Annotated in this window: 103 protein-coding genes (1 of these 103 running past the window's edge); 60 read left to right on the top strand and 43 right to left on the bottom strand. The window is 55.9% G+C overall.

Annotation, left to right across the window (positions count from 1 at the left end; all coding sequences use genetic code 11):
- The 9 genes from murC to mutT form a co-directional block, all read left to right on the top strand.
- A protein-coding gene (gene murC, locus B3X29_RS02240) for a UDP-N-acetylmuramate--L-alanine ligase (protein ID WP_103178271.1) crosses the window boundary here: on the top strand, window positions 1-1,459 show its 3' portion. 17 nt of this gene lie to the left of the window's left edge; 1,459 of the gene's 1,476 nt are visible here — the last part of the coding sequence; the start codon falls outside the window, past its left edge; the stop codon is at window positions 1,457-1,459.
- Window positions 1,452-2,372 (top strand): D-alanine--D-alanine ligase, encoded by a 921-nt coding sequence (locus B3X29_RS02235; RefSeq protein ID WP_103178272.1) that lies wholly within the window; start codon window positions 1,452-1,454, stop codon window positions 2,370-2,372. The genes murC and B3X29_RS02235 overlap by 8 nt, the downstream gene beginning before the upstream one ends.
- A 1-nt stretch (window position 2,373) precedes the next feature.
- Complete coding sequence (ftsQ, locus tag B3X29_RS02230; RefSeq protein WP_103178273.1) at window positions 2,374-3,207, top strand: cell division protein FtsQ; 834 nt, start codon at window positions 2,374-2,376, stop codon at window positions 3,205-3,207.
- A gap of 2 nt (window positions 3,208-3,209) precedes the next feature.
- Window positions 3,210-4,466, top strand: a complete 1,257-nt coding sequence (gene ftsA / locus B3X29_RS02225) for a cell division protein FtsA (RefSeq protein ID WP_103178274.1) — start codon at window positions 3,210-3,212, stop codon at window positions 4,464-4,466.
- Window positions 4,467-4,529: 63 nt separating this feature from the next.
- A complete protein-coding gene (gene ftsZ, locus B3X29_RS02220) occupies window positions 4,530-5,681 on the top strand; it encodes a cell division protein FtsZ (protein WP_103178275.1) in 1,152 nt (383 codons plus the stop codon).
- Between the two features lie 101 nt (window positions 5,682-5,782).
- Window positions 5,783-6,700, top strand: coding sequence for a UDP-3-O-acyl-N-acetylglucosamine deacetylase (gene lpxC, locus B3X29_RS02215; RefSeq protein ID WP_103178276.1), 918 nt, complete (start codon window positions 5,783-5,785; stop codon window positions 6,698-6,700).
- Between the two features lie 251 nt (window positions 6,701-6,951).
- The gene (gene secM / locus B3X29_RS02210; protein ID WP_139156317.1) at window positions 6,952-7,455 is read left to right on the top strand and encodes a secA translation cis-regulator SecM; all 504 of its coding nucleotides are present in this window, start codon (window positions 6,952-6,954) and stop codon (window positions 7,453-7,455) included.
- A 60-nt stretch (window positions 7,456-7,515) separates the two neighbouring features.
- On the top strand, window positions 7,516-10,221 hold the full coding sequence (gene secA, locus B3X29_RS02205; RefSeq protein ID WP_159339985.1) for a preprotein translocase subunit SecA: 2,706 nt from the start codon (window positions 7,516-7,518) through the stop codon (window positions 10,219-10,221).
- 57 nt (window positions 10,222-10,278) lie between these two features.
- On the top strand, window positions 10,279-10,668 hold the full coding sequence (mutT, locus tag B3X29_RS02200; RefSeq protein ID WP_103178278.1) for an 8-oxo-dGTP diphosphatase MutT: 390 nt from the start codon (window positions 10,279-10,281) through the stop codon (window positions 10,666-10,668).
- A 38-nt stretch (window positions 10,669-10,706) separates the two neighbouring features.
- Here mutT and yacG read toward each other — a convergent pair whose 3' ends face one another.
- Genes yacG through coaE form a run of 3 tightly spaced genes read right to left on the bottom strand, consistent with a single transcriptional unit; the run spans window position 10,707 to window position 12,265 of the window.
- On the bottom strand, window positions 10,707-10,901 hold the full coding sequence (yacG, locus tag B3X29_RS02195; protein ID WP_159339984.1) for a DNA gyrase inhibitor YacG: 195 nt from the start codon (window positions 10,899-10,901) through the stop codon (window positions 10,707-10,709).
- Window positions 10,902-10,910: 9 nt separating this feature from the next.
- On the bottom strand, window positions 10,911-11,654 hold the full coding sequence (gene zapD, locus B3X29_RS02190) for a cell division protein ZapD (RefSeq protein ID WP_103178280.1): 744 nt from the start codon (window positions 11,652-11,654) through the stop codon (window positions 10,911-10,913).
- A complete protein-coding gene (gene coaE, locus B3X29_RS02185; RefSeq protein WP_103178281.1) occupies window positions 11,654-12,265 on the bottom strand; it encodes a dephospho-CoA kinase in 612 nt (203 codons plus the stop codon). The genes zapD and coaE overlap by 1 nt, the downstream gene beginning before the upstream one ends.
- Before the next feature lie 235 nt (window positions 12,266-12,500).
- Here coaE and B3X29_RS02180 point away from each other — a divergent pair, with 235 nt between their 5' ends.
- Entirely contained in the window at window positions 12,501-13,544 is a 1,044-nt protein-coding gene (locus B3X29_RS02180) for a GMP reductase (protein ID WP_290503303.1), read from the top strand.
- Between the two features lie 31 nt (window positions 13,545-13,575).
- Here the strand turns inward: B3X29_RS02180 and hofC are convergent, their stop codons facing one another.
- The 4 genes from hofC to nadC all read right to left on the bottom strand — a co-directional run bounded on the left by hofC (window position 13,576) and on the right by nadC (window position 17,673).
- Window positions 13,576-14,772: a protein transport protein HofC gene (gene hofC, locus B3X29_RS02175; RefSeq protein ID WP_159339983.1), complete on the bottom strand. Its 1,197-nt coding sequence runs from the start codon at window positions 14,770-14,772 to the stop codon at window positions 13,576-13,578.
- The gene (gene gspE / locus B3X29_RS02170) at window positions 14,762-16,147 is read right to left on the bottom strand and encodes a type II secretion system protein GspE (protein WP_103178284.1); all 1,386 of its coding nucleotides are present in this window, start codon (window positions 16,145-16,147) and stop codon (window positions 14,762-14,764) included. The genes hofC and gspE overlap by 11 nt, the downstream gene beginning before the upstream one ends.
- Complete coding sequence (gene ppdD, locus B3X29_RS02165) at window positions 16,144-16,596, bottom strand: prepilin peptidase-dependent pilin (protein ID WP_156653917.1); 453 nt, start codon at window positions 16,594-16,596, stop codon at window positions 16,144-16,146. The genes gspE and ppdD overlap by 4 nt, the downstream gene beginning before the upstream one ends.
- Before the next feature lie 183 nt (window positions 16,597-16,779).
- Window positions 16,780-17,673, bottom strand: a complete 894-nt coding sequence (nadC, locus tag B3X29_RS02160) for a carboxylating nicotinate-nucleotide diphosphorylase (protein ID WP_114315885.1) — start codon at window positions 17,671-17,673, stop codon at window positions 16,780-16,782.
- 87 nt (window positions 17,674-17,760) lie between these two features.
- Here nadC and ampD point away from each other — a divergent pair, with 87 nt between their 5' ends.
- Both ampD and ampE read left to right on the top strand, forming a co-directional pair.
- Window positions 17,761-18,324, top strand: coding sequence for a 1,6-anhydro-N-acetylmuramyl-L-alanine amidase AmpD (gene ampD / locus B3X29_RS02155; RefSeq protein WP_159339982.1), 564 nt, complete (start codon window positions 17,761-17,763; stop codon window positions 18,322-18,324).
- On the top strand, window positions 18,321-19,175 hold the full coding sequence (gene ampE, locus B3X29_RS02150; protein ID WP_159339981.1) for a beta-lactamase regulator AmpE: 855 nt from the start codon (window positions 18,321-18,323) through the stop codon (window positions 19,173-19,175). Before ampD ends, ampE begins: the two co-directional genes overlap by 4 nt.
- Before the next feature lie 18 nt (window positions 19,176-19,193).
- On the opposite strand, the gene B3X29_RS02145 is transcribed toward ampE, so the two are convergent.
- The 3 genes from B3X29_RS02145 to aroP all read right to left on the bottom strand — a co-directional run bounded on the left by B3X29_RS02145 (window position 19,194) and on the right by aroP (window position 23,083).
- Window positions 19,194-20,144, bottom strand: a complete 951-nt coding sequence (locus B3X29_RS02145; protein ID WP_103178289.1) for a family 43 glycosylhydrolase — start codon at window positions 20,142-20,144, stop codon at window positions 19,194-19,196.
- Window positions 20,145-20,154: 10 nt separating this feature from the next.
- Window positions 20,155-21,552, bottom strand: coding sequence for a glycoside-pentoside-hexuronide (GPH):cation symporter (locus tag B3X29_RS02140; protein ID WP_103178290.1), 1,398 nt, complete (start codon window positions 21,550-21,552; stop codon window positions 20,155-20,157).
- Between the two features lie 160 nt (window positions 21,553-21,712).
- On the bottom strand, window positions 21,713-23,083 hold the full coding sequence (aroP, locus tag B3X29_RS02135) for an aromatic amino acid transporter AroP (RefSeq protein WP_159339980.1): 1,371 nt from the start codon (window positions 23,081-23,083) through the stop codon (window positions 21,713-21,715).
- A gap of 538 nt (window positions 23,084-23,621) precedes the next feature.
- Between aroP and pdhR the strand changes: the two genes are divergently transcribed.
- The 5 genes from pdhR (at window position 23,622) to B3X29_RS02110 (ending at window position 31,225) form a co-directional block, all read left to right on the top strand.
- Window positions 23,622-24,386: a pyruvate dehydrogenase complex transcriptional repressor PdhR gene (pdhR, locus tag B3X29_RS02130; RefSeq protein ID WP_039030352.1), complete on the top strand. Its 765-nt coding sequence runs from the start codon at window positions 23,622-23,624 to the stop codon at window positions 24,384-24,386.
- Between the two features lie 121 nt (window positions 24,387-24,507).
- Window positions 24,508-27,171, top strand: coding sequence for a pyruvate dehydrogenase (acetyl-transferring), homodimeric type (gene aceE / locus B3X29_RS02125; protein ID WP_103178292.1), 2,664 nt, complete (start codon window positions 24,508-24,510; stop codon window positions 27,169-27,171).
- Between the two features lie 14 nt (window positions 27,172-27,185).
- Complete coding sequence (gene aceF / locus B3X29_RS02120) at window positions 27,186-29,090, top strand: pyruvate dehydrogenase complex dihydrolipoyllysine-residue acetyltransferase (RefSeq protein ID WP_103178293.1); 1,905 nt, start codon at window positions 27,186-27,188, stop codon at window positions 29,088-29,090.
- Between the two features lie 199 nt (window positions 29,091-29,289).
- On the top strand, window positions 29,290-30,714 hold the full coding sequence (gene lpdA, locus B3X29_RS02115) for a dihydrolipoyl dehydrogenase (RefSeq protein WP_103178294.1): 1,425 nt from the start codon (window positions 29,290-29,292) through the stop codon (window positions 30,712-30,714).
- Between the two features lie 226 nt (window positions 30,715-30,940).
- Window positions 30,941-31,225: a hypothetical protein gene (locus tag B3X29_RS02110; protein ID WP_159339979.1), complete on the top strand. Its 285-nt coding sequence runs from the start codon at window positions 30,941-30,943 to the stop codon at window positions 31,223-31,225.
- An 87-nt stretch (window positions 31,226-31,312) separates the two neighbouring features.
- On the opposite strand, the gene B3X29_RS02105 is transcribed toward B3X29_RS02110, so the two are convergent.
- Both B3X29_RS02105 and B3X29_RS02100 read right to left on the bottom strand, forming a co-directional pair.
- Window positions 31,313-32,104: a DUF2950 family protein gene (locus tag B3X29_RS02105; RefSeq protein WP_103178296.1), complete on the bottom strand. Its 792-nt coding sequence runs from the start codon at window positions 32,102-32,104 to the stop codon at window positions 31,313-31,315.
- Window positions 32,105-32,114: 10 nt separating this feature from the next.
- Window positions 32,115-33,620 carry a DUF3300 domain-containing protein gene (locus B3X29_RS02100; protein ID WP_159339978.1) on the bottom strand — a complete coding sequence of 502 codons (1,506 nt, stop codon included), beginning with the start codon at window positions 33,618-33,620 and terminating at the stop codon, window positions 32,115-32,117.
- Between the two features lie 314 nt (window positions 33,621-33,934).
- Here B3X29_RS02100 and acnB point away from each other — a divergent pair, with 314 nt between their 5' ends.
- On the top strand, window positions 33,935-36,532 hold the full coding sequence (gene acnB, locus B3X29_RS02095; RefSeq protein WP_156653918.1) for a bifunctional aconitate hydratase 2/2-methylisocitrate dehydratase: 2,598 nt from the start codon (window positions 33,935-33,937) through the stop codon (window positions 36,530-36,532).
- A gap of 157 nt (window positions 36,533-36,689) precedes the next feature.
- A complete protein-coding gene (gene yacL / locus B3X29_RS02090) occupies window positions 36,690-37,052 on the top strand; it encodes a protein YacL (RefSeq protein ID WP_159339977.1) in 363 nt (120 codons plus the stop codon).
- Window positions 37,053-37,082: 30 nt separating this feature from the next.
- Here yacL and speD read toward each other — a convergent pair whose 3' ends face one another.
- The 3 genes from speD to B3X29_RS02075 all read right to left on the bottom strand — a co-directional run bounded on the left by speD (window position 37,083) and on the right by B3X29_RS02075 (window position 39,198).
- Window positions 37,083-37,877: an adenosylmethionine decarboxylase gene (gene speD, locus B3X29_RS02085; protein ID WP_103181029.1), complete on the bottom strand. Its 795-nt coding sequence runs from the start codon at window positions 37,875-37,877 to the stop codon at window positions 37,083-37,085.
- Window positions 37,878-37,882: 5 nt separating this feature from the next.
- Complete coding sequence (gene speE / locus B3X29_RS02080) at window positions 37,883-38,740, bottom strand: polyamine aminopropyltransferase (protein WP_103178300.1); 858 nt, start codon at window positions 38,738-38,740, stop codon at window positions 37,883-37,885.
- Between the two features lie 110 nt (window positions 38,741-38,850).
- Window positions 38,851-39,198, bottom strand: a complete 348-nt coding sequence (locus tag B3X29_RS02075; protein ID WP_103178301.1) for a YacC family pilotin-like protein — start codon at window positions 39,196-39,198, stop codon at window positions 38,851-38,853.
- Window positions 39,199-39,343: 145 nt separating this feature from the next.
- Here B3X29_RS02075 and cueO point away from each other — a divergent pair, with 145 nt between their 5' ends.
- The gene (gene cueO, locus B3X29_RS02070; RefSeq protein WP_159339976.1) at window positions 39,344-40,897 is read left to right on the top strand and encodes a multicopper oxidase CueO; all 1,554 of its coding nucleotides are present in this window, start codon (window positions 39,344-39,346) and stop codon (window positions 40,895-40,897) included.
- 91 nt (window positions 40,898-40,988) lie between these two features.
- On the opposite strand, the gene B3X29_RS02065 is transcribed toward cueO, so the two are convergent.
- Entirely contained in the window at window positions 40,989-43,376 is a 2,388-nt protein-coding gene (locus B3X29_RS02065; protein ID WP_103178303.1) for a glucose/quinate/shikimate family membrane-bound PQQ-dependent dehydrogenase, read from the bottom strand.
- A gap of 205 nt (window positions 43,377-43,581) precedes the next feature.
- Here B3X29_RS02065 and hpt point away from each other — a divergent pair, with 205 nt between their 5' ends.
- Window positions 43,582-44,118 carry a hypoxanthine phosphoribosyltransferase gene (hpt, locus tag B3X29_RS02060; protein WP_103178304.1) on the top strand — a complete coding sequence of 179 codons (537 nt, stop codon included), beginning with the start codon at window positions 43,582-43,584 and terminating at the stop codon, window positions 44,116-44,118.
- Between the two features lie 76 nt (window positions 44,119-44,194).
- Here the strand turns inward: hpt and can are convergent, their stop codons facing one another.
- On the bottom strand, window positions 44,195-44,857 hold the full coding sequence (gene can, locus B3X29_RS02055) for a carbonate dehydratase (protein WP_103178305.1): 663 nt from the start codon (window positions 44,855-44,857) through the stop codon (window positions 44,195-44,197).
- Between the two features lie 107 nt (window positions 44,858-44,964).
- Between can and B3X29_RS02050 the strand changes: the two genes are divergently transcribed.
- From B3X29_RS02050 to B3X29_RS02035, 4 genes are all read left to right on the top strand, one after another.
- The gene (locus B3X29_RS02050) at window positions 44,965-45,891 is read left to right on the top strand and encodes an ABC transporter ATP-binding protein (RefSeq protein ID WP_103178306.1); all 927 of its coding nucleotides are present in this window, start codon (window positions 44,965-44,967) and stop codon (window positions 45,889-45,891) included.
- On the top strand, window positions 45,888-46,658 hold the full coding sequence (locus B3X29_RS02045; protein WP_103178307.1) for an ABC transporter permease: 771 nt from the start codon (window positions 45,888-45,890) through the stop codon (window positions 46,656-46,658). Before B3X29_RS02050 ends, B3X29_RS02045 begins: the two co-directional genes overlap by 4 nt.
- Before the next feature lie 105 nt (window positions 46,659-46,763).
- Window positions 46,764-47,204 (top strand): PTS sugar transporter subunit IIA, encoded by a 441-nt coding sequence (locus B3X29_RS02040; protein WP_156653922.1) that lies wholly within the window; start codon window positions 46,764-46,766, stop codon window positions 47,202-47,204.
- A gap of 62 nt (window positions 47,205-47,266) precedes the next feature.
- Window positions 47,267-48,514 (top strand): polysaccharide deacetylase family protein, encoded by a 1,248-nt coding sequence (locus B3X29_RS02035; protein ID WP_103178309.1) that lies wholly within the window; start codon window positions 47,267-47,269, stop codon window positions 48,512-48,514.
- A 2-nt stretch (window positions 48,515-48,516) separates the two neighbouring features.
- Here B3X29_RS02035 and panD read toward each other — a convergent pair whose 3' ends face one another.
- The 9 genes from panD to thpR form a co-directional block, all read right to left on the bottom strand.
- A complete protein-coding gene (panD, locus tag B3X29_RS02030; RefSeq protein WP_032616579.1) occupies window positions 48,517-48,897 on the bottom strand; it encodes an aspartate 1-decarboxylase in 381 nt (126 codons plus the stop codon).
- A gap of 85 nt (window positions 48,898-48,982) precedes the next feature.
- Window positions 48,983-49,837, bottom strand: coding sequence for a pantoate--beta-alanine ligase (gene panC / locus B3X29_RS02025; RefSeq protein ID WP_103823278.1), 855 nt, complete (start codon window positions 49,835-49,837; stop codon window positions 48,983-48,985).
- A gap of 11 nt (window positions 49,838-49,848) precedes the next feature.
- Complete coding sequence (gene panB / locus B3X29_RS02020) at window positions 49,849-50,640, bottom strand: 3-methyl-2-oxobutanoate hydroxymethyltransferase (protein WP_159339975.1); 792 nt, start codon at window positions 50,638-50,640, stop codon at window positions 49,849-49,851.
- Window positions 50,641-50,762: 122 nt separating this feature from the next.
- Window positions 50,763-51,242: a 2-amino-4-hydroxy-6-hydroxymethyldihydropteridine diphosphokinase gene (gene folK / locus B3X29_RS02015; protein WP_159339974.1), complete on the bottom strand. Its 480-nt coding sequence runs from the start codon at window positions 51,240-51,242 to the stop codon at window positions 50,763-50,765.
- Window positions 51,239-52,636, bottom strand: coding sequence for a polynucleotide adenylyltransferase PcnB (gene pcnB / locus B3X29_RS02010; RefSeq protein ID WP_210405546.1), 1,398 nt, complete (start codon window positions 52,634-52,636; stop codon window positions 51,239-51,241). Before pcnB ends, folK begins: the two co-directional genes overlap by 4 nt.
- A 53-nt stretch (window positions 52,637-52,689) precedes the next feature.
- Complete coding sequence (gene gluQRS / locus B3X29_RS02005) at window positions 52,690-53,577, bottom strand: tRNA glutamyl-Q(34) synthetase GluQRS (protein WP_159339973.1); 888 nt, start codon at window positions 53,575-53,577, stop codon at window positions 52,690-52,692.
- Between the two features lie 72 nt (window positions 53,578-53,649).
- Entirely contained in the window at window positions 53,650-54,105 is a 456-nt protein-coding gene (gene dksA / locus B3X29_RS02000; RefSeq protein WP_012016093.1) for an RNA polymerase-binding protein DksA, read from the bottom strand.
- Window positions 54,106-54,282: 177 nt separating this feature from the next.
- Window positions 54,283-54,987 carry a DNA/RNA nuclease SfsA gene (sfsA, locus tag B3X29_RS01995; protein WP_159339972.1) on the bottom strand — a complete coding sequence of 235 codons (705 nt, stop codon included), beginning with the start codon at window positions 54,985-54,987 and terminating at the stop codon, window positions 54,283-54,285.
- A 12-nt stretch (window positions 54,988-54,999) separates the two neighbouring features.
- A complete protein-coding gene (gene thpR / locus B3X29_RS01990; RefSeq protein WP_103178316.1) occupies window positions 55,000-55,530 on the bottom strand; it encodes an RNA 2',3'-cyclic phosphodiesterase in 531 nt (176 codons plus the stop codon).
- A gap of 73 nt (window positions 55,531-55,603) precedes the next feature.
- Between thpR and hrpB the strand changes: the two genes are divergently transcribed.
- From hrpB to fhuB, 6 genes are all read left to right on the top strand, one after another.
- Window positions 55,604-58,033: an ATP-dependent helicase HrpB gene (gene hrpB / locus B3X29_RS01985; RefSeq protein ID WP_103178317.1), complete on the top strand. Its 2,430-nt coding sequence runs from the start codon at window positions 55,604-55,606 to the stop codon at window positions 58,031-58,033.
- 112 nt (window positions 58,034-58,145) lie between these two features.
- Window positions 58,146-60,662: a bifunctional glycosyl transferase/transpeptidase gene (mrcB, locus tag B3X29_RS01980; RefSeq protein WP_159339971.1), complete on the top strand. Its 2,517-nt coding sequence runs from the start codon at window positions 58,146-58,148 to the stop codon at window positions 60,660-60,662.
- 236 nt (window positions 60,663-60,898) lie between these two features.
- Window positions 60,899-63,148, top strand: coding sequence for a ferrichrome porin FhuA (gene fhuA, locus B3X29_RS01975; protein WP_103178319.1), 2,250 nt, complete (start codon window positions 60,899-60,901; stop codon window positions 63,146-63,148).
- 54 nt (window positions 63,149-63,202) lie between these two features.
- Window positions 63,203-64,000, top strand: a complete 798-nt coding sequence (gene fhuC, locus B3X29_RS01970; RefSeq protein ID WP_103823288.1) for a Fe3+-hydroxamate ABC transporter ATP-binding protein FhuC — start codon at window positions 63,203-63,205, stop codon at window positions 63,998-64,000.
- An 11-nt stretch (window positions 64,001-64,011) separates the two neighbouring features.
- Entirely contained in the window at window positions 64,012-64,887 is an 876-nt protein-coding gene (gene fhuD / locus B3X29_RS01965) for a Fe(3+)-hydroxamate ABC transporter substrate-binding protein FhuD (protein WP_371816486.1), read from the top strand.
- Complete coding sequence (gene fhuB / locus B3X29_RS01960) at window positions 64,884-66,866, top strand: Fe(3+)-hydroxamate ABC transporter permease FhuB (RefSeq protein ID WP_159339970.1); 1,983 nt, start codon at window positions 64,884-64,886, stop codon at window positions 66,864-66,866. Before fhuD ends, fhuB begins: the two co-directional genes overlap by 4 nt.
- 93 nt (window positions 66,867-66,959) lie before the next feature.
- On the opposite strand, the gene hemL is transcribed toward fhuB, so the two are convergent.
- Window positions 66,960-68,240, bottom strand: coding sequence for a glutamate-1-semialdehyde 2,1-aminomutase (hemL, locus tag B3X29_RS01955; RefSeq protein WP_159339969.1), 1,281 nt, complete (start codon window positions 68,238-68,240; stop codon window positions 66,960-66,962).
- A gap of 177 nt (window positions 68,241-68,417) precedes the next feature.
- Here hemL and clcA point away from each other — a divergent pair, with 177 nt between their 5' ends.
- Both clcA and erpA read left to right on the top strand, forming a co-directional pair.
- A complete protein-coding gene (gene clcA / locus B3X29_RS01950; protein ID WP_159339968.1) occupies window positions 68,418-69,794 on the top strand; it encodes a H(+)/Cl(-) exchange transporter ClcA in 1,377 nt (458 codons plus the stop codon).
- Between the two features lie 79 nt (window positions 69,795-69,873).
- Window positions 69,874-70,218, top strand: coding sequence for an iron-sulfur cluster insertion protein ErpA (gene erpA, locus B3X29_RS01945; protein WP_039030319.1), 345 nt, complete (start codon window positions 69,874-69,876; stop codon window positions 70,216-70,218).
- A gap of 40 nt (window positions 70,219-70,258) precedes the next feature.
- On the opposite strand, the gene B3X29_RS01940 is transcribed toward erpA, so the two are convergent.
- From B3X29_RS01940 to mtnN, 3 genes are read right to left on the bottom strand one after another with little or no spacing between them, the layout of a single operon-like run.
- Entirely contained in the window at window positions 70,259-70,882 is a 624-nt protein-coding gene (locus B3X29_RS01940; protein ID WP_103178325.1) for a TRIC cation channel family protein, read from the bottom strand.
- Window positions 70,883-70,898: 16 nt separating this feature from the next.
- A complete protein-coding gene (gene btuF / locus B3X29_RS01935; RefSeq protein ID WP_103178326.1) occupies window positions 70,899-71,699 on the bottom strand; it encodes a vitamin B12 ABC transporter substrate-binding protein BtuF in 801 nt (266 codons plus the stop codon).
- Window positions 71,692-72,390: a 5'-methylthioadenosine/S-adenosylhomocysteine nucleosidase gene (gene mtnN / locus B3X29_RS01930; protein ID WP_148568694.1), complete on the bottom strand. Its 699-nt coding sequence runs from the start codon at window positions 72,388-72,390 to the stop codon at window positions 71,692-71,694. Before mtnN ends, btuF begins: the two co-directional genes overlap by 8 nt.
- A gap of 82 nt (window positions 72,391-72,472) precedes the next feature.
- Here mtnN and dgt point away from each other — a divergent pair, with 82 nt between their 5' ends.
- The 3 genes from dgt (at window position 72,473) to cdaR (ending at window position 76,862) form a co-directional block, all read left to right on the top strand.
- Window positions 72,473-73,987 carry a dGTPase gene (gene dgt / locus B3X29_RS01925; protein ID WP_290503302.1) on the top strand — a complete coding sequence of 505 codons (1,515 nt, stop codon included), beginning with the start codon at window positions 72,473-72,475 and terminating at the stop codon, window positions 73,985-73,987.
- 130 nt (window positions 73,988-74,117) lie between these two features.
- A complete protein-coding gene (gene degP, locus B3X29_RS01920; protein ID WP_103178329.1) occupies window positions 74,118-75,545 on the top strand; it encodes a serine endoprotease DegP in 1,428 nt (475 codons plus the stop codon).
- A 159-nt stretch (window positions 75,546-75,704) separates the two neighbouring features.
- Window positions 75,705-76,862: a DNA-binding transcriptional regulator CdaR gene (cdaR, locus tag B3X29_RS01915; protein ID WP_103178330.1), complete on the top strand. Its 1,158-nt coding sequence runs from the start codon at window positions 75,705-75,707 to the stop codon at window positions 76,860-76,862.
- Between the two features lie 91 nt (window positions 76,863-76,953).
- Here the strand turns inward: cdaR and B3X29_RS01910 are convergent, their stop codons facing one another.
- From B3X29_RS01910 to map, 4 genes are all read right to left on the bottom strand, one after another.
- Window positions 76,954-77,343 carry a DUF3461 family protein gene (locus B3X29_RS01910; protein ID WP_032616607.1) on the bottom strand — a complete coding sequence of 130 codons (390 nt, stop codon included), beginning with the start codon at window positions 77,341-77,343 and terminating at the stop codon, window positions 76,954-76,956.
- Between the two features lie 111 nt (window positions 77,344-77,454).
- Window positions 77,455-78,279, bottom strand: coding sequence for a 2,3,4,5-tetrahydropyridine-2,6-dicarboxylate N-succinyltransferase (gene dapD / locus B3X29_RS01905; protein WP_008501915.1), 825 nt, complete (start codon window positions 78,277-78,279; stop codon window positions 77,455-77,457).
- 30 nt (window positions 78,280-78,309) lie between these two features.
- Window positions 78,310-80,985 carry a bifunctional uridylyltransferase/uridylyl-removing protein GlnD gene (gene glnD, locus B3X29_RS01900; RefSeq protein ID WP_103181030.1) on the bottom strand — a complete coding sequence of 892 codons (2,676 nt, stop codon included), beginning with the start codon at window positions 80,983-80,985 and terminating at the stop codon, window positions 78,310-78,312.
- Window positions 80,986-81,047: 62 nt separating this feature from the next.
- Window positions 81,048-81,842, bottom strand: a complete 795-nt coding sequence (gene map, locus B3X29_RS01895) for a type I methionyl aminopeptidase (protein WP_103178331.1) — start codon at window positions 81,840-81,842, stop codon at window positions 81,048-81,050.
- Window positions 81,843-82,162: 320 nt separating this feature from the next.
- Between map and rpsB the strand changes: the two genes are divergently transcribed.
- The 20 genes from rpsB (at window position 82,163) to tilS (ending at window position 105,640) form a co-directional block, all read left to right on the top strand.
- The gene (rpsB, locus tag B3X29_RS01890) at window positions 82,163-82,888 is read left to right on the top strand and encodes a 30S ribosomal protein S2 (protein ID WP_103178332.1); all 726 of its coding nucleotides are present in this window, start codon (window positions 82,163-82,165) and stop codon (window positions 82,886-82,888) included.
- A gap of 117 nt (window positions 82,889-83,005) precedes the next feature.
- The gene (gene tsf / locus B3X29_RS01885; protein WP_103178333.1) at window positions 83,006-83,857 is read left to right on the top strand and encodes a translation elongation factor Ts; all 852 of its coding nucleotides are present in this window, start codon (window positions 83,006-83,008) and stop codon (window positions 83,855-83,857) included.
- A 149-nt stretch (window positions 83,858-84,006) separates the two neighbouring features.
- Window positions 84,007-84,732: a UMP kinase gene (pyrH, locus tag B3X29_RS01880; RefSeq protein ID WP_032616613.1), complete on the top strand. Its 726-nt coding sequence runs from the start codon at window positions 84,007-84,009 to the stop codon at window positions 84,730-84,732.
- Between the two features lie 168 nt (window positions 84,733-84,900).
- Window positions 84,901-85,458: a ribosome recycling factor gene (gene frr, locus B3X29_RS01875; RefSeq protein ID WP_103178334.1), complete on the top strand. Its 558-nt coding sequence runs from the start codon at window positions 84,901-84,903 to the stop codon at window positions 85,456-85,458.
- Between the two features lie 92 nt (window positions 85,459-85,550).
- The gene (ispC, locus tag B3X29_RS01870) at window positions 85,551-86,750 is read left to right on the top strand and encodes a 1-deoxy-D-xylulose-5-phosphate reductoisomerase (protein WP_103178335.1); all 1,200 of its coding nucleotides are present in this window, start codon (window positions 85,551-85,553) and stop codon (window positions 86,748-86,750) included.
- 185 nt (window positions 86,751-86,935) lie between these two features.
- Complete coding sequence (gene ispU / locus B3X29_RS01865; RefSeq protein ID WP_159339965.1) at window positions 86,936-87,694, top strand: (2E,6E)-farnesyl-diphosphate-specific ditrans,polycis-undecaprenyl-diphosphate synthase; 759 nt, start codon at window positions 86,936-86,938, stop codon at window positions 87,692-87,694.
- A gap of 12 nt (window positions 87,695-87,706) precedes the next feature.
- A complete protein-coding gene (cdsA, locus tag B3X29_RS01860; protein WP_039030306.1) occupies window positions 87,707-88,564 on the top strand; it encodes a phosphatidate cytidylyltransferase in 858 nt (285 codons plus the stop codon).
- An 11-nt stretch (window positions 88,565-88,575) separates the two neighbouring features.
- Complete coding sequence (gene rseP, locus B3X29_RS01855; RefSeq protein WP_103178338.1) at window positions 88,576-89,928, top strand: sigma E protease regulator RseP; 1,353 nt, start codon at window positions 88,576-88,578, stop codon at window positions 89,926-89,928.
- A 29-nt stretch (window positions 89,929-89,957) separates the two neighbouring features.
- The gene (gene bamA, locus B3X29_RS01850) at window positions 89,958-92,375 is read left to right on the top strand and encodes an outer membrane protein assembly factor BamA (RefSeq protein ID WP_103178339.1); all 2,418 of its coding nucleotides are present in this window, start codon (window positions 89,958-89,960) and stop codon (window positions 92,373-92,375) included.
- Window positions 92,376-92,493: 118 nt separating this feature from the next.
- Window positions 92,494-92,988: a molecular chaperone Skp gene (gene skp / locus B3X29_RS01845; RefSeq protein ID WP_103178340.1), complete on the top strand. Its 495-nt coding sequence runs from the start codon at window positions 92,494-92,496 to the stop codon at window positions 92,986-92,988.
- 3 nt (window positions 92,989-92,991) lie between these two features.
- Window positions 92,992-94,017: a UDP-3-O-(3-hydroxymyristoyl)glucosamine N-acyltransferase gene (lpxD, locus tag B3X29_RS01840; protein ID WP_103823301.1), complete on the top strand. Its 1,026-nt coding sequence runs from the start codon at window positions 92,992-92,994 to the stop codon at window positions 94,015-94,017.
- Between the two features lie 102 nt (window positions 94,018-94,119).
- The gene (fabZ, locus tag B3X29_RS01835; RefSeq protein WP_007373234.1) at window positions 94,120-94,575 is read left to right on the top strand and encodes a 3-hydroxyacyl-ACP dehydratase FabZ; all 456 of its coding nucleotides are present in this window, start codon (window positions 94,120-94,122) and stop codon (window positions 94,573-94,575) included.
- 3 nt (window positions 94,576-94,578) lie between these two features.
- Window positions 94,579-95,367: an acyl-ACP--UDP-N-acetylglucosamine O-acyltransferase gene (gene lpxA, locus B3X29_RS01830; RefSeq protein WP_103178342.1), complete on the top strand. Its 789-nt coding sequence runs from the start codon at window positions 94,579-94,581 to the stop codon at window positions 95,365-95,367.
- Window positions 95,367-96,515 carry a lipid-A-disaccharide synthase gene (gene lpxB, locus B3X29_RS01825; protein ID WP_103178343.1) on the top strand — a complete coding sequence of 383 codons (1,149 nt, stop codon included), beginning with the start codon at window positions 95,367-95,369 and terminating at the stop codon, window positions 96,513-96,515. Before lpxA ends, lpxB begins: the two co-directional genes overlap by 1 nt.
- Complete coding sequence (rnhB, locus tag B3X29_RS01820) at window positions 96,512-97,108, top strand: ribonuclease HII (protein ID WP_103178344.1); 597 nt, start codon at window positions 96,512-96,514, stop codon at window positions 97,106-97,108. The genes lpxB and rnhB overlap by 4 nt, the downstream gene beginning before the upstream one ends.
- Before the next feature lie 34 nt (window positions 97,109-97,142).
- A complete protein-coding gene (dnaE, locus tag B3X29_RS01815; protein ID WP_159339964.1) occupies window positions 97,143-100,625 on the top strand; it encodes a DNA polymerase III subunit alpha in 3,483 nt (1,160 codons plus the stop codon).
- A 12-nt stretch (window positions 100,626-100,637) separates the two neighbouring features.
- Window positions 100,638-101,597 (top strand): acetyl-CoA carboxylase carboxyl transferase subunit alpha, encoded by a 960-nt coding sequence (gene accA / locus B3X29_RS01810; protein ID WP_103178346.1) that lies wholly within the window; start codon window positions 100,638-100,640, stop codon window positions 101,595-101,597.
- A 100-nt stretch (window positions 101,598-101,697) separates the two neighbouring features.
- A complete protein-coding gene (locus B3X29_RS01805) occupies window positions 101,698-103,836 on the top strand; it encodes a lysine decarboxylase LdcC (protein WP_103178347.1) in 2,139 nt (712 codons plus the stop codon).
- 59 nt (window positions 103,837-103,895) lie between these two features.
- Window positions 103,896-104,285, top strand: a complete 390-nt coding sequence (locus B3X29_RS01800; protein WP_103178348.1) for a VOC family protein — start codon at window positions 103,896-103,898, stop codon at window positions 104,283-104,285.
- A 62-nt stretch (window positions 104,286-104,347) separates the two neighbouring features.
- Window positions 104,348-105,640 (top strand): tRNA lysidine(34) synthetase TilS, encoded by a 1,293-nt coding sequence (tilS, locus tag B3X29_RS01795; RefSeq protein WP_159339963.1) that lies wholly within the window; start codon window positions 104,348-104,350, stop codon window positions 105,638-105,640.
- A gap of 28 nt (window positions 105,641-105,668) precedes the next feature.
- Here tilS and rof read toward each other — a convergent pair whose 3' ends face one another.
- Together rof and B3X29_RS01785 are read right to left on the bottom strand one after the other, a co-directional pair.
- Complete coding sequence (rof, locus tag B3X29_RS01790; protein WP_103178350.1) at window positions 105,669-105,929, bottom strand: Rho-binding antiterminator; 261 nt, start codon at window positions 105,927-105,929, stop codon at window positions 105,669-105,671.
- Window positions 105,916-106,116 carry a YaeP family protein gene (locus B3X29_RS01785; protein ID WP_103178351.1) on the bottom strand — a complete coding sequence of 67 codons (201 nt, stop codon included), beginning with the start codon at window positions 106,114-106,116 and terminating at the stop codon, window positions 105,916-105,918. The genes rof and B3X29_RS01785 overlap by 14 nt, the downstream gene beginning before the upstream one ends.
- Before the next feature lie 198 nt (window positions 106,117-106,314).
- On the opposite strand from B3X29_RS01785, the gene B3X29_RS01780 reads away from it, so the two are divergent.
- From B3X29_RS01780 to nlpE, 3 genes are read left to right on the top strand one after another with little or no spacing between them, the layout of a single operon-like run.
- The gene (locus tag B3X29_RS01780) at window positions 106,315-106,860 is read left to right on the top strand and encodes a YaeQ family protein (protein ID WP_103178352.1); all 546 of its coding nucleotides are present in this window, start codon (window positions 106,315-106,317) and stop codon (window positions 106,858-106,860) included.
- Window positions 106,857-107,279 carry an alternative ribosome rescue aminoacyl-tRNA hydrolase ArfB gene (gene arfB, locus B3X29_RS01775; protein WP_159339962.1) on the top strand — a complete coding sequence of 141 codons (423 nt, stop codon included), beginning with the start codon at window positions 106,857-106,859 and terminating at the stop codon, window positions 107,277-107,279. Before B3X29_RS01780 ends, arfB begins: the two co-directional genes overlap by 4 nt.
- A 34-nt stretch (window positions 107,280-107,313) precedes the next feature.
- Entirely contained in the window at window positions 107,314-108,012 is a 699-nt protein-coding gene (gene nlpE / locus B3X29_RS01770) for an envelope stress response activation lipoprotein NlpE (RefSeq protein ID WP_156653939.1), read from the top strand.
- Between the two features lie 34 nt (window positions 108,013-108,046).
- Here the strand turns inward: nlpE and B3X29_RS01765 are convergent, their stop codons facing one another.
- The 7 genes from B3X29_RS01765 to metN form a co-directional block, all read right to left on the bottom strand.
- Window positions 108,047-108,871 carry a YaeF family permuted papain-like enzyme gene (locus B3X29_RS01765; RefSeq protein WP_159339961.1) on the bottom strand — a complete coding sequence of 275 codons (825 nt, stop codon included), beginning with the start codon at window positions 108,869-108,871 and terminating at the stop codon, window positions 108,047-108,049.
- A 56-nt stretch (window positions 108,872-108,927) separates the two neighbouring features.
- Window positions 108,928-110,646: a proline--tRNA ligase gene (gene proS / locus B3X29_RS01760; protein ID WP_159339960.1), complete on the bottom strand. Its 1,719-nt coding sequence runs from the start codon at window positions 110,644-110,646 to the stop codon at window positions 108,928-108,930.
- A gap of 111 nt (window positions 110,647-110,757) precedes the next feature.
- Window positions 110,758-111,465: a tRNA (N6-threonylcarbamoyladenosine(37)-N6)-methyltransferase TrmO gene (gene tsaA, locus B3X29_RS01755; protein ID WP_159339959.1), complete on the bottom strand. Its 708-nt coding sequence runs from the start codon at window positions 111,463-111,465 to the stop codon at window positions 110,758-110,760.
- Complete coding sequence (gene rcsF, locus B3X29_RS01750) at window positions 111,462-111,866, bottom strand: Rcs stress response system protein RcsF (RefSeq protein ID WP_103178358.1); 405 nt, start codon at window positions 111,864-111,866, stop codon at window positions 111,462-111,464. Before rcsF ends, tsaA begins: the two co-directional genes overlap by 4 nt.
- 107 nt (window positions 111,867-111,973) lie before the next feature.
- Window positions 111,974-112,789: a methionine ABC transporter substrate-binding lipoprotein MetQ gene (gene metQ, locus B3X29_RS01745; protein WP_039030286.1), complete on the bottom strand. Its 816-nt coding sequence runs from the start codon at window positions 112,787-112,789 to the stop codon at window positions 111,974-111,976.
- A 39-nt stretch (window positions 112,790-112,828) separates the two neighbouring features.
- A complete protein-coding gene (locus B3X29_RS01740; protein ID WP_039030285.1) occupies window positions 112,829-113,482 on the bottom strand; it encodes a methionine ABC transporter permease MetI in 654 nt (217 codons plus the stop codon).
- Window positions 113,475-114,506, bottom strand: a complete 1,032-nt coding sequence (metN, locus tag B3X29_RS01735) for a methionine ABC transporter ATP-binding protein MetN (protein WP_103178359.1) — start codon at window positions 114,504-114,506, stop codon at window positions 113,475-113,477. Before metN ends, B3X29_RS01740 begins: the two co-directional genes overlap by 8 nt.
- A 187-nt stretch (window positions 114,507-114,693) precedes the next feature.
- Between metN and gmhB the strand changes: the two genes are divergently transcribed.
- Entirely contained in the window at window positions 114,694-115,260 is a 567-nt protein-coding gene (gmhB, locus tag B3X29_RS01730) for a D-glycero-beta-D-manno-heptose 1,7-bisphosphate 7-phosphatase (protein WP_103178360.1), read from the top strand.
- The last annotated feature ends 83 nt before the right edge of the window (window positions 115,261-115,343 follow it).

Raw genomic sequence — 115,343 nt, 5'->3', positions numbered from 1 at the left:
GGCGAAACTGCGTTCAATCGTGCCCGAGATGCGTCGCGTCCGGCACATTCACTTTGTTGGCATCGGCGGCGCCGGTATGGGCGGTATTGCCGAGGTGCTGGCGAATGAAGGCTACCAGATCAGCGGGTCCGATCTGGCGCCGAACCCTGTTACGCAACAGTTGGCGTCGCTGGGTGCGACCATCTATTTTAATCACCGTCCGGAAAATGTGCTGGATGCGAGCGTGGTCGTGGTCTCCAGCGCCATTCCCGCCGATAACCCGGAAATCGTTGCCGCACATGAAGCGCGTATCCCGGTGATCCGCCGCGCGGAGATGCTGGCCGAGCTGATGCGTTTTCGTCACGGTATTGCCATTGCCGGTACGCACGGTAAAACCACCACCACGGCGATGGTCTCCAGTATTTATGCCGAAGCGGGTCTCGATCCGACCTTCGTGAACGGCGGCCTGGTCAAAGCGGCGGGCGTGCATGCTCGCCTGGGGCACAGCCGTTATCTCATCGCGGAAGCGGATGAGAGTGACGCCTCGTTCCTGCATTTGCAGCCGATGGTGGCGATTGTGACCAACATCGAAGCCGACCATATGGATACCTACCAGGGCGACTTCGAAAATTTAAAGCAAACCTTTATAAACTTTTTGCACAACCTGCCGTTTTATGGACGTGCGGTCATGTGCGTTGACGATCCGGTGATCCGCGAGCTGCTGCCGCGTGTCGGACGTCAGATCACCACATACGGTTTCAGCGAAGATGCTGATGTCCGCATAGAGAGCTTCAAACAGATTGGTGCGCAGGGTCATTTCACCCTGGCACGTCAGGATAAAGAGCTGCTGCATGTGACGCTTAACGCGCCAGGACGTCATAACGCCCTTAACGCTGCGGCAGCCGTTGCGGTCGCCACAGAGGAAGGCATTGACGACGAGGCGATTCTGCGGGCCCTGGAAAGCTTCCAGGGAACCGGGCGCCGTTTTGATTTCCTCGGCGAGTTTCCGCTGGAGGGGGTTAACGGCAAAAGCGGCACCGCGATGCTGGTGGATGACTACGGACACCACCCGACAGAAGTGGATGCCACGATCAAAGCGGCGCGCGCGGGCTGGCCGGACAAAAATCTGGTTATGCTGTTCCAGCCACACCGTTACACCCGTACCCGTGACCTGTACGATGATTTCGCGAATGTGCTCTCGCAGGTTGATACGTTGCTGATGCTCGAAGTGTACTCAGCGGGTGAGGCGGCCATTCCGGGTGCCGACAGCCGTTCGCTGTGCCGTACCATTCGTGGGCGCGGCAAGGTCGACCCGATTCTGGTCTCCGATCATGCACAGGCGGCAGCCATGCTTGCCCCAGTGTTGACCGGCAATGATTTGATTCTGGTGCAGGGGGCAGGAAATATCGGCAAAATCGCCCGTACACTGGCCGAAATCAAACTTAAGCCGCAAATTTCGGAGGAAGAGCATCATGGCTGATAAGATTGCGGTCCTCGCTGGCGGCACCTCGGCTGAGCGCGAGGTCTCCCTGAACTCTGGCGCCGCGGTGTTGGCCGGATTGCGGGAAGGCGACGTTGATGCGCACCTGGTCGATCCGAAAGAGATCGACGTGACGCGCCTGAAAGAGATGGGTTTTGACAAAGTGTTTATCGCGCTGCACGGTCGCGGCGGTGAAGACGGCACGTTGCAGGGCTTGCTGGATATCATTGGCCTGCCTTATACCGGCAGCGGCGTGATGGCGTCGGCCATCTCTATGGACAAACTGCGCAGCAAGCTGCTCTGGCAGGGCGCCGGGTTACCGGTTGCGCCTTGGGTGGCACTGACACGCCGTGAATTTGAGCAGGGCCTTGACGCCAGCGTCACTGAACGTATTGCAGCGCTGGGATTGCCAGTGATTGTGAAACCCAGCCGTGAAGGCTCAAGCGTAGGAATGTCTAAAGTAGACGAAGCAGGCGATATATCATCTGCATTAGCGCTGGCATTTCAACATGATGAAGAAGTTCTGGTTGAAAAATGGCTAAGCGGACCGGAATTTACCGTTGCGATGCTCGGGGAAGAAATTTTACCGTCAATTCGTATCCAACCTGCCGGAACCTTCTATGATTATGAGGCGAAGTATCTCTCTGATGAGACGCAATATTTCTGCCCAAGTGGTCTGGATGCCGGGCGTGAAGCATTATTAAGCGCTCTGGTGCTAAAAGCCTGGCATGTTCTTGGCTGCCGTGGTTGGGGAAGAATCGACGTCATGCAGGATAGCGACGGGCAATTTTATCTGCTGGAAGCCAATACCTCACCGGGTATGACCAGCCACAGTCTGGTGCCGATGGCGGCTCGCCAGGCGGGAATGAGCTTCTCGCAGCTGGTGGTCCGCATTCTGGATCAGGCGGGCTGATATGTCTCAGGCTGCGCTGAACACGCGAAACCGCGACGAGGAAGAAGAATATACTTCCCGGCGGAGTAATGGAACGCGTCTTGCAGGGATTACCTTCCTGCTCGCCGTGCTGTGTACTGTGTTTGTTAGCGGCTGGATGGTGCTCGGCTGGATGGAAGATGCACAACGTCTGCCTCTGTCGAAACTGGTGGTAACGGGTGACCGTCACTACACGCGTAATGATGATATCCGTCAGTCGATCCTGGCATTGGGATCGCCTGGCACCTTCATGACGCAGGATGTGAACATTATTCAGAGTCAGATTGAGCGCCTGCCGTGGATTAAACAGGCAAGCGTCAGAAAGCAATGGCCTGATGAATTGAAGATTCATCTGGTTGAATATGTACCCATTGCGCGTTGGAATGATCAGCATATGGTTGACGTAGAGGGAGTTTCTTTCAGCGTCCCGGCCGATCGTGTCAGCAAGCAAAATTTACCTATGTTATATGGGCCGGAAGGCAGCGAAAACGAAGTGCTGGAAGGTTTTCGTAGCATGGGGAAGGTGCTGGCTAAGGATCGTTTTACCCTGAAACAGGCTGCAATGACGGCGCGTCGTTCCTGGCAGTTGACGCTGACGAACGATATTAAGCTGAACCTGGGGCGGGGTGACACGATGAAGCGTCTGGAACGTTTTGTAGAACTCTATCCCGTTCTGCAGCAGCAGGCGCAGGCTGAAGGCAAAAGGATTAGCTACGTTGATTTGCGCTATGACTCAGGCGCATCGGTCGGGTGGACCCCGGCCCCGGTTGAGGAACCTAATCAGCAACAGAATCAGGCTCAGGTACAGGCAGAATAACAATGATCAAGGCGACGGACAGAAAACTGGTAGTAGGACTGGAGATTGGCACTGCGAAGGTTGCTGCTTTAGTAGGGGAAGTTCTGCCCGACGGTATGGTCAATATCATTGGTGTGGGTAGCTGCCCCTCCCGTGGTATGGATAAAGGTGGGGTAAACGACCTCGAGTCGGTGGTGAAATGCGTACAGCGCGCCATCGATCAGGCCGAACTGATGGCAGATTGCCAGATTTCCTCCGTGTATCTGGCACTCTCTGGCAAACATATCAGCTGCCAGAACGAGATCGGTATGGTGCCGATCTCAGAAGAAGAAGTCTCGCAGGAAGACGTCGAGAACGTAGTGCATACTGCGAAGTCGGTGCGTGTCCGCGATGAACATCGCGTACTGCATGTGATCCCGCAGGAATACGCCATCGATTATCAGGAAGGCATTAAAAATCCGGTGGGGCTTTCAGGCGTGCGTATGCAGGCAAAAGTGCACTTGATCACATGTCACAACGATATGGCGAAGAACATTGTTAAAGCCGTGGAACGTTGTGGCCTGAAAGTTGACCAACTTATTTTCGCCGGTCTGGCGGCAAGTTATTCGGTGCTGACTGAAGACGAACGTGAGCTGGGCGTCTGTGTCGTCGATATCGGCGGTGGTACTATGGACATGGCCGTCTACACCGGCGGAGCGCTGCGCCACACCAAAGTTATCCCTTATGCAGGGAATGTGGTCACCAGCGATATCGCGTATGCCTTTGGTACGCCACCGAGCGATGCTGAGGCGATTAAAGTGCGCCACGGGTGTGCGCTGGGCTCTATCGTTGGTAAAGATGAGAGCGTCGAAGTGCCGAGCGTCGGTGGTCGTCCGCCGCGCAGCCTGCAGCGCCAGACGTTGGCCGAGGTCATTGAGCCGCGTTATACCGAGCTGCTCAACCTCGTGAACGAAGAGATTTTGCAATTACAGGAACAGCTTCGCCAGCAGGGGGTTAAACATCATCTTGCGGCGGGGATTGTATTAACCGGCGGCGCGGCGCAAATTGAAGGTCTTGCGGCTTGCGCTCAGCGCGTGTTCCATACGCAGGTGCGCATTGGGGCACCGCTGAACATCACCGGTCTGACGGATTATGCTCAGGAGCCGTATTACTCAACGGCAGTGGGCTTGCTTCATTACGGGAAGGAAACCCATCTTAGTGGCGAAGCAGAAGTAGAAAAACGCACGTCGGTGGGTTCGTGGTTTAAACGAATCAACACCTGGCTGCGAAAAGAGTTTTAATTTTTGTAAGAGACCGGAGAGAATTAACGGTTTCAGGCGACAGGCACAAAACGGAGAGAAACTATGTTTGAACCTATGGAACTGACCAACGACGCGGTGATTAAAGTCATCGGCGTCGGTGGCGGCGGCGGTAATGCTGTAGAGCACATGGTGCGCGAGCGCATCGAAGGCGTTGAATTCTTCGCGGTGAACACCGATGCGCAGGCACTGCGTAAGACGGCTGTTGGCCAGACAATTCAGATCGGCGGCGGCATCACCAAAGGGCTGGGCGCTGGGGCAAACCCGGAAGTCGGCCGTAACGCTGCAGAAGAAGATCGTGAAGCACTGCGTGCGGCACTTGATGGTGCAGACATGGTGTTTATTGCCGCAGGCATGGGCGGTGGTACCGGAACCGGTGCTGCGCCAGTTGTTGCTGAAGTGGCTAAAGATTTAGGTATCCTGACTGTTGCCGTTGTGACCAAGCCTTTCAACTTTGAAGGCAAGAAGCGTATGGCGTTTGCAGAGCAGGGTATCACCGAGCTGTCCAAGCATGTGGACTCGCTGATCACTATTCCAAACGACAAACTGCTGAAAGTGCTGGGTCGTGGCATCTCTCTGCTGGACGCTTTTGGCGCGGCGAACGATGTTTTGAAAGGCGCTGTCCAGGGTATCGCCGAGCTGATCACCCGTCCAGGCCTGATGAACGTCGACTTTGCTGACGTGCGCACCGTGATGTCCGAAATGGGCTACGCGATGATGGGTTCCGGCGTGGCGAAAGGTGAAGACCGTGCAGAAGAAGCCGCTGAAATGGCGATCTCTTCTCCGCTGCTGGAAGATATCGATCTGTCTGGCGCGCGCGGCGTGCTGGTTAACATCACTGCGGGCTTCGACCTGCGTCTGGATGAGTTCGAAACCGTGGGTAACACCATTCGTGCGTTCGCCTCTGATAACGCAACCGTGGTAATCGGTACTTCCCTTGATCCGGAAATGAACGATGAGCTGCGCGTAACGGTTGTTGCGACCGGTATCGGTATGGACAAACGTCCTGAGATCACCCTGGTGACCAACAAAACTGCACAGCAGCCGGTGATGGATCGCTACCAGCCGCACGGCATGGCACCATTGACCCAGGAGCAGAAACCCGCAGCTAAGGTGGTGAATGACAATACGCCACAAACGCAGAAAGAGCCGGATTATCTGGACATTCCAGCATTCCTGCGTAAACAAGCTGATTAAGAATTAGCTGGAATTAGGGAATTTACGCTCTTTGTGCTAAACTGGCCGCCCGATAGTGATGTACACTCTCGGTTGGATAAGTAACTTGGCGAGATTATACGATGATCAAACAAAGGACATTAAAACGTATCGTTCAGGCGACAGGTGTCGGTTTACATACCGGCAAGAAAGTCACCCTGACGTTGCGCCCTGCGCCGGCCAATACCGGGGTCATCTATCGTCGCACCGACTTGAATCCACCGGTAGATTTCCCGGCTGATGCCAAATCTGTGCGTGATACCATGCTCTGTACTTGCCTGGTGAATGAGCATGACGTGCGGATCTCTACCGTAGAGCACCTGAATGCCGCCCTGGCGGGTCTGGGTATCGACAACATTATTGTTGAAGTCGATGCGCCGGAAATCCCGATTATGGATGGCAGTGCTGCACCGTTCGTCTACCTGTTGTTGGACGCCGGCATCGAAGAACTGAACAGTGCGAAGAAATTCGTACGTATCAAAGAGACCGTTCGTGTCCAGGATGGCGACAAATGGGCTGAATTCAAGCCGTTTAATGGTTTTTCGTTGGATTTCACCATCGACTTCAACCATCCGGCGATTGATTCCAGCACCCAGCGCTATGCGATGAACTTCTCTGCTGATGCGTTTATGCGTCAGATCAGTCGAGCGCGTACGTTTGGTTTCATGCGTGATATCGAATATCTGCAGTCCCGCGGCCTGTGCCTGGGCGGCAGCTTCGATTGTGCCATCGTTGTTGACGATTATCGCGTACTGAACGAAGACGGCCTGCGTTTTGAAGACGAATTCGTTCGTCACAAAATGCTGGATGCGATCGGCGACCTGTTCATGTGTGGTCACAACATCATTGGTGCGTTTACCGCGTATAAATCCGGTCACGCACTGAACAACAAATTGTTGCAGGCTGTTCTGGCAAAACAGGAAGCCTGGGAATATGTGACCTTCGAAGACGAAGCTGAACTGCCTCTGGCATTCAAAGCACCGAGCACGGTTCTGGCGTAACGGTAAATTCCGTTATGTAAATTCGACTGGTTGACCTGGCACTCTCTCCGGCCAGGAAGACCAGTCGTTTTTGTTTTTATCTTCCCCGTATTGCTGTAGTCAATGGCTCGTTTGCTGATTTCATCACCATTTTTAACCTCCTCTGTGGCGCATTACTGCTGCTGCAACCCGGCTTTAGTGTTACTATCTGGGCGCGAAAATATAAAAATCATACGGTGAGCCTGAAGGTTCACTTACTTGTGGTGGGGCAATTGAGCGGAATTCTGACGCGCTGGCGACAATTTGGCAGACGTTACTTCTGGCCGCATCTCCTTCTGGGGATGGTCGCGGCGAGTCTTGGCCTGCCCGCGCTCAGCAGTAACACCGAAACCGCAAATCCGGCAAAGACCACCACCACCCGCCACGATCTGAGCACGCGGGTCAATTTCACGAATCTCGCCCTGCTGGAAGCGAACCGCCGACCCAATTTCACGGTGGATTACTGGCATCAGCATGCGATTCGTACCGTCATCCGGCATCTCTCCTTTGCCATGGCGCCGCAGGCGTTACCTGTTGTCGAAGAGCCTTTACCGGTACAGGCGCACCATCTGGCGCTGCTCGATACACTCACCACGCTGCTTACGCAGCAAAGCAAGCCGCCGGTTATTGTCCGTCAGGTCGCGCTTGCCACACTTTATCCACAAACCGCTTTCTCTGTGTCCGCCTGGATTAGCCAGGTGCAGGGCATCCGCGCCGGACCTCAACGCCTCAGCTAAATTAACCGTTGTTCAATACCTTAATTTAACTGCCCATCATGGGGCGTTTGAGAATTTATTATGTTAATCAAATTACTAACAAAAGTTTTCGGTAGTCGTAACGATCGTACCCTGCGCCGCATGCGCAAAGCCGTCAGCGTCATCAACAGCCTTGAGCCGGCGATGGAAAAACTCTCTGATGAAGAGCTGAAAGCCAAAACCGCTGAATTCCGTGCCCGCCTTGAAAAAGGTGAAACCGTTGAAAGCCTGATCCCGGAAGCGTTCGCCGTGGTGCGTGAAGCGAGTAAGCGCGTGTTTGGCATGCGTCATTTCGACGTGCAGCTGCTGGGCGGGATGGTGCTGAACGACCGCTGCATCGCTGAGATGCGTACCGGTGAAGGTAAAACCCTGACCGCAACCCTGCCTGCCTACCTTAACGCCCTGTCGGGTAAAGGTGTGCACGTGGTTACCGTCAACGACTATCTGGCGCAGCGTGATGCCGAAAACAACCGTCCACTGTTCGAATTCCTCGGTATGACCGTCGGGATCAACATGTCTGGTTTGCCGGCCCCTGCGAAACGCGAAGCCTATAACGCCGACATCACCTACGGGACCAACAACGAATACGGCTTTGACTACCTGCGTGACAACATGGCCTTCAGCCCGGAAGAGCGCGTACAGCGTAAGCTGCACTATGCGCTGGTGGATGAGGTGGACTCCATTCTGATCGACGAAGCGCGTACGCCGCTGATCATCTCTGGTCCGGCTGAAGACAGCTCCGAGATGTATCGCAAAGTCGATAAAATCATTCCGCACCTGATCCGTCAGGAAAAAGAGGACTCCGACACCTTCCAGGGTGAAGGTCACTTCTCCGTTGATGAAAAAGCCCGCCAGGTGAACCTGACCGAGCGCGGTCTGGTGCAGATCGAAGAGCTGCTGGTTGCCCAGGGCATTATGGAAGAGGGCGAGTCACTCTATTCCCCAGGCAATATCATGCTGATGCACCACGTCACTGCCGCCCTGCGCGCCCACGTGTTGTTTACCCGTGACGTGGACTACATCGTTAAGGATGGCGAAGTTATTATCGTCGACGAACATACCGGCCGTACCATGCAGGGTCGTCGCTGGTCCGACGGTCTGCATCAGGCCGTTGAAGCCAAAGAAAATGTCGATATCCAGAACGAGAACCAGACGCTGGCATCCATTACCTTCCAGAACTACTTCCGTCTGTACGAGAAGCTGGCAGGGATGACCGGTACGGCGGATACCGAAGCCTTCGAATTCAGCTCCATCTATAAGCTGGATACCGTAGTCGTTCCAACCAACCGTCCAATGATCCGTAAGGATATGCCGGACCTGGTCTACATGACCGAAGCGGAAAAAATTCAGGCCATCATCGAAGATATCCGCGATCGTACCGCTGCGGGCCAGCCGGTGCTGGTGGGGACTATCTCCATTGAAAAATCGGAAGTGGTCTCCAATGAGCTGACCAAAGCCGGTATCAAACACAACGTGCTGAACGCCAAGTTCCACGCTAAAGAGGCCGATATCGTTGCCCAGGCGGGCTATCCGGCAGCCGTGACCATCGCCACCAACATGGCGGGTCGTGGTACCGACATCATGCTGGGCGGTAGCTGGCAGGCTGAAGTGGCTGCGCTGGAAAACCCAACCCCGGAACAGATCGCGCAGATCAAAGCCGACTGGCAGGTTCGTCACGATGCGGTTCTGGCTGCGGGCGGTCTGCACATCATCGGTACGGAACGTCACGAATCCCGTCGTATCGACAACCAGCTGCGTGGCCGTGCGGGTCGTCAGGGTGATGCCGGTTCTTCACGCTTCTATCTGTCGATGGAAGATGCGTTGATGCGTATTTTCGCCTCTGACCGTGTATCGGGCATGATGCGTAAACTGGGTATGAAGCCGGGCGAAGCGATTGAACACCCGTGGGTGACCAAAGCCATCGCCAACGCCCAGCGTAAAGTGGAAAGCCGTAACTTCGATATTCGTAAGCAGCTGCTTGAGTATGATGACGTGGCCAACGACCAGCGTCGCGCTATCTACACCCAGCGTAACGAACTGCTGGACGTTTCCGACGTGAGCGAAACCATTAACAGCATTCGCGAAGATGTCTTCAAAGCGACTATCGATAACCATATTCCACCGCAATCTCTGGAAGAGATGTGGGATGTCGAAGGTCTGCAGGCGCGTTTGAAAAACGACTTCGACCTGGATCTGCCGATTCAGGAGTGGCTGGATAAAGAGCCGGAGCTGCATGAAGAGACCCTGCGCGAGCGTATTTTCGCTAACGCCATTGAGGTCTATAAGCGTAAGGAAGAGGTGGTTGGCGCTGAGATGATGCGTCATTTCGAAAAAGGCGTGATGCTGCAAACCCTGGACTCCCTGTGGAAAGAGCACCTGGCAGCGATGGATTATCTGCGTCAGGGTATTCACCTGCGTGGCTATGCGCAAAAAGATCCGAAGCAGGAGTACAAGCGTGAATCCTTTGCGATGTTTGCCTCTATGCTTGAATCACTGAAGTACGAAGTGATCAGCACCCTGAGCAAAGTCCAGGTGCGCATGCCGGAAGAAGTGGAAGAGATGGAACAGCAGCGTCGTGAAGAAGCGGAGCGTCTGGCTCAGATGCAGCAGCTCAGCCATCAGGACGACGAAGAAGCCGCCGCCGCCGCAATTGCCGCGCAGTCCGGTGATCGTAAGGTCGGTCGTAACGATCCGTGCCCGTGCGGTTCCGGTAAAAAATACAAACAGTGCCATGGCCGTCTGAGCTAAGCCTGTAAAACACGTAAAAGGCGCAGATATCTGCGCCTTTTTTATGGATGCAAGACAATGAAAATACTGCAAATCGCTGTCGGGATCATTCGTAATTCCGATAACCAAATCTTTATTACCCAGCGTGCGGCCGATGCGCACATGGCGAATAAGTGGGAGTTTCCTGGCGGTAAGATTGAGTCCGGCGAGACGCCGGAACAGGCGCTTATCCGCGAGCTTCAGGAAGAGGTGGGCATCACGCCGCGCGGTGCGACCCTGTTCGATAAACTGGAATATACCTTTCCCGATCGCCATATCACGCTGTGGTTCTGGCTGGTGGAAAACTGGGAGGGGGAACCCTGGGGCAAAGAGGGACAGCCTGGAAACTGGGTGACGCTGAACGCGCTGGATGCCGATAAATTCCCACCGGCAAATGCGCCTGTCATTGCGCGTTTAGTGGCGGACTGACTGGCCTGCGAGCGAGGTGCCGGCAGGCCATGGGGACATTACTGCTGCTCTTCGCTCCAGTCGTCGCTGTCAGACATATCGCCTGAGCTTGGAATGCGTTTCTCTTCCGCAGCCCACTCGCCCAGATCGATTAGCTGGCAGCGCTTGCTGCAAAAAGGGCGGAACGGGCTCTGTTCGCCCCAGACAATGGGCTTGCCACAGGTGGGGCAGTTCACGGTGGTGACTTCAGACATCTTAACTCCTTAGCAGCACGCCAGTTCAAAGTCGAGGCGTTCCGGCACCAGACCATGTTCACTGTCGAGCGGCATGAAACGGATCGCAAAGCGGCTCTTATGGCCTGAAATTTGCGGGTAAAGCTGATCGGCAAGGGAGAGCTGCAGGCGCAGGAGATCCGCATCTTCACCGTTATCCTGATAAAAACCATTCAGGCTGGTTTGCTTGCGGAATGGCGCTGAATTGCGGATTAAATCCAGGATCAGCGACAGCGCCTGGTTCAGCGGCTCAAGGCTGTTCAGCCAGCTTTGCACCTGCATATCGCGCTGTTCCTGCGGCATATGCAGCCAGATATGCAAGGTCGGTAAATCGAAACTGCAGCAGCCGCCGGGAATGCTCAGACGCTGACGCACCAGGGCGACCAGGCGGTCTTCACGCAAAAACTGGCCGATACGCGGCGCCGCCATTAATACGCCGCTGCTGTTTTTCAGCTGCTGGCGCAGGCTGTCGATGCGGCTGTTATCCACCCCCGGCACTTCTGCCCAGGCCTGCAGTTTACGCTGCTGGCGCTCCAGCTCTTTCAGTAATTCTGTGCGAACTTCGCCACGCTCTAACACATCCAGCAGATCGCTCACGTTGCGGAAAAAGTGCAGCGCCGTGGTGTGGTCATGAACCGGAAGCAGGCCGGAAAGCTGCTGGATCAAAAATTCGATGCGCAGCCAGGTGCGCATTTTTTCATTGAGGGGATGCTCGAAAAGAACATGGGTGTGCATTAGGCTTTTTCCTGTAAAACGGCCTGCGCCAGATATTGCTGATGCAGGCGAGCCACATCCGATGCAATGGCATCCGGTGAGCCGTTATTATCAATCACATCATCCGCGACGGCCAGGCGCGCTTCACGCGTGGCCTGCGCGGCAAGAATTTGTTCCGCATGTTCACGCCCGACGTTATCACGGGCGATGGTGCGCTGAATTTGTGTTGCCGGAGAGACGTCAACAACCAGTACCCGGTCCGCTTTGTCATGGAGATTATTTTCCACAAGAAGCGGGACAACCCAGAGCACATAGGGTGAAGTCGCGTGTGCTATCTGTTTCTGCGTCTCCTGCTGGATAAGCGGGTGAAGCAGGGCGTTAAGCCAGGCTTTCTCTTCAGGATGCGTGAAAATGCGTTCGCGCAGCATTCGACGATTAAGGGTGCCGTCAGGCTCGATAATGTCGCTGCCGAAATGGTCTGCAATAGCGCGTAGTGCGGGTGTACCTGGCTCTACCACCTGGCGGGCAAGGATGTCGGCATCAATTATCGTGATACCCAGACGAGAGAAGGCGTCAGCCACAGTGCTTTTGCCACTGCCAATGCCTCCCGTTAATGCAACGATGTACCCCATTAAATAAAATCCTGGGAAATATTCATTATTGATATCAATTGCTTAAGATTTAATCTTTTATCAGCGAAGATTAAGCCCTGCTTACGTACTTTTTACCAGGTAAATTTATAGGATTGTAGCGTAAAAAAAGTGATTTTCGCAGTCTTGCGCAACAGGTATTAGTGCGTATGATAGCGTCACTGGAGTTGTGTGTTACGTTTTTCGACATTTACCCCAGTACCCCAGGAATCCGCAAATGCGTATCGAAGAAGATTTGAAGTTAGGTTTCAAAGACGTTCTTATCCGCCCTAAACGTTCTACTCTGAAAAGTCGCTCCGACGTTGAACTTGAACGTCAATTCACCTTTAAGCATTCCGGTCAGACCTGGTCTGGCGTACCTGTTATCGCCGCTAACATGGATACCGTCGGAACGTTTGCGATGGCAAAAGCGCTGGCTTCCTTCGACATTCTGACCGCTGTACACAAGCACTACAGCGTGGAAGAGTGGAATGCGTTTGCAGGCTCCGTATCTGAAAACGTGCTGAAGCACGTGATGGTCTCTACCGGCACCTCTGATGCCGATTTCGAAAAAACGAAACAGATCCTGATTGCTAACCCAAACCTTAACTTCATCTGTATTGATGTTGCGAATGGTTATTCTGAACACTTCGTTCAGTTCGTCAGCAAGGCGCGTCAGGCCTGGCCGACCAAAACCATTATTGCAGGTAACGTGGTTACCGGTGAAATGTGTGAAGAGCTGATCCTCTCCGGGGCAGATATCGTGAAAGTGGGGATTGGTCCGGGTTCTGTCTGCACCACGCGCGTTAAAACCGGCGTTGGTTATCCGCAGCTGTCAGCAGTGATCGAGTGTGCTGACGCAGCCCACGGTCTGGGTGGTCAGATCATCAGTGACGGTGGATGCACCATGCCGGGCGACGTGGCAAAAGCATTCGGCGGCGGCGCAGACTTCGTGATGCTGGGCGGTATGCTGGCTGGCCACGAAGAGAGCGGCGGTACCGTTGTTGAAGAAAACGGTGAAAAATTCATGCTGTTCTACGGCATGAGCTCTGAATCGGCCATGAACCGCCAAGTGGGTGGTGTTGCGCAGTATCGTGCCGCTGAAGGTAAAACCGTTAAGCTGCCTCTGCGTGGCCCGGTTGAAAATACCGCGCGTGATATCCTGGGTGGCCTGCGTTCAGCATGTACCTATGTGGGGGCGTCCCGCCTGAAAGAGCTGACCAAGCGCACGACCTTTATCCGCGTTCAGGAGCAGGAAAACCGCGTTTTCAACAGCCTGTAATGCTTCTCGCTGGCGCGTTTTCGCGCCAGCGTTATCCCGCACTCATCGCATCCCCCAGATGGAAAATCGGTAGATACATCGCGACCACCAGCGTGCCGATAATCAATCCCGTCACAATCAGCAGTACTGGCTCCAGCAGTGAGGCTAAATTGTCGGCCTGCTGAAAGGTCTGCTCATTATGATGCTGCGCCAGGTTGCTCAGCATGGTGTCCAGCGCGCCCGATGCTTCGCCTGTGCGTACCAGCTGAATGCAGAGTGGCGTAAAAATTTCTGCCTCATTCAGGGCTGACCAGATGGGCAACCCCTGCATAATGCGATGCCGTATCGCCTGTAATTTCTCCTGCCAGAAGGGGCACTCCAGCGTCTCCTCCGTACTTTCCAGCCCTTGTATAAAGGCGATGCCCGCCTGTTGCGTGAGCGAGAGAACGGTGAATATCTGGCTGAGCTTTTGCCCCCGTACCAGCGGACCAATCACCGGGCTATTCAGCAGCAGACGCTGGGTGGCATATCGCCATCGTCGTTTGCGGTGAAGAAACAGCAGGCCGGATGTTATCGCTATAAGACTGAACAGTAGCGCCGCCCCCCGCTCCTGAAGCACGTTTGCCAGCCCCATCACTGCCCGCGTCAGGGCAGGTAACGGGGTGTTAAAGGTTTTATAGATAGCGGCAAACTCCGGCAGCACGAGCGTCACCATCGCCAGCACTACGGCGAAAGCCAGACCGAGAATGATTACCGGATAACGCAGCGCTTTTATTACCTTTGCGCTGAGTTGTTGCTGGGTTTTTTGCTGCTGCGCGAGCTGGCGACAACATTCGTCCAGCTTGCCGGTCAGCTCCCCGGTTTTGATCATCGAAACATAAAGCGGCGGAAAAACATGCGGCCATTTTTTCAGGGCGTCAGAGAAGGCACACCCGGCACTGAGATCGTCGGCGACGCTTTGCAACAACGCCTGCCATTGTCTGGCCGGGTGCTGCTGCGCCAGAAGCGCCAGCCCTGCCGACAGGGTTAACCCCGCCTGTAGCAATGTCGCCAGCTGATGGATAATGTCGTAGCGATGCTGCGCCTGCCACCGTGTCTGTTGCACGCATCGCCTGAGTTCCAGGGGAACGAGCGCTTTGCCATGCAGGATAGCCCATGCCGTTTGTTTGTCGGGTGCCCAAAGCGCGCCCGCCTGCCGCTCCCCCTGCGGGCTGAGTGCCCGCCAGCGCCAGAGTTGATTACCTGCCATCGGGCGCGCCCAGCATCTGCACCAGCTCTTCGAGGGTGGTGTGCCCCTGTTCTACCGCCATGCAGCCATGCTCAAACAGCGTGGTCATACCCGTCTGTCGGGCCAGCTTTTCGATCTCTTCCACCGACGCTCCGCTGGCAATGGCGGTGCGCAGCTCGCGGGTGATTACCATCACCTCGAAGATTGCCACCCGGCCATAAAAACCGTGGTAGCAGCGGTCGCAACCCACCGGCAGCCAGTGCGGCAAAGGGCGAGGCCACAACGCCTGGGGCAGGGGGGCATCCCGGCGGGCCTCCTGACGACAGTGCGGGCACAGCCGACGTACCAGCCGCTGGGCGATCACCAGAGACAATGCCGAAGAGATCATCCAGCGCGCCACGCCCATCTGCTGCAGGCGAACCAGCGTTTCGGCGGTAGAGTTGGTATGCAGCGTCGACAGCACAAGATGGCCAGTCTGGGCGGCATTGATCGCGATCCCGGCCGTTTCGCCATCACGTATTTCGCCCACCATGATGATGTCTGGATCCTGGCGTAGAAATGCACGCAATACGCTCTGGAAGGTTAACCCCGCCCGGGGGTTTATGGGGGTCTGGTTTAGCCCCTCGAGCGGGATTTCGACAGGATCTTCTACGCTGCAGATGTTCACAGCGGGCGTATTCCGGGCCTGTAACGCGCTGTAAAGGGTAACGGTTTTACCGCTGCCGGTGGGGCCCGTCACCAGAATCAGCCCCTGGGATTTATGCAGCGCTTCGGCGAATAATCGCTGCTGGATGGTGCTCATGCCCAGCTGATCCAGCAGGAGCGCCTGCTGCTCCTGCTGCAAAAGCCGCAGCACGATTTTTTCTCCATTGCGACAGGGAAGCGTGGCAATTCGAAACGAGACGGGGGCGCCGGAGAGCTCAACCGTAAATTGTCCATCCTGGGGTAAGCGCCGCTCGGCGATATCCAGATTGCCCAGCACCTTCAGCCTGGCGATCAGCGTAGTGCCCAGTTCGGACGAAAGAGGCTGTTGCGGATACAACACGCCGTCGATGCGTAACCGGATCTGCCAGCTCTCGTCGGCGGGCTCGATGTGAATATCCGATGCCCGCTGGCTCATCGCCTGCATCAGGGTGCGGTTGAGGATCTCAATGGCAGAGCGGGTTGAGATGGCGGCCACAGGCAGATGCGAGTCTGACGCGGTTTGCCGGTGCTTTTCCATTCTCTCGCTGGTCCAGCATTCGATATCTATCCTTTTCTGCGTCGCGAAACGTAACGCCTCCAGCAGCCCAACAGGCGGGTTACCCACCACGGCAATCGTGATGCTGTCCGGGGCGCTGGTCAGCAACAAAGCGTTGTGACGCTGACACAGCGCGGTGAGCTGGTCAGAATTCATTGCACGTTCTCCTCGCCAGCCGTAAAGCGGAACACCTCTTCACAGGCCTGCTTCAGCGCGCTGTCGTTGGCAATGGTGCAAACGCGCGTCCAGCCGGTGATGCCGTTGCCGTTATTCCATTGCGGCGTCATCACGACCTCCAGACCGTTCAGGCTCTCCTGACCCGTCAGGGTAACGGTACCCTTGACAATGCTCATGGCTGAGACATAGCGGGAGGTGGCAGGGGAGGGAACGCCGTTGACGCCCGCGTCGCAGCTTTCTGTCCCGCCGTGATCGAGCGCGCAGAGTTCGACGGCGGTACGGTAGGGCAGGAAGGTTTGCAGCATGTCAGTGAGGGCGGCTTTTCGCAGGTAGTTCTGATAGGCCGGAATGCCGATGGCGCTAAGAATGGCGACGATGCCGATGACGACCATTAGCTCGATGAGGGTAAATCCTTTTTGTCTTTCCATGAGTCGCTCCTTGTGTGAACTGGCGCTACTGTGGCAGCACGGCAGAGCAGGGGCGAGCGGCAAAAATCATTTTGGGAAGCAGGATTCAGCGAGGAGTGTTGATGTTACAGCGTGATACAAGGGGGTTGCGAGAAGGGTCGGAAATCGGGGGAGCCCGGCCTCGGCAGACCGGGCTGAAGTCAGCTAGCGAAAGCGCATCGACAGATCGAGGGCGCGAATGTGTTTAGTCAGTGCGCCAACGGAGATGAAATCGACGCCGGTTTCGGCAAATTCACGTAAGGTTTCACGCGTCACGTTGCCAGAGACCTCGAGACGGGCCTGACCATTGGTACGCTTCACGGCTTCACGCATCTGCTCAGTTTCGAAGTTATCCAGCATGATGATGTCGGCACCCGCTTTCAGCGCGTCTTCCAGCTCCTGCAGGCTTTCTACTTCTACTTCGACCGGCACATCCGGATGCAGCCAGAAGGCTTTTTCTACCGCCTGGCGAACGGAGCCGGAGGCGATAATATGGTTCTCTTTAATCAGGAAGGCATCGGACAACCCCAGGCGATGGTTGGCGCCGCCGCCGCACAGCACGGCATATTTCAGCGCGGTACGCAGGCCGGGCAGGGTTTTGCGCGTATCCAGCAACTGGGTATTTGTGCCTTCCAGCAGGTTGACGTAGCTGCGCACTTCGCTTGCCACGCCCGAGAGCGTCTGGACAAAGTTCAGCGCGGTGCGTTCACCGGTGAGCAGGACGCGCGATGGCCCTTCCAGTTCAAAGAGCGGCTGGTTAGCCACAATGCTGTCGCCATCTTCGACATGCCACGTCACCTGAACGCCATCCCCGGCCAGTTGCGTAAAGACCTCTTCCACCCAACGTTTGCCACAGAAAACGCCATCCTCACGGGTGATGACAACCGCATGGGAACGGGCATCCTCCGCCAGCAGCTGGGCGGTAATGTCGTTGTCTGCGTTGACGTCTCCACCCAGATCTTCGCGCAGCGCATTGGCGACGCTTGCCGGAATATCCATATTTATACGTTCCAGCAGTACGTTACGTCTGTGGTCGGGGTTGTAGCGGCGTGGCGGCATGTTAAAACTCCAAATTGGTAACGAATCATAAGATTGAAACATGCTACTCTGAACCGGGAATCAGCACCATATATAAGGAGATCCTGCATGCATTCAGAACATGGCTGGCTGGTGGAGGCTCGGCGTGTTCCTTCGCCACACCATGATTGCCGTCCAGAGGATGAAATCCCGTCGCTGCTGGTTGTGCATAACATCAGCCTGCCGCCCGGCGAGTTCGGCGGCCCGTGGATTGACGCGTTATTCACCGGGACAATCGATCCCGATGCTCACCCCTTTTTCGCAGAAATTGCCCACCTGCGCGTTTCTGCCCATTGTCTGATTCGTCGTGACGGCGAGATCGTCCAGTATGTTCCTTTCGATAAACGCGCCTGGCATGCGGGCGTTTCTCAGTATCAGGGGCGTGAACGCTGCAACGATTTTTCCATCGGTATTGAGCTCGAAGGGACAGATACGCTGCCCTACACCGATGCCCAATATCAGCAACTGGCTGCGGTAACGCGCACGCTGATTTCACTCTACCCGGGTATCGCCCACAACATGACTGGGCACAGCGATATTGCGCCGCAGCGCAAGACCGATCCCGGCCCGGCGTTTGACTGGGAACGATTCAAAACCCTGCTTACCGCCCTGTCAGAAAAGGAGATGACATGACGTTATTTACCATGCTGCTGGTGTTGATTGCCGAGCGTTTGTTTAAGCTGGGCGAGCACTGGCATCTGGATCATCGGATGGAAGTGCTGTTTCGTCGCATCCGCCACTTTTCCATGATTCGCACACTGCTGATGACGGCGGGCGTGATGGTGGTGGTATTCCTGCTGCTGCGGTCGCTGTATGGCCTCTTCTTCAACGTGCCGCTGCTGGTGGTGTGGATCCTGCTCGGTATACTCTGTATTGGCGCAGGTAAGGTTCGTCTGCACTACCATGCCTACCTGAAGGCGGCCACTAACGTTGACCTGCATGCCCGTGGGGCGATGGCCAGCGAGCTGACCTTAATTCACGGTATTCCGCCGGAGTGCGATGAACGCGAGTTTTTACGCGAACTGCAGAATGCGCTGCTGTGGATTAACTACCGCTTCTATCTGGCGCCGTTGTTCTGGTTTGTGGTGGGCGGCGCGTGGGGCCCGGTTCTGCTGATGGGCTATGCGTTTTTACGCGCCTGGCAGAGCTGGCTGGCACGTTATCTGACCCCGCACGAGCGGTTGCAGTCTGGTATCGATGCGATCCTGCACGTGGTGGACTGGCTGCCGGTGCGGCTGTTCGGCGTGGTGTATGCCCTGATCGGCCACGGCGAGAAAGCCCTGCCGGCATGGTTCGCCTCGCTGGGCGATCGCCACACCTCGCAATATCTGGTGTTAACACGTCTGGCCCAGTTCTCCCTGGCCCTCGAGCCGCACACGGATAAGATCGCAACGCCGAAAGCGGCGGTCTCGATGGCTAAGAAAACCTCTTTTGTGGTGGTGGTGATTGTGGCGCTGCTGACCATCTACGGCACGCTGATCTAAACCAGCGCGCCGCAGGCTTCAGAGTGTATCAGCTGACGGGATGCCGAAATCGGGCATCCCGTTTTCGTTCCAGTTTACGGTTTTCAGGCGGGTGTGGCGGTTTGGATCGTACAGCGGATCGCCTTCGATTTCGGTGTAGTTGCGCGCATGGTAAACCAGCACGTCTTCCCCCTCCGGCGTTTGGGTAAAGCTGTTATGTCCCGGTCCGTACTGGCGATTCTCGTAGCTGGTGGTGAACACCGGCTGCGGGGATTTATGCCAGTTCGCCGGGTTACGTGGGTCAGCATTGAGGTCGATCCAGAGCAGTCCCATGCAGTAGTTTTCATCGGTGGCGCTGGCGGAGTAGCTGATAAACAGCCGATCGCCGTGGAACAGCACCGCCGGACCTTCGTTGACCCAAAAACCGCGGCACTCCCAGTCATATTCCGGTTTGCTGAGCATCACCGGATCGCCTTTGAGCGTCCATGGGTTTTCCATTTCGCACAGATAAAGGTTCGAGTTACCGGTGATATCCGGGGCTTTTTGCGCCCAGAGATACCAGCGTTTACCCTGATGGACAAAGGTGGTGGCATCCAGCGCAAAGGTATCAAAGTGCGTTTTGATCTGCCCCTTCTCTACCCATTTGCCGGTGAGCGGGTCGCTGTCGGCGCACTCCAGGGCATACATCCGGTGCTGGAACATGCCCAGCTCGTCCAGCGCCTGGGTGTGGGCCGCCGCGAAGTAGATGTACCATTTGCCGTCGATAGCATGCAGTTCCGGGGCCCAGATCAGATTACCCATCGGGCCGCTGTCGGGCTTATGCCAGACCACGACCTCTTGTGCGCTGCGCAGCCCTTCCAGCGAGTCGGCGCGGCGGATTGCCAGCCGGTCATACTCCGGAACCGAGGCAATAAAATAGTACTGCCCTTCATGATGAAGAATGTACGGATCGGCGCGTTGTTCAATAAATGGGTTTGGCCAGGTTTGCATTCGGCTCTCCTTATTTCGTCTCAGCGGCGCTGAGTTCCTGATACTCGTTCAGCTCGCGGTAGTTATTGCGACGCTTCTCCAGGTCTTCCTGGATCCGCTTCATCGTTTCGCGGTCGACCTTCAGCAGACGCACCACGCCTGCGGTAATGAGGTATCCGATGCCCGGGATAACGGTGAAGAGCAGGACGATACCGTTGATGGCGTCAGCGCTTTGCGCTTTTGCGCCGGCATCATAACCGTACCAGGAGAGCAGGAAGCCCACCATGGCACCGGCAATGGCCAGACCCAGCTTGAGGAAGAAGATATTGCCGGAGAAGCTGATCCCGGTGATACGTTTCCCGGTTTTCCATTCGCCGTAGTCATCCACGTCGGCCATCAGGGACCAGTGCAGCGGGGATGGGATCTGGTGCAGGATGTTCAGCAGGAAGTAGAGCACCACAATGGTCACGGTGGCTTTTGGATCGAAGAAATAGAAGGCGCAGGAGAAGATCGCCAGCGCAATGTTGGTCCAGAAGAAGACCTTCAGTTTACACCAGCGGTCGGTCAGCACTTTTGCCATAACGCTGCCGAGCATCATGCCCACCACACCCAGGCTGATAAACAGGGTCGCAAAGTGGGTGCTTTGGCCCATCACCCAGGTGACGTAATACATGGTGGCCGCCATGCGGATAAAGCCAGGGCAGACGTTACACAGGGTCAGCAGCAGGATGCGCACCCACTGGTCGTTCTTCCAGACATCTTTCAGATCGTTTTTCAGTTCGTCATGGGTCTGTACCGCCGGGCGCACACGTTCGCGCACCGTGGCGAAGCAGAACAGGAACATGCAGGTGCCAATCAGCGCCAGCACGGTCATGGCCATCTGATAACCTTTGGCTTTGTCCTCGCCGCCGAACCAGTCGGCCATCGGCAGCAGCGTCAGCGACAGCAGCAGCGTGGCAATACCCACCAGCACAAAGCGGTAGGACTGGCAGGCAACACGCTCTTTAGGATCGTTGGTGATCACCCCGCCCAACGAGCAGTAGGGAATGTTAATCGCCGTATAGGTCAGAGAGAGCAGGAAGTAGGTGACGAAGGCATAGATAACTTTGCTGTTGTAGGTCCAGTCCGGGGTGGTGAACATCAGGATGCTGAAGAGCGCATAGGGGAAGGCGATCCACAGCAGCCATGGACGAAATCGCCCATACTTACTGCGGGTACGGTCGGCAATAGCCCCCATAATCGGGTCGGTAACGGCATCAATTACGCGTACCGAGAGCAGCAGTACGCCCACCAGGGCCGGTGCCAGGCCAAAAATATCCGTATAAAAATAATTCACAAACAACATGATGGCGCCAAAGATGATGTTGCACCCGGCATCACCCATCCCATAGCCGATCTTTTCTTTCACTGATAATTTATTGTTATCCATCGACGTTTCTCCGAGTAGCGGTATGGAGAGAATTATTCGCTGGCAAAGGAAAATATGCGTTGCAATATAACGTCGCTGATATGGATAAAATTGCTGTTGAAGGGAAAGTGTGAGGAAGGTAACAACCCTCTGCGTCCGGGAGGACGCAGAGGGGAGAGGATTAGTGCGCTTTTACCGTTTTAGCATTTTTCTGCTTACACATGTAGCCCACCCAGAGGATCACAATCCATACCGGGATCAGGTAGACCGAAATGGCCATGCCTGGGGTCATCAGCATAATAACCAGTACGGCGGCCATGAACAGCAGGCAAACCCAGTTACCCAGCGGGTAGAGCAGGGCAGGGAAACGTGTTTTCACGCCCTGCTGCTGCTTGGCACGACGGAACTTCATGTGCGCCAGGCTAATCATCGCCCAGTTGATCACCAGGGCAGAGACCACCAGCGCCATCAGCAGGCCGAAGGCCGATTCCGGCGCCAGGTAGTTGATGAGCACGCAGAGTGCGGTCACCACAGCCGACACCAGGATGGTGTTCACCGGTACGCCACGTTTATCCACAGAGAGCAGCGCTTTCGGGGCGTTACCCTGCTGGGCCAGGCCGAACAGCATACGGCTGTTGCAGTAGACGCAGCTGTTGTAAACCGACAGCGCCGCGGTCAGTACTACTACGTTCAGCGCGTTCGCTACTAAAGTGTCGCCCAGCTCGTGGAAGATGAGGACAAACGGGCTGGTATCTGCGGTGACGCGGGTCCATGGCAGCAGGGAGAGCAGCACGGCCAGCGAGCCCACATAGAAGATCAGGATACGGTAGATAACCTGGTTGGTCGCTTTCGGGATGCTCTGCTCCGGGTTGTCTGCTTCCGCGGCGGTGATACCCACCAGCTCCAGCCCCCCGAAGGAGAACATGATGATCGCCATCATCATCACCAGTCCGGTCATGCCGTGCGGCAGGAAGCCGCCCTGATCCCACAGGTTGCTGACGCTTGCCTGCGGGCCGCCATTGCCGCTGAAGAGCAGCCAGCCGCCGAACAGGATCATCGCCACAACGGCGATAACTTTAATAATGGCAAACCAGAACTCCATCTCGCCGAACACTTTCACGTTGGTCAGGTTAATGGCGTTGATGACCACAAAGAAGACTGCCGCTGAGGCCCAGGTTGGGATTTCAGGCCACCAGAACTGGATATATTTACCGACCGCGGTCAGTTCCGCCATCGCGACAAGAACATAGAGGACCCAGTAGTTCCAGCCGGACGCGAAGCCGGCAAAACTGCCCCAATATTTATAAGCAAAATGGCTGAAGGAACCGGCTACCGGTTCTTCAACCACCATCTCGCCCAACTGACGCATAATAAGGAATGCGATAAAACCGGCAATGGCATAGCCCAGAATAATACCCGGCCCGGCAGACTGAATAACCGATGCGCTACCCAGAAACAGGCCGGTACCGATCGCACCACCGAGGGCAATAAGCTGGATATGGCGGTTTTTAAGGCCGCGCTTTAGCTGATCGCCGTGCTGTTGACCTTCCATTATAAAACCTCGTGTGTGGTTGTTATGTTCACGCTCTGGCGTGTGTAATTATGAAATTCCATTTCATGTATTTATTAGTTTACGGTTCAATTGGCTGAAATAACCGGCTGTGTCTTCCGTATTCGGAAGAATAGTGGTAAGCGACGGCGAATGCACCTGCTTTATGCGAGGAGAAAGCGAGTTCGAATAAAAAGAAAGCATTTGTAAATCGTCCCGTTTAATTCCCTTTATCAACCTATAGAATAAAAATGCGCCATAAGTGGGCAGAATTTCATTTTTTACTCCGCTAAATCGGTTCAGATCGCACTTTTCACCGTTTCAATAAAGTTAAAACTGCCTCTTTCGGGGTAATCAATTCATTTGTGCAGAGTTACATTTTTGAAACGTTATTTCTGTAAGGTTGTTAAAATAAGCAGGGTTTAATGATTTCAATCAAAACCAATATGGACACAAGGTGAATACTTTGTTACTTTAGCGATACGAACATGAAATTGGTAAGACCAATTGACTCCGGGCAAAAAGGCGTAAGACAGGGAATATGGCCTACAGCAAAATTCGCCAACCAAAATTATCCGATGTGATTGAGCAGCAGCTGGAGTTTTTGATCCTTGAGGGGACCCTGCGCCCCGGTGAAAAACTACCACCTGAACGCGAACTGGCTAAACAGTTCGACGTTTCCCGTCCCTCGCTGCGTGAGGCGATCCAACGCCTTGAAGCCAAGGGCCTGCTGCTTCGTCGCCAGGGTGGCGGAACCTTTGTGCAAAACAGCCTGTGGCAGAGTTTCAGCGACCCGTTAGTGGAGCTGCTCTCCGACCACCCAGAATCCCAGTTTGATCTGCTTGAGACCCGTCACGCGCTTGAAGGCATCGCGGCTTATTACGCGGCGCTGCGCAGCAATGATGCCGATCGCGAGCGCATCCGCGAACTGCATCAGGCCATCGAACGGGCTCAGGAATCCGGCGATCTCGACGCCGAGTCCGACGCCGTCGTCCAGTATCAAATCGCCGTCACTGAAGCGGCCCACAACGTGGTGCTCCTCCATCTGCTACGCTGCATGGAGCCAATGCTTGCCCAGAACGTTCGTCAGAATTTTGAATTGTTGTATGCCCGCCGGGAGATGCTTCCGCTGGTCAGCAACCATCGCACCCGAATATTCGAGGCGATAATGGCCGGGGAGCCGGAGCAGGCGCGTGAAGCGTCGCACCGTCACCTGGCTTTCATTGAGGAAATCTTGCTGGACCGCAGCCGTGAACAGTCGCGTCGCGAACGTTCATTACGCCGCATACAGCAACGAAAGGATTAAGCGCCAGTTTTTTAGAGCGCGGCAACTAAACGCAGAACCTGTCTTATTGCGTTTTCTGGCGAAAATGCAATGGGACAGGTTCCAGACAAATCAACGTATTAGATAGATAAGGAATACCCCCATGTCAGAACGTCTCCAAAATGACGTGGATCCGATCGAAACTCGCGACTGGCAACAGGCGATCGAATCGGTCATCCGTGAAGAAGGTGTTGAGCGCGCTCAGTATCTGATTGAACAGATGCTTTCTGAAGCCCGCAAAGGCGGCGTGAAAGTAGCTGCAGGTGCAGGGGCTAACAACTACGTAAACACGATTGCCGTTGAAGACGAACCGGAATACCCGGGCAATCTGGATCTGGAACGCCGTATCCGTTCTGCAATCCGCTGGAACGCCATCATGACCGTTCTGCGCGCATCCAAAAAAGATCTGGAGCTGGGTGGCCACATGGCATCCTTCCAGTCCTCTGCAACCGTTTATGAAGTGTGCTTTAACCACTTCTTCCGCGCGCGCACCGAGAAAGACGGCGGCGACCTGGTCTACTTCCAGGGCCACATCTCTCCGGGCGTCTACGCACGTGCGTTCCTGGAAGGTCGTCTGACTGAAGAGCAGATGAACAACTTCCGTCAGGAAGTTCACGGTAAAGGTCTCTCCTCCTATCCGCACCCGAAACTGATGCCAGAATTCTGGCAGTTCCCGACCGTTTCCATGGGTCTGGGCCCAATCGGTGCGATCTACCAGGCTAAATTCCTGAAATATCTGGAACATCGTGGCCTGAAAGATACCTCTCAGCAGACCGTTTACGCCTTCCTGGGCGACGGCGAGATGGATGAGCCAGAATCCAAAGGCGCGATCACCATCGCGACCCGTGAGAAGCTGGACAACCTCTGCTTCATCATCAACTGTAACCTGCAGCGTCTGGATGGTCCGGTAACCGGTAACGGCAAGATCATCAACGAACTGGAAGGCATCTTCGCAGGTGCTGGCTGGAACGTTATTAAAGTGATGTGGGGCGGTCGTTGGGACGAGCTGCTGCGTAAAGATACCAGCGGTAAGCTGATCCAGCTGATGAACGAAACCGTTGACGGCGACTACCAGACCTTCAAATCCAAAGACGGTGCCTATGTTCGTGAGCACTTCTTCGGTAAATATCCTGAAACCGCAGCCCTGGTTGCAGACTGGACTGACGAGCAGATCTGGGCCCTGAACCGTGGTGGTCACGATCCGAAGAAAGTCTACGCTGCACTGAAAAAAGCGCAGGAAACCAAAGGTAAAGCAACCGTCATCCTGGCTCATACCGTTAAAGGTTATGGCATGGGTGACACTGCCGAAGGTAAAAACATCGCGCACCAGGTTAAGAAAATGAACATGGACGGCGTGCGTTATATCCGCGACCGTTTCAACGTTCCAGTGACCGACGAGCAGGTTGAAAACCTCTCTTACATCACCTTCCCGGAAGGTTCTGAAGAGCACACCTATCTGCACGCGCAGCGTCAGAAACTGAACGGCTACCTGCCGTCCCGTCAGGTGAACTTCACTGAGAAACTGGAACTCCCAGCGCTGGAAGACTTCTCTCAGCTGCTGGAAGAGCAGAACAAAGAGATCTCTACCACTATCGCCTTCGTGCGTGCCCTGAACGTGATGCTGAAGAACAAGTCGATCAAAGATCGTCTGGTGCCAATCATCGCGGACGAAGCGCGTACCTTCGGTATGGAAGGTCTGTTCCGTCAGATCGGTATCTACAGCCCGAACGGCCAGCAGTACACCCCGCAGGACCGTGAGCAGGTTGCATACTACAAAGAAGACGAGAAAGGCCAGATCCTGCAGGAAGGTATCAACGAGCTGGGCGCAGGCGCATCCTGGCTGGCTGCTGCGACCTCCTACAGCACCAACAACCTGCCGATGATCCCGTTCTACATCTACTACTCCATGTTCGGGTTCCAGCGTATCGGCGACCTGTGCTGGCAGGCAGGCGACCAGCAGGCTCGCGGCTTCCTGATCGGTGGTACTTCCGGTCGTACGACCCTGAACGGCGAAGGTCTGCAGCACGAAGATGGTCACAGCCACATTCAGTCTCTGACTATCCCGAACTGTATCTCTTACGATCCGTCTTACGCGTACGAAGTGGCAGTCATCATGCATGACGGTCTGCAGCGCATGTACGGTGAAGCGCAAGAGAACATTTACTACTACATCACCACCCTGAACGAAAACTACCACATGCCGGCCATGCCGGAAGGTGCCGAGGAAGGTATCCGTAAAGGTATCTACAAACTCGAAACCGTTGAAGGTAGCAAAGGTAAAGTTCAGCTGCTGGGCTCCGGTTCTATCCTGCGTCACGTCCGTGAAGCAGCGCAGATCCTGGCGAAAGACTACGGTGTGGGCTCCGACGTGTACAGCGTAACCTCCTTCACTGAACTGGCGCGTGATGGCCAGGATTGTGAGCGCTGGAACATGCTGCACCCGCTGGAAACTCCGCGCGTTCCGTACATCGCTCAGGTGATGAACGACGCTCCGGCCGTAGCATCTACTGACTACATGAAACTGTTCGCAGAGCAGGTTCGTACTTACGTTCCAGCTGATGATTATCGCGTACTGGGTACTGACGGCTTCGGTCGTTCTGACAGCCGCGAAAACCTGCGTCACCACTTCGAAGTTGATGCTTCTTACGTGGTTGTAGCAGCCCTGGGCGAACTGGCTAAACGTGGCGAAATCGATAAGAAAGTGGTTGCGGACGCAATTACCAAATTCAACATCGATGCAGAAAAAGTTAACCCGCGTCTGGCGTAAGAGGTAAAAGAATAATGGCTATCGAAATCAATGTACCGGACATCGGGGCTGATGAAGTTGAAATCACCGAGATCCTGGTCAAAGTAGGCGACAAAGTTGAAGCTGAACAGTCGCTGATCACCGTAGAAGGCGACAAAGCCTCTATGGAAGTCCCGTCTCCTCAGGCTGGCATCGTTAAAGAGATCAAAGTCTCTGTTGGCGATAAAACCGAGACTGGCAAACTGATCATGATTTTCGATTCCGCCGATGGTGCAGCCGCTGCTGCACCTGCGCAGGAAGAGAAGAAAGAAGCCGCTCCAGCCGCCGCTGCTCCAGCAGCTGCCGCGGCAGCGAAAGAAGTTAACGTGCCTGACATCGGTGGTGACGAAGTTGAAGTCACTGAGATCCTGGTGAAAGTGGGCGATACCGTTGCGGCTGAGCAGTCCCTGATCACCGTAGAAGGCGATAAAGCTTCTATGGAAGTGCCAGCACCGTTCGCGGGCACCGTTAAAGAGATCAAGATCAACACCGGTGACAAAGTCTCTACTGGCTCCCTGATCATGGTCTTCGAAGTGGCGGGTGCTGAAGGCGCTGCGGCTCCAGCGAAAGCGGAAGCTGCTCCGGCTCAGGCTGCTGCTCCAGCTGCGGCTGGCGGTGCGAAAGAGGTTAACGTTCCTGACATCGGTGGTGACGAAGTTGAAGTCACCGAAGTGATGGTGAAAGTGGGCGATAAAGTTGCCGCTGAACAGTCACTGATCACCGTTGAAGGCGACAAGGCTTCTATGGAAGTGCCTGCGCCGTTCGCCGGTACCGTTAAAGAGATCAAAATCAGCACCGGCGACAAAGTTTCTACCGGCTCCCTGATCATGGTCTTCGAAGTGGAAGGCGCTGCGCCTGCAGCCGCTCCGGCCGCTGCTGCTGCGCCAGCACCTGCTGCTGCACCGGCTCAGGCTGCTAAACCAGCTGCCGCTCCGGCTGCGAAAGCGGAAGGCAAATCTGAGTTCGCTGAAAACGACGCATACGTCCACGCGACCCCGCTGATTCGTCGCCTGGCGCGCGAATTCGGTGTGAACCTGGCGAAAGTGAAAGGGACTGGCCGTAAAGGTCGTATCCTGCGCGAAGACGTTCAGGCTTACGTGAAAGAGGCGGTTAAACGCGCTGAAGCGGCACCTGCTGCTGCCACCGGTGGCGGTATCCCGGGCATGCTGCCTTGGCCGAAAGTGGACTTCAGCAAGTTCGGCGAAATCGAAGAAGTGGAACTGGGCCGTATCCAGAAAATCTCTGGTGCTAACCTGAGCCGTAACTGGGTCATGATCCCGCACGTTACCCACTTCGACAAAACCGATATCACCGATCTGGAAGCGTTCCGTAAACAGCAGAACGCCGAAGCTGAGAAGCGTAAACTGGACGTGAAATTCACCCCAGTGGTCTTCATCATGAAGGCAGTTGCTGCGGCTCTGGAACAGATGCCACGCTTCAACAGCTCCCTGTCCGAAGATGGCCAGAAGCTGACGCTGAAGAAATACATCAACATCGGTGTTGCGGTTGATACGCCAAACGGTCTGGTTGTTCCGGTCTTTAAAGACGTGAACAAGAAGAGCGTTACCGAGCTGTCTCGTGAACTGACCACCATCTCCAAGAAAGCGCGTGATGGTAAGCTGACTGCCGGCGAAATGCAGGGCGGCTGCTTCACTATCTCCAGCATCGGCGGCCTGGGTACCACCCACTTCGCGCCGATTGTTAACGCGCCGGAAGTGGCGATCCTTGGTGTCTCCAAGTCTGCGATGGAGCCGGTGTGGAATGGTAAAGAGTTTGTGCCGCGTCTGATGATGCCAATCTCTCTCTCCTTCGACCACCGCGTGATCGACGGTGCTGATGGTGCGCGCTTTATCACCATCATCAACAACATGCTGAGCGACATTCGCCGCCTGGTGATGTAAGTAAAAAAGCCGGCCTGACGGCCGGCTTTTTTCTGTTAATCTCATGTAGTTCGTGGGGTTATTGGCGAAAGCGGAAATTCGTGAGCCGTTTGTTGTTTCAAAATTGTTAACAATTTTGTAAACTGCGGGCGGATAGAACGTCCCGGTGGATGAAGGGCGACAAAGTACCTGGACCGCCGGAAATCAATAAGAGGTCATGATGAGTACTGAAATCAAAACTCAGGTCGTGGTACTTGGGGCAGGCCCGGCAGGTTATTCTGCTGCCTTCCGTTGCGCTGATTTAGGTCTGGAAACCGTCATCGTAGAACGCTACAACACCCTGGGTGGTGTTTGTCTGAACGTCGGCTGTATCCCTTCTAAAGCGCTGCTGCACGTAGCGAAAGTTATCGAAGAAGCCAAAGCGCTGGCTGAACACGGTATCGTCTTCGGCGAGCCGAAAACCGATATCGATAAAATTCGTACCTGGAAAGAGAAAGTCATCAATCAGCTGACCGGCGGTCTGGCTGGTATGGCTAAAGGCCGTAAAGTAAAAGTAGTTAACGGTCTGGGTAAATTCACCGGTGCCAACACCCTGGAAGTGGAAGGCGAAAACGGCAAAACCGTAATCAACTTCGACAACGCGATCATCGCGGCGGGCTCCCGTCCGATCGAACTGCCATTCATTCCACATGAAGATCCGCGCGTATGGGACTCCACCGATGCGCTGGAGCTGAAAGAAGTACCAAAACGCCTGCTGGTTATGGGCGGTGGTATTATCGGTCTGGAAATGGGTACCGTTTACCATGCGCTGGGTTCAGACATTGACGTGGTTGAGATGTTCGACCAGGTTATCCCGGCTGCTGACAAAGACATCGTTAAAGTCTTCACCAAACGCATCAGCAAGAAATTCAACCTGATGCTGGAAACCAAAGTGACTGCCGTTGAAGCGAAAGAAGACGGTATTTACGTTTCCATGGAAGGTAAAAAAGCCCCTGCTGAAGCGCAGCGTTACGACGCCGTGCTGGTGGCGATCGGTCGTGTGCCGAACGGTAAAAACCTCAATGCAGGTGCAGCGGGCGTGGAAGTGGACGACCGTGGTTTCATCCGCGTTGACAAACAGCTGCGCACTAACGTGCCGCACATCTTTGCTATCGGCGATATCGTCGGTCAGCCAATGCTGGCGCATAAAGGTGTTCACGAAGGCCACGTTGCCGCAGAAGTTATCGCCGGGATGAAGCACTACTTCGACCCGAAAGTGATCCCATCTATCGCCTACACCGAGCCAGAAGTGGCATGGGTCGGTCTGACCGAGAAAGAAGCGAAAGAGAAAGGCATCAGCTACGAAACTGCCACCTTCCCGTGGGCTGCTTCTGGCCGTGCTATCGCTTCCGACTGCGCAGACGGTATGACCAAACTGATCTTCGACAAAGAGACTCACCGTGTAATCGGTGGTGCGATTGTCGGCACCAACGGCGGCGAGCTGCTGGGCGAGATCGGTCTGGCGATCGAAATGGGTTGCGACGCTGAAGACATCGCGCTGACCATCCACGCTCACCCGACTCTGCACGAGTCCGTTGGCCTGGCGGCAGAAGTGTTTGAAGGCAGCATCACCGACCTGCCAAACGCGAAAGCGAAGAAGAAGTAAGCTTACGCTGACCAGCCAGAAGGCGCCCTCTGCTTTCTGGCTCTTAATCAGGCGGCCTGTGGCCGCTTTTTTTGTGCCTGCCAACCTGCCGGTGTGTTAACAATTTTGACAATTGATTATCTAAACAACACCTTGTTTCACAAGAAATAATTCCCAGTAACTTGTCATTCCCTGACACTGGTAACGTAGTAAACTAGTAGCAGGGTAATTAAATTGAGGGAATGTAATGAAACGCTTTTTAAAGCCTGCTCTGTTACTGACTGTTCTGGTATCCGGTATGGCCTGCGCCAGCGATCCGGTGATTCCGTGGGCCGCTAACAGCGGGGTAACCGAAAGTACGCACATTGCTGCGATGGGGCAGGATCTGAATGCGCGGCACCAACAGATCACCCATACTCAGGAAGGCGTCTGGGCAGCGAACTCTGGCAGTATTCATGATGATGAGGCGGCCTTAACCAGCACGAAATCGGCTTTTAAAGGCTATCCTGAGCTGATGCCGCATCAGGGATAATGCTGATTCCCGGATGCGGAGCAAACACCTTATCCGGGCTTGTTGATAATCGCCCGGGTAAGGCGAAGCCGCATCCGGGCCCATTCCTTAGCGGGCCACCGGCTGCCAGCCTGGCGCCGTCGTAAAGGCGCTCATCGCCTGCGCCTGTTGCTGTGAATCCGCGCCGAGATTGCGCTGATACACCTTGTCATCTTGATCGATGATAAAGCTCATTATCCCTGTCTGACCGTAGCTTACGGGCCAGGCGACCATCGCAAATCCCTCCTGAGCGGGTAAGATGCGGAAATGATAGCCGTGGTAGCCTTCGCCCGGTTGCGGCGGGTTGAATGCCGGACCCAGCGGGCTTGGCGCTTCGCCTGGGACTGTGGGCCAGTAAAGACCCTCTTTTTTCCCCGGAGTGCTGACGATGCTTTGTGCATACCGATGATTCAGCGCGTAGTAACTCTGCTGGGCATCAACATACGCATGCAGCGCTTCCATGGCCGCCAGTTCATTTCGACCGATTTCCCGGGTCTGAATTTCCTCTGCGCCAGCCTTCATATCAAAGCGCCAGCCTTCGGCGGTTTTAACCAACGGGACAGGTAGCTGCCAGCCGCTGCTGCCAACGGCCAGATGGGCAACCTCTCCGTCGAGGACTATCTCATGCTTAACCTGCCAGTCGCGCAGAAAACGATCCACCGCGTCAGGATCGACCCCTTCCGGCGGTAGCGCATCGTGCCAGTTATCACCCAGCAGATCCTGCATGGCGCGTTGATCTTGCTCGCTAATGGCTTTGGTCAGCGCGCTGGCAGCCCCGTCGGGCGTAGGAAAATGCGCCTGGGCGACGGCAAATGATGAAACCATCAGCAATAAGACGCCCGCGATCGGTTTACTTTTCATGACGGCTTCCTTAACGATGGCGTAATTCACGGTGTTCAACATGGCGTTCGAACCGCTGCTCTCGCAGGTCCGCACGCTGCTCGCCGTTAAGCGAAGCGCGTTGGCGGCTTTCCAGCCCGCGTTGCTGCTGGGCCCGCCAGTTAGCTGAGCGGCTGTCGTTACCGCTCAGCGCATTGGCGCGTAGTGGTCGGGAGTCATGCTCCACAGGGCGCGCAGCCTGTTTGTACTCAGTATGCGGCTGGCTAAGGCGATGCTGCATCCGGGGCGGTGGGCTGTCGTAACCACGGAAATTGTTCCGCTGTGAGATCTGTTTAAGCTGCTGGCTGGAGGTCGGGTGCTGTCCATGCAGGGTTGCAGGTTGCCTGAGCTGGGTCAGCGATTTGCCCGTCGACTGCTGCACCTGCGCCATCGCCGCCTGACGCTGGCTGTCGCGGTTGACCGACTGATGCTCTGTCGCGCTCAGCCCCTGGGAAATATGGGTCTGGTGAAAGTGGCTGGCGAGCTGGCTATTGGTGTAGGGAACGCCGTTGCGATAAGCCGGGTTATGCTGCCAGGCCATGTGGTTATCTGTGCGGTGCGCTCCGGTTATCTTGTTGTAATTGTTAACGTTGATATTGATATTATCGCCATTATGCGAATAACCATCATGATGATGGTCGTCGTGATGATCGTCATCGTGATGATGGTGGTCATCGTCGTGATGATCCCAGTCGATACTGCTAAAGAGCGCGTAGGTGGTGGCGACACCCAGGCTATAGCCAAACCCTTTCACAAAGCTGCTGGTAAATTGCTGACCGGGAGAAGGGGGCAGATATACCGGCGGATAGCTGGCGTTGGGCCAGGTTCCATACACCACAGATGGGTTATAGGATGGCACATAGACCACCTGCGGGTCGGCAGGCTCTATTTTGATCACCGTCTGGCTGGGCGTGGAGGCTGTTTTCACCGTAGCGGTTGAGGTGGGTACTGTCGCTACCGTCACTTTTTGCTGCGGCGTCGATGTTAACGCCCCGGTTTGCTGCGCCAGCGCGCGCAGGCGTTGCACGGCGTCCATCACATCTTTTGGCTGCGCCAGGAAAGCGTCTCCCAGATTTTGTACCCATTCGGGGTTGCCGCCCAGCAACGACATAAGCTGCGGGAAGGCGACCAGGGATTTCACGCTGGCGTCCCAGGGCTGACCGGAGACGGCCTGAATGGCGGCATCACCCTCCATTTTGGGATTATCCTGCGACCACTGCGCCGCCTGGATAACGCTGGAAGGGTAGGTCGAGGCCATCAGAATCTGTGACAGGAGGGGGTCGGGATAGAGCGCGATGGGCGCAACCCACTGGTCAATTTGTGCGGCGCTATAGACTGGGGCGGCAACGGGCGCTGGTGGAGTGGCAGCCGTTGTAGCTGGCGCAGCTTCGCTTACGGTTTCTGGCGCGCGGCTTTTAACATACATCACCCCGGAGGCGGCAAATAGCCCGACGCTACAGAGAAGGGCGAGCAACGTTGGGGAAAAGGGCAGCTTCATAAAGACTCCGAAGAGAAGAGTTATGCCGGGAGTATAATCTTCCCGTCCCTCGCTTTTTGACTTTACGGGTGGAACCGTGGGCCTTCATCGGGCAAAGAGTGTGACTATTTATTACACAGCAGCGTGCCGCTACACCATGCTTAACGATTCAGCAAACAATTTAATGTTGCTTTTTTGTAAACGGATTAACACTGTCTGAAAATCCTGCTATGCTGCCCGACGCGGTATCGGGCATATACCCTACAAACTGCTGTCTCACAGGAGCGTGAAGAGAACGCCCGCCGCATATGACAATGAGAGCGAGGAGAACCGTCGTGCTAGAAGAATACCGTAAGCACGTAGCAGAACGTGCCGCCGAGGGGATTGTACCCAAACCGTTAGATGCAACCCAAATGGCCGCGCTCGTCGAGCTGCTGAAGAATCCGCCAAAAGGCGAAGAAGAATTCCTGTTAGATCTGTTGATCAACCGCGTACCGCCAGGCGTAGATGAAGCTGCCTACGTAAAAGCCGGTTTCCTTGCTGCGATTGCCAAAGGCGACGCAACCTCCCCACTGGTTACCCCTGAAAAAGCGATTGAACTGCTCGGCACCATGCAGGGTGGTTATAACATTCATCCGCTGATCGATGCCCTGGACAGCGACACGCTGGCGCCTGGCGCCGCCAAAGCCCTGTCCCATACGCTGCTGATGTTCGATAACTTCTACGACGTAGAAGAGAAAGCCAAAGCGGGCAACAGCTACGCGAAGCAGGTGATGCAGTCCTGGGCGGATGCCGAGTGGTTCCTGAGCCGCCCTGCGCTGGCGGAAAAAATGACCGTTACCGTCTTCAAGGTGACGGGCGAAACTAACACCGATGATCTCTCTCCGGCGCCGGATGCGTGGTCACGCCCTGATATCCCACTGCACGCCCTGGCGATGCTGAAAAACGCCCGCGAAGGCATTGAGCCGGATCAGCCAGGCGCTGTCGGCCCGATCAAACAGATCGAAGCCCTGCAGAAAAAAGGCTTCCCGCTGGCGTACGTCGGTGACGTAGTCGGTACCGGCTCTTCCCGTAAATCCGCGACCAACTCCGTGCTGTGGTTCATGGGTGATGATATCCCACACGTGCCGAACAAACGTGGCGGTGGCCTGTGCCTCGGCGGCAAAATTGCGCCAATCTTCTTCAACACCATGGAAGATGCGGGGGCACTGCCAATTGAAGTGGATGTCTCTAACCTGAACATGGGCGACGTGATTGACGTTTACCCGTTCAAAGGCGAAGTGCGTAACCACGAAACCAACGAGCTGCTGGCGAGCTTTGAACTGAAAACCGACGTGCTGATTGACGAAGTGCGTGCCGGTGGCCGTATCCCGCTGATCATCGGTCGTGGCCTGACTACCAAAGCGCGTGAAGCGCTGGGTCTGCCGCACTCAGACGTATTCCGTCAGGCAAAAGACGTGGCGGAAAGCAACCGTGGTTACTCTCTGGCGCAGAAAATGGTTGGCCGTGCATGCGGCGTAGCCGGTATCCGTCCGGGTGCGTACTGCGAGCCGAAGATGACCTCCGTGGGCTCTCAGGATACCACCGGTCCGATGACCCGTGACGAACTGAAAGACCTGGCGTGCCTGGGCTTCTCCTCAGACCTGGTGATGCAGTCCTTCTGCCACACCGCGGCCTATCCGAAGCCGGTTGACGTCACCACGCACCACACGCTGCCAGACTTCATCATGAACCGCGGCGGTGTCTCCCTGCGTCCGGGCGACGGCGTGATCCACTCCTGGCTGAACCGCATGCTGCTGCCGGATACCGTCGGTACCGGTGGTGACTCCCACACCCGCTTCCCGATTGGCATCTCCTTCCCGGCGGGCTCCGGCCTGGTGGCCTTTGCTGCCGCGACCGGCGTCATGCCGCTGGACATGCCGGAATCGGTGCTGGTGCGTTTCAAAGGTAAAATGCAGCCGGGCATCACCCTGCGCGACCTAGTGCATGCGATCCCGCTGTACGCCATCAAACAGGGCCTGCTGACCGTTGAGAAGAAAGGTAAAAAGAACATCTTCTCTGGCCGTATCCTGGAGATCGAAGGTCTGCCGGAGCTGAAAGTGGAGCAGGCGTTCGAGCTGACCGATGCCTCCGCCGAGCGTTCCGCTGCGGGCTGTACCATCAAGCTCAACAAAGAGCCGATTATCGAGTACCTGACCTCCAACATCGTGCTGCTGAAGTGGATGATTGCTGAAGGCTACGGCGACCGCCGTACCCTGGAGCGTCGTATTCAGGGCATGGAGAAATGGCTGGCAGATCCACAGCTGCTGGAAGCCGACGCCGATGCAGAATATGCCGCGGTGATCGAGATCGACCTGGCTGACATCAAAGAGCCAATCCTCTGTGCGCCGAACGATCCGGATGACGCGCGTCTGCTCTCTGACGTTCAGGGCGACAAGATCGACGAAGTGTTCATCGGCTCCTGCATGACCAACATCGGTCACTTCCGCGCTGCCGGTAAACTGCTGGATACCCACAAAGGCCAGCTGCCAACCCGTCTGTGGGTGGCGCCGCCAACCCGTATGGATGCGGCTCAGCTGACGGAAGAGGGCTACTACAGCGTGTTTGGTAAGAGCGGGGCGCGTATCGAAATCCCTGGCTGTTCCCTCTGTATGGGTAACCAGGCGCGCGTGGCTGACGGTGCGACGGTGGTTTCCACCTCTACCCGTAACTTCCCGAACCGTTTAGGTACCGGTGCAAACGTCTACCTGGCCTCTGCGGAGCTGGCGGCGGTTGCAGCGCTGATTGGTAAACTGCCAACGCCGGAAGAGTACCAGACCTTCGTGTCGCAGGTAGATAAGACCGCGGTGGATACCTATCGCTATCTGAACTTCGACCAGCTCTCTCAGTACACCGAGAAAGCGGACGGGGTGATCTTCCAGACGGCGGTGTAATCAACGCCTCATTGCCCGGTGGCTCGACGCTTACCGGGCCTGTCAAACCCATCGCACACGCGGTGGGTTTTTTATTTTCATTCCTTCCACCCGTTCGGCTTTTTTTCTTCCCCGCTGCTGCGATAATTACTGCAAGAGCTTTGCAGAGGAAAATACTATGGATTACGAATTTCTGCGTGATATCACCGGTGTGGTGAAAGTGCGGATGTCGATGGGCCACGAGGTGGTCGGTCACTGGTTCAACGAGGAAGTAAAAGAGAATCTGGGCCTGCTCGATGAAGTGGAACAGGCTGCGCACACGGTCAAAGGCAGTGAACGATCCTGGCAACGCGCCGGGCATGAATACACGCTGTGGATGGATGGCGAAGAGGTCATGGTTCGTGCCAATCAGCTGGAGTTTTCCGGCGACGAGATGGAAGAGGGGATGAGCTACTACGATGAAGAGAGTCTGTCGCTGTGCGGCGTAGAGGATTTTCTGCAGGTGGTGGCGGCCTACCGCGAGTTTGTGAAGCAGAAATAGTATCAGGAGCATCCCTGCTCCTGACGCATCTTATACGGTCGCGATATTGCGGCCGTAGTAAATTTCGCGCATCTCTTTCCACAGCAGGTCAGTAATGACCTTGCGCTCATCTTCGCTTAAATCTTCCGGCCGGGTATGGAACATGTAGTGCTTCAGGTCGAACTCCTTAAGCAGCATCTTGGTATGGAAGATATTCTCCTGATAAACATTCACATCCATCATGTCATACAGCGCTTTCATGTCTTCGGACATGAAGTTCTGAATGGAGTTAATTTCATGGTCGATAAAGTGCTTCATACCATTGATATCGCGGGTAAAACCGCGCACACGGTAGTCAATGGTCACGATATCGGACTCAAGCTGATGAATTAAGTAATTGAGCGCGTTAAGCGGGGAGATCACGCCGCAGGTGGACACTTCAATATCGGCGCGGAAAGTACACAGCCCACCTTCCGGATGGCTCTCCGGGTAGGTATGTACGCAGATATGGCTTTTATCGAGATGGGCAACCACCGCTTCCGGCAGCGGACCGGGATGCTCCGTATGGTCGATAAGGGTGGGATCGACGGGCTCCTCGCTGACCAGAATGGTGACGCTGGCACCCTGGGGTTCATAATCCTGACGCGCAATGTTCAGGATATTGGCGCCAATGATAGAGCAGGTTTCTGACAGGATCTCAGTCAGTCGGTTGGCGTTATAGAGTTCATCGATATAGGCGATATAACCATCGCGCTCTTCCGCCGTTTTTACATAGCAGATATCGTAAATACAAAAACTCAGGCTTTTGGTCAGGTTGTTAAAGCCATGCAGTTTCAGCTTTTTCAATTCGTTCACCCCCTCAGAGCATCGTGCAAATATTGCGGTAAGGCAAAGGCTGCGGTATGGACGGCCGGATTGTAATAGCGGCAGGTCAGATTCGCCTGCTGGAAGCGCGCCTGAATGATGCCGGTGGAGAGATGGCGCAGGGCATCGTTGTCCGTGGCCCAGGCAAAGGTCATGACACCGCCGTAATAGGTCGGGATTGCCGCCTGGTAGAAGCTGACGTCGGTAAAGTAGTGGCTCAGCTTGCGGTGGCTGTCGATGGCCTCGTCCTGCTGCAGGAAGCAGACGCCGTTCTGGGCAACGAAGATACCGCCAGGGTTCAGGCAGCGTTTGCAGCCTTCATAGAAGGCCGAGGTAAAGAGACTCTCACCGGGACCAATCGGATCGGTGCAATCGGAGATGATCACATCGAAGGTCTGCGTCGTCTGGTTAACAAAATTGACGCCGTCGTCGATCACAAGCGTAAAGCGCGGATCGTCGTAGCTGCCAGCATTATGGTTCGGCAGGTACTGGCGGCAGAAAGAGACGACGCCCGCGTCAATCTCGACCATGGTGATGCTTTCAATGGATTTATGGCGGGAGACTTCGCGCAGCATAGCGCCGTCGCCGCCGCCGATGATCAGCACATGTTTCGCATTGCCGTGTGCCAGCAGCGGGACGTGGGTCATCATTTCATGATAAATGAACTCGTCACGCTCGGTGGTTTGCACCACGCCATCCAGCGCCATCACCCGGCCAAAGGCCGCGTTTTCGAAAATGATCAGATCCTGATGATCGGTTTTCTCATGATAGAGCACGTTATCAATGGCAAAGTACTGTCCAAAATGGTCATGCAGCGTTTCATGCCACATATTTTTTTCGGCCATGGGATGATACCTCCTTTGTTAACACCCGCATAAAACGGGGGCAACATCATAGCTAACTATGACCGTGGTTGCACGGTCATAAATTCAGCAAAGGGGCATCGGATGAGGATTTACTTAACGTAGGCAAGAAGGCTCAGCGAGTCGCGAGCCAGGGCTTTACATTTTTTTGCCGTGGGAATGCCGATGCCGCTGAGATCGCGGTAGCTGTCTTCACCGAGGGTTTTCATGTCAAAACTGTCGTAGTTGCTCAGATCCCACTGGTTCTGTTGAGCAAAAAAGACCAGGGCGCGGCGAATCTGACCGTTGGGTAAATTCTGGTAGCCGCAGTCGTTTTTCAGGAACACGAACACCGCCGTTAAATCCGCCATATCTTCGGCTTCATTTTCACTCAGCGCATAGCTGTTTGCGCAACTAATCATCAGGGTGCTGAACAGAATTGTTCGGAAAAACGTCTTCATTGCTTCTACCAATACGTCACGGAAATTCAACGTTAGCACACTTCCCGCCGGTGCGACGATCTTTATTATTGCGGCTTTTCTTGACCTTCCGGCAAGGGGAGGGTTTATGCTCAGAACATTGACTGCTGCGAATAAGGAGATGAACATGCAACGCCGTGATTTTTTAAAATATTCTGCCGCACTGGGCGTCGCCAGTGCGCTGCCCCTCTGGAGCCGCGCGGCCTTTGCCGCCGAGCGGCCTGTTTTGCCGATCCCGAATTTACTCGCTCCCGATGCACGCAATCAGGTGAATCTGGTGGTGCAGGCGGGGAAAACCGCCTTTGGTGCGCATCACGCTACCACCTGGGGTTACAACGGCAACCTGCTGGGCCCGGCCATTCAGCTACGCAAGGGAAAAGCGCTGACCGTTAACATTCATAATACCCTGAACGAAGAGACCACCGTCCACTGGCACGGTCTGGAGGTGCCGGGTGAGGTAGACGGCGGACCGCACGGTATCATTAAGCCCGGCGGCCAGCGGACGGTGACCTTTACGCCGGAGCAGCGAGCGGCGACCTGCTGGTTTCATCCCCATCAGCACGGTAAAACCGGCCATCAGGTGGCGATGGGGTTAGCCGGGCTGTTACTGATTGAGGATGACGAAAGCCGTCTGCTGCGCCTGCCAAAGCAGTGGGGCATTGACGATGTACCGGTGATCGTGCAGGACAAGAAATTTACCGCCGACGGGCAAATTGACTATCAACTGGATGTAATGAGCGCCGCGGTGGGCTGGTTTGGCGACACGCTGCTGACCAACGGGGCGATCTACCCGCAGCACAATGCGCCGAAAGGGTGGCTGCGCCTGCGTCTGCTCAACGGCTGTAATGCCCGCTCGCTCAATTTCGCCGCCAGCGATAAGCGTCCACTCTATGTCGTCGCCAGCGACGGCGGGCTACTGGCTGAGCCGGTAAAAGTGACCGAACTGCCGATGCTGATGGGGGAGCGTTTCGAGGTGCTGGTGGACATCAGCGACGGCAAGCCCTTTGACCTGGTAACCCTGCCGGTAAGCCAGATGGGAATGGCGGTTGCCCCCTTCGATAAACCGCAGCCGGTGCTGCGCATTCAGCCGCTGCTGGTGACCGCCTCGGGCGCACTGCCGGACACCCTGACCACGCTGCCCGCACTGCCGTCGCTGGAGGGGCTGACCCAGCGCAAGCTCCAGCTCTCCATGGACCCGATGCTCGACATGATGGGCATGCAGGCGTTGATGAAGAAGTATGGCGACCAGGCGATGGCGGGGATGCATCACGGCCAGATGCAGGGTCATATGAATCATGGCCAGATGGGGGGAATGGATCACAGCATGCATGGGTTCGATTTCCACAACGGCAACCGGATCAATGGCAAAGCCTTCGATATGCACACGCCGCAGTTTGCCGCCGCTAAAGGGCAGTATGAACGTTGGACGATCTCCGGGGAAGGGGACATGATGCTGCATCCGTTCCATATTCACGGCACCCAGTTCCGCATCCTGACGGAAAACGGCAAAGCGCCAGCGGTGCATCGCGCAGGCTGGAAGGATACGGTGCGCGTTGAAGGCGGAGTGAGCGAGGTGTTAGTGAAGTTCGATCATGACGCGCCGAAGGAGTATGCCTATATGGCGCACTGCCATCTGTTAGAGCATGAAGATACCGGGATGATGCTGGGGTTCACGGTATAAAAAAAGCCCGGTGGCGCTACGCTTACCGGGCCTACGTGAGCTCGAACTGTAGGCCGGGTAAGGCGAAGCCGCCACCCGGCTTTTTAGTCACTTATTTTTCATCAGGCAACGCATAGGCAACAATATAGTCGCCCATCTTCGTCCCAAACGAACCATGACCCCCCGCAGAGATGACAACATACTGCTTGCCATTCACTTCATAGGTCATCGGTGTAGCCTGTCCACCCGCAGGCAGACGGCCCTGCCACAGTTTCTCACCGTTGGTCATGTTGTACGCGCGCAGGTAGTTATCTGCGGTTGCCGCGATGAACAGCACGTTACCAGCGGTAGAGATTGGACCACCCAGCATCGGCATACCCATATTGAACGGCACCGGGATCGGCATCGGGAACGGCATGCTGTCCTGTGGCGTACCAATACGTTTTTTCCAGACGACCTGGTTAGTTTTCAGATCCAGCGCAGAGATATAACCCCAGGCAGGCTGTTTACACGGCAGGCCAAACGGAGAGAGGAACGGGTTCAGCGTCACGCCATACGGCACGCCGTACTGCGGCTGAATACCGGATTCCGTACCGGTGCCCTGGGCATCTTTCGGCTGTTCCATCGGGTTGCCCGGGCCGCGTGGGATCAGTTTAGAGACAAACGGCAGCGCCATCGGGTTGGCAATCGCCACCTGACGGTTCGGGTCAACGGAGATACCGCCCCATTCGAACATCCCCAGGTTACCCGGGAACACCAGCGTGCCCTGCTCGGATGGTGGAGTGAAGATGCCTTCATAGCGCAACTGGTGGAACATCACGCGGCATACCAGCTGGTCGAACATGGTGGCGCCCCACATGTCCGCGCCGCTGAGATCTTTCTTCGGACGGAAGCTCAGATCGGAGAACGGCTGGGTTTTGGTGACATAGTCGCCTTTCGCCGCGCCCTGCGGAACCGGTTTTTCCGGTGCCGGCACGACCAGCTCGCCGTTACGACGGTCCAGCACGAAGATGTTGCCTGTTTTCGCCGGGGCGTAGATCACCGGTACGGTTTTACCGTTGACGGTAATGTCTGCCAGCGTCGGCTGGGACGGCATGTCCATATCCCACAGATCGTGGTGAACGGTCTGGTAGCTCCATGCCAGTTTACCGGTGGTCGCATTCAGCGCCAGAACAGAGCTGGCATAACGCTCCTGCTCTGGCGTGCGGTTGCCACCCCAGATATCCGGCGTGGTCACACCCATCGGCAGGTAGACCAGGTCCAGCTTCGCGTCATAGGCGGCTGGCGCCCAGGAGTTTGGCGAGTTGAAGGTAAAGGTGTGTTCATCCGACGGGATAGCGTTTGGATCTTTCGCACCCGGATCGAAGGCCCACAGCAGTTTACCGGTGTTAACGTCAAAACCGCGGATCACGCCAGAGGTTTCGCGAACGGAGAAGTTATCCGTTACCGAACCGGCAATCACGATAGTTTTATCGGTGATGATCGGGGGTGAAGTAGGTTCATACAGACCCGGGGTCTGATCCGGCATGTTGGTCTGCAGGTTCAGCACACCTTTGTTGGCAAAGGTTTCGCACAGCTTGCCGGTTTCGGCGTTGATGGCAAACAGACGACCGTCGTTCACCGGTAGCATAATGCGGCGCGGACAGTCGGCGATCACCTCCGGGCTGGCGTTATCGGCGCGTGCTTCGTGGTAAGAGACGCCACGGCAGGTCACGTGCTGGAACTGGTTATTGGTTTTCAGCTGCGGATCGAAGTGCCATTTCTCTTTACCGGTGGCCGCATCAAGCGCGAACAGACGCTGGTGCGCAGTACAGAGGTAAAGCATGTTGCCCACTTTAATTGGGGTCACTTCGTTGGTCAGTTCACCCGGATCGTTCGGCATCTTAAGATCGCCGGTACGGAATACCCAGGCTTCTTTCAGGTTTTTCACGTTGTCCGCGTTGATCTGCTTCAGCGGGGAGTAACGCTGACCTTCCTGGTTACGGCCATAGGCAGGCCAGTCACCATCTGCCACGTCGGAGATCGCCGCCGCAGGCGTAGATTCCGCATTCAGGGTGCCTTTCACCTCCTGCGGATCGTTAAAGCCAGCCCAGGTCAGGATGCCACCGCTAATCAGCAGCGCCACGACCAGGGCGGCAACCGCACCGCTGGAGCGCACAAGCAGACGACGCCAGACGAAAGGCAGGATCAGCCAGATACCGAAGAAGACCAGAATGTCGCTACGCGGGGTCAGGGCCCAGAAGTCGAAGCCGACCTCCCATACGCCCCAGATCATCGTAGCCAGCAGCAGGGCCGCGTAGAGCCACAGTGCCGATTGTTTACTGCGCCAGAGAAGCAGGGTGACGCCGAGCATAACCACACCTGCTACCGGGTAGTACCAGGAGCCGCCAATGGCTACCAGCCAGACCCCGCCGATTAACAGATACAGTCCGCAAAATGCAGCGAACAGGGCTGTTAGCCTCACGAGTAAACGTGAATGTTGATTTTTTGTTTCCGCCATAAAAGACACTCGATAAGTTTGTTAATTATTTAGTAGCAATTAATTATAGGACTTAACAAGTGTGATCGGAATCACAAATATGGCTTTTGTGAACTCATGCGCCAGGAGGATCCATTTGCTGGTATACTTCAGGGCTTATGAAGCGATGCCGGACGCGAATCCATAGGCATTGAGAAATTCGTTATAAAATCATACGGTTAGTAAAATGAAACATACTGTTGAAGTGATGATCCCTGAAGCGGAGATCAAAACGCGTATCGCCGAACTTGGTCGTCAGATCACCGAACATTATAAAGACAGCGGCAGTGAGATGGTGCTGGTGGGTCTGTTACGCGGTTCCTTCATGTTTATGGCCGATCTCTGCCGCGAAGTGCAGGTCTCCCATGAAGTCGATTTTATGACCGCCTCCAGCTATGGCAGCGGCATGTCGACCACCCGTGATGTTAAAATTCTCAAAGATCTGGATGAAGACATTCGTGGCAAAGATGTTCTGATTGTGGAAGACATCATCGATTCCGGGAACACCCTGTCAAAAGTACGCGAAATTCTCAGCCTGCGCGGCCCAAAATCGCTGGCGATTTGTACCCTGCTGGATAAACCGACCCGCCGTGAAGTGGACGTTCCCGTGGAGTTTGTCGGTTTCTCGATCCCGGACGAATTTGTGGTGGGCTACGGGATTGACTACGCGCAGCGCTATCGCCATCTGCCGTATGTCGGCAAAGTGGTGCTGCTGGACGAGTAAGGCGGATATTACCCGTTGGCGCTACGCTTAACGGGCCTGCGGACTAAAAACGGCAACTTGCGTTGCCGTTTTGCGTTTACTTGTGGTTAACGTGCTTCTGGGTCAGGTTAGAGACACCCTGACGGTAGCGCTGCTCCAGCGTCTCTCGGTTGGTTGCGGTCACTTCCAGATCGCGCAGCAGGCCATCGTGAATGCCATACGCCCAGCCGTGGATCGTCACCTTCTGCCCACGTTTCCACGCCGACTGCATAATGGTGGAGTGGCCGAGGTTGTAGACCTGTTCCATCACGTTCAGCTCGCACAGGGTGTCCAGGCGGCGCTCCTGCGGCATTTGACCCAACAGTGAGCTATGTTTGAACCAGATATCACGAATGTGCAGTAGCCAGTTGTCGATAAGGCCCAGTTCCGGATTTTCAACCGCTGCCTGCACGCCGCCGCAGCCGTAGTGACCACAAATGATGATGTGTTCGACTTCCAGAACATCTACTGCATACTGCACCACAGAGAGACAGTTCAGGTCAGTGTGGATCACCAGGTTCGCAACGTTGCGGTGAACAAAGAGTTCGCCAGGTTCAAGGCCGGTAAGACGTTCAGCCGGAACGCGGCTGTCGGAGCATCCAATCCAGAGAAAGCGTGGTTTCTGAGACTGAGACAGTTTCTCAAAAAATCCGGAATCTTCTTCCAGCAGCATCTTTGACCATAGTGCGTTATTGCTGATGAGTGTATCTATGTCGTTCATGGAGGCTAACGGCCTGTAACCGAGTGATTGCGTTGCGCTACTATAGGGTAACCCGACTTTTAATGAAACCACACAACGTGTGTCAGAACTATAGGTAAGTTTATTTCATGGCGATTGCACTTGAGCTTGAGCAACTTAAAAAAACCTATCCGGGCGGCGTCCAGGCGCTGCGCGGGATAGATCTCAAAGTAGAAGCCGGTGATTTTTATGCGCTTCTGGGGCCTAACGGGGCAGGTAAATCCACCACCATCGGTATCATCAGCTCGCTGGTGAACAAATCCTCCGGCCGGGTGAGCGTGTTTGGCTATGACCTGGAGAAAGATGTGGTCAACGCCAAACGCCAGCTGGGGCTGGTGCCGCAGGAGTTTAACTTCAATCCGTTTGAGACCGTACAGCAGATTGTGGTGAACCAGGCGGGTTACTACGGCGTCGAGCGCAAAGAGGCGGTCGCGCGCAGCGAAAAGTATCTTAAGCAGCTCGATCTGTGGGAGAAACGCAACGAACGTGCGCGGATGTTGTCCGGCGGCATGAAGCGTCGTCTGATGATTGCCCGCGCCCTGATGCACGAGCCAAAGCTGCTGATCCTCGATGAGCCCACCGCCGGGGTGGATATCGAGCTTCGCCGCTCAATGTGGAGCTTTTTGAAGGATTTAAACGACAAAGGCACCACCATTATCCTCACCACCCACTATCTGGAAGAGGCTGAGATGCTCTGTCGCAATATCGGCATCATTCAGCACGGCGAGCTGGTGGAAAACACCTCAATGAAAGATCTGCTCTCCAAGCTGAAGTCAGAGACGTTCATTCTCGACCTGGCGGCAAAAAGTCCGCTGCCGAAGCTGGTCGGCTATCAGTACCGTCTGGTGGATACCTCCACGCTTGAAGTGGAAGTGCTGCGCGAGCAGGGGATCAACAGCGTCTTCAGCCAGCTGAGCGAGCAGGGGATTCAGGTATTAAGTATGCGTAACAAAGCAAACCGACTGGAAGAGCTCTTCGTCTCGCTGGTCCATGAGAAACAAGGAGATCGCGCATGATGCAGCTTTACTGGGTGGCGCTGAAAAGTATCTGGGCCAAAGAGATCAACCGTTTCATGCGTATCTGGATCCAGACCCTGGTTCCGCCGGTGATCACTATGACCCTCTACTTTATTATCTTCGGCAACCTGATTGGCTCGCGCATCGGCGAGATGCACGGCTTTACCTATATGCAGTTTATTGTGCCGGGCCTGATCATGATGGCGGTCATCACCAACGCCTACGCCAATGTGGCGTCGTCGTTCTTCAGCGCCAAGTTCCAGCGCAACATTGAAGAGCTGCTGGTGGCGCCGGTGCCTACCCACGTCATCATCGCCGGTTACGTCGGGGGCGGAGTCGCGCGCGGCCTTTGCGTCGGCATTCTGGTCACCGCCGTTTCGCTGTTCTTTGTGCCATTCCAGGTGCACTCCTGGCTGTTTGTCGGCCTGACGCTGCTGCTGACGGCGATACTGTTCTCTCTGGCGGGGCTGCTGAACGCGGTATTCGCTAAAACCTTTGACGATATCAGCCTGATCCCGACCTTCGTCCTGACGCCGCTCACCTACCTCGGTGGGGTCTTCTACTCCCTGACGCTGCTGCCGCCGTTCTGGCAGGGGCTGTCACACCTGAACCCTATCGTCTATATGATCAGCGGCTTCCGCTTTGGTTTCCTCGGCATTTCCGATGTGCCGCTGGTGACGACCGTTGGCGTGCTGGTGATCTTTATCGTTGCCTTCTATCTGCTGTGCTGGAATCTGATCCAGCGCGGACGCGGGCTGCGTAGCTAACCATCAGGCCCGGCGGCGTTCTGTTGCCGGGCCGCTTTATTGACCACCGTCACCCCCATACCTTATCTCTCCCGCTACACTACTCCTTTCTGATGAGAGGTGACGATGCTGGGTTGGGTAATAACGTGCCATGAAGAACACGCGCAGCTGATGGCGGATCGGCTTGCCGCTCGCTTTGGGCCGCTGGAGCAATGCCAGGTGGTCAATTTCTGGCGCGGCTTAAGCTGCAATATGCTCAGCCGTATGTTGTGTGATGCCCAGCATCATGCCGACAGCGGTGACGGGGTGATCTTTCTGACCGACATCTCCGGCGCTGCGCCGTATCGCGCAGCCGCCCTGCTCAGCCATAAGCATGAGAATTGCGAAGTGATCTCCGGGATAAGCTATCCGCTGCTGGAGATGATGTACCCCCTGCGTGAAACGACCGACAGCGTCAGCTTTCGTAACACCATCGTGGCCCACGGCGCGCCGGACGTCAGCAGCCTGTGGCACCAGCAGCAGAAAAACCCGCCCTTCGTTCTGCTGCATGGACCGGAGAAATATTAAACATTGGTATTACCGGTGCTTTTGCTACAATGTCGTCCGATTTTCGTACTGAATAATTCTCTATGTTCTCGCGTATTTTTCTTCTGCTTCTTCTGCTGGTTTCCGGCGGCGCTTCTGCCAGTCTGCTAAGCCCGCAAGGGGCTCCGGCCCGTTATATGCAAACCACCGAAGATGCCACCATCTGGGCGCAGGTAGGTAACCGCGTCGTGACCGTCGGCAATGTGCGCGCCGGGCAGATCATCGCCGTTTCTCCCACCCCGGCAGATTACTATGAGTTCCGGTTTGGCTTTGGCACCGGTTTTATCGACAAAGGGCATCTGGGCGAAGTGCAGGGCAAACAGCGGGTGGAGGATAGCCTTGGCGATCTGAATAAGCCTCTCAGCAACCAGAATTTGATTACGTGGAAAGATACGCCGATCTACAACGCGCCCAGCGCCGGTAGCGCCCCGTTCGGTACGCTGGCAGATAATCTGCGCTATCCGATCCTCAATAAACTCAAGGATCGCCTGAATCAGACGTGGTATCAGATCCGCATCGCTAACCGTCTGGCCTGGGTCAGCAGCCTGGATGCGCAGGAAGATAATGGCCTGCCGGTGCTCACTTATCACCATATCCTGCGCGATGAAGAGAACACCCGTTTCCGCCATACCTCAACCACCACCAGCGTACGTGCCTTCAATAACCAGATGACCTGGCTGCGCGACCAGGGCTATACCACGCTGACCCTGTATCAGCTCGAAGGTTATGTGCGTAACAAAATGAACCTGCCCGCCAGGGCAGTGGTGATCACCTTTGACGACGGCCTGAAGTCGGTCAGCCGCTACGCCTGGCCAATCCTCAGGCAGTACGGCTTTCACGCCACGGCCTTTATTATCTCCTCGCGCATCAAAGCGCATCCCCAAAAATGGGATCCAAAGACGCTGCAGTTTATGAGCATTTCCGAGCTGCGGGAGATCCAGGATGTTTTTGACGTGCAGTCGCACACCCATTTCCTGCACCGGGTGGACAATAACCGCCATCCGATCCTGCTCAGCCGCAGTTACCACAACATCGTGATGGATTTCAAACACTCCCGCCGCGCGCTGGCGCAGTTTAACCCGCACGTGCTCTATCTTTCGTACCCGTTTGGCGGTTACAACGATAATGCGGTAAAAGCGGCGAATGACGCCGGTTTTCATCTGGCGGTGACGACGGTAAAAGGCAAGGTAAAGCCGGGAGATAATCCGTTCTTGTTAAAGCGTTTGTACGTTCTCAGAACGGATTCTTTAGAGACCATGTCGCGGCTGATCAGCAATCAGCCGCAGGGGTAGCATCAGGCAACCTGAACGGGGATCGCTTTCGCGGTGCGTTTCATGTCGTTGTCGCCTTCGAAATAGGCCACTTTCGGCTGCCAGCGGCGGGCTTCCTCGTCGGACATCATAACGAAGCTGGCGATGATGACGATATCGCCCACGTTGGCACAGTGCGCGGCCGCACCGTTCACGGAGATGATTTTAGAACCCCGTTCAGCCGCGATAGCATAGGTTGAGAAACGATTGCCGTTACTCACGTTCCAGATATCAATGGCTTCGTTTTCAAGAATACCCGCCGCGTCGAGAAAATCCTGATCGATCGCGCAGGAGCCTTCATAGTGCAGATCGGCCTGAGTGACCTTCACACGGTGAAGCTTACCTTGCAACATTTTGCGAATCATGATGTTACCTTTACTCTTCTTCGTAACCCACTTGCCCGCAAGTGGGAAGGGAAACTAATCCATTAGCTATCTATCAGCTCAGTCATTACTGAGCCAGTTCAACGACACTGTTGTCGATCAGGCGCGCCTGACCGAGCCACGCAGCAACCAGGATCACCGCGCGTTTGCTGGTGGCAGAGAGCTCCAGCAGCGTATCGGCATCGCGGATCTGAATATCATCAGCCCGGAAGCCTTTGTCATTCAGCTCCTGTTCGGCAATGGCGATAATCTCTTCACTGCTCAGCGCCTTCTGTTGCAGCTTTTCAACCATCGCGCTCATCACCTTATACAGACCCGGCGCGATTTTACGCTGGTCAGCGGTGAGGTAGCCGTTGCGGGAGCTCAGCGCCAGGCCATCTTTGGCACGCACGATCGGTACGCCAACGATGTCGATGTCGTACCCCATGTCGGCTACCATCTTGCGGATAAGCGCCAGTTGCTGGAAATCTTTCTCGCCGAAACAGGCGATATCCGGCTGCACAAGGTTAAACAGCTTACTGACGATGGTAGAAACACCGCGGAAATGACCCGGACGGCTGGCGCCTTCCAGCATGGTGGAGATACCCGGTACGTCTACATAGGTCGTCTCTTCTGTACCCTTAGGATAGACATCATTCGGTGCCGGGGCGAAGACGAAATCGACCTGATGCTTTTTCAGCTTCTCGCAATCTTCCTGCAGCGTGCGCGGGTAGCGGGCCAGGTCGTCGGCACGGTCAAATTGCATCGGGTTAACGAAAATGCTCACCACTACCACATCGGCACGGGCTTTGGCTTCGTCCACCAGCTTCATGTGGCCGTCATGCAGGTTGCCCATGGTGGGCACCAGCGCGATACGTTTACCTTCCTGGCGCAGGCGACGAATATGCTGGCGCAGCAGCGGCAGGGTTTCAATGATTAGCACAACAAGACTCCTTACTGGAAACTGTGTTCTTCACCCGGGTAAACACCCGATTCAACGTCGGCAATATACTGCCTGACTGCGCCGCGCATGTCGCCTGCGTCGATAAGGAAATTCTTCGCAAATTTTGGGATATGCCCGCCGGTAATGCCAAACGCATCGTGCATCACCAGAATTTGTCCGTCGGTGACGTTACCGGCGCCAATGCCGATCACCGGAATAGAAAGCGCCTCGGTAATGCGTTTCGCCAGCGACACCGGCACGCACTCCAGCACCAGCAGCTGTGCTCCTGCGGCTTCTAACGCCTGCGCATCATCAAACAGGGTCTGGGCAGCGTCACCGCGGCCCTGCACCTTATAGCCACCGAAGATATTGACCGACTGCGGGGTTAACCCCAGATGGCCGCATACCGGCACCGCGCGCTCGGTGAGCATGCCTACGGTCTCAACCAGCCAGGCGCCGCCTTCCACTTTGACCATGTTGGCCCCGGCGCGCATCACCGTGGCGGCATTTTCAAACGCCTGCTCCGGTGTGGCGTAGGCCATAAACGGCAGATCGGCGAGCAGCAGAGAAGCTGGGGCTCCGCGGCGAACCGCCCGGGTATGATAAGCAATATCTTCTACCGTCACCGGCAGAGTGGAGTCATGTCCCTGGACCGTCATCCCTAACGAGTCGCCGACCAGCATGACGTTAATCCCCTCTTCGGCAAAGAGTTTGGCGAAGCTGTAGTCATAGGCGGTAATGGTGGCGAAGCGCTGCTTGTCCTGTTTGCATTTCTGCAGGGTGGCGATGGTGGTTGGTTTCATACTGTTTCCTGATAGCCCAAAGCGAATCTTTGCGCATTCTAACAGTAACATTCGGGGGAACAATGATTTTACGTAACCGATTAACCATAAATATTTCATGGTTAATCAATGGAAATTTACTGTTACCAGCGGGCCGGTTTTTCGGCGTTAAGCTGCGTCAACAGGGCGCTTAAACTTTCGCCGTCGGGGAAGATCAGGTCGGGGGCAATTTCAAACAGCGGCCAGAGCATAAAGCCGCGGCGTTTCATGTCGTAATGCGGTACGGTCAGGCGTTCGGTGTTAATCACCGCATCACCAAACAGCATGATATCCAAATCGAGGGTGCGCGGTCCCCAGCGCTCTTCTTTACGCACGCGCCCCTGCTGCAGCTCAATGCGCTGGGTGTTGTCCAGCAGCGCGTCGGCGCTAAGGGCGGTTTCCAGCGCAATGGCGGCGTTGAGGTAGTCGGGCTGATCCTGCGGGCCCAGCGGGGGCGTGCGATAGAAAGAGGAGAGGGCGACAACGCGGCTCTGCGGAATGTCGCCCAGCGCCTGGACGGCAGCATTGACCTGCTCCAGCGGAGAGGCCAGATTACTGCCGATGGCGATATAGGTCAGCGTCATGCGGCCCCTTCGCGGCGTGGAGCACGCTTACGTGGACGACGATGGCGGCGACGCGGCGCCGGCTCTTCATCGAGACCGGTCAGCATGTCCTTCTGCGCCGGTGGCGCAGAAACCTGGAACTCACCCCACCACTGCACCAGCGCCTGCAGCTCGCGGTTGTTCTCCGCTTCGGCACGCAGGGCCATCAGATCGTAAGCCGCACGGAATTTTGGATGCTCCATTAACTTCCATGCGCGTTTACCCTGACGACGGGACATCCGCAGCTGAAGCTGCCAGATATCACGCACCAGCGTGGTGATGCGTTTCGGGATCGCCAGCGAACGGCAGGCTTCATCCAGCACATCGTTAGCGGCCAGGGCGAAGGCATCGTAGTAGGCCAGACCGCTCTCCTGAGCAATCTTCTGTGCCGTCTCCAGCAGCGGATACCAGAACATCGCCGCAAAGAGGAATGCCGGGTTAACGCGCATATCGTTCTGAATGCGGTTATCGGTATTCTTCAACACCTGGTCGATGATACGTTCCATCGCGCTGTCACCTTTTTCGGTGAAGTTGCGCGTAATGGTCGGGAACAGGGGCTGGAACAGGCTGTATTCGCGCAGCAGCTGATAGGTGGCAAAACCGTGACCAGCCTGCAGCAGCTTCAGCGCCTCTTCAAACAGACGCGCCGGGGGCACATCGTTGATCAGCGTCGCCAGGCGCGGGATCGGCTCGGCGGTTTCCGGGCTGATGTGCATACCCAGCTTGGCGGCAAAACGCACGGCACGCAGCATCCGCACCGGATCTTCGCGGTAGCGGGTTTCCGGGTTGCCGATCAGGCGAATCAGACCCGCTTTAAGATCCGGCACCCCACCCACGAAATCGCGGACGGTAAAGTCAGCCACGCTGTAATACAGGCTGTTGATAGTGAAATCGCGACGCTGGGCATCTTCTTCGATAGAACCGAAGATATTGTCACGCAGCAGCATACCGTTCTGGCCGCGCTGGGAAGTGGTGCGATCGGTTGGCGTGCCTTCGTGATGACCACGGAAGGTGGCCACTTCGATGATCTCCGGCCCAAACATGACGTGAGCAAGACGGAAGCGGCGGCCAACCAGACGGCAGTTGCGGAATAATTTCCGCACCTGCTCAGGCGTGGCGCTGGTGGTCACGTCAAAATCTTTCGGCTTTTTGCCCAGCAACAGGTCACGCACCCCGCCACCAACGAGATACGCCTCATAGCCAGCTTTATTCAGGCGATAAAGCACCTTAAGGGCGTTTTCACTGATATCTTTGCGGGAAATAGCATGCTGTTCGCGCGGAATAACCGACATCGTATTTTGAACAATGACGTCATCCGCCATGCTCTCATCGCGGCTCAGCACCTTACGGCAAAAATTAGCGACTCGGGTAAAAATAGTACACCTCGGTAGTGTGTGTTTCAGAATTCAGGACAAAAAATAGCGGCTAATCATAGCTCAGCGAGACGCATTTGAGAATGCTGGATTTTCGGCACGCGAATGAGCGACCAGTTGGCCACCGCTTTTTCCAGCAATTCTTCGGTGCGCAGATCCTGCCACTCATTTGTTACATCCTGGTTTAGAAATTGTAAAGCATTGATAAGAACAGGGCGAGGATCGCCGGTCGGTAATGCGGGGGCATGATTCTGTTTCGAGAGTTTCATCCCTTTTTCATTCACCACCAGCGGCAGGTGAATGTAGTCCGGAACCGGCCAGCCAAACAGCCGGTAGAGCGAAATCTGCCGGACGGTAGGTTCAATCAGGTCGGCTCCGCGCACAATTTCGTTTACGCCCTGGAAATGGTCATCCACCACCACCGCCAGGTTATAAGCAAACAGCCCGTCCCGCCGATGGATAATGAAATCCTCGCCCGCCAGACGCGCATCGGCGTGGAGTTCACCCTGTAACCGGTCGGTAAAGCAGGTGACGGGATACTGTTGCATCACCCGCACCGCCGCATTTTCCGGGCCGTGATGCAGGGTGCGGCAGTGGCCGTCATAGACGCCGCCGACGCGCTGAATGCGGGCGCGGGTGCAGGTGCAGTAGTACGAAAGGCCCTCGGCATGCAGCCAGGCCAGGCGTTCGCGGTAGGCTTCGTGACGATGGGATTGCCAGAGAATGTCGCCATCCCAGTGCAGGCCGTAATGTTCCAGCTGTCGCAGAATGGTGTCTGCCGCACCGGGAACTTCACGCGGAGGGTCGATATCTTCAATCCGCACGCGCCAGATACCCTGTTGGGCACGGGCTTGCAGATAGCTGCCAAGGGCAGCAATGAGCGAGCCGAAATGCAGTTCGCCAGAGGGGGATGGCGCGAAGCGCCCAATATAGTCAGCAGGCATAATTACACGGCGCAGAAAGTAATCAGGCGGGAGAGAACTCCCGCCTGTGGTAGCGTTGCAACAGGGCTGGTATTAACCGGCCATCTGTTTTTCGCGGATTTCTGCCAGCGTTTTACAGTCGATGCACAGGTCGGCTGTCGGACGGGCTTCCAGACGACGAATGCCGATTTCGACACCGCAGGATTCGCAGAAGCCGAAATCTTCGTCTTCGACTTTTTTCAGCGTTTTCTCAATCTTTTTGATCAGCTTACGCTCGCGGTCACGGTTACGCAGTTCGAGGCTGAACTCTTCTTCCTGGGCGGCACGGTCTACCGGATCCGGGAAGTTAGCTGCTTCGTCCTGCATATGTGTAACGGTGCGATCGACTTCATCCCGGAGTTGATTACGCCATGCTTCAAGGATTCGCTTGAAGTGTGATAGCTGGGCTTCATTCATATACTCTTCGCCCGGCTTCTCTTGATACGGCTCCACCCCAGCGATGGCGAGAATACTCAGGGACGATGTTTTACGGTTTTGCCCTTCTTGCATGTTGCTTCTCCTTAACACGCACTATCGATCCCCGTGTTGGGGGAAAAATCAGGCCGCTATAAATAGCAGATGCTTTTCCGTAAGGCAATTATCTAAACGTAACACTTGACAAGCCTGTGAGGAAAAGCGTATTTGCGCACACGACCAGAATACTTATTAGCCAACGCTCAACCCCTTTCATAACGTGGCGGGGAGAGCGGATCTCAGAGTGATATTATCGGCAGAAAGTTCAGCTTTATACACCAAAACCTCTACCCCCTGCTTTTGTGCCTCATTCAACAGTTGCGCGTACTTAAGGTCAATATGGCGGGCGGGTGAAAATCGCCCAATTGCGCTGTGCAATACCGCAAATAACAGCACGGCGCGTTTGCCCGCCGCCGCTACACTCATAAGCTCCCGGAGGTGCTTCTGCCCTCGCAGTGTCACCGCATCCGGGAAATAACCGTTATCGTTCTCAGCTAACGTCACTGATTTCACTTCAATATAGCACTCGGGGCGATCGTCTGCCTGCAACATAAAGTCGATTCTGCTGCTTTCGCTGCCATATTTTACCTCGCTTTTTAGCGTGTTATAGCCGCGCAGTTCCGGAATAAAATCCAGACTAATCGCCTCTTTGACCAGCTGGTTCGCTCGCAGCGTATTGACGCAAATATATTCTCCGTCCGCGGTCTGGGTTATTTCCCAGGTGTGAGGATATTTACGTTTGATATTACTGGAAGTGGAATACCAGACGGTATCCCCCGGCGTGGCGCAGCCGGTCATCGCCCCGGTATTGGGGCAGTGCAGCGTCAGGGTTTCACCGTTAGGCGTTACCACGTCGGCAAGAAAACGTTTATAGCGTTGTACCAGCGTGGCGGGTTGTAGGGCAGGGGTAAACTGCATGCAAATTCCTTGTTATTCGGTAAGCGTCCAGCGCTGGAGCGGCGTGTAGCGCGTGCGCCCGCCTGCGAAACGGCTCTCGTAGAGGACAAAATCTTTCACCGCAAACGACCAGTGAAAACCCGGTGGCGGAATGGCGACGGCGTGGCTGGCATCGCGCAGCAGGGTGATATGCGGATGAAACGGCTGGGGGCTTTGATAGCAGCCGCTGCGCGCCGCCTGGGCCCGCAACATGTTGGCCAGCTGTAATAACCCCCGCGGCGGCTGGCGGGTACCCAGCCAGACGACGCGGGAGCGCAGCCACTGTCCGGCATCGTCCAGCGTCAGGGTAAACTCCGGCTGACGGATGCGTCCGGCCATTGCCGCCAGCGCCTGCTGTTTCTCAGGGCTGACATCCCCTAAAAACGCCAGCGTCAGGTGCAGGTTGCCGCCCGCCACCGGACGGCCCGCTTCCGGCGCAAAGTGGTCGGCGCGCCAGCGGACGATCTGCCGCTGGAGCGAGGCAGGCATTTCAATGGCAAAAAACAACCTTTTTGACTCGGACATACGGCGCACTCGGTAATGAATTGTGGCGATGCTACAATGTACGCCGTCTAAAGTTAACCCTCTGGAGCCATTCGTGTCCTTGTTGCCGGTCGCCGCTGTCCTTCCCGATCTCCTTCACGCCTTACAACATGCCCCCCAGGTGCTGCTGAACGCGCCAACCGGTGCGGGCAAATCGACCTGGCTGCCGCTGCAGATCCTGGCGCAGGGGGCGATCAACGGCAAAATCATCCTGCTCGAACCGCGCAGGCTCGCGGCCCGCAACGTGGCGCAGCGCCTGGCGGAGCTGCTGGGGGAAAAGCCCGGCGAGACGGTCGGCTACCGGATGCGCGCCGAAACCTGCGTGGGGGCCAACACCCGGCTGGAGGTGGTCACCGAGGGGATCCTCACCCGGATGCTGCAGCAGGATCCCGAGCTTAACGGCACAGGGCTGGTGATCCTCGATGAGTTCCACGAGCGCAGCCTGCAGGCGGATCTGGCGCTGGCGCTGCTGCTGGATGTCCAGCAGGGACTGCGGGACGATCTCAAACTGCTGATCATGTCCGCGACCCTGGACAACGAGCGGCTCCAGCGCCTGCTGCCGGAGGCGCCCACCATCGTGTCTGAGGGCCGTACTTTTCCGGTGGAGCGGCGCTATCAGTCGCTCTCCACCCATCTGCGTTTCGACGAAGCGGTGGCGGTCGCCACCGCCGAGCTGCTGCGCCAGGAGCCGGGCTCGCTGCTGTTGTTCTTACCCGGCGTGATTGAGATCCAGCGGGTACAGGAGCAGCTGTCACGTCGCGTAAGTGATGACGTGGTGCTCTGCCCGCTGTATGGCGCGCTGCCGCTGGCCGAGCAGCGTAAAGCGATCCTGCCAGCCCCGCCAGGGCAGCGCAAAGTGGTGCTGGCGACCAATATTGCCGAAACCAGCCTGACCATCGAGGGCATCCGGCTGGTGGTGGACTCCGCCCAGGAGCGGGTGGCGAATTTCGACCCGCGCACCGGCCTGACCCGCCTGCTGACCCAGCGCGTGAGCCAGGCTTCCATGACCCAGCGCGCCGGGCGCGCCGGGCGACTGGAGCCGGGAATCTGCCTGCATCTTACGCCGTTTGAGCAGGCAGAACGCGCCGCGGCGCAGGGCACGCCCGAAATTATGCAAAGCGATCTCAGCGGCCTGCTGATGGAACTGTTGCAGTGGGGCTGCCGGGAACCCTCGCAATTAAACTGGCTGGATCTGCCGCCTGCGACTAACCTTGCGGCGGCCCGGCGCTTATTAACGCAGCTTGGGGCGCTGGCGGGAGAGAAGCTCACCGCCTTTGGTCAGAAGATGGCGAAGTCTGGCAACGATCCGCGGCTGGCGGCCATGCTGGCCAGCGCGACGGATGACGACGATATTGCGACGGCGGCAAAGCTGGCCGCTATCCTTGAACAGCCGCCGCGTGGCACCAGTAGCGATCTGGCTCAGGCCTTCTCCCGCAATCAGCCGGAGTGGCAGCAGCGTGCCCGGCAGTTGAGTGCGCGCCTGAACAGCCGGGGCGGGGCGCCGGAGAGCGACCGGGTGCCCGTGCTGCTGGCGAAGGCGTTTCCCGACCGGATCGCCCGCCGCCGTGGGCTTGATGGACGCTATCAACTGGCAAATGGCATGGGCGCGATGCTACAGAGCGACGACGCCATGACCCGCCACGAGTGGCTGATTGCCCCGCTACTGTTGCAGGGCAGCCAGTCGCCGGATGCCCGTATTCTGCAGGCCATAGCTGTGGATATTGATACTCTGATCGCCGCTTCTCCGGGCCTGGTGGAACAGTCTGACACCGTGGAGTGGGATGAAGCGCAGGGCACGCTGAAGGCGCTGCGGCGTTCGCAGATTGGCCGCCTGACGGTGAGCGTTAAGCCGCTGGCAAAGCCCTCGGAAGAGGAGCTGCATCAGGCGATGCTTAACGGCATCCGCGATAAAGGGCTCAGCGTGCTGAACTGGACCCCGGAGGCGGAGCAGTACCGGCTTCGCCTGCACTGCGCGGCGCAGTGGCTGCCGGAGTACGCGTGGCCCGCGGTAGACGAAGCCTCGCTGCTGGCAAATCTGGAAAACTGGTTACTGCCGCAAATGAGTGGCGTACACTCCCTGCGCGCGCTAAAAGCGCTGGATGTTAAGGCGGCATTACAGAACTTAACCGACTGGTCGTTACGCCAACGTCTGGATACCGAGCTTCCAGGGCATTACACTGTGCCCACCGGCAGCCGGATAGCCATTCGTTATCATGAAGATAATCCTCCGGCGCTGGCGGTACGCATGCAGGAGATGTTTGGCGAGGCGACCACGCCTGCCATTGCGCAGGGGCGGGTGCCGCTGGTGCTGGAGCTGTTGTCACCGGCCCAGCGTCCGCTGCAGATCACCCGGGATTTGGGTGCATTCTGGGCTGGCAGCTACCGCGAGGTGCAAAAAGAGATGAAAGGGCGTTATCCCAAACATGTCTGGCCGGACGACCCGGCAAATACCGCGCCGACCCGGCGCACGAAGAAGTATTCGTAGCGCCACCCGGCAATACCCTCTGAGAGGGTAAATTTGAGAGATTTCTTCTTCCTCCATCAGGGGGAAGACCAGAGAATCGGGCCTTTGCGCCTGATAGTTGCGGAGAGAAAGCATGGCGGGGAATGACCGCGAGCCAATTGGACGTAAAGGAAGACCTGCCCGTCCGGCAAAAGAAAAGGCAGGCCGTCGACGCCTCAGAGATGAAGAGTACGACGATGTTGATAATGAGTATGACGATGACGCACCTGCGCCACGTAAAGGAAAAGGCAAAAAAGGTAAACCTCGTGGCAAGCGCGGCTGGTTCTGGCTGCTGCTGAAGCTGTTTATTGTTTTCCTCATCCTGCTGGCGATCTATGGCGTCTATCTGGATCAAAAGATCCGCAGCCGCATTGACGGCAAAGTCTGGCAGCTGCCGGCGGCGGTCTATGGCCGGATGGTTAACCTTGAGCCGGATATGTCCATCAGCAAGAATGAGATGGTCAAGCTGCTGGAGGCGACCCAGTACCGCCAGGTGACGAAGATGACCCGTCCCGGCGAGTTTACGGTGCAGGCGAAGAGCATTGAGATGATCCGCCGTCCGTTTGACTTCCCGGACAGTAAAGAGGGGCAGGTGCGCGCGCGTCTGACCTTCGACGGCGATCATCTGGAAACCATTGAGAACATGGAGAACAACCGTCAGTTCGGTTTCTTCCGTCTCGATCCGCGGCTGATCACCATGCTCTCCTCGCCAAACGGCGAGCAGCGCCTGTTTGTGGCGCGTAATGGCTTCCCGGATCTGCTGGTGGATACCCTGCTGGCGACCGAGGACCGTCACTTCTATGAGCACGATGGCGTCAGCCTCTACTCCATTGGTCGTGCGGTGCTGGCGAACCTGACCGCAGGACGCACGGTGCAGGGGGCAAGTACCCTGACCCAGCAGCTGGTGAAGAACCTGTTCCTCTCCAGCGAACGCTCCTACTGGCGTAAGGCCAACGAAGCCTACATGGCCGTGCTGATGGATGCGCGCTACAGCAAAGACCGCATTCTTGAGCTCTATATGAACGAGGTCTATCTCGGTCAGAGCGGCGACAATGAAATTCGCGGCTTCCCGCTGGCGAGCCTCTACTACTTTGGCCGTCCGGTGGAAGAGCTGAGCCTCGACCAGCAGGCGTTGCTGGTGGGCATGGTTAAGGGTGCCTCCATCTACAACCCGTGGCGTAACCCGAAACTGGCTCTGGAGCGGCGTAATCTGGTGCTGCGTCTGCTGCAACAGCAGCAGGTGATCGACCAGGAACTGTATGACATGCTCAGCGCACGTCCGTTAGGCGTACAGCCGCGCGGCGGCGTCATCTCCCCGCAGCCTGCATTTATGCAGATGGTGCGTCAGGAGCTGCAGGCCAAACTGGGCGATAAAGTTAAAGATCTCTCCGGCGTGAAGATCTTCACCACCTTTGACTCCGTGGCGCAGGATGCCGCAGAGAAGGCGGCGGTAGAAGGCATTCCGGCGCTGAAAAAACAGCGCAAGCTGAACGATCTGGAGACCGCGATGGTGGTAGTCGATCGCACCACCGGCGAAGTGCGGGCGATGGTCGGCGGGGCAGAGCCGCAGTTTGCGGGCTATAACCGCGCCATGCAGGCACGCCGTTCGATCGGCTCTCTGGCTAAACCGGCGACCTATCTCACCGCTTTGAGCCAGCCGAACCAGTATCGTCTCAACACCTGGATCGCCGATGCCCCGATTGCCCTGCGCCAGCCGAATGGCCAGGTCTGGTCGCCGCAGAACGACGATAAGCAGTACAGCGGCCAGGTGATGCTGGTGGACGCCCTGACGCGTTCCATGAACGTGCCGACGGTTAACCTTGGGATGGCGCTTGGCCTGCCAGCAGTCACCGATACTTGGCTAAAACTGGGCGTGCCGAAAGATCAGCTGCATCCGGTTCCGGCCATGCTGCTGGGGGCCCTGAACCTGACGCCAATTGAAGTGGCGCAGGCGTTCCAGACCATCGCCAGCGGCGGGAACCGTGCTCCGCTCTCTGCGCTGCGTTCAGTGATTGCCGAAGACGGCACCCCGCTGTACCAGAGCTTCCCGCAGGCGGAGCGTGCCGTACCGGCGCAGGCTGCCTATATGACCCTCTGGACCATGCAGCAGGTTGTGCAGCGCGGTACCGGGCGTCAGCTGGGGGCGAAGTACCCTGGCCTGCATCTGGCGGGTAAAACCGGGACCACCAATAACAACGTCGACACCTGGTTTGCGGGTATCGACGGACGTGAAGTGGTGATCACCTGGGTAGGGCGCGATAACAACCAGCCAACCAAGCTGTATGGTGCCAGCGGGGCGATGTCTATCTACCAGCGCTATCTGGCTAACCAGTCGCCGGTGCCGTTAACCCTGACGCCACCGGAAGATATCGTCGATATGGGCGTGGATGAGTCGGGCAACTTTGTGTGTGGCGGCGGTATGCGCCGTGTGCCGGTCTGGACCAGCAACCCGGACTCCCTGTGTCAGCAGGCTGCCCCGGAACCATCGGGTAATCCGTTTGACCAGTCTTCTCAGCCGCAGTCGCAGCCGCAACAACAGCAGCCGCAGCAGCCCGAGAAGAAGGAGAGCGACGGTGTCGCGGGCTGGATCAAGGATATGTTCGGCGGTTAACTCACCACTATTCCCTCTCCTGCGGGAGAGGGAATTTTCACCTCAATTAAACATCCCTCCAACACTCAAATCTCCATTTATTAACCCTCTATTTTCCATTGTTTAATTCTTATACCCTCATTTCCTGTAGGGGCGCATATCACTTGCTATGCCGTGAATGTTTCGCATAATATGCTGCGGTCATAATAATAATTCTCGTTTACGTTATCATTCACGCTTTCATCAGAGATATACCAATGGCGCTTTCAAAAACTGCTCAGCCAATGCAATCTTCACTGCGTAAAATCGCAGTTGTTGTAGCCACAGCGGTTAGCGGCATGTCTGCTTACGCTCACGCTGCCGAAACCCCTAAAAAAGAAGAAACCATCACCGTCACCGCAGCGCCTGCTCCGCAGGAGAGCGCCTGGGGACCGGCGGCGACCATTGCGGCACGCCAGTCCGCTACCGGCACCAAGACGGATACCTCCATTGAGAAGGTGCCGCAGTCGATTTCCGTTGTGACCGCGGAAGAGATGGCGCTGCACCAGCCGCGCTCGGTGAAAGAAGCACTGAGCTATACGCCAGGGGTGGCAGTCGGTACGCGTGGCGCGTCCAATACTTACGATTACCTGATTATTCGTGGCTTTGCTGCCGATGGCCAAAGCCAGAACAACTACCTCGACGGCATGAAGATGCAGGGCAACTTCTATAACGACGCGGTAATTGACCCTTATATGATCGAGCGCGCGGAAGTGATGCGCGGCCCGACCTCCGTTCTCTACGGCAAAAGCAGCCCGGGTGGTTTGCTGAATATGGTCAGCAAGCGTCCACTGACCGAGCCGCTGAAAGAGGTGCAGTTTAAGGTCGGGACGGATAGTCTGTTCCAGACCGGGTTTGACTTCAGCGATGCGCTGGACGACGACGGGGTTTACTCTTATCGCCTGACCGGTCTGGCGCGTTCTAACAACGCCCAGCAGGAGCGTGCGGAAGAGCAGCGTTACACCATTGCGCCATCCTTCTCCTGGCGTCCGTCTGATAAAACCAACTTCACCTTCCTCTCCTATTTCCAGAACGAACCGGAGACCGGTTACTACGGTTGGTTGCCGAAAGAGGGCACGGTTGATCCATTGCCAAACGGCGATCGCCTGCCGACCGACTTCAACGAAGGGGCGAAAAACAATACCTACTCCCGTAACCAGAAGATGGTCGGGTATAGCTTCGATCACGAATTCAACGACACCTTCACCGTGCGTCAGAACCTGCGTTTTGCCGAGAATAAAACCTCGCAGAACAGCGTCTATGGTTACGGCGTCTGCTCCGATGCGGCGAACAGTGGCAACGCCCTCTGTAACGCGTTATCACCTGCGGACAAAGGCCATTACCTGGCGCGTAAATATGTGGTTGACGACGAGAAGCTGCAAAACTTCACCGTTGATACCCAGCTGCAGAGCAAATTCGCCACCGGCGACGTTGACCATATCCTCCTGACCGGCGTTGACTATATGCGTATGCGTAACGATATCAACGCCTGGTTTGGCTATGACGCTTCCGTTCCGCTGCTGGATCTCTACAACCCGGTGTACAGCGATTTCGATTTCGACTCAAAAAACCCGGCGAACTCCGGTCCGTATCAGATCCTGAACAAGCAGCAGCAGACCGGTCTCTACGTGCAGGATCAGGCGCAGTGGAACAAGGTGCTGGTCACCCTGGGTGGCCGTTACGACTGGGCAGAGCAGGATTCGTTTAACCGCGTCGCGGGCACCACCGCATCACGTGATGACAACCAGTTCACCTGGCGCGGCGGGGTGAACTACCTGTTCGATAACGGCGTGACGCCATACTTCAGCTACAGCGAATCTTTCGAGCCCTCTTCCCAGACCGACGCGCAGGGTAAGCCGTTTGCGCCTTCTAAAGGCAAGCAGTACGAAGTGGGCGTGAAGTACGTGCCGAGCGATCGTCCGATCGTTCTGACCGGGGCCCTGTATCAACTGACCAAAACCAACAACCTGATGGCCGATCCTGCGGGCTCGTTCTTCTCGGTTGAAGGCGGCGAGATCCGCGCCCGCGGCGTGGAGATCGAAGCCAAAGCAGCGCTGTCTGCCAGCGTGAACGTGGTGGGGTCTTACACCTACACCGACGTGGAGTACACCACCGACACCAACTACAAAGGCAACACCCCGGCGCAGGTGCCTGAGCATATGGCTTCCCTGTGGGGGGATTACACCTTCTATGATGGCGCACTCTCTGGCCTGACCCTGGGCACCGGCGGTCGCTTCTCCAGCTCCAGCTATGGCGATCCGGCGAACTCCTTTAAGGTGGGCAGTTACGCAGTGATGGATGCGCTGGTGCGCTACGATCTGGCGCGCTTTGGCATGGCGGGCTCGAACGTGGCGCTGCACGTGAACAACCTGCTGGATCGTGAATACGTCGCCAGCTGCTTCAACACCTATGGCTGCTTCTGGGGAGCAGAACGCCAGGTTGTTGCGACTGCGACCTTCCGCTTCTAACCTTTAAATTTGGGCACGTTTTTCGTGCCCTTTTCTTTACTTAAGTTGGCTGACATGCAGGAAAACAACCCGCAATCCGATACCACTTTTGCACTCGATGGCGTCTCCTTTCGCGTTCCCGGACGCACGCTGCTGCATCCCCTTTCGCTGACCTTCCCCGCAGGCCAGGTGACCGGCCTTATCGGCCATAACGGCTCCGGCAAATCCACCTTACTGAAAATGCTCGGCCGCCATCAGCCGCCGTCTGAGGGCGATATCCTGCTGGATGGACAGCCGCTGGAGAGCTGGAACAGCAAGGCCTTTGCCCGCAAGGTGGCCTATCTGCCGCAGCAACTGCCGCAGGCGGAAGGGATGACCGTCCGCGAGCTGGTGGCGATTGGCCGTTATCCCTGGCATGGCGCGCTGGGGCGTTTTGGCGTGGCCGACCGCGAGAAAGTGGAAGAGGCGATTGCGCTGGTGGGGTTAAAACCGCTGGCCCATCGTCTGGTGGATAGCCTCTCCGGCGGCGAACGCCAGCGGGCCTGGATCGCCATGCTGGTGGCGCAGGATAGCCGTTGTTTACTGCTGGATGAGCCGACATCGGCCCTCGATATCGCCCATCAGGTGGATGTGCTGGCGCTGGTGCATCGCTTAAGCCAGCAGCGCGGGCTGACGGTGATTGCGGTGCTGCACGACATCAACATGGCGGCGCGTTACTGCGATTACCTGGTGGCGCTGCGCGGCGGGGAGATGATCGCCCAGGGCACGCCTGCCGAGCTGATGCGCAGCGAGACGCTGGAAAACATTTACGGCATTCCTATGGGTATTCTGCCGCATCCTGCGGGAGCGGCACCGGTGAGCTTTGTCTACTGATGCCTGATTTTATGATTAGCCGTCGCCGCCTGCTGACGGCCATGGCCCTCTCGCCGCTGCTGTGGAAAATGAACACGGCGCAGGCTGCCGCAATCGATCCGCAGCGCATTGTGGCCCTGGAGTGGCTCCCCGTTGAGCTGCTGCTGGCGCTCGGCGTGACCCCTTACGGCGTGGCCGATATTCCTAACTACACCCTGTGGGTGAACGAGCCCCGGCTGCCAGAGTCGGTTATCGACATCGGCCTGCGTACCGAGCCCAACCTCGAACTGCTCACCCAGATGAAACCCTCGTACCTGGTCTGGTCGGCCGGGTATGGCCCGTCAGAAGAGAAGCTGGCGCGCATTGCGCCGGGGCGGGGTTTTGCCTTTAGCGACGGGAAAAAGCCGCTGGCTAACGCCCGCAAATCGTTAACCGAGATGGCGCAGCTTCTGAATCTGGAGAGTGCGGCCCGCCAGCATCTCGACCATTTCGACAGCGTGATTGACAGTTTCAAACCGCGCTTCGCCGGTCGTGGAGATCGCCCGCTACTGATGGTGACGCTGCTCGATGCCCGTCATATGCTGGTGTTTGGCAATAACTGCCTGTTCCAGGAAGTGCTGGATCGCTATGGGATTAAAAACGCCTGGGAAGGGGAGATGACCTTCTGGGGGAGTACCGCCGTCGGCATCGACCGTCTGGCGGCGTTTAAGGATGTGGATGTGCTCTGCTTCGATCACGGCAATGAACGGGAAATGCAGACCCTAATGGCGACGCCGCTGTGGCAGGCGATGCCGTTTGTCCGCCAGCAGCGCGTGAAGCGCGTTCCCGCGGTGTGGTTCTACGGCGCGACGCTGTCGGCAATGCACTTTGCCCGCGTGCTGGATAGCGCCCTGGGAGGCCAGGCATGAGGTCACGGATTGCCCTTTTCCCGGCGCTGTTTATGGCGCTGCTGCTGGCCGTTGCGCTGGGCTTAACCTGGTGGAACCTGAGCATTGCGCTGCCGCGGAGCGAGTGGGGCAGCGCGCTGGCCGCCCCGGATATCGACAATATTCAACAGATGCTGTTCCACTACAGCCTGCTGCCGCGGCTGGCGATCTCGCTGCTGGTGGGGGCCGGGCTTGGGCTGGTGGGCGTACTGTTCCAGCAGGTGCTGCGTAACCCGCTCGCCGAGCCAACCACTCTGGGGGTGGCAACCGGTGCCCAGCTGGGGATGACCATCATCACCCTGTGGGCGCTACCGGGCGTACTGGCGGCGCAGTTCGCCGCGCTGGTGGGCGCTTGCGTCGTCGGGGCGATTGTCTTTGGCGTGGCCTGGGGTAAACGCCTCTCGCCGGTCACCCTGATCCTGGCAGGCCTGGTGGTGAGCCTTTACTGCGGCGCGGTTAACCAACTGCTGGTGATTTTCCATCACGACCAGCTGCAAAGCATGTTCCTCTGGAGCACCGGGACGCTGACGCAAACCGACTGGAGCATCGTCCAGCGCCTGTGGCCGCAGCTGCTCGCCGGCGTGGTGCTGACTCTGCTGCTGCTGCGCCCGCTTACCCTGATGGGTCTTGATGATGGCGTGGCGCGTAACCTCGGGCTGGCGCTCTCCCTGGCGCGTCTGGCAGCGCTGACGCTGGCGATTGTTATCAGTGCTCTGCTGGTGAATGCTGTGGGCATCATCGGCTTTATCGGCCTGTTCGCGCCGCTGCTGGCGAAAATGCTGGGGGCGCGGCGCTTGCTCTCCCGACTGATACTGGCCCCGCTGATTGGGGCGCTGATCCTCTGGCTCTCTGACCAGGTGATCCTCTGGCTTACCCGGGTGTGGATGGAGGTCTCCACCGGTTCTGTAACCGCCCTGATCGGCGCGCCGCTGCTGCTGTGGCTGCTGCCGCGTCTGCGCAGCATGAGCGCCCCGGCGATGAACGCGGGCGATAAAGTGCAGGCCGAGCGCCACCACGTGGTGTGGTTTGCCCTGGCAGGCGGCGCGGTACTGCTGCTGGCGGTGATAGCGGCGATGGCGTTTGGCCGGGATGCGCAGGGATGGCACTGGGCGAGCGGAGCGATGCTTGACGAACTGTTGCCGTGGCGCGCGCCGCGTATTTTTGCCGCCCTGATGGCCGGGGTGATGCTAGCGGTGGCGGGTTGCATTATTCAGCGTCTTACCGGTAACCCGATGGCGAGCCCGGAAGTGCTGGGGATCAGCTCCGGTGCGGCGTTCGGCGTGGTGCTGATGCTCTTCTTTGTACCGGGTAATGCCTTCGGCTGGCTGATGCCTGCGGGTAGCCTTGGTGCCGCAGCGACGCTGCTGATTATCCTGGTCTCTGCCGGGCGCGGCGGCTTCTCGCCGCACCGGATGCTGCTGGCGGGGATGGCGCTGAGCACCGCCTTCACCATGCTGCTGATGATGCTGCAGGCCAGCGGCGATCCGCGTATGGCGCAGATCCTGACCTGGATTTCCGGCTCAACCTATAATGCGACAACCGAACAGGTTATGAGCACCGGGATAGCAATGCTCCTCCTGCTGGCGCTGGTGCCGCTCTGCCGTCGCTGGCTGACGGTGCTGCCGCTGGGTGGCGACACGGCCCGTTCGGTGGGCATGGCGTTGAACCGCTCGCGAATCGGCCTGCTGCTGCTGGCGGCAGCGCTGACGGCGACGGCGACCCTGACGATTGGCCCGCTGAGTTTTATCGGGCTGATGGCGCCGCACATCGCGCGGATGATGGGCTTCCGTCGGACGATGCCGCACATTGTGATGTCGGCGTTAATCGGAGGGATACTGCTGGTGTTCGCCGACTGGTGCGGCCGGATGGTGCTGTTCCCGTATCAGATCCCGGCGGGGCTGCTCTCCACCTTTATCGGTGCGCCGTACTTTATCTATCTGCTGAGGAAGCAGAGCAGGTAAAAAATGCCGGGTGGCGGCTTCGCCTTACCCGGCCTACGGTTCGAGGGTTTTGTAGGCCGGGTAAGCGTTAGCGCCACCCGGCAAACAACATCATCAGAGCTTCGCAAACACCCGGCGCGCCGCCTCGATGGTTTTGTTGATGTCCTCTTCGCTGTGCGCAACCGACATAAAGCCCGCCTCAAACGCCGACGGCGCCAGGTAAACGCCCTCGTCCAGCATCAGATGGAAGAAGCGCTTGAAGCGCTCAACGTCGCACTGCACCACATCCTGATAGCAGGTGACGGTTTTAGCCGTGGTGAAGAAGAGGCCGAACATGCCGCCCACGTGGTTTACCACCAGCGGAATACCCACATCTTCCGCCGCGTCCAGCAGACCGTTTGCCAGTTGGGTAGTGCGATCGGTCAGGGTGGTGTGGATCCCCGGCTGGGCCACTTCGGTCAGACAGGCGAAACCGGCGGCCATGGCAATTGGGTTACCGGAGAGGGTGCCCGCCTGGTAGACCGGACCGGTTGGGGCCAGCGCATCCATCACCTCTTTGCGACCGCCGAAGGCGCCCACCGGCATGCCGCCGCCGATGATTTTGCCCAGACAGGTGAGATCCGGCACCACGTCGTAATAAGACTGGGCGCCCGCCAGCGCCACGCGGAAGCCGGTCATCACTTCGTCGATAATCAGCAGCGCGCCGAACTCATCGCACAGCGCACGCAGGCCCTGCAGGAAGCCCGGCTGCGGTGGAATGCAGTTCATGTTGCCCGCCACCGGCTCAACGATGATGCAGGCGATCTCCTGCGGATACTGCTCAAAGGCGGCACGCACCGAATCGAGATCGTTATAGGTACAGGTCAGGGTGTGCTTCGCGAAATCCGCCGGCACGCCCGGAGAGTTCGGCTGGCCGAGGGTCAGGGCGCCGGAACCGGCTTTCACCAGCAGACAGTCGGCATGACCGTGGTAGCAGCCTTCAAATTTGATAATTTTGTCACGGCCGGTAAAACCACGGGCCAGACGGATGGCGCTCATGGTCGCTTCGGTACCGGAGTTCACCATGCGCACCATATCCATGGTCGGGACCAGTTCAGTCACCAGCTCCGCCATTTTGACTTCCATCTCGGTTGGCGCGCCGAAACTCAAACCGCGCTCCGCCGCTTCGATGACCGCGTTACGGATAGCCGGGTGGTTATGTCCCAGTACCATCGGGCCCCATGAGCCGACATAGTCGATATAGGCTTTGCCATCCACATCATACAGATAGGCGCCATCGGCACGTTCAATAAACAGCGGTGTACCGCCCACGCCGGTAAAGGCACGGACCGGGGAGTTAACACCGCCAGGGATTAGCTCGCGGGCAGCGCTGTAAAGCGTTTCAGACTTACTCATGGCGTGATTCCTGGCTCGTATAAAATGGTTAAGCGCACTATTCTAAGTGATTCGTGGAAGGTTATGAAATTTTTACCCTGGTAATGCATTAACAATTGTTAAGCAATTTTCAGGAGACGGCTGGACGGTCTCTGGTAAAATCCCTGCGGCGATTTGTATGACGAAAACTAACAGGCAATGAAATCAGATTCCCCCTCATTTGAAGAACAACAATTTGCGCGTGCGCAACATCGTATCAGCATCCGTCGGCTGCTCAACCGCGACAAGACGCCACTGGCAATTTTGCTGGGCGCAGCCGTTGTCGGCACGCTGGCAGGGCTGGTGGGCGTCGCGTTTGAAAGGGCCGTTAATGGCGTGCTGAACTGGCGTATTGGCACCGTTGCGGGTTATGCCGATCGTGAAGGGGTAGTCTGGATCCTGGCGTTCGGCTTATCTGCCCTGCTTGCGATGGTCGGTTATTTTCTGGTGCGTAAATTAGCCCCGGAAGCGGGCGGCTCGGGGATCCCTGAGATAGAAGGGGCGCTCGAAGAGCTGCGTCCGGTCCGCTGGTGGCGTGTACTGCCCGTTAAGTTTATCGGCGGAATGGGGACGCTTGGAGCGGGGATGGTGCTCGGACGGGAAGGGCCGACCGTACAGCTGGGCGGTAATGTTGGCCGTATGGTCAGCGATCTGTTCAGGATGCGCAGCGCTGAAGCACGCCATACGTTGCTGGCAACCGGTGCCGCCGCGGGGCTTTCCGCTGCGTTTAATGCCCCGCTGGCGGGGATCCTCTTTATCATTGAAGAGATGCGCGCCCAGTTTCGCTATAACCTGATCTCGATTAAAGCGGTCTTTACCGGCGTGATTATGTCGAGCATTGTCTTTCGGCTTTTCAATGGCGAAGGGGCGGTCATTGAGGTCGGTAAGTTGACCAACGCCCCGGTCAATACGCTCTGGCTTTATCTGATCCTCGGCATGATTTTTGGCATTGTTGGCCCGCTGTTTAATGCCCTTATTATTCGCGCTCAGGATATGTTCCAGCGGATCCACGGCGGCAATACAACCCGATGGGTGCTGGTGGGTGGCCTGCTGGGGGGCGTGTGCGGAGTGCTGGGCTTTATCGAACCCAACGCGGCTGGGGGTGGCTTTGGGCTGATCCCTATTGCGGCTGCGGGTAACTTCAGCATTGGCCTGCTGCTGTTTATGTTTATCTCGCGGGTCATCACCACCGTACTCTGCTTCTCTTCCGGCGCCCCTGGCGGCATTTTTGCCCCGATGCTGGCGTTGGGTACGTTGCTGGGTACGGCCTTTGGCATGGCTGCCGCCGCAGGCTTCCCGGCGTATCATCTTGAGGCCGGTACCTTTGCCATCGCCGGAATGGGGGCGCTGCTGGCGGCATCGTTGCGCGCGCCGCTGACCGGCATTGTGCTGGTGCTGGAGATGACCGATAATTACCAGCTCATTTTGCCAATGATCATTACCTGCCTGGGGGCCACACTATTAGCCCAGTTCCTCGGCGGACAACCGCTATACTCCACCATTCTTGCCCGTACCCTGGCGAAGCAGAATACTTGAATGAATTACCAGGGTATTAGATAATGACAACAAGAATTGGGTGATTTTTACCCACTAGCAGTATTCATGGGAGCATAAGATGAGTGATGACGTAGCGCTGCCGTTGCAGTTTACCGAAGCAGCAGCCAAAAAAGTAAAAGACCTGATTTCCGATGAAGACAACCCGGAGCTGAAATTGCGTGTATACATTACTGGCGGCGGCTGCAGCGGCTTCCAGTATGGCTTCACCTTTGACGATCAGGTTAACGATGGCGACATGACCATTGAGAAGCAGGGCGTCGCGCTGGTCGTAGACCCGATGAGCCTGCAGTATCTGGTCGGTGGTTCTGTTGACTACACCGAAGGTCTGGAAGGTTCACGCTTTGTGGTAACCAACCCGAACGCAACCAGCACCTGCGGGTGTGGTTCTTCGTTCAGCATCTGACGGTAATGCCCGGTGGCGCTTCGCTTACCGGGCCTACTCGCTATCTTCCATTATCATCCAGCGCAAAGGTTGGCAGCTTCAGATGCCAGCGGATTGCCGCCAGTCTGATTGCCAGCGTTACCACCATCCCCAGCATCGCTGCCTGTTCCAGCGGAACATGAAAGGTATACCAGGCCGTGGCGTGAACGATCCCGCCCAGAATACAGGCCGTAGCGTAGATTTCCGTTCGCAGGATCATCGGCACTTCGCGCGCCAGAATATCGCGGATAATCCCGCCGCCCACGCCGGTCACCACCCCCATACAGATCGCCACCATCGGGCCGGTGCCAGCCATAAAGGCTTTGTTTACGCCAATCCCGACGAACACCGCGAGGCCCACCGCATCCAGCACCGGCAGCAGCCATTTCGGCAGGCGACGCGGCTGGCGGACGAGAATGATGGTTAACATACAGGTGACCATGGCGACCACCAGGTCGGTGGGATCCTTGACCCAGAATACCGGGCCATGATCCAGCGCCATGTCGCGGATCGTTCCCCCGCCGACGGCCGTGACCACGCCCAACACCAGCACGCCAAACGGATCCATACGTAACTTACCGGCCAGCAGAACGCCGGAAATCGCAAAAACGGCTGTGCCAAGAATATCCAGCCAGTAAACGAGCATCGTAATCCTCGAGAAATTAGTGGCTCTGCGACAGCGCAGAGCAGAGTTGTTTTGCGGCGAGGATAATACGCGGGCTCGCGCGCTCAAACCAGTCACTGTTCAGCGGAATCACGGGTATTTTTAGCTGACCTTGCCAGTACTGTTCTATTTTAGGAATATCGCCCGCCGAACCGCCCACCACAATCGCCTGAGGCTGGCGCGCCAGTACCTGCTCACGGCTCACCTGGGGCCAGGGAACCCGGCTGGCCGCGAAGATATTTTCTCCGCCACACAGCTCAACAACCTGATGTTGCAGAGAGCCCTGGCTGGTGGTGAACAGCGGCTGTTGACCGAACTGAATGAATACCCGCTTTTTCGGCAGTGCGCCGTAGGTGGCCTTTAGGGCGGCAAAATCAGCCATCATCTGCTGCGCGGCCTGTTGCGCCTGCCCCGGTGTCGGGCTCCAGCGGGCAAGATCGCGCAGGGCCCGGGCAATCTGCTCTATGCGGGTGGCATCGATCCACTGCACTTTTATGCCGAGCGAGGTGAGCTGGTTTACCTGACGCTCGGCATTGCCGCCGCGCCAGGCCAGCACCAGATCGGGCTTCAGCGCGACGATGCGTTCAACATTTATGCCTTGCCAGGTGGCGACCTGTTCAATGTTAGCGGCTTCGGGAGGATAGTCGGAATAACTGCTGACCCCGACGGGGGTGATCCCGGCGGCAAACGCCAGTTCGGTATTGGCAGGGGAGAGGGTAATTACACGCGGCGCGGCCAGAAGCCACGCCGGTGTCAGCAGAAGCAGCGCAAGCAGCGCCCTTTTGAGCGGCTTAGCCACGCGCCAGTTTCTGCACCAGCGTCTCAACCATCAGGCTGGACTGTTTGGCAGCAACTACGAGGAACTCGTCGAAGCTCAGGTGGGACTGCTGATCGGCAACGTCGGAGATGGCGCGAACCACGACAAACGGCACGCTGAAGTTATGGCAAACGTGCGCGATGGCGGTCGCTTCCATTTCCACGGCGATCGCCTGCGGGAAGTTGTGACGGATTTTCGCCAGGTTCACGGAGCCGTTGATAAAGGCGTCGCCGCTGACAATCAGGCCGCGCACGGCGTTAAGGTTCAGCTCTGCGATGCAACTTTCCGCAGCGGCAACCAGTTTTTCATCGGCCTTAAAGCCTGCCGGGCAGCCCGGAAGCTGGCCATACTCGTAACCAAAGGCGGTCACATCGGCGTCGTGGTAGCGCGCTTCGTCAGAGACCACGATATCGCCCACTTTCAGGGTTGATGCAAGACCGCCCGCAGAGCCGGTGTTAATAATCACGTCTGGCTTGCAGCGCTCCAGCAGCAGGGTGGCGCCCAGCGCGGCGGAAACTTTACCGATACCCGATTTCAGCAGAGCTACTTCAGTTCCGTTCAGCGTGCCAGTGTAAATTTCGCAACCGCCCAGAGAGAGGGTCTGACGGTTCTCAATTTTGTCACGCAGCAGCGTAACTTCTTCTTCCATTGCTCCAATAATACCGATTTTCATAGATTTACTCGCGATGTGCCTTGTTAAGATGCATAGTCTATCATGCGGTTAAGGGGAAACGCATTCTCACGCGGGGGAGCACATGGCACCAATCGATTTTCGCACCAAAATTAACTGGCAGCGTCGCTACCGCTCTCCGCAGGGGAACAAGAGCGAACACGAGATCCTGCGGATCTTTGAAAGCGACCGCGGGCGCATCATTAACTCTCCGGCGATCCGTCGGTTACAGCAAAAAACGCAGGTCTTCCCGCTCGAACGCAACGCCGCCGTGCGTACCCGGCTCACCCACTCGCTGGAGGTTCAGCAGGTGGGGCGCTACATCGCCAAAGAGATCCTGAGCCACCTCAAAGAGCAGCGCCTGCTGGCAACCTACGGCCTGGACGAGCTGACGGGGCCGTTCGAAAGCATCGTTGAGATGGCGTGCCTGATGCACGATATCGGTAATCCCCCCTTTGGTCATTTTGGCGAAGCGGCGATCAATGACTGGTTCCGCCAGCGTCTGTACCCTGCCGATGCGGCAAGCCAGCCGCTGAGCGACGATCGCTGCGTGGTGCAGGATTTGCGGCTGCGTGAAGGCGAAGAGGCGCTGAACGCGCTTCGTCGCAAGGTGCGCCAGGATTTGTGTCACTTTGAGGGGAATGCACAGGGCATCCGGATGGTGCACTCCCTGATGCGCATGAACCTCACCTGGGCACAGGTGGGATGCATTCTGAAATATACTCGCCCCGCCTGGTGGCAGGGCGATCCCCCCGCGACGCACAATTATTTGATGAAAAAGCCGGGCTATTATTTCTCTGAAGAGGCGTATATAGAGCGGCTGCGTCAGGAGCTCTCTCTTCCGCAGTATGGTCGTTTTCCATTAACCTGGATTATGGAAGCGGCAGACGATATCTCCTATTGCGTTGCCGATCTGGAAGATGCCGTCGAAAAAAGAATATTCAGTGTCGAGGGGCTTTATCAGCATCTTTATGATGCCTGGGGTAACCATGAAAAAGGTTCATTGTTTTCGCAGGTTGTCGAAAACGCGTGGGAGAAATCACGTTCGAACACCCTCAGCCGCAGCACCGAAGATCAGTTCTTTATGTATTTACGCGTCAATACCCTTAATAAACTGGTGCCCTATGCGGCTGAGCGTTTTATAGACAATATTGAACAGATCTACCGCGGGGAATTTAACCATGCGCTGCTTGAGGATGACAGTGGATTCAGTCAACTCCTTGAGCTCTATAAGAATGTGGCGATGCGGCACGTGTTCAGCCATCCGGATGTCGAGCAGCTGGAATTACAGGGCTATCGCGTGATAACCGGCCTGCTGGAGATCTATCGCCCGCTGCTGCAATTATCGGTGGACGACTTTAGTGAGCTGGTTGAAAAGGAACGGGTACGCCGTTTTCCGATTGAAACCCGGCTATTTCATAAACTTTCGACGCGCCTTCGGCTGGCATATGTGGAATCTATCGGTAAATTAAATCGCCAGCAGGCAGACTGGCCGGTGCTGGAGTTTTATTATCGCTGCCGGCTGATTCAGGACTATATCAGCGGAATGACGGACTTGTATGCATGGGATGAATACCGCAAGTTGATGGCGGTGGAATAAAGGGGAGTTTTGTAAAGACGGACAATAAATTTTTACTTTTTCCAGAAACTTAATACCGGAACTAAGCGCAGCAAAACGAATCTGATATACACAGCAATTGTGCGTGACCTGTAAATCGAGATTAAGAAACATGAAAAAAACCACTTTAGCAATGAGTGCACTGGCTCTGAGTTTAGGATTAGCGTTGTCTCCACTGTCTGCTAGCGCAGCGGAGACCGTATCGTCGGCCGCCACTGCACAGCAGATGCCAAGCCTGGCGCCGATGCTGGAAAAAGTGATGCCATCGGTGGTCAGTATCAATGTCGAGGGCAGCACCACCGTCAACACGCCACGCATGCCACGTAACTTCCAGCAGTTCTTCGGCGATAACTCGCCGTTCTGCCAGGACGGTTCACCGTTCCAGAGCTCTCCATTCTGCCAGGGCGATGGCGGCGGTAACGGCGGCGGCCAGCAGCAGAAGTTTATGGCGCTGGGCTCTGGTGTCATCATCGATGCCGCCAAAGGCTACGTCGTCACCAACAACCACGTGGTGGATAACGCCACCAGCATTAAGGTACAACTGAGCGACGGGCGTAAGCTCGACGCCAAAATCGTCGGGAAAGATCCTCGCTCTGATATCGCCCTGATTCAGATTCAGGATCCGAAAAACCTGACCGCGATTAAGCTCGCCGACTCTGACGCGCTGCGCGTGGGGGATTACACCGTGGCTATCGGTAACCCGTTCGGTCTGGGTGAGACGGTCACCTCTGGTATCGTTTCTGCCCTTGGCCGTAGCGGTCTGAACGCAGAAAACTACGAAAACTTTATCCAGACGGATGCGGCGATTAACCGCGGTAACTCCGGTGGTGCGCTGGTCAACCTGAACGGTGAGTTGATCGGGATTAACACCGCGATCCTCGCCCCGGACGGCGGCAACATCGGCATTGGCTTCGCTATCCCAAGTAACATGGTGAAAAACCTGACGGCGCAAATGGTTGAGTTTGGTCAGGTTAAGCGCGGTGAGCTGGGTATTCTGGGCACCGAGCTGAACTCCGAGCTGGCGAAAGCCATGAAGGTTGATGCCCAGCGCGGTGCCTTTGTCAGCCAGGTCATGCCAAACTCCTCCGCAGCGAAAGCGGGGATCAAGGCCGGTGACGTGATCACCACCCTGAACGGCAAACCGGTAAGCAGCTTCGCGGCACTGCGTGCGGAAGTGGGCTCCATGCCGGTAGGCAGCAAAGTGACCCTGGGTCTGCTGCGTGAAGGTAAACCGGTTAATGTGAACCTGGAACTGCAGCAGAGCAGCCAGAATCAGGTGGATGCCGGCACCATCTTCAGCGGCATCGAAGGTGCGGATATGAGCAACAAAGGCCAGGATAAAGGCGTGTCGGTGGACAACGTTAAAGCCAACAGCCCGGCTGCCCGTATCGGCCTGAAGAAAGGGGATGTGATTATCGGCGCCAACCAGCAGCCGGTTAAGAACATCGCTGAACTGCGCAAAATCCTCGACAGCAAACCGTCGGTACTGGCGCTGAATATCCAGCGTGGCGACACCTCTCTCTATCTGCTGATGCAGTAATCCGTTCAGCCCCTGCTTCCCTACGGAAACAGGGGCTTTTTTCTGCCTTTCTGTGAACCCTTCCACAAGTCCATACTTCTCCCTGTGAGTTTGTGCATTTGCACAATGCGGCACTGATTAATCTTCCTTATGCTTGAGCTCTGCTCAGAGGAGGGCGACATGGCTGGCTGGCATCTTGATACCAAAATGGCGCAGGATATTGTGGCGCGAACAATGCGCATCATCGACACCAATATCAACGTGATGGACGCACGTGGCCGGATCATCGGCAGTGGCGATCGCGAGCGTATTGGGGAATTGCACGAAGGTGCACTGCTGGTGCTCTCCCAGGGGCGCGTGGTGGATATTGATGACGCGGTGGCGCGACATCTGCACGGTGTGCGGCAGGGGATCAACCTGCCGCTGCGCCTTGAGGGCGAAATTGTCGGGGTTATCGGGCTGACCGGTGAGCCGGAATCTTTGCGCAAATATGGCGAGCTGGTCTGTATGACGGCGGAGATGATGCTGGAGCAATCCCGCCTGATGCACCTGCTGGCGCAGGACAGCCGCCTGCGTGAAGAGCTGGTCATGAACCTGATCCAGGCGGAAGAGCATACCCCGGCATTAACGGAGTGGGCTCAACGCCTGGGTATCGACCTTAACCAGCCCCGCGTTGTAGCGGTCATTGAGGTCGATAGCGGGCAGCTGGGCGTCGATAGCGCCATGGTGGAGCTGCAACAGCTGCAGAACGCGCTGGCCACGCCGGAGCGCAATAACCTGGTGGCGATCGTCTCGTTAACGGAAATGGTGGTGCTGAAACCGGCGTTAAACCAGTTTGGCCGCTGGGATGCAGAAGATCATCGTCGCCGCGTGGAGCAGCTGATTGCGCGGATGAAAGAGAACGGGCAGCTGCGTTTTCGTGTGGCATTAGGTAACTATTTTACCGGTCCGGGAAGCATCGCCCGCTCCTGGCGCACGGCCCGAACCACGATGATGGTCGGCAAGCAGCGTATGCCGGAAAGCCGCAGCTATTTTTACCAGGATTTGATGTTGCCGGTGCTCCTCGACAGCCTGCGCGGCGGCTGGCAGGCCAACGAACTGGCGCGTCCGCTGGTGCGTCTGAAAGCGATGGATAACAACGGCCTGCTGCGGCGCACCTTACAGGCATGGTTCCGTCATAACGTACAGCCACTGGCGACCTCAAAAGCGCTCTTTATTCATCGTAATACGCTGGAGTACCGCCTGAACCGGATATCGGAGTTAACGGGGCTGGATCTGGGGAATTTTGACGACCGTCTGTTGCTGTATGTGGCCTTGCAGTTGGACGAGCAGCGGTAATTTTTGCCCGGTGGCGTTGCGCTTACCGGGCCTACAAAACCCGGGAGTAGGCCGGGTAAGGCGAAGCCGCCACCCGGCACACAGGAACGGCTTATTTGTTACGGGTCAGCTTCTCAAGATCCGCTTCGATTTCCGTGATCTTGTGGGCAACCACGCTTTCCAGATGACGCAGGTCATCCAGGATCTTACGCTTCAGATCCACTTCAGTGCGATCGCGCTGGCAAATCTGATCCAGTTCATCGATCACATAGCGCAGATTTGGGCTGATCTCCTGCACCTCTTTGTAACCCTGGCCGATGCCATCGGCAACGACAGTTTTACGCTGGCGCGGGTACTTGAACTTTACACTTTTGGCGAAGAACTCGCCCTTATCCTTGTGAAAATAGATTTTCAGGATATCGTTATTGGCTTCCTGACGGAGGCTGTAACGGTCAATTTCATCAGGATTAGTAATGCCCAGACTTTTCAGATTATCGTACATAGCGGTACCCTTGATCTCAACATAACCCATGAATAATTCACGAAAAAATCTATTTTCGCCACCCTCAGATATAAAAAAAGCGGGGTCGCCCCCGCTTTTTGTTATACCCGATTAATCGATGGTGCGCAGTAGTTCGTTGATACCAACTTTGCCGCGAGTTTTCGCATCGACTTTTTTAACGATCACCGCACAGTACAGGCTGTATTTGCCATCTTTAGAAGGCAGGTTGCCGGATACCACCACGGAGCCCGCCGGAACGCGACCGTAATGCACTTCACCGGTTTCACGATCGTAAATACGGGTGCTCTGGCCGATGTAGACGCCCATGGAGATCACGGAACCTTCTTCTACGATCACGCCTTCAACCACTTCGGAGCGTGCGCCGATGAAGCAGTTGTCTTCGATAATGGTCGGATTAGCCTGCAGCGGCTCAAGAACCCCACCGATACCCACGCCGCCAGAGAGGTGGACGTTTTTACCGATCTGCGCACAGGAGCCAACGGTCGCCCAGGTATCTACCATGGTACCTTCGTCAACGTAAGCACCGATGTTAACGTAAGAAGGCATCAACACGGTGTTGCGGGCAATGAATGCACCCTGACGAACGGCTGCTGGTGGCACCACGCGGAAGCCTTCTTTCTGGAAACGCGCTTCGTCGTAATCGGCGAATTTCATCGGGACTTTATCGAAGTAGCGGCTTTCCGCACCGTCGATAACCTGGTTATCGTTAATACGGAAAGAGAGCAGTACCGCTTTCTTCAGCCACTGGTGAGTGACCCACTGACCGTCGATCTTTTCGGCTACACGCAGCGCGCCGGAATCAAGCAGAGAAATAACCTGATTAACCGCCTCGCGGGTCACGGTATCCACATTTGCCGGAGTAATTTCGGCGCGACGCTCAAAAGCGGACTCAATAACGTTCTGTAACTGCTGCATAGTTCAACTCTTTCCAGGTAAAAAAAAACATCACCCTTTATCGTTTGGATTGAGGGCTGCTGTCAACCGTTGTTGCACTTCCTGTTGCAGGGCATTATTAAGCCCACGACGGTCGGCGGTGGCGATTATAAATAAATCTTCTACTCGCTCGCCAATGGTTGTAATTCTGGCGCCATGCAGCGAAATTCCCAGATCCGCAAAAACCTGCCCGACCCGGGCCAGCAGCCCCGGCTGGTCGAGGGCGATCAGCTCGAGAAACGATTTCCGGTCGGTATGGGTGGGCAGGAAATTGACCTCGGTATCGACGGTAAAGTGGCGCAGTTTTGCCGGTTGCCGACGGGGCTGCGGCGGCTGCCAGCTGCGCTGGGTGATCGCCTGCTCCAGCCCGAAGCGGATCGGCTCGTGACGATCGGCAGACAGCGGGCTGCCGTCCGGCTCCAGCACAATAAAGGTATCCATCGCCATGCCGTCGCGGGTGGTGAAAATCTGCGCGTCATGCACGCTGAGGTTACGTCTGTCGAGTTCCGCACAGACGGCGGCGAACAGGTAAGGGCGGTCGGGGCTCCAGATGAAGATCTCTGTTCCCCCACGGGTCGCCTGCGGGCTCAGCAGGATCAGCGGTTTCGTCAGATCGTGCTGCAACAGATGGCGCGCATGCCAGGCCAGCTGGTTTGGGCTGTGGCGCACAAAATAGTTGGCGCGGCAGCGGGCCCAAATCTGATGCAGCGCCTCTTCATTAATATTCTCCATCCGCAGCAGCGCCAGAGCCTGCATCTGATGATGGCGCACGCGTTCGCGCATGTCCGGGGTGCTCTGCATGCCGCGACGCAGCTGTTTCTCGGTGGCGAAATAGAGCTCGCGCAGCAGGCTCTGCTTCCAGCTGTTCCACAGCGTCTCGTTGGTGGCGCAAATATCGGCTACCGTCAGGCAGACCAGGAAGCGCAGGCGGTTTTCCGTCTGCACCTCTTCGGCAAACTGTTTGATTACCTCAGGATCCTGAATATCGCGCCGCTGGGCGGTGACCGACATCAGCAGATGATGACGGACCAGCCAGGCGACCAGCTGGGTTTCGCGCGAATTGAGCCCGTGTAGTTCGGCGAATTTCAGCACGTCCTCCGCACCGAGGATCGAGTGGTCGCCGCCGCGCCCTTTGGCGATATCGTGGAACAGGGCGGCAATCAGGATCAGCTCCGGGTTGGTGAGACGAGGCCAGAGTTCAACGCAGAGTGGGTGACGGCTGCGCACCTCCTCCTGGGCGAAGCTCTCCAGCTTCAGCATCACGCGGATGGTGTGTTCATCAACGGTATAGGCATGGAACAGGTCAAACTGCATCTGGCCGACGATATGCGACCACTGCGGCATATAGGCCCAGAGCACGCTGTGACGGTGCATTGGCAACAGCCCGCGGCTTACCGCACCCGGATGACGCAACATGCTCAGAAAAAGCGACCGCGCTTCCGGAATGTAGCACAGCGGCTGAGTGAGATGGCGGCGGGCATGGCGCAGATGGCGCAGGGTGGTGGAGTAGATCCCGGTGATGGTGCTGTTACGCACCATGGCGTAAAACATCCGCAGGATCGCTTCCGGCTTGCGGATGAACAGCGTCTCGTCACGCAGGTCGATCAGCGTGCCCCGCAGCTGAAACTCATCGTCGATCGGACGCGGTTTTTCATCGGCGGTCAGGGCGAGGATCGCCTCATCAAACAGCTGCAATAGCATCTGATTAAGCTCCCCCACGCGACGGGTAACGCGGAAGAAATCTTTCATCATCTGCTCGACCGGCTCGTTGCCTTCGCCGCTGTAGTGCAGGCGCTGGGCGACGCTTAACTGACGATCGAACAGCAGGCGGTTGTCGTAGCGGGTCACTTCGAGATGCAGGGCAAAACGGATGCGCCACAGCAGGTGCAGGCACTCATTTAGCTCGTTACGCTCCGCTTCGGTGAGAAAACCAAAACCGACCATCTCATCGAGCGAAGTGGCGCCGAAATGGCGACGGGCCACCCACTGCAGGGTATGAATATCGCGCAGGCCGCCGGGGCTGCTTTTGATGTCCGGCTCCAGGTTGTAGCTGGTACCGTGGTAGCGCTGGTGGCGCACCTGCTGTTCATCGACTTTGGCGGCGAAGAACTTCTCCGATGGCCAGAACCCCTCGCTGAAAATATGTTTTTGCAGCTCAAGAAACAGCGCCACGTCGCCAATCAGCAGACGCGATTCAATCAGGTTGGTGGCGACGGTGAGATCGGATAACCCCTCCAGCAGACACTCTTCCAGGGTACGTACGCTGTGGCCGACTTCCAGCTTGACGTCCCACAGCAGGGTCAACAGTTCGCCCACTTTTTGCGCCTGCTCGTCAGGCAGCTTTTTGCGGCTCAGGATCAGCAGATCGATATCCGACAGCGGGTGCAGCTCGCCACGACCATAGCCGCCAACGGCCACCAGCGCGACGTCGGCCAACTGGCCAAAACCGTAATCAATCCACAAACGCTGCAGAAGCTGATCGATAAATTCCGTGCGCGCCTCAATCAGCGCTTCGGCGGAGATCCCGCTGTCAAAGGCCTCGCCCAGCCAGCGCTGGAAAGTGTCGATATGCGCTTTAATACCCGCGCACGTCAGCTCGGCCGTGGGCCAGACGCCGGGGTTATCCGGCTGACCAGGAAGGGTGGGGAGTGCCGTATTGGCATACTGTTCGGGTAAAAGGTTACTCATTGCGCGCCACCCATAAGAAAAAACGATAGCCATTAAAAAAGCCGGCATTTGCCGGCTTCTTATCATGCGTCTTGCGAGAGTATCGCCGGGATGGTGTCATCCTTGCGTAACGTCAGAATTTCGCAGCCGTTGTCTGTCACCACAATAGTATGCTCGTACTGGGCAGACAAGCTCCGGTCTTTGGTTTTAACCGTCCAGCCATCCTTCATGGTACGGATGCGGTAATCGCCGGAGTTGACCATCGGCTCGATGGTGAAGGTCATGCCCGCCTGCAGCACCACGCCGCCGTCATCAGCATCATAGTGCAGAACCTGCGGCTCTTCGTGGAAGACCCGGCCAATACCGTGACCGCAGTATTCGCGCACCACAGAGAAACCCTGGGCTTCAACGAATTTCTGAATCGCCGCACCGAGAGTACGCAGGCGAATGCCCGGCTTAACCATCTTCAGCGCCAGATAAAGGCTCTCCTGGGTCACCTTGCACAGGCGCTCACCCAGAATGGTTGGTTTGCCGACGATGAACATCTTAGAGGTGTCACCGTGGTAGTCATCTTTAATGACGGTCACGTCGATGTTAACGATGTCGCCATCTTTCAGCAGTTTTTCGTCATCCGGAATGCCGTGGCACACCACTTCATTAATAGAGATGCAGACGGATTTCGGGAAGCCGTGATAGCCGAGGCAGGCGGAGACCGCATGCTGCTCGTTCACGATATAGTCGTTACAGATGCGATCCAGTTCGCCTGTGCTAACGCCCGGCTTAACGAACGGCTCGATCATTTCCAGCACTTCAGCGGCCAGACGACCGGCGACGCGCATCTTTTCAATTTCTTCAGGTGTCTTAATAGAGATAGCCATGTAATCTGTCCATCGGTGTCGTTTTTTCGACAATACTAGTCTAAGTGTTGTCAATGGTAACAGTCAGGCGCACATGCTGCCAAACTGAGATTCCTTTACCGCACACACCGCCAACAATTGTTGGTTTCGGGTAGCGATTTGTGATATAAAGCGCGCCGGACTTCCGATCCATTTCAGATACACAGGATGGACGGGAGCGACAAATCTCACTTTGTGTAACAACACACACGTATCGGCACATATTCCGGGGTGCCCTTTGGGGTCGGTAATATGGGATACGTGGAGGCATAACCCCAACTTTTAAATAGAGGTTTTAAAACATGGCAACTGTTTCCATGCGCGACATGCTCAAGGCTGGTGTTCACTTCGGTCACCAGACCCGTTACTGGAACCCGAAAATGAAGCCTTTCATCTTCGGCGCACGTAACAAAGTTCACATCATCAACCTTGAGAAAACTGTACCAATGTTCAACGAAGCCCTGGCTGAGCTGAACAAGATCTCTTCCCGTAAAGGTAAGATTCTGTTCGTTGGTACTAAGCGCGCTGCAAGCGAAGCTGTGAAAGAAGCTGCTAACAGCTGCGACCAGTTCTTCGTGAACCATCGCTGGCTGGGCGGTATGCTGACTAACTGGAAAACCGTTCGTCAGTCCATCAAGCGCCTGAAAGATCTGGAAACCCAGTCTCAGGACGGTACTTTCGAAAAGCTGACCAAAAAAGAAGCGCTGATGCGCACTCGTGAGCTGGACAAGCTGGAAAACAGCCTGGGCGGTATCAAAGACATGGGCGGCCTGCCGGACGCACTGTTCGTTATCGATGCTGACCACGAGCACATCGCAATCAAAGAAGCTAACAACCTGGGTATCCCAGTATTCGCAATCGTTGATACCAACTCCGATCCGGACGGTGTTGACTTCGTTATCCCGGGTAACGACGATGCAATCCGTGCTGTTAGCCTGTACCTGAGCGCTGTAGCTACTACCGTTCGTGAAGGCCGTTCCCAGGATCTGGCTTCTCAGGCGGAAGAAAGCTTCGTAGAAGCTGAATAATAAGGTTCTACCCCTTATTAGTACCGTGTATGAATAGGGGCCCATTACCGGCCCCTTTTTTCAATTTATACTGTTTGGCCGCAGGCCGGGCAGTTCACATCTCCCGAGGATTTTAGAATGGCTGAAATTACCGCATCCCTGGTAAAAGAGCTGCGTGAACGTACTAGCGCAGGCATGATGGAGTGTAAGAAAGCGCTGGTTGAAGCTAACGGCGACATCGAGCTGGCTATCGAAAACATGCGTAAATCCGGTGCGATCAAAGCAGCTAAGAAAGCAGGCAACGTTGCTGCTGACGGCGTGATCAAAACCAAAATCGAAGGCAACTTCGGCGTGATTCTGGAAGTTAACTGCCAGACTGACTTCGTTGCTAAAGATGGTGGTTTCCAGGCATTCGCTGACAAAGTACTGGACGCAGCTGTTGCAGGTAAAGTGACTGATGTTGAAGTCCTGAAAGCACAGTTCGAAGAAGAGCGCGTTGCGCTGGTAGCGAAAATCGGTGAGAACATCAACATCCGCCGTGTTGCTATCCTCGAAGGTGACGTTCTGAACAGCTACCAGCACGGTGCACGTATCGGTGTTCTGGTTGCGGCTAAAGGCGCTGACGAAGAGCTGGTTAAACAGCTGGCAATGCACGTTGCTGCAAGCAAGCCAGAATTCGTTAAGCCAGAAGACGTCTCTGCTGAAGTGGTAGAAAAAGAGTACCAGGTTCAGCTGGACATCGCCATGCAGTCTGGCAAGCCAAAAGAGATCGCAGAGAAAATGGTTGAAGGCCGCATGAAGAAATTCACCGGCGAAGTTTCTCTGACTGGTCAGCCATTCGTTATGGATCCAAGCAAATCTGTTGCGCAGCTGCTGAAAGAGCACAACGCTGACGTAACTGGCTTCATCCGCTTCGAAGTGGGCGAAGGCATCGAGAAAGTTGAGACTGACTTCGCAGCAGAAGTTGCTGCAATGTCCAAGCAGTCTTAATCAGCGAAAAGAAGCCGCCTGAGGGCGGCTTCTTTTTGTGTACGGCAGTGTAATTCAGCCAGACGCCTATAGAGTCTGTGTTGAGATGCGATATATCATGTCGCCAGAATTAACCTCATCTTAATCGTTGACAGTCCCAGGAAAGAAATATGGCTACCAATGCAAAACCTGTTTACAAACGTATTCTGCTTAAGCTGAGTGGCGAAGCGCTGCAGGGGTCGGAAGGCTTCGGTATTGACGCAAGCATCCTTGACCGCATGGCGCAGGAGATCAAAGAACTGGTTGAACTGGGCATCCAGGTTGGCGTAGTCATTGGCGGTGGTAACCTTTTCCGTGGTGCAGGGCTGGCAAAAGCTGGCATGAACCGCGTTGTGGGCGATCACATGGGTATGCTGGCAACGGTCATGAATGGCCTGGCAATGCGTGATGCCCTGCATCGTGCCTATGTGAATGCGCGCCTGATGTCCGCTATTCCTTTGAATGGCGTCTGTGATAACTACAGCTGGGCCGAAGCGATCAGCCTGCTGCGCAATAACCGCGTGGTGATCCTCTCCGCCGGTACGGGTAACCCGTTCTTTACGACCGATTCCGCAGCCTGCCTGCGCGGTATCGAAATCGAAGCCGATGTGGTGCTGAAAGCCACTAAAGTGGATGGCGTGTTTACTGCCGATCCGGCAAAAGATCCTGCGGCGACCATGTACGATCAGCTGACCTATAGCGAAGTACTGGATAAAGAGCTGAAAGTGATGGATCTTGCCGCCTTCACGCTGGCTCGCGACCACAAATTGCCGATTCGTGTCTTCAACATGAATAAGCCTGGCGCGCTGCGTCGCGTTGTAATGGGCGAAAAAGAAGGCACTTTGATCACGGAATAATTTCCGTCGACGATAAATACAGGTAAGATTCCGCTCTACTTTCTATGGGTTTCTTACCTGGACACGCCCCGGGCGTTGTCATGAATTAAACGGGACTATACTTAGCACATCATTAACGGTGGTGCTGGCGGATAGTCTGCCTGAGACAAGTTTTCAAGGATTCGTAACGTGATTAACGACATCAGAAAAGATGCTGAAGTACGCATGGATAAATGCGTCGAAGCGTTCAAAAACCAAATCAGCAAAATTCGTACAGGCCGTGCTTCCCCAAGCCTGCTGGACGGCATCGTGGTGGAATACTACGGCACGCCGACTCCACTGCGTCAGCTGGCTAACGTGACGGTCGAAGATACCCGTACGCTGAAAATCAACGTCTTTGACCGCTCTATGGGCCCGGCCGTTGAGAAAGCGATCATGGCCTCCGATCTGGGTCTGAACCCAAGCTCAGCCGGTACAGACATTCGCGTTCCACTGCCACCGCTGACCGAAGAGCGTCGTAAAGACCTGATCAAAGTGGTACGTGGCGAAGCCGAGCAGGGCCGTGTTTCCGTACGTAACGTTCGCCGCGACGCGAACGATAAAGTGAAGGCGCTGCTGAAAGAGAAAGAGATCAGCGAAGACGACGATCGCCGTTCCCAGGACGACGTTCAGAAACTGACCGACGCCGCTATCAAGAAAATTGACGCGGCGCTGGCAGAAAAAGAAGCAGAACTGATGCAGTTCTGATTTCTGTCGTAATCTGATAAAACGCCGTACAGAAGGCCTTTGGGCTTTGCTGGCGGCGTTTTGCTTTTCTGGTTCACTTTTCCGGGCATCTCATGAAGCAATTAACACTCCTTGGCTCAACCGGTTCAATTGGTTGCAGCACTCTCGATGTTGTTCGCCATAATCCAGACCACTATGCGGTGGCCGCCCTTGTCGCAGGCAAAAACGTTCATCGTATGGTGGAACAGTGTCTGGAGTTCACCCCGCGCTACGCGGTGATGGATGATGAAGCGAGCGCCCGGCAGGTTAAGGCGTTGCTGGCGGAGAAGGGCAGCCGTACCGAGGTGCTGAGCGGGCCAGAGGCCGCCTGTGAAATGGCCGCGCTGGACGACGTCGACCAGGTCATGGCCGCTATCGTCGGCGCGGCGGGGTTACTGCCTACGCTTGCAGCGATCGATGCCGGAAAATCCGTTTTGCTGGCCAATAAAGAGTCGTTGGTAACCTGTGGCCGCCTGTTTATGGACGCCGTGAAGCGCAATGGCGCGCGCCTTTTGCCGGTAGATAGCGAACATAACGCGATTTTTCAGAGTTTACCGCAACCCTTTCAGGAGAACCTGGGGTACGCTGATCTCGAGCAGAATGGCGTCTCTTCTATCCTGCTTACCGGGTCTGGTGGCCCGTTCCGTGACACGCCGCTGTCTGAACTGGTCTCAATGACTCCGGATCAGGCATGCCGTCATCCGAACTGGTCGATGGGGCGTAAAATCTCCGTTGATTCGGCCACCATGATGAATAAAGGTCTGGAATATATTGAAGCCCGCTGGTTATTTAACGCCTCGGCAGCGCAGATGGAAGTGTTGATTCATCCCCAGTCGGTGATCCACTCCATGGTGCGTTATCGTGATGGCAGCGTGATGGCGCAGTTAGGTGAACCTGATATGCGCACGCCTATCGCCCATACGATGGCCTGGCCAAACCGCGTAAGCTCAGGCGTTAAGCCACTCGATTTTTGCAAGCTGAGTGCGCTGACGTTTAGCGCGCCTGATTATCAGCGTTATCCATGTCTGAAGCTGGCAATGGAGGCCTTCGAGCAGGGGCAAGCGGCGACGACCGCACTTAACGCGGCGAACGAAATCGCTGTCGCCGCCTTCCTCGAAAAGCAGATCCGCTTTACGGATATCGCTGCGCTGAACCTGTCTGTGCTTGAGGCGATGGATCTACGCGAACCGCAAAGTGTGGATGACGTATTGACCGTCGACGCGAAAGCGAGGCTCACGGCGCAAAAAGCGGTGACGCACCTCGCAAGCTGGTGATAATCCACCCGCAGGTGGTCTTGCTATTTGTTAGCGTTGGGCTTCAGTGATATAGTCTGCGCCACCTGATTGCGGGTAGTTGACGTTCTGTGGTCAGGTAAGCCGTGGTATGACACGGCTTTTTTACGTAAAGGCTTCAGTATTCCTGAGTACCGTTAAATCCTTTCAGGGACCAAAAACGCGTTATGTTGTCTGCGAACCAACCAATAAGCGAAAACTTGCCGGCTCATGGCTGTCGTCATGTAGCAATCATCATGGATGGCAATGGCCGCTGGGCGAAAAGACAAGGGAAGATCCGAGCCTTTGGGCATAAAGCTGGGGCGAAATCTGTGCGCCGCGCGGTTTCTTTTGCCGCCAATAACGGCATTGACGCGTTAACGCTCTATGCTTTCAGCAGTGAAAACTGGAATCGACCTGCGCAGGAAGTTAGCGCGTTGATGGAATTGTTCGTGTGGGCGCTAGACAGCGAAGTAAAAAGCCTGCACCGCCACAACGTTCGCCTGCGTATTATCGGCGATACCAGTCGTTTTAACTCACGTCTGCAGGAACGCATTCGTAAAGCGGAGGCGTTGACCGGGCAAAATACCGGCTTAACGCTCAATATCGCTGCGAATTATGGCGGACGTTGGGATATTGTCCAGGGTGTGCGGCATTTGGCTGGACAGGTTCAGGAAGGGCTCTTAAGGCCGGACCAGATTGATGAAGAGGCGCTGAGCAAGCAAATCTGCATGAGTGAACTGACACCCGTGGATTTAGTAATTAGGACAGGGGGAGAACATCGCATCAGTAACTTTTTGCTGTGGCAAATTGCCTATGCCGAACTTTACTTTACAGATGTTCTTTGGCCCGATTTTGATGAACAAGACTTTGAAGGTGCGCTGCATGCCTTTGCCAATCGAGAGCGTCGTTTCGGTGGTACCGAGCCTGGTGGCGAAAACGCCTGATGGGGGTAGCTTTTGCTGAAGTATCGCCTGATTTCTGCGTTTGTTTTAATACCTGTTGTCATCGCGGCGCTGTTTTTACTGCCTCCGGTGGGATTTGCGATTGTCACACTGGTCGTTTGCATGCTGGCGGCGTGGGAATGGGGACAGCTTAGCGGCTTTACCTCGCGTTCCCAGCGGGTATGGCTGGCGGTGCTGTGCGGCCTGATGCTGGCGCTGATGCTCTTCATGCTGCCAGAGTACCATCACAATATCCATCAACCGATCATTGCAGGTTCGCTCTGGCTTTCGCTGGGATGGTGGCTGGCAGCGTTGCTGCTGGTGCTCTTCTATCCGGGCTCGGCCTCGCTGTGGCGTAACTCGAAAGTGCTGCGCCTCTGCTTTGGGCTATTTACCATCGTTCCTTTCTTCTGGGGAATGCTTGCCCTCCGCACCTGGCATTATGACGATAACCCATACAGCGGCGCGTTATGGCTGCTTTATGTCATGATTCTCGTCTGGGGGGCTGACTCTGGCGCCTATATGTTTGGTAAACTGTTTGGCAAACATAAGCTGGCCCCGAAAGTCTCTCCGGGTAAAACCTGGCAGGGCTTTATCGGTGGTCTGTTTACGGCGGCGATTATCTCCTGGGGTTACGGCGTATGGGCCAACCTCGAGGTCGCACCGGCAACATTATTGGTCTGTTCAATTGTCGCAGCGCTGGCTTCCGTGCTGGGTGATTTGACCGAGAGTATGTTTAAGCGTGAAGCAGGGATCAAAGACAGTGGCAATCTCATTCCAGGGCACGGTGGTATCCTGGATCGCATAGACAGCCTGACGGCGGCAGTACCCGTGTTTGCCTGCCTGTTTTTGCTGGTGTTTGGGACGATTTAACGGAAGGTTTTATGCTTAGCATTCTCTGGAATCTGGCGGCATTCATTGTTGCACTGGGTGTACTTATCACGGTGCATGAATTTGGCCATTTCTGGGTTGCTCGGCGCTGTGGCGTGCGTGTTGAGCGCTTTTCCATTGGCTTTGGTAAAGCGCTCTGGCGTCGTACCGATCGCCACGGCACAGAATTTGTTATTGCCCTCATCCCCTTAGGCGGCTACGTCAAGATGCTGGATGAACGCGTAGAGTCGGTTGCTCCTGAAATGCGCCACTACGCGTTCAACAACAAAACTGTTGGTCAGCGCGCCGCTATCATTGCTGCCGGTCCGGTTGCAAATTTCATCTTTGCCGTCTTTGCTTACTGGCTGGTGTTTATTATCGGTGTCCCTGGCGTTCGTCCGGTTGTTGGTGAAATTACACCCAACTCCATCGCGGCAAGCGCGCAAATTAATCCGGGGATGGAACTTAAAGCAATTGATGGCATCGAAACCCCTGACTGGGATGCCGTTCGGTTACAACTGGTCGCCAAAATTGGCGATGAGAGAACCACCGTCAGCGTGTCATCTTTCGGTTCAGAGCAACGTCAGAATAAAATTCTGGATTTGCGCCACTGGACCTTTGAGCCGGACAAGGAAGATCCTGTTGCGGCATTAGGTATCCGGCCGCGCAGCGCGCAGATTGAACCGGTACTGGCTGAAGTCCAGGCTGATTCAGCAGCGCGTAAAGCAGGTTTGCAAGCTGGCGACAGGATCGTTAAAGTCGATGGTCAGCCTTTAACGCAATGGATGACCTTTGTTACTCTGGTGCGTGATAATCCAGGAACGCCGCTGGCGCTGGAGATAGAAAGGCAGGGGAGTCCGCTCTCCTTAACGTTGATTCCGGATACCAAGCCGGGCGGCGGAAAGGCTGAAGGGTTCGCAGGCGTGGTGCCTAAAGTGATCCCGCTGCCTGATGAGTACAAGACAATACGCCAGTATGGGCCGTTCAGCGCCATCCTTGAAGCCACGGATAAAACATGGCAATTGATGAAGCTGACCGTGCAGATGCTGGGGAAATTGATTACCGGTGATGTAAAACTGAACAACCTCAGTGGGCCGATCTCGATCGCTCAGGGGGCTGGGATGTCAGCAGAGTTCGGGGTGATTTACTATCTGATGTTTCTTGCGCTCATTAGCGTGAACCTCGGGATAATCAACCTGTTCCCACTTCCCGTTTTAGACGGGGGCCATCTGCTGTTTTTAGCGATAGAGAAGCTAAAAGGCGGGCCGGTATCCGAGCGAGTTCAAGACTTTAGTTATCGCATTGGTTCGATTTTACTGGTGCTGTTAATGGGGCTTGCACTTTTCAATGATTTCTCTCGGTTGTAAGAGAGTGTTAGGAAGAACGCATAATAACGATGGCGATGAAAAAGTTGCTCATAGCGTCGCTGCTGTTTAGCAGCGCGACCGTATACGGTGCTGACGGGTTCGTAGTGAGAGATATTCATTTCGAAGGCCTTCAGCGAGTCGCCGTTGGTGCGGCCCTCCTCAGTATGCCAGTGCGCCCAGGCGACACGGTTAATGATGAAGACATTAGTAATACCATTCGCGCCCTGTTTGCCACTGGCAACTTTGAGGACGTTCGCGTTTTGCGCGATGGTGATACGCTACTGGTTCAGGTGAAAGAGCGCCCGACAATTGCGAGCATCACCTTCTCCGGCAACAAGTCGGTGAAAGACGATATGCTCAAGCAGAACCTTGAGGCCTCTGGCGTTCGCGTTGGCGAATCCCTGGATCGCACCACCCTCTCTGATATTGAGAAAGGGCTGGAAGATTTCTACTACAGCGTCGGTAAATACAGCGCCAGCGTGAAAGCGGTTGTCACGCCGCTGCCGCGTAACCGTGTCGATCTGAAACTGGTCTTCCAGGAAGGTGTTTCCGCGAAGATTCAGCAGATCAACATCGTTGGTAACCATGCATTCAGCACCGATGAACTGATCTCAACGTTCCAGCTGCGTGATGAAGTGCCGTGGTGGAACGTTGTTGGCGACCGTAAGTATCAGAAACAGAAACTGGCGGGCGATCTCGAAACCCTGCGCAGCTACTACCTGGATCGCGGTTACGCCCGTTTCAACATTGACTCGACCCAGGTCAGTCTGACTCCGGACAAGAAAGGCATCTACATTACCGTTAACATCACTGAAGGCGATAAGTATACGCTTTCGGGCGTTGAAGTAAGCGGTAACCTCGCGGGCCATTCTGCAGAGATTGAGAGCCTGACCAAACTGCAGCCGGGTGAACTCTATAGCGGTTCCAAAGTCACCAAAATGGAAGACGGCATTAAGAAGCTGCTCGGCCGTTATGGTTACGCTTACCCGCGCGTTCAGACCCAGCCTGAAATCAACGATGCGGATAAAACCGTTAAGCTACACGTCAACGTCGATGCGGGTAACCGTTTCTACGTGCGTAAGATCCGCTTTGAGGGTAACGATACCTCCAAAGATTCTGTCCTGCGCCGCGAAATGCGCCAGATGGAAGGGGCGTGGCTGGGCAGCGACCTGGTTGATCAGGGTAAAGAGCGTCTGAACCGTCTGGGTTACTTCGAAACGGTGGATACCGACACCCAGCGTGTGCCAGGTAAACCGGATCAGGTTGATGTCGTTTACAAGGTTAAAGAGCGTAACACCGGTAGCTTTAACTTTGGTGTCGGTTACGGCACAGAAAGTGGCGTTAGCTTCCAGGTGGGTGTACAGCAGGATAACTGGTTAGGTACGGGCTACTCCGTGGGTATCAACGGTACCAAGAACGACTACCAGACTTACTCTGAGCTCTCCGTGACTAACCCTTACTTCACCGTTGATGGTGTGAGTCTGGGCGGCCGTATCTTCTATAACGACTTTAAAGCGGATGATGCGGACCTGTCTTCGTATACCAACAAAAGCTACGGCGTTGATGGTACGCTCGGTTTCCCGGTTAACGAATATAACACCCTGCGTGCGGGCTTAGGTTACGTCCATAACGACCTGTCGAACATGCAACCGCAGGTGGCAATGTGGCGTTATCTGGACTCTATCGGACAGTCTGCCAGCACCTCGAATGATGATAACGGTTTTGCCGCAGATGACTTCACCTTCAACTATGGCTGGACGTACAACCGCCTCGACCGTGGTTTCTTCCCGACCGAAGGTTCGCGCGTCAACCTGAACGGTAAAGTGACCATTCCGGGCTCGGATAACGAGTTCTACAAGGTTACGCTGGATACCGCCTCCTACTTCCCGATCGATGAAGACCATAAATGGGTGGTTCTGGGTCGTACACGCTGGGGCTACGGCGATGGTTTAGGTGGCAAAGAGCTGCCATTCTATGAAAACTTCTATGCGGGTGGCTCAAGTACCGTACGTGGCTTCCAGTCCAATAACATTGGTCCGAAAGCAGCCTACTACGGCGGTAACGACGAAGATAACTGCGATAAGTCTTCATCAAGCGAAGTATGTAGCTCCGACGATGCAGTAGGCGGTAACGCCATGGGTGTTGCCAGCCTGGAGTTTATTACCCCTACGCCGTTTATCAGCGATAAGTATGCCAACTCCGTTCGTACCTCCTTCTTCGTGGATGCGGGTACCGTATGGGATACTAACTGGGAAAATACCAGTGCGACCAGGGCTGCAGGTATTCCGGACTACAGCGATCCGAGCAATATTCGTATGTCTGCGGGTCTCGCACTACAATGGATGTCACCGCTGGGGCCGTTGGTCTTCTCTTACGCCCAGCCGTTTAAGAAATATGATGGAGACAAGGCGGAGCAGTTCCAGTTTAACATTGGTAAAACCTGGTAATTGTCCGTCGCAAAGGAATGCGTTGGCAGTGTAGCGCTGACAACTGGCGATCGCAGGATCGCCTTGCCACGCAAAGAACGGTACCTTCGGGTGCCAATGGGATGGTAAGGAGTTAATTGTGAAAAAGTGGTTATTAGCTGCAGGTCTCGGTTTAGCGATGGCAACTTCTGCTCAGGCAGCGGACAAAATTGCAATCGTCAATATGGGTAACTTGTTCCAGCAGGTTGCGCAGAAAACAGGTGTTTCTGCCAAGCTGGAGAGCGAGTTCAAAGGCCGTGCAAGCGAACTGCAGGGTATGGAAAACGATCTGCAATCCAAAATGCAGCGTCTGCAGCGCGATGGTTCTACCATGAAAGCGAGCGAACGTAGCAAACTGGAAAAAGACGTAATGGCTCAGCGTCAGACTTTCTCTCAGAAAGCGCAAGCTTTTGAGCAGGATCGTCAACGTCGTTCTAACGAAGAGCGCGGCAAGCTGGTTACCCGTATCCAGTCCGCTGTGAAAGCTGTAGCTGCCGATCAGAGCATCGATCTGGTTGTTGATGCCAACGCCGTTGCATTCAACAGCAGCGATGTTAAAGACATCACCGCTGATGTCCTGAAACAGGTTAAATAAGTAATGCCTTCAATTCGACTCGCTGATTTAGCTCAGCAGTTGGATGCAGAATTACACGGTGATGGCGATATCGTCATCACCGCTGTTGCGTCCATGCAATCTGCTAAAGCAGGCAATATCACCTTCATGGTAAGCCCTAAGTACCGTGAACATCTGGCGCTTTGCCAGGCGTCTGCTGTCGTCATGACGCAGGACGATTTGCCGTTTGCCGCAGGTGCTGCGCTGGTAGTGAAGAACCCCTACCTGACGTATGCCCGTATGGCACAAATTCTGGATACCACGCCGCAGCCGGCGCAAAACATCGCACCCAGTGCGGTGATTGACCCAACGGCGCAGCTGGGTAACAACGTATCAATTGGTGCAAATGCGGTTATCGAATCAGACGTCGTGCTGGGCGATAACGTGGTCATCGGTGCCGGTTGCTTCGTCGGTAAAAAAACAAAAATTGGTGCAGGCTCTCGCCTGTGGGCCAATGTCTCTGTTTATCATGAGATCGAAATTGGCGAAAACTGCCTGATCCAGTCCAGTACTGTTATCGGTTCGGATGGTTTCGGTTACGCCAACGATCGTGGTAACTGGGTTAAGATCCCGCAGCTTGGCCGGGTGATCATCGGCGATCGCGTCGAAATCGGTGCATGCACGACTATTGACCGTGGTGCGCTTGATGACACGATCATCGGTAATGGTGTTATCATCGATAACCAGTGCCAGATTGCACATAACGTTGTGATTGGCGACAATACTGCCGTTGCCGGTGGCGTTATTATGGCGGGCAGCCTGAAGATTGGCCGTTACTGTATGATTGGCGGCGCCAGCGTCATTAACGGGCATATGGAAATATGCGATAAGGTTACGGTTACCGGTATGGGCATGGTTATGCGTCCAATCACCGAACCGGGCGTCTACTCTTCAGGCATTCCGTTGCAGCCTAACAAAGTGTGGCGTAAGACTGCAGCCCTGGTGATGAATATTGATGATATGAGCAAGCGCCTCAAGGCCATTGAGCGCAAAATCGATCAACAAGACTAAGCGTTCACCCGTTTAACGCACACTTCCCGGCCTGTCGGCTTTCTTATAAACCGGCAGGCCGTGTTATTATTGCCATTCAGATATTTTGACAGGAAGAGTATTTTGACTACTGACACTCATACTCTGCATATTGAAGAGATTTTAGAACTTCTGCCGCACCGCTATCCGTTTTTGCTGGTAGACCGTGTGCTGGATTTTGAAGAAGGTCGTTTTCTGCGCGCAGTGAAAAATGTTTCTGTAAACGAGCCATTCTTCCAGGGGCATTTCCCTGGGAAGCCTATCTTCCCGGGCGTATTGATCCTGGAAGCGATGGCTCAGGCTACCGGTATTCTGGCGTTTAAAAGCGTTGGGAAGCTGGAGCCAGGTGAGCTCTATTACTTCGCAGGTATCGACGAAGCGCGCTTCAAGCGCCCGGTCGTGCCTGGTGATCAGATGATCATGGAAGTGACTTTTGAAAAAACGCGTCGCGGCCTGACTCGCTTCAAAGGCGTAGCTCTGGTTGACGGCAAGGTTGTTTGCGAAGCTACCATGATGTGTGCGCGTAGCCGGGAGGCCTGATACGTGATTGATAAAACCGCCTTTATTCATCCAACCGCCATTGTGGAAGAGGGTGCCGTTATCGGTGCTAACGTCCACATTGGTCCATTCTGTATTGTTGGACCCCATGTCGAAATTGGTGAGGGTACCGTACTGAAATCTCATGTCGTGGTGAATGGTCATACGACTATTGGCCGCGACAACGTGATCTATCAGTTCGCCTCCATCGGTGAAGTTAACCAGGATCTGAAATATGCTGGCGAACCAACCCGTGTGGAAATTGGCGATCGTAACCGCATTCGCGAAAGCGTCACCATTCATCGTGGCACAGTACAGGGCGGTGAGTTGACGAAGGTGGGCAGCGATAACCTGTTTATGGTCAACGCGCATATCGCGCATGACTGTACCGTGGGTGACCGCTGCATTCTCGCCAACAACGCAACGCTGGCGGGACACGTATCAGTTGATGATTATGCAATCATTGGCGGCATGACCGCTGTCCATCAGTTCTGCATCATTGGTGCGCATGTGATGGTTGGCGGCTGCTCCGGCGTGGCGCAGGACGTTCCGCCATATGTGATTGCACAGGGTAACCATGCGACGCCGTTTGGCGTCAACATCGAAGGCCTTAAGCGTCGCGGTTTTAGCCGTGAAGCGATTATGGCTATCCGCAACGCTTACAAGCAGTTGTACCGTAACGGTAAAACGCTGGAAGAGGCTAAGCCGGAAATTGCCGAACTGGCGAAGCAGCATCCTGAGGTGAACGCGTTTGTGGAGTTCTTCGCACGCTCAACCCGTGGTCTGATTCGTTAATGGTCGATAGTCGTCCGCTTACGATCGCCCTCGTCGCCGGAGAAACCTCCGGCGATATTCTTGGTGCTGGTCTGATTCGAGCGCTCAAAGCGCGCGTTCCCAACGCGCGCTTTGTCGGCGTTGCTGGCCCATTGATGCAGGCTGAAGGCTGCGAAGCCTGGTACGAAATGGAAGAGCTGGCGGTGATGGGCATCGTCGAGGTACTGGGTCGCCTGCGCCGGTTGCTGCACATCCGCGCCGATCTGACGCGTCGTTTTACCGAACTTAAGCCCGATGTGTTCGTGGGTATTGATGCGCCTGACTTCAACATTACCCTTGAAGGTAATCTGAAAAAACAGGGGATCAAAACCATCCATTATGTCAGTCCGTCCGTCTGGGCGTGGCGACAGAAACGCGTTTTCAAAATAGGCAGATCGACGAATCTGGTATTGGCCTTCCTGCCTTTCGAAAAAGCGTTTTACGATAAATTCAACGTGCCGTGCCGCTTTATCGGCCATACCATGGCCGACGCCATGCCGCTGGATCCCGATAAAAATGGTGCACGTGACCTGCTGGGTATTTCACATGATGCCCACTGCCTGGCGCTGTTGCCAGGGAGCCGCGGCGCAGAAGTCGAAATGCTCAGCGCTGATTTTCTGAAAACCGCGCAAATCCTGCGTCAGACTTACCCTGACCTGGAAGTGGTCGTGCCGCTGGTGAATGCCAAACGCCGGGAGCAGTTCGAGCGTATTAAAGCGGAAGTCGCCCCCGATCTGCATGTCCATCTGTTAGATGGCAAAGGGCGTGAGGCGATGGTGGCCAGCGATGCCGCGTTGCTGGCATCGGGTACCGCTGCGCTGGAGTGCATGCTGGCAAAATGCCCGATGGTCGTGGGTTATCGTATGAAGCCGTTTACCTTCTGGCTGGCAAAACGGCTGGTGAAGACGGATTACGTCTCCCTGCCGAACCTGCTTGCCCGACGTGAGCTGGTGAAAGAGTTGCTGCAGGATGAGTGCCAGCCGCAGGCATTAGCCGCTGCGTTGCTGCCGCTGCTGGCTAACGGCAAAACCAGCCATGAAATGCATGACACATTCCGGGAACTGCATCAGCAAATCCGCTGTAATGCCGACGAGCAGGCAGCTGACGCGGTGCTGGAGTTAGCGAAATGATGGAATTTGTTTACCCTCACGCCCATCTGGTGGCGGGAGTGGATGAAGTAGGGCGTGGGCCGCTGGTGGGCGCAGTGGTGACTGCCGCAGTGATCCTCGATCCTGCTCGTCCGATTATCGGTCTGAATGACTCGAAGAAATTATCCGAGAAGCGCCGCCTGGCCTTATACGATGAAATTAAAGAGAAAGCGCTGGCCTGGAGTGTCGGGCGGGCGGAACCGCATGAGATCGACGAACTGAATATTCTGCATGCCACCATGCTGGCGATGCAGCGTGCCGTCGCAGGGCTGAGCGTGGTGCCGGAGTATGTGCTGATCGACGGTAATCGTTGCCCGGCGCTGCCCATGCCGTCGCTGGCGGTGGTAAAGGGCGACAGCCGGGTGGCGGAAATTAGTGCCGCCTCGATCGTGGCTAAAGTCACGCGCGATGCTGAAATGGCCGCGCTGGATCTCACATTTCCCCAGTATGGTTTTGCCCAGCATAAGGGGTATCCTACCGCTTTCCATCTGGAAAGACTGGCTGAACACGGCGCAACTGAGCACCACCGCCGCAGTTTTGGACCGGTAAAACGCGCACTGGGACTGATGTCCTGAATCAAGACGCCAATAAGTAACGCGGAATCTGAAGATGGCTGAACCACGTTTCGTACACCTGCGGGTGCACAGCGACTATTCCATGATTGATGGGCTGGCGAAGACCGGGCCGCTGGTGAAAAAGGCGGCCTCGCTTGGCATGCCTGCGCTGGCGATCACCGACTTCACTAACCTGTGCGGTCTGGTGAAGTTCTACGGAACGGCGCACGGTGCCGGAATGAAGCCGGTAATTGGGGCTGATTTTCATGTACAGAGCGAGCTTCTCGCCGATGAAATGACGCAAATTACCGTCCTGGCGCTGAACAATACCGGCTATCAGAACCTGACGCTGCTCATCTCCCGTGCCTATCAGCGCGGCTACGGCCCGCAGGGCCCGTGGATCGATCGCGCGTGGCTGGCGGAGCTGAATGAGGGGCTGCTGCTCATCTCCGGCGGGCGCATGGGCGACGTAGGCCGATGCCTGCTGCGCGGCAACACTGCCCTGGTGGAGCAGTGCGTCGATTTTTATAAAGAGTATTTCCCGGATCGCTTCTACCTGGAGCTGATCCGCACCGGTCGCCCTGATGAAGAGAGCTATCTGCATTCCGCGGTGGCGCTGGCGGAAGAGCAGGGCCTGCCGGTAGTTGCCACCAACGATGTGCGCTTCATCAACGCCGACGATTTTGACGCCCATGAAATTCGCGTCGCTATCCACGATGGTTTTACCCTCGACGATCCGAAACGCCCCCGCAACTATTCGCCGCAGCAATATATGCGCAGCGAAGAGGAGATGTGCGAGCTGTTTTCCGATATCCCGGAAGCGCTGGAGAACAGCGTAGAGATCGCCAAGCGCTGTAACGTCACCGTCCGTCTGGGTGAATACTTCCTGCCGCAGTTCCCGACCGGCGACATGACCACCGAAGACTTCCTGGTCATGAAATCAAAAGAAGGTCTGGAAGAGCGCCTTGAGTTTCTGTTCCCGGATCCGGCCGTTCGCGCCGAGAAGCGCCCGGAGTATGACGAGCGTCTGGACGTTGAACTCCAGGTTATTAACCAGATGGGGTTCCCCGGCTACTTCCTGATCGTTATGGAGTTTATCCAGTGGTCGAAAGACAACGGCGTACCGGTAGGGCCGGGCCGTGGTTCGGGTGCCGGATCGCTGGTGGCCTATGCGCTGAAAATTACCGATCTCGATCCGCTGGAATTTGACCTGCTGTTCGAACGCTTCCTCAACCCGGAACGTGTCTCCATGCCCGACTTCGACGTTGACTTCTGTATGGAGAAACGCGACCAGGTCATTGAACACGTGGCAGACATGTACGGTCGTGACGCGGTATCGCAGATCATTACCTTCGGTACCATGGCGGCAAAAGCAGTTATCCGCGACGTGGGCCGCGTACTGGGGCATCCGTACGGCTTTGTTGACCGCATCTCGAAGCTGGTGCCGCCTGACCCGGGCATGACCCTGGCGAAAGCGTTCGAAGCGGAGCCGCAGCTGCCGGAAATCTACGAGGCGGATGAAGAGGTCAAAGCGCTGATCGACATGGCGCGCAAGCTGGAAGGTGTCACCCGAAACGCCGGTAAACACGCCGGTGGGGTGGTCATTGCACCGACCAAAATTACCGACTTTGCGCCGCTCTACTGCGATGAATCGGGCCTGCATCCGGTCACCCAGTTTGACAAGAACGACGTGGAATACGCCGGGCTGGTGAAGTTTGACTTCCTCGGCTTGCGTACGCTCACCATCATCGACTGGGCGTTGAAGATGATCAACCCGCGCCGGGCCAAGCAGGGCCTGGAGCCGATTGATATCGCCGCGATCCCGCTCGATGACAAGAAAAGTTTCGACATGCTGCAACGCTCGGAGACCACGGCGGTCTTCCAGCTTGAATCCCGCGGCATGAAAGATTTGATCAAGCGTCTGCAGCCTGACTGCTTCGAAGATATGATCGCGCTGGTGGCGCTGTTCCGTCCGGGGCCGCTGCAGTCCGGGATGGTAGATAACTTTATCGACCGTAAGCATGGCCGCGAGGAACTCTCCTATCCGGATGTTCAGTGGCAGCATGAAAGCCTGAAGCCGGTGCTGGAGCCAACCTACGGCATCATCCTGTATCAGGAACAGGTCATGCAGATCGCCCAGGTGCTCTCCGGCTACACCCTCGGCGGCGCGGATATGCTGCGTCGAGCAATGGGTAAGAAAAAGCCGGAAGAGATGGCCAAGCAGCGCTCTATATTTGAAGATGGGGCGAAGAAAAACGGCATCGACGGCGAACTGGCGATGAAAATCTTCGATCTGGTGGAGAAATTTGCCGGATACGGATTTAACAAATCGCACTCTGCTGCCTACGCGCTGGTCTCCTATCAGACGCTGTGGCTGAAGGCGCACTACCCGGCCGAGTTTATGGCCGCGGTAATGACCGCCGATATGGACAACACCGAGAAGGTGGTCGGTCTGGTGGATGAGTGCTGGCGCATGGGGCTGAAAATCCTGCCGCCTGACATCAACTCCGGTCAGTACCACTTCCACGTCAATGACGACGGGGAGATTGTCTACGGCATCGGCGCGATTAAAGGGGTGGGTGAAGGGCCGATCGAAGCGATCATCGAAGCCCGTAACCAGGGCGGCTACTTCCGCGAGCTGTTTGACCTCTGTGCGCGTACCGATATTAAAAAGCTCAACCGCCGGGTGCTGGAAAAGCTGATTATGTCCGGGGCGTTCGATCGTCTCGGGCCGCATCGCGCGGCGCTGATGAACTCGCTGGGGGACGCCCTGAAGGCCGCCGACCAGCACTCAAAAGCCGAGGCCATTGGGCAGGCGGATATGTTCGGCGTGCTGGCAGAAGAGCCGGAGCAGATTGAACAATCCTATGCCAGCTGTCAGCCGTGGCCGGAACAGACCGTGCTGGATGGTGAGCGCGAGACGTTAGGCCTGTATCTGACCGGGCATCCGATCAATCAGTATATTAAAGAAATTGAGCGCTATGTCGGAGGCTACCGGCTGAAAGACATGCATCCGACAGAACGTGGTAAGATTACTACGGCTGCGGGGCTCGTCATTGCTGCGAGGGTTATGGTCACCAAACGCGGCAATCGTATCGGCATCTGTACGCTGGATGACCGTTCCGGGCGGCTGGAGGTGATGTTATTCACCGACGCGCTGGATAAATACCAGCAGCTGCTGGAAAAAGACCGCATACTTATCGTCAGCGGACAGGTCAGCTTTGATGACTTCAGCGGGGGACTTAAAATGACCGCCCGCGAAGTGATGGACATTGACGAAGCCCGGGAAAAATATGCTCGCGGGCTTGCTATCTCGCTGACGGACAGGCAAATTGATGACCAGCTTTTAAACCGACTCCGTCAGTCTCTGGAACCCCACCGCTCGGGGACCATTCCAGTACATCTCTACTATCAGAGGGCGGATGCGCGTGCACGGTTGCGCTTTGGTGCGTCGTGGCGTGTCTCTCCGAGCGATCGTTTACTGAACGATCTACGTGGCCTCATTGGTTCGGAGCAGGTGGAACTGGAGTTTGACTAATACAGGAATACTATGAGTCTGAATTTCCTTGATTTCGAACAGCCGATTGCAGAGCTGGAAGCGAAAATCGATTCTCTGACTGCCGTGGGCCGTCAGGATGAAAAACTGGATATTAACATCGACGAAGAAGTGCATCGTCTGCGTGAAAAAAGCGTAGAACTGACGCGTAAAATCTTTGCCGATCTCGGCGCATGGCAGGTTGCTCAACTGGCTCGCCATCCTCAGCGTCCGTACACCCTGGATTATGTCCGCCTGGCGTTTGATGAATTCGACGAACTGGCTGGTGACCGCGCATACGCTGACGATAAAGCTATCGTTGGTGGGATTGCGCGTCTCGACGGCCGTCCGGTGATGATTATTGGCCACCAGAAGGGGCGCGAAACCAAAGAAAAAATTCGCCGCAATTTCGGGATGCCAGCACCAGAAGGTTATCGTAAAGCCCTGCGTCTGATGGAGATGGCCGAGCGTTTTAACATGCCGATCATCACCTTCATCGACACCCCGGGAGCCTATCCTGGTGTCGGCGCGGAAGAGCGCGGTCAGTCTGAAGCGATTGCCCGTAACCTGCGTGAAATGTCACGTTTAAGCGTGCCGGTTATCTGCACCGTTATCGGTGAAGGTGGTTCCGGTGGCGCGCTGGCCATTGGTGTGGGCGATAAAGTGAATATGCTGCAGTACAGCACCTATTCCGTTATCTCCCCGGAAGGGTGTGCCTCCATTCTGTGGAAAAGCGCCGATAAAGCCCCGATGGCTGCGGAAGCGATGGGCATTATCGCTCCTCGCCTGAAAGAGCTGAAGCTGATCGATACCGTTATCCCGGAACCGCTGGGTGGCGCGCATCGTAAGCCAGAAGTGATGGCCGCCTCCCTGAAGGCGCAGCTGCTGGCTGATCTCGCAGACCTCGACGTGCTGAGCAAAGAAGATCTGCTGAACCGCCGTTACCAGCGTCTGATGAGCTACGGCTACGCATAAGCTACGCAATAATCTTAAAAGCCGCACCCTGTTGCGGCTTTTTTTATGTCCATGGTTTACCTCAACTATGCTTAGCTAATGTTTTTTAAGGAGGTAAACCGTGAACATCATTGCCATTATGGGGCCGCACGGCGTCTTTTATAAAGACGAACCCATCAAGGAGCTGGAGCAGGCGCTGGCATCGCGCGGGTTTCAACTAATCTGGCCGCAGAACAGCGCCGATCTACTGAAGTTTATTGAACATAACCCCCGTATCTGCGGCGTCATCTTCGACTGGGACGAGTACGATATGGAGTTGTGCGGCGACATCAACCAACTCAATGAATACCTGCCGCTCTACGCCTTTATCAATACCCACTCCACGATGGATATCAGCGCCCAGGATATGCGCATGGCGCTGTGGTTCTTCGAGTACTCGCTGGGGGTGGCCGAGGATATCGCTACCCGCATTCAGCAATATACCGGCGAGTACCTCGATACCATAACCCCGCCGTTTACCCGCGCCCTTTTCACCTACGTAAAAGAGGGGAAGTACACCTTCTGTACCCCCGGTCATATGGCGGGAACCGCGTATCAGAAAAGCCCGGTGGGCTGTCTGTTCTATGACTTCTTTGGCGGGAACACCCTGAAGGCGGATGTGTCGATCTCGGTGACGGAGCTGGGATCGCTGCTGGATCATACCGGCCCGCATCTCGAAGCTGAAGAGTATATCGCCCGTACATTCGGTGCCGAGCAGAGCTATATGGTGACCAACGGCACCTCGACGTCGAACAAGATCGTTGGCATGTACGCCGCGCCGGGCGGCAGCACTTTACTGATCGACCGCAACTGCCATAAATCTCTGGCGCACCTGCTGATGATGAGTGACGTAGTGCCGCTCTGGCTGTCGCCGACCCGCAACGCGCTGGGCATTCTGGGCGGGATCCCGCGCCGGGAATTTTCTCATGCGGCAATAGAGCGCAAAGTGGCAGCCGTGCCGGGCGCAAGCTGGCCGGTTCACGCGGTGATCACCAACTCCACCTACGACGGCCTGCTGTACAACACCAACTGGGTGAAACAGACCCTCGATGTGCCCTCCATCCATTTTGATTCTGCCTGGGTCCCCTATACCAATTTCCATCCGATCTATGCCGGAAAAAGCGGGATGAGCGGTGAACGCCTGCCGGGTAAAGTGTTCTTCGAAACCCAGTCCACGCACAAAATGCTGGCTGCGTTTTCTCAGGCTTCGCTGATTCACATTAAGGGCGAGTACGATGAAGATACCTTCAACGAAGCCTTTATGATGCACACCACCACCTCGCCCAGCTATCCGCTGGTGGCCTCCATTGAAACTGCGGCAGCGATGCTGCGTGGTAATCCCGGTAAGCGCCTGATCAACCGCTCCGTTGAGCGCGCCCTGCACTTCCGCAAAGAGGTTCAGCGCCTTAAAGATGAAGCCGACGGCTGGTTCTTCGATATCTGGCAGCCGGACGACATTGACGAAGCTGAATGCTGGCCGGTGGCGCCGGGCGAGAGCTGGCATGGTTTCCGCGATGCCGATGAGGATCATATGTTCCTCGATCCGGTCAAAGTCACCATTCTGACGCCAGGTATGGACGAGCAGGGAGTGATGAGTGAAGAGGGGATCCCGGCGGCGCTGGTAGCGAAATTCCTCGACGAGCGCGGCGTGGTGGTCGAAAAAACCGGGCCGTACAATCTGCTTTTCCTGTTCAGTATCGGTATCGACAAAACCCGGGCGATGGGTTTGCTGCGCGGATTGATGGAGTTTAAGCGCGCCTACGATCTGAATTTGCGGGTCAAGAACATGCTGCCGGATCTCTATGCCGAAGATCCCGACTTCTACCGCAACATGCGTATTCAGGATCTGGCTAAAGGCATTCACAAGCTCATTCGTCAGCACGACTTGCCGCGACTGATGCTGCAGGCGTTTGATGTCCTGCCAGAAATGAAGCTCACCCCGCATCACGCCTGGCAGCGTCAGGTGAAGGGGGAGGTAGAGACGGTCGATCTGGAGGATCTGGTTGGCCGGGTGTCGGCCAATATGATCCTCCCTTATCCTCCTGGTGTGCCGCTGCTTATGCCCGGTGAGATGATCACCGAGAAGAGCAGGGCGGTTCTCGATTTCCTGTTAATGCTCTGCTCGATTGGCCGCCACTATCCCGGCTTTGAAACCGACATCCACGGTGCCAAACGGGATGAAAACGGCATCTACCGGGTACGGGTCTTAAAAGCGTCATGACCCCTTGCACGGCAAGGGGGTTCGGATATAACGTTCAGGCACACCAATAAGGAGAGGCTATGCTGGGTTTAAAGCAGGTTCATCACATTGCAATCATTGCCACCGACTATGCCGCCAGTAAGGCGTTTTACTGCGATACGCTGGGATTTACCCTGCAAAGTGAGTTTTACCGCGAAGAGCGTGATTCCTGGAAAGGCGACCTGGCGCTGAATGGTCAGTATGTCATTGAGCTCTTTTCGTTCCCCTTCCCGCCGGCGCGTCCGTCCCGGCCCGAAGCCTGCGGTTTACGTCATCTGGCGTTCAGTGTGGATGACATTGACCAGGCGGTAGAGCATCTTGAATCCCACGGTGTTAAGTGCGAAGCCATCCGTATCGATCCCTTCACCGGAAAGCGCTTCACCTTTTTCAACGATCCTGATGGCCTGCCGCTGGAGCTCTACCAGCAGTAACGCTTGCCTCGCCAGGGAATGCCCGGTAACGTGCCGGGCACCTTTCTGGATAAATGACGACGATGACCACAGCCGACCTTCAGCAAGCTCTTCACCCGTACCGCCGACTGCTGGTGGGCTTTAGTGGTGGCCTGGATTCCACGGTATTGCTGCATCAGCTAATGCTGTGGCGGGAACAGGAGCCGGACCTTGAGCTGCGCGCTATCCATATTCACCATGGCCTGAGCCCCCACGCCGACAGCTGGGTCGCCCATTGCCAGCACCTGTGCCAGCAGTGGAATATCCCGCTGATCGTGGCGCGGGTAACGCTGGCGGAGGAGGGGCTGGGGCTGGAGGCGCAGGCGCGTAAAGCGCGTTATGCCGCCTTTCGTGAGGCCCTGTTACCGGATGAAGCGCTGGTCACGGCGCAACATCTGGACGATCAGTGTGAAACTTTTCTGCTGGCGCTAAAGCGCGGCAGTGGCCCGGCGGGGCTGTCGGCCATGCCCGCGCGGGCGCGTTTTGCCGGTACCGAACAAATTCGTCCCCTCATTGGTGAAACGCGAGACTCGCTGCTGGCCTGGGCGCAGCGTTGGGATCTGCGCTGGATTGAGGATGAAAGCAACCAGGACGACAGCTATGACCGCAATTTTTTGCGTCTGCGCGTCCTGCCGCTGCTGGCAGAGCGTTGGCCGCATTTTGCTCAGGCCACCTCCCGCAGCGCCACGCTGTGCGCGGAGCAGGAGCACCTGCTGGATGAACTGCTGGCAGACGAGCTTTCAACATTAGTCTCCCCAGACGGGGCGCTGGCTATCGCGCCGCTACAGGCGATGAGTGCGGTACGCCGGGCCGCGTTGCTGCGCCGATGGCTGGCGCTGCACGGGGCGTTAATGCCGTCACGCGACATGCTTAATCGCATCTGGGATGAGGTGGTGCTGGCCCGGGAAGACGCGGCACCGCGGCTGCGTTCCGGCGAAGGTGAAATTCGTCGCTTTCGCGGTCAGCTATGGTGGGTGAAAGTCCACGCCTCGCTGGCCGATCGGGTTATCGACTGGCCGTTGCTGGAGCGGCCCCTCTCTCTGCCGGAAGGGCTGGGTACGCTTCATCTCAAGACGGGGGGCGCTCTTCGACTGCCGCGGGCAGATGAGCCCGTGACGGTGCGCTTTCGCGCCAGCGGTACGCTGCACATTGTCGGGCGAAACGGCGGACGCAAGATCAAAAAAATCTGGCAGGAACTTAACGTTGCCCCCTGGCGTCGGGACAGCACGCCGCTTCTATTCTACGGAGAAACGTTGGTGGCAGCGGCGGGGGTGTTTGTAACGCATGAAGGGGCGGCTGAAGCGGAGCGGGGCGTAGAGCTGGAGTGGAAAACGTAACGGGCAGCAGGCTGCCCGTTACACGGGATCAGGACTCGCTCACCACAACGGTGCCGATTTCGGGATGACTGAAGCTGGCTATTTTATCGAGACGCAGTTCGCGCGTTGCGCCGCCTTCTTCCACAACCAGATACTCCACGTTCTTACGGGAAACCAGATCGTTCGCCCTGGCCTTCAGCACTTCGCCATCTTTTAACGCCAGCGTAAGAAGCAGGTGATGCTGGCAGGCGAGTTCGAGATTGTCGTAATCATCGCAGTTAATAGGTTGATAGGTATCATTCATTGACATAATCGCTCACCAGTAAATTCGCAGCAGCATATGCTGCTTTTTCTCTGACCGATTCTGAAAGCGTGTCATCCGACGCCATTTCATTCAGAACTTTCAATACACAGCCCAACGCATCGGGGATATACCCCAGATCGCCGCTGGCAATCTCCGCATACCGTTTGCGAATTAGCTCACAATAATTATCCACATCCCCTCCTGCCAGCGCACTGACTTTACTGTGAGATACCATTAAGCCTACGAAGATAAACTCGGTTTAGCAAGGTGACTATACCATACTCATTTAAGCAATATCAGCAGGTTGATGTCGCAGACATTCTCAAGCCTGTAACAGCCTTTTGGCGGAGATTTCGCTACAATGCGCACCTGATTCGAAAGGAGTTCTCTCATGGCGCTTAAAGCGACAATTTACAAAGCCGCGGTCAATGTGGCGGATTTAGACCGCAATCAGTTTCTGGATGCGACCTTGACGCTAGCGCGTCATCCCTCCGAAACGCAAGAGCGCATGATGCTGCGCCTGCTGGCGTGGATTAAGTACGCCAATGAGCGCCTGCAATTTACCCGCGGGTTAAGCGCGGAAGACGAGCCGGAAGCCTGGCTGCTCAACGATCATCTGGGTATCGATCTCTGGATTGAGCTGGGCCTGCCGGATGAGCGTCGCATCAAGAAAGCCTGCACGCAATCTGCTGAAGTGGCGCTCTTTACCTACAACAGCCGCGCAGCGGAGATCTGGTGGCAGCAGAACAAGAATAAGTGCGCCCAGTTTGCCAACCTGTCTGTCTGGTATCTGGATGATGATCAACTGGCTAAGCTGAGCGCATTTGCCGGTCGAACCATGATTCTGCAGGCAACCATTCAGGATGGCGCCATCTGGCTGTCGGATGCTGAGAATAATCTGGAAATTCATCCGGAAGCCTGGCAGTCCCGTTCATGATCGTAGTCTCCCGAACCGTCGCCCTGCCCGATCATGAAGTGGAGATCACCGCGATCCGCGCCCAGGGAGCAGGGGGCCAGCATGTGAACAAAACCTCAACGGCTATTCATCTGCGCTTTGACATTCGGGCATCCAGCCTGCCAGAGTATTATAAAGAGCGCCTGCTCGCCGCCAGCCATCATCTGATCACCTCTGACGGCATGATTATTATCAAGGCGCAGGAGTACCGCAGCCAGGAGATGAACCGGGAAGCCGCGCTTGCCCGGCTGGTGGCGGTAATACAAGAGTTAACGGCAGTGCAAAAAAGCCGGCGGGCAACCCGCCCGACACGCGCATCGAAAGAGCGCCGTCTGGCTTCTAAATCACAAAAATCGACCGTCAAAGCACTGCGTGGCAAAGTTCGAGGCCCCCAGGATTAACGGGGAGCAGGCGGGTTGAGAAAAGGAATCTGATGTGAAAACAGCAATATTTTCAGTGGTGGCTGCAGGCGCGCTGGCCATCCTGATGGGATGTCATAACCGGGCAGAGGTGCAGGCGCTGGAGCCAGCCCATGAAGAGGCGCTAAAACCGATGCAGCAGAGCTGGCGGGGCGTTTTACCCTGCGCCGACTGCGAAGGTATCGAAACCTCACTGTTTCTGGAAAAAGATGGCACCTGGGTAATGAACCAACATTATCAGGGGGCAAAGGCGCCTTCCTCTTTCGCCAGCTATGGCAGCTGGGCGCGAACAGCGGATAAGCTGGTGCTGACGGACACGCAGGGCGAAAAGCACTATTTCCGGGCGAAAGGCGAAGGGCTGGAGATGCTCGATCGGGAAGGAAATCCGATCGAGTCGCAGTTTAACTACACCCTGGCGCCCGTTAACGCTGCCCTGCCATCAACACCAATGGCGATGCGCGGCATGTATTTCTATATGGCTGATGCGGCGAGCTTCACCGACTGTGCCACCGGCAAAAAGGTGAGCGTAGCGAATAACGCGCAGCTGGAGCGGGATTACGCGGCGGCGCGCGGAAATGATACTAAACCGGTGCTGCTCACCGTGAACGGGCATTTTACTCTTGAGGCCAACCCGGACAGTGGTCAAAGCGTTAAAACGCTGATAGTCGATAAAGATGCAGCCTTCCAGGCTGGCAAAGATTGTCAGTCTCGTTGAGAAGCTGGGCCGGAGGGGGTTGCCGGCCCAATTATCAGGGCCTGAGTCCTACAAAGCGACGCGTTTTGATGTAAATTCCGGGTTTGAGATGGCCAATGTACCGTAGCTCTGTTTCAGGTTTATAGGTGGAGATATCGCCTTCACGCATATGCATCAAATCGGCAGGGCTTATCCAGCCTGATTCTGCCATCGTCAGCGGGTGACCCGCTTTCAGGAAGGCATCGCTAACAAATTCCGAACAAAACCACGCCTTTTTTTCATCTTCGCTTGTTCTGCTTAATTGTGCAGTGGCAAAGCCGCTAACGCACTGCTGGCGAAAAGTTTCTGAGAAGGGATTCAGCGAACATAACTGTTTTGTCACCATGAAGGGAACAAACTCAATAATTCCCCGATAGTTATAGCGGCTATGTTGCGCCTGTTCGGCAAATACTTTAATGGTTGCCGCTTGCTCGGGTGTCAGGTTGGGCACCCTTAAAGCGAATAATTTGTCGCTGTGCTGCATGGCATCTTCCAGGCTTATAATTTGCACCCCTTTGCCTGTCGCTTCTGCCACATCATGATTGCCGAGATAAACTGCAACGTGACTGACGGAAGAGGTACTGAGCAGGCGAATGCCAAGGGACGTAATCCCGATGCTGGATGAGAAGAGAAGATCGCCAGCTTTAAGCTCTTTTTCGGTGATTTCGAGCAGCTTTTTTTCTGAAAGAGAACTCTGGCGCTGCAGTTTGATTGCCCATTTTTTCGACTGAGCCTCTACTGCATTTGCTGCGCTTTCCTGTCTGCTGACATCAAGCGTACAGCCGGAAAATAAAAAGAGAGAGGGAACGAGCAGGCGATGCAACGCCCTGTGCATTTTCATATCTTTTACAATCCTTGTAAAAAAAGAGGCCCTGAAAATCAGGGCCTCTTACGACATCAACCTTTGATGTTTTTGATTAAATACTCAAGCACGTCACCGGTTTTAATCATCTGCTTCTCACCGTTACGACGATACTTATACTCGATTTCGTCATTATCGAGGTTACGATCGCCGATCACGATGGTGTGCGGAATGCCGATCAGTTCCATATCCGCAAACATCACGCCTGGGCGCTCTTTACGATCGTCCATCAGCACTTCGATACCCTGCGCACGCAGCTCGCTGTAGAGTTTTTCCGCCAGCTCCTGCACACGGAAGGACTTATGCATGTTCATCGGCAGGATCGCCACCTGGAACGGAGCGATGTTGTCCGGCCAGACGATGCCACGCTCGTCGTAGTTCTGCTCGATAGCGGCAGCAACCACACGGGTTACACCAATACCGTAGCAGCCCATGGTCAGGACCTGGTTGCGGCCATCTTCACCCTGAACGGCGGCGTTCAGCGCGCGGGAGTATTTATCACCCAGCTGGAAGATATGACCGACTTCGATACCGCGTTTGATCATCAGGGTGCCGTTGCCGTCCGGGCTTGGATCGCCTGCCACCACGTTACGAATATCCGCCACTTCTGGCGTCGCGACGTCGCGATCCCAGTTAATGCCGAAATAGTGTTTGCCGTCGATGTTCGCGCCAGCGGAGAAGTCGCTCATCGCGGCGACCGTGCGGTCAACCACAACAGGAACAGGCATATTCACCGGACCCAGAGAACCAGGACCCGCGTTGACGACGGCGCGGATTTCCGCTTCCGTTGCGAAGGTTAACGGGCTTGCAACCTGTGGCAGCTTCTCGGCTTTCACTTCGTTCAACTCGTGATCGCCACGGACCAGCAGAGCAACCAGCGGGTAGGCGCTGCCTTCGGTGGATTTCACCAGCAGGGTTTTGACCGTTTTTTCGATCGGCAGATTGAACTGCTCAACCAGCTCGGCGATGGTTTTCGCGTTTGGTGTATCAACCAGCTTCATCTCTTCGTTTGCCGCAGCTCGCGGCGCTTTTGGCGCCAGGGCTTCTGCAAACTCAATGTTCGCGGCGTAATCAGAGGAGTCAGAGAAGATCACATCGTCTTCACCGCTCTGTGCCAGCACCTGGAACTCATGGGATGCGCTACCGCCGATAGAACCGGTATCAGCCTGAACGGCGCGGAAATCCAGACCCATGCGGGAGAAGATTTTGCTGTACGCTTCGTACATCTTGTCATAGGTCTCCTGCAGCGATTCCTGAGAAGTGTGGAAAGAGTAAGCATCTTTCATCAGGAATTCGCGAGAGCGCATGACGCCAAAACGTGGACGCACTTCATCACGGAATTTGGTCTGGATCTGGAAGAAGTTCAGCGGCAACTGCTTGTATGAGCTCAGCTCGTTGCGGATCAGATCGGTAATGACCTCTTCATGCGTTGGGCCGAGAACGAATGGACGATCGCCACGATCGGCAATACGCAGCAGTTCCGGACCATACTGCTCCCAGCGACCACTCTCCTGCCACAGTTCAGAGGGCTGAACTACCGGCATTAACACCTCGATAGCACCGGCGTTATTCATCTCTTCACGCACGATGTTTTCGACTTTTTTCAGGACGCGCACGCCGGTCGGCAACCAGGTGTATAACCCGGAGGCCAGCTTGCGGATCATCCCGGCGCGCAGCATCAGCTGGTGGCTGATCACCTCGGCGTCGGCAGGTGTCTCCTTCAGAGTGGAGAGCAGATATTGGCTAGTACGCATGTTGTTACGGTTCCATTTCGAAGAGTGGAACAGGCTGACCGGCAGCCTGACACAAAAAAAGTGGTTTAGTTTACCAGTGTGGCAAAGATGCCAAAAGAGAAGAGGATAAAATTACTGCGGCTCGAGGGCAAACACTTCAAAGCCCGCCGCGGTAACGCGCCAGCGAACGTTAAAATCCAGCAACAGGACGGCGTAGGTTTTCCCGGCCTCTTCCTCTTTACGGTAGGCCGGACGGGGATCCTGGGCCAGCACGTCGATGATAAATTCCCGCAGTCGAGGATAGCGCTTCTCCAGCTGGATCAACTGGGGGGTGAGCGCATCGGTAAACCAGACTGGCGTATCTGCCTGGGGGGCCTGCTGAGCGTAGCTGGCACGCGCATCCGGCAAGGCTTCTGCAAAGGGCAGGTAAGGTTTTATATCTACTATGGGCGTACCGTCCACCAGATCCAGGCTGCCAAGCTCCAGAATCACCTGATCCTTCTGGCAGCGAATGCCTTTCAGTTCGATGAGCGACATACCGACAGGGTTTGGACGAAAGGTCGAGCGCGTGGCAAACACTCCCATTCGGGCGTTACCGCCGAGACGAGGTGGGCGCACGGTAGGGCGCCAGCCGCCAGCCATGGTCTGATGAAAGATAAACAGCACCCACAGGTGGCTGAACGCTTCCAGTCCGCGCACGGCATCGGCCTGATTATAGGGCGCGAGCAAGTGAAGTTCGCCGCTACAGCTTTTCACCAGACCAGGCTGGCGTGGCACGGCAAACTTCTCTTTATAGGGTGAGCGAATAACGCCTATCTGCTCGAACTGGAATGCACTCATTTCGCCGAGACGTTAAGGGCAGAACCTACGCAAACGGCCTGACGATAGCAGCCAGGTGTGCCGCTGGTAACTTCGCAGCTGTGCAGCAGAACCGCATTGGCCTTCATTTTAGAGGCATTGATCTGCATGCGTTTACGCGCAGTAGGGATATTTGGAGGAGAATCCTGGTTGGTGGCCTGGCAAGATTCGCCCGAGACTTCACCCAGATCGCGGAACGGTTTACCCACTAAATCTTCAGCCTTGGTATAGATTCTGACCGGCGCAGGACGTGGTGCTTTTGGCTTTTCAGGCTCCACTTTCGGCGGGGTTGCTGTGCTTTTAACAGGTTCAACAGGAGATCTGCTTAGCATAGAACAACCGCTCAGCATCAGTGCTAAAAGACAGATCGGTAAAGCACGCATATTGTTTCCTCAATGAATAATCAAATCGTCAGATATTGAATCAGTTGCCTGCATAAATGACAAGACGGGCTTACGCCCGTCCTGAATGATATTACACAAAGGTAAGATTACCAGCCTTTAACTGCACCACCGTTAAAGACTTTGTTTGCTTCCTGGTAAACTTCATCAGACTGGTAAGCCTGGACGAACTTCTTCACGTTTTCCGCATCTTTGTTATCTTCGCGGGTAACGATCAGGTTAACGTACGGAGAGTCTTTATCTTCCACGAAGATACCGTCTTTCGCTGGCGTCAGGTTAATCTGGCTGGCGTAAGTGGTGTTGATAACCGCCAGGGCGATCTGCGCATCATCCAGAGAACGTGGCAGCTGTGGCGCTTCCAGCTCAACAATTTTCAGGTTTTTTGGATTCTCGGTCACGTCCAGAACGGTCGGCAGCAGGCCAACACCATCTTTCAGTTTAATCAGACCCACTTTCTGCAGCAGCAGCAGGGAACGGCCAAGGTTGGTTGGATCGTTAGGTACTGCTACCTGAGAACCGTCCTGCAGTTCTTCTAATGATTTGATTTTTTTGGAGTAGCCCGCGATTGGGTAAACGAAAGTATTGCCCACCGCAACCAGCTTGTAGCCACGATCTTTGATCTGCTGATCCAGGTACGGTTTGTGCTGGAAGGCGTTAGCATCGATATCGCCTTTGCTCAGCGCTTCGTTAGGCAGTACATAATCGTTAAACGTCACCAGCTCCACGTCCAGGCCATACTTCTCTTTCGCCACTTTCGCTGCCGTCTCTGCAACCTGCTGCTCCGCACCGACGATAACACCCACTTTGATGTGGTTTGGATCTTTTTCGTCCTGGCCACAACCTACCAGTGCCAGAGAGCCGATCAGCGCGCCTACCGCAGCAAAGGTCTTAAATTTAAACGCCATGTTTTTATCCTTAACTCGTCGAGTTTGTGTTGTGTAACGTTATTTGTGCGTAACAGCCCGGACGATGCGATCGCCAGAGAATTGAATGAGATAAACCAGTACAACCAGCAGAACCAGCACGGTATTCATAACGGTAGCATTGTAGCCAATGTAACCATACTGATAGCCGATCTGTCCCAGACCGCCGGCGCCTACCGCACCACCCATCGCTGAGTAACCCACCAGAGTAATGAGCGTGATGGTGGCCGCGTTGACCAGACCTGGTAATGCTTCTGGCAGTAAGACCTTGCGAACGATCTGCATCGGCGTCGCACCCATGGCGCGGGACGCTTCAATCAGGCCCGATGGGATCTCTAACAGCGCGTTCTCAACCATACGGGCGATAAACGGTGCCGCGCCCACGGTCAGGGGGACGATGGCAGCCTGCAGGCCAATGGACGTGCCCACAATAACGCGAGTGAAGGGGATCATCCATACCAACAGAATGATGAAGGGAATGGAACGGAAGATGTTCACCAGCGCGGAGAGCGTGCGGTAAAGTTTTGCGTTCTCAATTATCTGGCCCGGACGGGTAACGTACAGCAGCACGCCCACCGGCAGACCAATGACAAAACCGAAGAAGCCCGATACGAAGGTCATCGCCAGCGTTTCCCATACGCCGCGTGCCAGCAACCACATCATTGCCTCAGACATAACCCAGTACCTCAACTTTTACATGATGCTCTTGCAGCCAGGCGATCGCCGCCTGCGTATCTTCTTGCGTACCGTGCATTTCAGTCAGCATGATGCCGAACTTCACGCCACCGGCGTAATCCATCTGCGCGCTAATAATGTTGTTGTTCACATTGAAGCGGCGGGCAGTTTCTGACAGCAGCGGGGCATCCACTGACTTGCCGGTAAACTCCATCCGCAGCATTGGAACGCTGTTTGCTTCTGGTTGTGCCTTTAAACGTGCCAGATAGTCTTCCGGAATATCCAGATGCAGCGTGGCCTGAATAAACTGCTGCGCCAGTGGGGTTTTCGGATGCGAGAACACTTCGCTGACGGTGTCTTGTTCAATCAGTTCACCCTGGCTTATCACCGCCACACAGTCGCAGATGCGCTTAACCACATCCATCTCGTGCGTAATAAGGAGGATGGTCAGCCCCAGGCGACGGTTAATGTCCTTTAAGAGCTCCAGAATCGAGCGGGTCGTTGCCGGATCCAGGGCGCTGGTGGCTTCGTCACAGAGCAATACTTTAGGATTACTGGCCAGCGCACGCGCAATCGCCACGCGCTGTTTTTGTCCGCCGGACAAGTTGGCCGGGAAGGTGTCGTGCTTCTCGCTCAGACCGACCAGATCCAGCAGTTCGGTGACGCGACGTTTGATTTCGTCTTTGGGCGTGTTATCCAGCTCCAGCGGCAGGGCAACGTTGCCAAACACGGTGCGCGAAGAGAGCAGGTTAAAGTGCTGGAAGATCATGCCAATCTGGCGGCGGGCTTTAGTCAGTTCTGCTTCTGAAAGCGTAGTCAGTTCCGTACCATCAACCTGAACGTGGCCTTCAGTCGGGCGTTCAAGCAGGTTAACGCAACGAATGAGCGTACTTTTACCTGCACCTGAGGCGCCAATGACGCCATAAATCTGTCCAGCCGGAACATGCAGGCTAACGTTGTTCAACGCCTGAATGGTACGGTTCCCTTGCTGGAACACTTTGGTGATATTCGAAAGTTTAATCATTAGATTATTTTTATCGTATGTAAGTTAGCCGTGGCATTTTCTGCTGCCTGATACGGGCGATGACCGTCAACAAAACGGATGTTAAGGCATCCAGACGTCTAAATCAATCCAACTCTGCGCGATGAGCACTTTCTTGCGCAGTGAAACATGAGATACTACGCAGACATCCCTATTCAGGAGCAAACCGGTGGCAAAATCAGTACCCGCAATTTTTCTCGATCGTGACGGCACAATTAATGTCGATCATGGTTATGTGCATGAGATAGACGAATTTGAATTCATCGATGGCGTTATTGAAGCCATGCGTGAATTAAAAGAGATGGGATTTGCGCTGGTGGTCGTCACCAACCAGTCAGGTATCGCGCGCGGTAAATTCACCGAAGCACAGTTTGAGACCTTAACGGAATGGATGGACTGGTCACTGGCGGATCGCGGCGTTGATCTGGACGGTATCTATTATTGTCCGCATCACCCACAGGGGACCGTAGACGAGTATCGCCAGACCTGTGATTGCCGAAAACCACACCCGGGTATGCTCACTTCCGCACAAGAGTTCCTTCATATAGATATGAGCGCTTCATATATGGTGGGCGATAAACTGGAAGATATGCAGGCAGCTGCCGCGGCAGGCGTGGGTCATAAAATTCTGGTGCGTACTGGCAAGCCTGTCACGCCTGAAGCGGAAAATGCAGCGGATTGCGTGATTAACAGCCTGGCAGTGCTGCCGGAAACCATCAAAAAGCAGCAAAAATAGGCGTTGTGGCGAAAAGGTGAGCGGTTGAAATAAAATTGTCTTTTTCCGCTTGTCAGCGCCGAAGAACTCCCTATAATGCGCCT

This window comes from Leclercia sp. UBA5076 (assembly GCF_002416465.1).
In the GTDB taxonomy this organism is placed as follows: Bacteria; Pseudomonadota; Gammaproteobacteria; order Enterobacterales; family Enterobacteriaceae; genus Enterobacter.
The sequence above is the reverse complement of the archived record's forward strand: the minus strand, read 5'-3'. Positions and strand labels throughout refer to the sequence as shown.

Coding starts and splice junctions, on each gene's coding strand:
- B3X29_RS02235 (WP_103178272.1), top strand. CDS start 1,452: ATGGCTGATAAGATTGCGGTCCTCGCTGGCGGCACCTCGGCTGAGCGC.
- ftsQ (WP_103178273.1), top strand. CDS start 2,374: ATGTCTCAGGCTGCGCTGAACACGCGAAACCGCGACGAGGAAGAAGAA.
- ftsA (WP_103178274.1), top strand. CDS start 3,210: ATGATCAAGGCGACGGACAGAAAACTGGTAGTAGGACTGGAGATTGGC.
- ftsZ (WP_103178275.1), top strand. CDS start 4,530: ATGTTTGAACCTATGGAACTGACCAACGACGCGGTGATTAAAGTCATC.
- lpxC (WP_103178276.1), top strand. CDS start 5,783: ATGATCAAACAAAGGACATTAAAACGTATCGTTCAGGCGACAGGTGTC.
- secA (WP_159339985.1), top strand. CDS start 7,516: ATGTTAATCAAATTACTAACAAAAGTTTTCGGTAGTCGTAACGATCGT.
- mutT (WP_103178278.1), top strand. CDS start 10,279: ATGAAAATACTGCAAATCGCTGTCGGGATCATTCGTAATTCCGATAAC.
- yacG (WP_159339984.1), bottom strand. CDS start 10,901: ATGTCTGAAGTCACCACCGTGAACTGCCCCACCTGTGGCAAGCCCATT.
- zapD (WP_103178280.1), bottom strand. CDS start 11,654: ATGCACACCCATGTTCTTTTCGAGCATCCCCTCAATGAAAAAATGCGC.
- coaE (WP_103178281.1), bottom strand. CDS start 12,265: ATGGGGTACATCGTTGCATTAACGGGAGGCATTGGCAGTGGCAAAAGC.
- B3X29_RS02180 (WP_290503303.1), top strand. CDS start 12,501: ATGCGTATCGAAGAAGATTTGAAGTTAGGTTTCAAAGACGTTCTTATC.
- hofC (WP_159339983.1), bottom strand. CDS start 14,772: ATGGCAGGTAATCAACTCTGGCGCTGGCGGGCACTCAGCCCGCAGGGG.
- gspE (WP_103178284.1), bottom strand. CDS start 16,147: ATGAATTCTGACCAGCTCACCGCGCTGTGTCAGCGTCACAACGCTTTG.
- ppdD (WP_156653917.1), bottom strand. CDS start 16,596: ATGGAAAGACAAAAAGGATTTACCCTCATCGAGCTAATGGTCGTCATC.
- nadC (WP_114315885.1), bottom strand. CDS start 17,673: ATGCCGCCACGCCGCTACAACCCCGACCACAGACGTAACGTACTGCTG.
- ampD (WP_159339982.1), top strand. CDS start 17,761: ATGCATTCAGAACATGGCTGGCTGGTGGAGGCTCGGCGTGTTCCTTCG.
- ampE (WP_159339981.1), top strand. CDS start 18,321: ATGACGTTATTTACCATGCTGCTGGTGTTGATTGCCGAGCGTTTGTTT.
- B3X29_RS02145 (WP_103178289.1), bottom strand. CDS start 20,144: ATGCAAACCTGGCCAAACCCATTTATTGAACAACGCGCCGATCCGTAC.
- B3X29_RS02140 (WP_103178290.1), bottom strand. CDS start 21,552: ATGGATAACAATAAATTATCAGTGAAAGAAAAGATCGGCTATGGGATG.
- aroP (WP_159339980.1), bottom strand. CDS start 23,083: ATGGAAGGTCAACAGCACGGCGATCAGCTAAAGCGCGGCCTTAAAAAC.
- pdhR (WP_039030352.1), top strand. CDS start 23,622: ATGGCCTACAGCAAAATTCGCCAACCAAAATTATCCGATGTGATTGAG.
- aceE (WP_103178292.1), top strand. CDS start 24,508: ATGTCAGAACGTCTCCAAAATGACGTGGATCCGATCGAAACTCGCGAC.
- aceF (WP_103178293.1), top strand. CDS start 27,186: ATGGCTATCGAAATCAATGTACCGGACATCGGGGCTGATGAAGTTGAA.
- lpdA (WP_103178294.1), top strand. CDS start 29,290: ATGAGTACTGAAATCAAAACTCAGGTCGTGGTACTTGGGGCAGGCCCG.
- B3X29_RS02110 (WP_159339979.1), top strand. CDS start 30,941: ATGAAACGCTTTTTAAAGCCTGCTCTGTTACTGACTGTTCTGGTATCC.
- B3X29_RS02105 (WP_103178296.1), bottom strand. CDS start 32,104: ATGAAAAGTAAACCGATCGCGGGCGTCTTATTGCTGATGGTTTCATCA.
- B3X29_RS02100 (WP_159339978.1), bottom strand. CDS start 33,620: ATGAAGCTGCCCTTTTCCCCAACGTTGCTCGCCCTTCTCTGTAGCGTC.
- yacL (WP_159339977.1), top strand. CDS start 36,690: ATGGATTACGAATTTCTGCGTGATATCACCGGTGTGGTGAAAGTGCGG.
- speE (WP_103178300.1), bottom strand. CDS start 38,740: ATGGCCGAAAAAAATATGTGGCATGAAACGCTGCATGACCATTTTGGA.
- B3X29_RS02075 (WP_103178301.1), bottom strand. CDS start 39,198: ATGAAGACGTTTTTCCGAACAATTCTGTTCAGCACCCTGATGATTAGT.
- cueO (WP_159339976.1), top strand. CDS start 39,344: ATGCAACGCCGTGATTTTTTAAAATATTCTGCCGCACTGGGCGTCGCC.
- B3X29_RS02065 (WP_103178303.1), bottom strand. CDS start 43,376: ATGGCGGAAACAAAAAATCAACATTCACGTTTACTCGTGAGGCTAACA.
- hpt (WP_103178304.1), top strand. CDS start 43,582: ATGAAACATACTGTTGAAGTGATGATCCCTGAAGCGGAGATCAAAACG.
- can (WP_103178305.1), bottom strand. CDS start 44,857: ATGAACGACATAGATACACTCATCAGCAATAACGCACTATGGTCAAAG.
- B3X29_RS02050 (WP_103178306.1), top strand. CDS start 44,965: ATGGCGATTGCACTTGAGCTTGAGCAACTTAAAAAAACCTATCCGGGC.
- B3X29_RS02045 (WP_103178307.1), top strand. CDS start 45,888: ATGATGCAGCTTTACTGGGTGGCGCTGAAAAGTATCTGGGCCAAAGAG.
- B3X29_RS02040 (WP_156653922.1), top strand. CDS start 46,764: ATGCTGGGTTGGGTAATAACGTGCCATGAAGAACACGCGCAGCTGATG.
- B3X29_RS02035 (WP_103178309.1), top strand. CDS start 47,267: ATGTTCTCGCGTATTTTTCTTCTGCTTCTTCTGCTGGTTTCCGGCGGC.
- panD (WP_032616579.1), bottom strand. CDS start 48,897: ATGATTCGCAAAATGTTGCAAGGTAAGCTTCACCGTGTGAAGGTCACT.
- panB (WP_159339975.1), bottom strand. CDS start 50,640: ATGAAACCAACCACCATCGCCACCCTGCAGAAATGCAAACAGGACAAG.
- folK (WP_159339974.1), bottom strand. CDS start 51,242: ATGACGCTGACCTATATCGCCATCGGCAGTAATCTGGCCTCTCCGCTG.
- gluQRS (WP_159339973.1), bottom strand. CDS start 53,577: ATGCCTGCTGACTATATTGGGCGCTTCGCGCCATCCCCCTCTGGCGAA.
- dksA (WP_012016093.1), bottom strand. CDS start 54,105: ATGCAAGAAGGGCAAAACCGTAAAACATCGTCCCTGAGTATTCTCGCC.
- sfsA (WP_159339972.1), bottom strand. CDS start 54,987: ATGCAGTTTACCCCTGCCCTACAACCCGCCACGCTGGTACAACGCTAT.
- thpR (WP_103178316.1), bottom strand. CDS start 55,530: ATGTCCGAGTCAAAAAGGTTGTTTTTTGCCATTGAAATGCCTGCCTCG.
- mrcB (WP_159339971.1), top strand. CDS start 58,146: ATGGCGGGGAATGACCGCGAGCCAATTGGACGTAAAGGAAGACCTGCC.
- fhuA (WP_103178319.1), top strand. CDS start 60,899: ATGGCGCTTTCAAAAACTGCTCAGCCAATGCAATCTTCACTGCGTAAA.
- fhuC (WP_103823288.1), top strand. CDS start 63,203: ATGCAGGAAAACAACCCGCAATCCGATACCACTTTTGCACTCGATGGC.
- fhuD (WP_371816486.1), top strand. CDS start 64,012: ATGATTAGCCGTCGCCGCCTGCTGACGGCCATGGCCCTCTCGCCGCTG.
- fhuB (WP_159339970.1), top strand. CDS start 64,884: ATGAGGTCACGGATTGCCCTTTTCCCGGCGCTGTTTATGGCGCTGCTG.
- hemL (WP_159339969.1), bottom strand. CDS start 68,240: ATGAGTAAGTCTGAAACGCTTTACAGCGCTGCCCGCGAGCTAATCCCT.
- clcA (WP_159339968.1), top strand. CDS start 68,418: ATGAAATCAGATTCCCCCTCATTTGAAGAACAACAATTTGCGCGTGCG.
- erpA (WP_039030319.1), top strand. CDS start 69,874: ATGAGTGATGACGTAGCGCTGCCGTTGCAGTTTACCGAAGCAGCAGCC.
- B3X29_RS01940 (WP_103178325.1), bottom strand. CDS start 70,882: ATGCTCGTTTACTGGCTGGATATTCTTGGCACAGCCGTTTTTGCGATT.
- mtnN (WP_148568694.1), bottom strand. CDS start 72,390: ATGAAAATCGGTATTATTGGAGCAATGGAAGAAGAAGTTACGCTGCTG.
- dgt (WP_290503302.1), top strand. CDS start 72,473: ATGGCACCAATCGATTTTCGCACCAAAATTAACTGGCAGCGTCGCTAC.
- degP (WP_103178329.1), top strand. CDS start 74,118: ATGAAAAAAACCACTTTAGCAATGAGTGCACTGGCTCTGAGTTTAGGA.
- cdaR (WP_103178330.1), top strand. CDS start 75,705: ATGGCTGGCTGGCATCTTGATACCAAAATGGCGCAGGATATTGTGGCG.
- B3X29_RS01910 (WP_032616607.1), bottom strand. CDS start 77,343: ATGTACGATAATCTGAAAAGTCTGGGCATTACTAATCCTGATGAAATT.
- dapD (WP_008501915.1), bottom strand. CDS start 78,279: ATGCAGCAGTTACAGAACGTTATTGAGTCCGCTTTTGAGCGTCGCGCC.
- glnD (WP_103181030.1), bottom strand. CDS start 80,985: ATGAGTAACCTTTTACCCGAACAGTATGCCAATACGGCACTCCCCACC.
- map (WP_103178331.1), bottom strand. CDS start 81,842: ATGGCTATCTCTATTAAGACACCTGAAGAAATTGAAAAGATGCGCGTC.
- rpsB (WP_103178332.1), top strand. CDS start 82,163: ATGGCAACTGTTTCCATGCGCGACATGCTCAAGGCTGGTGTTCACTTC.
- tsf (WP_103178333.1), top strand. CDS start 83,006: ATGGCTGAAATTACCGCATCCCTGGTAAAAGAGCTGCGTGAACGTACT.
- pyrH (WP_032616613.1), top strand. CDS start 84,007: ATGGCTACCAATGCAAAACCTGTTTACAAACGTATTCTGCTTAAGCTG.
- ispC (WP_103178335.1), top strand. CDS start 85,551: ATGAAGCAATTAACACTCCTTGGCTCAACCGGTTCAATTGGTTGCAGC.
- ispU (WP_159339965.1), top strand. CDS start 86,936: ATGTTGTCTGCGAACCAACCAATAAGCGAAAACTTGCCGGCTCATGGC.
- rseP (WP_103178338.1), top strand. CDS start 88,576: ATGCTTAGCATTCTCTGGAATCTGGCGGCATTCATTGTTGCACTGGGT.
- bamA (WP_103178339.1), top strand. CDS start 89,958: ATGGCGATGAAAAAGTTGCTCATAGCGTCGCTGCTGTTTAGCAGCGCG.
- lpxD (WP_103823301.1), top strand. CDS start 92,992: ATGCCTTCAATTCGACTCGCTGATTTAGCTCAGCAGTTGGATGCAGAA.
- lpxB (WP_103178343.1), top strand. CDS start 95,367: ATGGTCGATAGTCGTCCGCTTACGATCGCCCTCGTCGCCGGAGAAACC.
- rnhB (WP_103178344.1), top strand. CDS start 96,512: ATGATGGAATTTGTTTACCCTCACGCCCATCTGGTGGCGGGAGTGGAT.
- dnaE (WP_159339964.1), top strand. CDS start 97,143: ATGGCTGAACCACGTTTCGTACACCTGCGGGTGCACAGCGACTATTCC.
- accA (WP_103178346.1), top strand. CDS start 100,638: ATGAGTCTGAATTTCCTTGATTTCGAACAGCCGATTGCAGAGCTGGAA.
- B3X29_RS01800 (WP_103178348.1), top strand. CDS start 103,896: ATGCTGGGTTTAAAGCAGGTTCATCACATTGCAATCATTGCCACCGAC.
- tilS (WP_159339963.1), top strand. CDS start 104,348: ATGACCACAGCCGACCTTCAGCAAGCTCTTCACCCGTACCGCCGACTG.
- rof (WP_103178350.1), bottom strand. CDS start 105,929: ATGTCAATGAATGATACCTATCAACCTATTAACTGCGATGATTACGAC.
- B3X29_RS01780 (WP_103178352.1), top strand. CDS start 106,315: ATGGCGCTTAAAGCGACAATTTACAAAGCCGCGGTCAATGTGGCGGAT.
- arfB (WP_159339962.1), top strand. CDS start 106,857: ATGATCGTAGTCTCCCGAACCGTCGCCCTGCCCGATCATGAAGTGGAG.
- B3X29_RS01765 (WP_159339961.1), bottom strand. CDS start 108,871: ATGAAAATGCACAGGGCGTTGCATCGCCTGCTCGTTCCCTCTCTCTTT.
- proS (WP_159339960.1), bottom strand. CDS start 110,646: ATGCGTACTAGCCAATATCTGCTCTCCACTCTGAAGGAGACACCTGCC.
- tsaA (WP_159339959.1), bottom strand. CDS start 111,465: ATGAGTGCATTCCAGTTCGAGCAGATAGGCGTTATTCGCTCACCCTAT.
- rcsF (WP_103178358.1), bottom strand. CDS start 111,866: ATGCGTGCTTTACCGATCTGTCTTTTAGCACTGATGCTGAGCGGTTGT.
- metQ (WP_039030286.1), bottom strand. CDS start 112,789: ATGGCGTTTAAATTTAAGACCTTTGCTGCGGTAGGCGCGCTGATCGGC.
- B3X29_RS01740 (WP_039030285.1), bottom strand. CDS start 113,482: ATGTCTGAGGCAATGATGTGGTTGCTGGCACGCGGCGTATGGGAAACG.
- metN (WP_103178359.1), bottom strand. CDS start 114,506: ATGATTAAACTTTCGAATATCACCAAAGTGTTCCAGCAAGGGAACCGT.